This is a genomic window from Paenibacillus sp. 01T424 (assembly GCF_056398745.1).
This window is the reverse complement of the sequence record NZ_JBFTPZ010000028.1, coordinates 57,672-173,014: the sequence shown is the minus strand read 5'-3', so window position 1 is coordinate 173,014 and position 115,343 is coordinate 57,672. Positions and strand designations below refer to the sequence as shown.

Here is a 115,343-nt window from a genome sequence, read left to right as displayed (position 1 = left end):
TAGATCACACGGTTTCGGGTCTACGACCACGTACTTATTCGCCCTATTCAGACTCGCTTTCGCTACGGCTCCGTCTTCCCGACTTAACCTTGCACGTGATCGTAACTCGCCGGTTCATTCTACAAAAGGCACGCCATCACCCATTTAACGGGCTCTGACTTTTTGTAAGCGCACGGTTTCAGGTTCTTTTTCACTCCGCTTCCGCGGTGCTTTTCACCTTTCCCTCACGGTACTGCTTCACTATCGGTCACCAGGGAGTATTTAGCCTTGGCAGATGGTCCTGCCGGATTCCGACGGGGTTTCTCGTGTCCCGCCGTACTCAGGATCCGTCTCGGAGRGTGCTTGCTTTCGGTTACAGGGCTTTTACCTGCTCTGGCGGGCCTTTCCAGACCTCTTCGCCTACCAAACACTTTTGTAACTCCRTGTGAGACGTCCTACAACCCCAAGRAGCAAGCTCCTTGGTTTGGGCTAATCCGCGTTCGCTCGCCGCTACTGACGGAATCACTATTGTTTTCTCTTCCTCAGGGTACTTAGATGTTTCAGTTCCCCTGGTATGCCTCTWMCYAACCTATGTATTCAGTTAGTAGTACGTCCTTCTTCGGCTCCTGGTGCCTAGGCATCCTCCGTGCGCTCTTACTAGCTTAACCAAATGCTCAGGTGATCGCTCACCTTCGCTTACGTAAAAACAGCTTTAAAGGATGTTTCAGCAATTCTTTTCTTTCGTTATCCAGTTTTCAAGGTGCAATTTAAAAAGTTTTTTTGGTGGAGCCAAGCGGGATCGAACCGCTGACCTCCTGCTTGCAAGGCAGGCGCTCTCCCAGCTGAGCTATGGCCCCATGTTAGGTTTTGAATTATGGAATTATAGTGGTGGGCCTTAGTGGACTCGAACCACCGACCTCACCCTTATCAGGGGTGCGCTCTAACCAGCTGAGCTAAAGGCCCTTAATTCTCATAGTTCGTATATTAAGGTGTAAATATAACACCTGCTTGGCGACGTCCCGGGTATTTCCTTAGAAAGGAGGTGATCCAGCCGCACCTTCCGATACGGCTACCTTGTTACGACTTCACCCCAATCATCTACCCCACCTTCGACGGCTAGCTCCCTTGCGGGTTACCCCACCGGCTTCGGGTGTTGTAAACTCTCGTGGTGTGACGGGCGGTGTGTACAAGACCCGGGAACGTATTCACCGCGGCATGCTGATCCGCGATTACTAGCAATTCCGACTTCATGCAGGCGAGTTGCAGCCTGCAATCCGAACTGAGACCGACTTTGATAGGATTGGCTCCACCTCGCGGTTTCGCTTCCCGTTGTATCGGCCATTGTAGTACGTGTGTAGCCCAGGTCATAAGGGGCATGATGATTTGACGTCATCCCCACCTTCCTCCGGTTTGTCACCGGCAGTCATCCTAGAGTGCCCACCATMAYGTGCTGGCAACTAAGATCAAGGGTTGCGCTCGTTGCGGGACTTAACCCAACATCTCACGACACGAGCTGACGACAACCATGCACCACCTGTCTCCAATGCTCCGAAGAGGGGCACTATCTCTAATGCTTTCATTGGGATGTCAAGACCTGGTAAGGTTCTTCGCGTTGCTTCGAATTAAACCACATACTCCACTGCTTGTGCGGGTCCCCGTCAATTCCTTTGAGTTTCAGTCTTGCGACCGTACTCCCCAGGCGGAATGCTTAATGTGTTAACTTCGGCACCAAGGGTATTGAAACCCCTAACACCTAGCATTCATCGTTTACGGCGTGGACTACCAGGGTATCTAATCCTGTTTGCTCCCCACGCTTTCGCGCCTCAGCGTCAGTTACAGCCCAGAAAGTCGCCTTCGCCACTGGTGTTCCTCCACATCTCTACGCATTTCACCGCTACACGTGGAATTCCACTTTCCTCTTCTGTACTCAAGCTTTGCAGTTTCCCTTGCGACTTGGGGTTGAGCCCCAAGTTTAAACAACAGACTTACAAGGCCGCCTGCGCGCGCTTTACGCCCAATAATTCCGGACAACGCTTGCCCCCTACGTATTACCGCGGCTGCTGGCACGTAGTTAGCCGGGGCTTTCTTCTCAGGTACCGTCACCTTGRGAGCAGTTACTCTCCCAAGCATTCTTCCCTGGCAACAGAGCTTTACGAGTTACCCACGTGTTACTCACCCGTCCGCCGCTAAGCATCAGAGGTGCAAGCACCTCATCAACTCCGCTCGACTTGCATGTATTAGGCACGCCGCCAGCGTTCGTCCTGAGCCAGGATCAAACTCTCCAAATTGGTGTTTGACTTGCTCAATACTTAACTAGCTATTTTAAAACATTATCGGATCGACGTGATCCATTTGTTCAGTTTTCAAAGAACTTGTTTGTCACATTTTGTTGTGACAAGAAATGATATTATCATCTTCGTCCAACGTTGTCAACCGTTTGTTTCACAAATGTTTGTGAGCCATTCAATTGTTTGTCCGTGTCTCAGAAGCGACAAGAAATAATATATCACTTACGCAAACAGAATACAAGTTGAAAAAAATGACAATTACAATTTATTTTAACGCACTCATTATTCTGATTTATGGATAGTAATCCATCATCATTTAACTAAAAACAAAAGGAGCTATTCCTCAAGGTCTATAACCTTAAGGGACAGCTCCTTCTTATTAAAGCATTCAAAACAATACTTTGAATGACGTCTTATTACTATATAACGGTTTCACCCAAAAGGCGCAGTAACTCAGCTTCCTCTTCTATAACAGTAATACCAAGTTCACGAGCTTTCGTCAGCTTGCTTCCTGCGCTTTCGCCAGCTACAACAAAATCTGTTTTCTTAGATACGCTACCCGAGATTTTGGCTCCGCAAGCTTCGAGCAGCTTCGCAGCTTCATCCCTAGACATCGTCGGTAGCGTACCTGTAAGTACGACTGTCTTCCCGCTGAATACACTATCATTTCTCGCAACCAGCTGCTGTTCCGCTTCAGCTTTCACACCTAGCTCGCGCATTCTGGCAATACTCGCAATAATAATGGGATCTTGAAAAAATCCAACGATGCTCTCAGCAACAATACCGCCAACATCCGGAAGCGTAATAAGTTCTGCAGCTTCCGCCTGCATAATAGCATCTAGATTTCCATAATGATCAGCCAGCATTTTCGTTGTTGCTTTGCCCGTGTTCGGAATGCCAAGAGCAAATAAGAATGACGCAAGCTCTCTATCCTTGGATTTTTCAAATGCGGCAAGCAGCTTGAGCGCCTTCTTCTCACCGAATCGTTCGAGTCCAATCAGATCATCGTAAGTAAGTGCGTACAAATCAGCAGGATCACGTACTCCGCAATCTTTGTATAGCTGTTCTGCTGTCATGACGCTGAACGTATCGATATCCATTGCATCCCGAGACGCGAAATGAGTGATCCGGCCGATAATTTGCGGCTGGCAGCCCAGCTTATTATTGCAGAATAGGTGAGCTCCCCGCTGCTCGAGCTCCGTTCCGCATGATGGACATACCGTTGGAAACACAATTTCTTCACCAGGCACATCATCGGCCTTGCCCAATATTTCTGGAATAACATCATTTGAGCGGCGAATCGTAACGAGTGTCCCTAGTGCGAACTTGAGGTTTTTGCGTTCAATATCGCCAATATTATTGAGCGTACAGTTTTGTACAGTAACACCAGCGAGCTCAACAGCCTCGACGCGCGCGACTGGGGTTATTTTGCCGGTACGGCCAACCTCCCAGGACACGGCTTCGAGTACTGTTGCTGCTTCCTCCGCTTCGAACTTAAAGGCAACCGCCCAGCGAGGGAATTTATCCGTATAACCGAGTGCTTCCCGCGTCCGCATATCTACAACTTTGATTACAGCACCATCAATGAGGAAATCCAGCTGCTCCCGTTTTTCTGTTACACGCAGCAGCTCTTCTTGAACCTCTTCGATCGTATTTTGATACGTTACATATGGATTCACCTTAAAGCGGTTATCGTTCAGAAACTTCTGCATTTCATGATGATCTGCAAAAGAAACTCCGTCAGCGTAGCCGACATTATAGAAAAATGCGTTCAGCTTCCGCTCGGCTGTAACCCGCGGATTAAGATTGCGCAGTGCGCCTGCTGCGGCATTCCGTGCATTTTTGAGCGGTTCAGCTGCCGTTTCATTATATTTGGCGAGCACCGAAAGCTGCATAATGCCTTCTCCCTGCACTTCAACAATACCATCAGCCCATGGAATTGTGAGCGGAACAGAACGTATCGTTCGAACCTGCTGCAATATCCCTTCGCCAATCGCACCGTTTCCACGCGTAGCTGCTTGAACCAGCTGTCCATCCTCGTAGGTCAGATTCAGGGTCAAGCCGTCAAACTTCAGCTCTACGACATAAGTAGGCTGCGGCAAAGGCTCTTCTTCCGGATGTTTTGCATTATAATCGGCGACTGCTTTAAGCAATCTTGTATTCCACGAAAGCAAGTCTTCCGTATTTTGGGCTTTATCCAAACTCCATAAACGAGCACGGTGTTTGTACGGCTCAAAACCTTTGAGCAAATCGCCGCCTACTCGCTGTGTCGGCGACTCAGGCAAAAGCACGCCCGTTTCCTTCTCCAAAGCGACAAGCTCATCATAGAGCTTGTCATAATCCGTATCATTTATTGTAGGCTGATCAAGCGTGTAGTAGCGATAATTATGCTCTGCAATGATCGCAACAAGCTGCTGCATTCTCTCTAATTGAGCGTTCACGGAAGGCTCCTCCTTCTAATCGTCAAAAATGATCAACCTTATACTTTTGTTATCGGGGCAAAGCCGGCAAGCAATCGCTTGATACCAACCGGAGCCGGGAATGCGATGTTAAGCTCCATATCCTTGCCCGTCCCTTTGACGGAGACGATAACGCCAATTCCCCATTTGCCATGCGACACGCGGTCGCCTGACGCAAATGTTCCTGGCGCGGCATCGCCCGCCGCGCTGCTGCCCTGAGCCGCCCGAGCGGCTTCTTGCAGCGGCGTGCTAACACGCACGCCGCCTCCTCTGCCGCCCATCGCGGCCGGGCCCGTTCCCCCCATACCTGGGGAACGGCTGCCTGCACCGGGCGCACCGCCAGCTGGCGCGCGACCGGCAAACCCGCGGCTCGCGCCTTGCGCAGCCGCACCAGTACCGCCCGTGACGCTAACGCCGCTGCGAGTGCCCACGCTTCCACGTGAATAACCGCCGCTGCCGCTAGAAGCGCCTTCTCTTACGCTCTCTGGTATTTCCTGCAGGAAACGCGAAGGCATGTTGCTGCTCGTACGGCCAAACAAAGTCCGCATCCGCGCACATGTCAGATAAAGCCGTTTCTCCGCGCGGGTAATCCCTACATATGCAAGGCGCCGCTCCTCTTCAAGCTCTWCATTATCAGCAAGAGCACGGCTATGCGGAAATACGCTCTCCTCCATGCCGATAATGAAAACGACAGKGAACTCAAGTCCCTTAGCACTATGCATTGTCATCAGTGTGATCGCATCTTTATTCTTCTCTGCTTCTTCTTCATCCTTGTTCAAGGAATCGATGTCGGCTATGAGTGCCAAATCAGTTAGGAACGCCACGAGCGTCCGATCCTCATTGCGCTTCTCAAAATCCATCGTCACCGACAGAAACTCATCGATATTCTCAAGACGCGCCTTCGACTCCAGCGTGTTCTCTTGATGCAGCTCCATCCGGTACTGCGACAGCTCCAGCACCTTCTCTGTAAGCTCCGTTACCGATAGATATTCAACCATCCGTGTAAGATTGTCGATAATCTCATAAAACTCGCGCAATAGCGTCCGTGTCCGAGCATTCACCTCAACCTCGCCGAGGTTGTTCAATACACGGTAAATGGAAGTGCCTCTTCTCGCAGCTTCATCCGCAAGCTTGCCAACCGTTGTATCCCCAATCCCCCGCTTCGGCACATTAATGATACGAACCAAGCTTATATCATCATCCGGGTTGGAAACGAGCTTCAAATATCCGAGCAAGTCCTTAATCTCTTTGCGATCATAGAACTTAATGCCGCCAACGATTTGATAAGGAATATCCGATTTAATCAAAATTTCCTCTATAACCCGCGACTGAGCATTGGTACGGTATAATATCGCATGATTGGCAAATTTATAGCCGTTATTCACATTTTTGCGAATTTCCCCCGTTACAAAATATCCTTCATCATGTTCAGTATCTGCTTGATAGAGTGCAATGAGATCACCCGCGCCTTGATCCGTCCACAGCTTCTTCGGCTTGCGCCCTGTATTCAGCTTAATAACCGCGTTTGCTGCATCGAGAATATTTGCTGTTGAACGATAGTTTTGCTCCAGCATGATCGTCCGCGCCTCTGGATAATCGCCCTCAAAATTCAAGATGTTCGTAATGTCAGCTCCACGCCAGCGGTAGATGGACTGATCGCTGTCACCTACTACGCATATATTATTATGTTTATCCGCAAGCATGCGGGTCAGCATATATTGTGCTCTGTTCGTATCCTGATACTCATCCACATGAATGTATCTGAACTTGTTCTGATAAAATTCAAGCACCTCTGGTACATCTTTAAACAGCTGAATCGTCATCATAATAAGATCATCAAAATCAAGTGAGTTATTGCTTCTCAGCTTTTTCTGGTATTTCGTAAACACTTGGGCAACGATGCCTTCAAAATAGTCGCCGACCTTTTGCTCGAATTGCTCCGGCGTGATCAGCTCATTTTTCGCTCCGCTTATTGCAGCTTGAACCGCCTTCGGCTCAACCTTCTTCGTATCGATGTTCATGTCCTTCATACAGCCGCGGATAACCGACAACTGGTCTGAAGAATCCAAAATAGAGAAGCTGGATGTAAAACCGATCCGATCGATATCTCTTCTGAGGATACGCACGCACATCGAGTGGAAGGTAGACACCCAAATGTCCCCCCCTGATGGTCCAACAAGCGCACTGACCCGGTCCTGCATCTCTCGTGATGCTTTATTCGTAAAGGTGATGGCCAAAATACTCCATGGCGCCACACGCTTCTTTTCTATTAAGTAAGCAATTCGATGTGTCAGAACGCGAGTCTTGCCGCTGCCCGCTCCCGCCATAATCAAAAGCGGCCCGTCAGTCGCTTGAACAGCATCACGCTGCGGCGGGTTCAGCTTCTGTACCGCCTGCTCGATACTCATATAATTCAACATGCTCAGACTCCTTTGTTCGCATATGTTCGCCTCTCACCAGTGTAGACAACGGCTACCGCTGTGTCAATTTGAGAATATAGGAATTAGCTTGAATTATGACAGAAAGTATGTCAACGCTATAAACAAATAAAAGCATCTGCCGTTCTGTCCCATTGTCAATTAAGTGCAACAGGATCAGATACAGCGAATGCTTTTTTTCATTGAGACCATGGCTATAGGCAAAACAGGAACAAATCAGACATTCTTAACAGCCGCCACTGTCGATAACGCTGCTTCAAGATCACTGTAAATAATGTTTCCTACAACGACGGTATGAGCAGCTTCCGCCGCTTGACGAGCTTTGTCTGCATTGTCAATTCCGCCGCCATAAAATACCCTTGCTTGCGTGGCTGTCATTCTTGCCCGCTTCACCAGCTGCATATCGCCGAATCGTCCGCTATATTCCAAATAAACAACCGGCAGGCGCATCAGCCGATCAGCCATTCGCACATGTGCGGTGAGCTCTGCTTCTGTCAGCTCCGTTTGCGCACCCGTAACTTTTGCAGCAGTAGCCTCTTCATTCAAAATAATATAGCCTTGCGCCGCCGTTTCTTCCCAAGGAACGAAGGAGCCATATTCTATTAGCCCCTCGGTTTGCCGTCCGGTAATCCACTCTGCTCTGCTCGTATTAAGGACAAGCGGTACAAAATAGCCGTCGAAGCCGGGAACCGCTCCCTCTAAAGTAGAAACCTCCAATGCACAGTCCACCGCATACCTGCGAATTCGTGCCATAAGATCCACTGTATTCTCAAAAGTAACGCCGCTGGAGCCTCCGACAATAATCGCATCGGTACCCGAGGTACAAATCGAGTCAAGCTGCTCATCGGAAATTTCTCGATCGGGATCGAGCTTAAACACATGCCTCCAGCTTGAAAACCAAACCTCATTCATGAATGATCACGCCTCGCTTTGTCATAAATCAATTGTCGCATAATTGCTTTCCTTCTATGCTATGTCAGCGAGAAATCCGTGTCAAACAGTTACTTACCTTCAAGCTTCTCTTTCATTTGCTTCATCAGGTCCTTGTCGCTAGCATTGGGAATTCTTACCCGCTCTAAATAAGTCAAAGCTTCCGCTGGATCGCCGTCTGCCTTCGTAATGCCGTAATAAATCAGTCTAGCTAGCGGACGCAGTGCGTCATCGTTATCCCCTTCTAACTTGTAAGACGCGATGGCCTCCTCATATTCCCCTTGAATGACCAGCCTGTCTCCAACAAGCATCCCTTCCTCTGGCATCGTGAAAAACGGGGGTTTCTGGATTAGAGCTGTGTAATAGCCGCTAGAGCTCGATATTTTTCGCCCGCCCGCATCATAAGCATCAACTGACCATATGAAATCTCCCCCGGGATAAACCGCGCCAAGCACTCCGATATTAGACAAAGCAACATTTCCTCCCGAGTCCGTGCTTTTGCCAAATCCCAGCGTATTTCCTCTCAATTCCTTCAAGCTGTACTCCGCTGTTGTTCCTTTAAAGCGCTCATCCGAAAGCTGTACCGTATTAGCGCCAACAGTATTCCCATCTTTCATGCGGAAAATGGACGTAATCGAAAGCGTATAGTAATCCGCACCCGGATAGGCATTCCATTCGAATTGCAATTTATCCCCGGTTAGCTGCTCTTTATTAACTGGTGATATTACACTTACTTGCGGTACAAATTGAAAATCGTATGTTTCTGTTTTGCCTTCCAGAGCGCTCACATACTCTCGGTCAGACTGCGTTAAATAATAGCCATTTACCTCAGCAGGGGTGACACCGACTCCAACCTCATACTCATTAGCATCCACGTCATAAAAACGATAAACACCCTGCTCATCTGTAATGGCTACCGGGTAATGAAGATAAGGCGGCGTGCTCCATCCGCTTGCATCCTTGCGGTGCAATATAACAAATACATTCGCAGCCGGTTTTTCGCCAATCTTAACTTTCCCTCTTATAGCAGCCTGCTTATCAGGTATCGCCGTTCTTGTACTCAAAATCGCTTGATAGGTTCGCAGCTCCTCATCCGCATGGAATGTACCGGTATTCACATTTGCTTCAAGCTCTGCAAAAAGCCGTTCTGCTTTATCCCACTCCTTGTTCCACATATAAAGCTTGCCCAAATTAAATTTAACCCCATAAATATATGACGACGTTGAATATTGCTCCACCAAATGTTCGAGTCGGTTTATCTCGCGCATACGTTCCTCTCCCGTTCGTTCTCCTCCGCTGGAGGAGCTGCTGCTCGGGAAAATAAATATACGATCGTCGCCGCTCGAATCCGTAACCAGTTCAGACGCCTCAGACGCTAATAAAAGTGCAGATTCCGCGCTCTCGGTTCTAGGAAACCACTTCCACAAAACATCGTATTTCTCCGTATGAAAAAGGAAAAAAGGAATTAGAAAATAGCAAGCTCCCGCTGCAATCATAAGAAAAGCGAGCAGCATGGCCATCGTTTTCACTTTCATTCGTATCATTTTTCCTTCGCCCACCCTTCAAGCAGCTCTGACTCATAATAAACGCCGCCTGCAATCATAATTAACCGATCGCTGCTTTCAGGCTGGGGCTTGGCATCCATCGTTTGCGGAGAATATACGGATGACGATAAACGCTGCCAGCCGATTACGGGTACAGCGATACACATGCATAGAACTAAAACGACAGCAATCCCAGGTATACGCAGCTCCCGATTCCAAAATGAAGGAGGGCATGCTCGGTCTAAAACAGTCTTTTGAAGCTGTTCAGTGAACTGAACACCCGCCAGCTCTATATCCAAATTATCACGAATGCTTTTTGTATCATGCTCTTGTTTCATCCTGCCAGTCTCCTTCCTCTAATTGCTGCCTGAGCTGTCGCCGTCCTCGCAGCAGCTTACTCTTAATGGTACTTTCCGGCTCACCGAGCACCTGCGCAATTTCTTTAATGGTCAGCTCTTGATAATAATAAAGAACGATGACCTCACGATATTTGAAAGGCATAACTTCAATGGATTCACGAAGCGATGAGGCCAGCAGCCATTGTTCAACTCCCGCATCGCTCGGCGCTTTAAACATCATGTTATGTATGCTCATTTCTTCCCCTGTTTCCGCTCGAAACAGCAGCCTTTTCCATGAAACGAGCCGCATCTTGCTGCGGCAGCGATTAATCGTCATTTGCAGCAGCCAGCCGCGCAGGCTTCCATCGCCGCGGTATTGTTTTATTTTTTGAAAAGCGGTTATAAATACCTCCTGGCTCACATCCTCTGCCAAGTGATGATCCTTTAGCAGCAAGGCGGCTGTCCGCAAAATATCGTTGCCGTACTGCTCCATCAGCCACTTCAGGGCGGAGCCGTCACCGCCTTTCAGTCGTTCAATCGCTTGTTGCTCCGCACTCATCCATTCACCTGCTCTCTCTATAAGTAAAGATGCCGTTTGAAGCGCAAAAGGTTGCAAATCCGCCTTTTTAAAATTTCACAGCAAAAAAATACCGCCCTCCCATTCGCAGAGAAGACGGTATCGCTTGTAATTTCGTTAGATTTATTTGACCAGTTGACCACGCGTAACGCCAAGCTGGTTAATGGCTTTCAGGCTGCGCCATACTTGCGTGCCGCTAATACGGCCATCAAGCGCATCACGGTAAAGAGACAACACTTCAAGCACTTTCTCCGGCGTTTCTTCTAGAAACTCGACACGGAAATTGGATACGCCCATTCCTACAAAATTGCGAATGTACTCAGCACCCGATTGCTCGATTGCATTGTACACGGTGTTGCGGCAGCCTTCGTCTACGCGAACAGGATGCGCCATGCCAATACGATCCTGCAGGGAAGCACGCTTCTCCTCACAAGGACGTCCGCAGTTTGTGAAGTCAGTCCCTTCACTCATAAAGGTGCAATATACGCAATGCTCCGTGTGGAACATCGGCAAATGCTGATGGATAACCATTTCCAGCATCGACGTATCTGAGTTTTCCAGCAAATCAACCATCTGCTGAATGTTCAAATCATACGACGGTGTTATCAGATCAAGACCAACCTCGGTAAACAGCTTCACTGCCTTATGATTGGCTACGTTCAGCGAGAAATCGCCAATCAGCTTCGGAAATGGCTTGTCCGGATTAGCTGCACGGGCGCGCAAGTAGTAATAAAGCGCTCCAGTGTTCCGAACAAGTACGGCATCGGGCTGCAGCTTCAATATATTCGCATGGTAGCCATTTTCGCCAGGCATGTGAATGCGCGGCGTAGCCAGAGCAATTGGTTTGCCTGCTTCACGGGCAGCGGCTACCGCTGCTGGAAATTGTTTAATAAATTCAAAATCAGCGTATACATAAGCGACGTCGGTTTTGACTGCTGCCTGCACCTGCTCCAAGGTGCGGCATAGTGCGATCAAGTTTGCATCTTTTCCGCTCTGAGGAGCCAAAATATCTTTTTTCGCTACATCAGCCAAAACAGCGTCCTCGCTTGCGTAAATTGCATTCTTCACATATACAGGCGGCTTCGGACGCTCGCCTGCAAGCAGCTCGACCGCTTCACGGCGCATTCTGTTCAGTTCACGGATAGGTACGATCAAATCGCCTTGCAGCTCTACCTCGAGCTTCTCAAGCTGATAAACCGTGCCGCCCAGACGGCCCAGTTGATCCTCAAGCAGCGCTGCGTCCATCGGACGCTTCTGTGCCTGCTCCAAATCAATCTCTGACGCGACTTCAACCGTCGTCCCCTTCTGCACATCTGTCCACCAGGTACGCATCGGCTGGCCAAGCGCGCCCGTCACTCGAACATGAAGCGGGAATACGCGATATGGCTTTTCTGTTTCAAAAGAAGCTCTGAGGCGTCTGTCCAGCGCCGGATCGTTCGTTTTCCACACACGGTCGCCTACATGAACCTTGCGCAAATCAACATCATTGCGTCCAGCTACCAGCTCGATCAAAATGCCTTCCTGCGCTTCGCCCTCGATTTTCACGCCTTGACGGCGAATATCGTAAACGCGGCCGCCCTCTTCCTTTTTCGTCGGGTCGCCTGCGTCAAACACAATGCCATCTCCGCGCTTAAGCGGCGCTTCGATCTTCAGCGTAACCGCATCGCGCATAATGCGCTCTACTCGGCCGAGGTAGACACCGCGGCTTTTCGGGAACGTACCCTCAACAAGCATCTTGTTGTTTGTTCCCGACAGGAAACCATGCGTGAAGCCGCGCGAGAAGCTTTGCTGCAGCTCACGCACATCCTCCACAGACGGCTTCGACAAGTCGCCGTCAAAATATTTATCGATCGCGCGCCGATACTTGCTCACGACATTCGCGACATACTCCGGACTTTTGAGACGTCCTTCAATTTTGAACGAGGTTACGCCCGCTTGGATGAGCTCCGGCACAATATCAATCGCCGCCAAATCCTTCGGCGACAGCAAATACGCGATGTCTCCCATCGGCTGTACCTCGCCATCGACCATCAAATCATACGGCAGCCGGCAAGCCTGCGCGCATTCACCGCGATTGGCCGAGCGTCCGCCCCACATCTCGGACGTGAGACACTGACCCGAATACGATACGCATAGCGCACCGTGCACGAATACCTCCATTGGCAGCTTCGCTTGCTCGCCAATGGTACGAATTTGCTTCAAATTATTTTCGCGGCCTAGCACGACCCGCTCAAGACCAAACGGCTTCGTAAACTCGACAGCCTCTGGCGATGTGATCGTCATTTGTGTAGAGCCGTGAATTGGAAAGTCTGGCGACAGCTCACGAATCAGCTTCACTAGTCCTAAATCCTGTACGATTACCGCGTCCACGCCTGCATCGATACACATTTCGATTAACTTCTGCGCGTCTCTCAGCTCATCCTCAAATACGAGAATATTAAATGTGAGGAAACCTTTTACCCCGTACGTATGCAAAAATGCCATAATTTCCGGCAGTTCCTCACTGCGGAAATTGTTTGCGCGTGCGCGGGCATTAAATTTCTCCACACCAAAAAATATCGCATCCGCGCCATTTGCTACGGCCGCTCTCATGCAATCCCAATCGCCAGCCGGAGCCAGCAGCTCTATGTCCGATCTCATTATTGTATCTGTCATTTTAACTATCAATCCCTCTCATTCTTGAAACCTGCTTCCACTATCTTAACAAACCACGGACATCTATACCACTACACAATACTGGCATCGCGCAAGCATTCACGGTTGACGCCTCATTTAAATGAAAAAAAGACCGATTCCCCAATAAGGGAACCGGCCTTCTACTAATTAAAACGAATCGATTGCACTGCGTCGTTAATGATTTTAAGGTTGCTGTCTGAAGCACGCACATCGTAATAGTTTAAGCTAAATACCATAGTTCCTTGTGCAGAGTCAAAAATATAAAACTCTTCTGTATACGGAATATCATCTTGTGGCTTGGATGTATGGATAACGACATGCTGTGCCGTTTTTCCATTAATCGTAACCGTATTAGATTGCTTCGTCGTACTTCCCTGCGCGCTGCCTTCAGCTGAATTCACATATTGCAAAAGCGAATTCACAACGGTCGCCGCTGCTGTATCCGACTCAAAAATATTTAAGCTGCCTGCACTAAACGTATACAAAACATCATCTTCGTTAAAGTTTTTCTGAATACCATACCAGTAGGTTGGGAGTTCAATAGAATAACCATACGTAGAGCTGCGTTTTGTTGTTTTTGTGCTGCGATCAGCCAAATCATAACTTTCCTCAACATTGCCAAATGTTTTCTCAATTAAAGCAGTATCAATATCGACCGAAGCCAAAACTTGGTTGTACGTAAGCTTGCTCTTCGCGCTATTAGCGGTAGGATACATATAAACTAATGAATAACGGTAATTTCCTGAAAATAAAGCAATCTCATTATAGGTAAACCATGCGTCCTCACCTAACGAAAGCTCATAGCTTAGCGCTACCGCCTTGCCATCAATCAAAGTTACCGGTGTTGTAACGAAATTGCGAACACTGGAGTTAACAAAATCCTCACGAATTCTCGCTTCCCTCTTTTGTGCCCAATTGTCCATCGTAACGCCTGCTGTTAATGAAGTGAGAGAAAAGAAGAAAAGTTCCTTATCGTTTTGGAACGATGGTGTCGTGCTCTCATAATCTTTGTTCCAATCCGTTGGAAGCTTAACCGTTAGCCCATAATCCTCGTCTTTGAAGGTGATTACGCCATCTTTTACCTTCGTAACATCCTTAAGCGATTTATCTGCTGTATTAAAAGAAGGAGTAAAGCTATTTAAGAATGTATCATAGCTAGTCAAAACTGACTTATTCGCACCCTTAGCACCTACAATAACAATGTAATACTTATCGCCTTTTTGAATACCGCGATACTCGTAGTTCATTTTTGTTTGTTTAGCGTAGCTTATCACCTTCTCGAAGGTTAAACCGCCTACAGTGATCGGGCGTTTGTCTACTGTAATCTCATCTTGATCATAATAGGAAATCATAAGCTCTCTCTGCTCTTCGACAGACAGCTTGTCATCGCCTACACGTTCTGTAATCACATTCACTTGCGCAGCAACCTTGGAATCATCGGCAGTATCTGCCCAAGTAATAAATTCGCCGTTATCGCTTTGATCCACTTGAATCAAGCCTGCTGGATAATTTAATGACCAGCCATGGTAGCTGTCACCAATTTTTGTTTTACCAAATTCGGAATCAATAGAAGTGCCGCCCGTACCGGACGATTGTGCACGTACACCAATAATAATGGTTTCTTTAGTCGCATTGTCAGCTGTAATTTTTGCGCCAAAAGCTTCTACAATAACGCGCAGCGGCACCATTGTTGAGCCTTTAACTGCAACTGGAGCAACTGCTACTGCTTTGGCTGCACCGTTCACTTTTACTGTTTTGCTGCCAAAAGTTAAAACAATCTTGCGGTCATTGTAAGTAAGTGTGATCACATTGCCGTTTTCCAATTTAAGTCCTGCACCAAAAGCATTTGTAATGACTTTTAGCGGAACCATCGTTGTTCCGTTGCTTACAAAAGGAGCCTCTACCGTAGTAGCTTTCCCATTAATTTTGACCGTTTTGCTGCCCGCCTTCAAGCGTACTTCAACCTTATTGTCTGCCTCTGCTGCGAATGCAGCTACCGGCAACATCGCTAAAACAAGCAAAACCGGCAAAAGCATGGTTAACATTCTTTTAAACATATTTAATCTCATCATCTATATCCCCTTATAATTAAATAATAACTTTGATCTTAATTTAACTCTGCCGCCTAACCTTCTACTAATGTCAGCTTGCGGGTAACCAGGTCACCGTCGATCTGCAGCATTACCTCCACTTGTTGACCCGGCAAATAACTTTTTAGCAGCTCATTAAGCTCCACCTTTGCGGATACTTGCTTGCCTGCAACTTTATAAAGCAAATCGCCAGCTTGGATACCTGCTTTTTTGGCGGCTGCCGATGTCACCGATTTGACTGTTAACGGGTCGGAGGTCGGGATTCCGATAAGCGCAGACCAGCTTTCCTCAAGTCCAAGGCCAAGCGAGGCGCGTTTCACATGTCCGTATTTGAAAAAATGACTCGTTACGTACTGCACGGTATCCGCAGGAATAGAGAATCCGAGATTATCGACTCCTACCTCTACAAACTTTAAAGAATTAATGCCGATGACCTCGCCTTTCATGTTAACAAGCGGCCCACCGCTGTTGCCTGGATTTATCGATGCATCCGTTTGGAGCAGGTTGTATGCCGAAGAAACACTCCGATTCATGCCGCTCAGGATACCACTTGTTGCCGTATTGCGAAGGGAGAACGATACAGGTGTGCCGATGGCTACTACCGTCTCGCCTACTTGAACCTTAAGCGGTGACGGGGCAAGCTTCGCGATTGGGAGCTTCGATGCCTTAATCTTAACTAATGCCAGATCACTTGCCTCATCGTGATGCGTGCGTTCTGCATCGTATTTCTTTCCGTCTGCTGTAACGACAACCAGATTGGTCATATCCTCAACAACATGCGCATTCGTCACGATCCAGCCATCTGTACGAATAATAACGCCGGTTCCATGCGCCAATGCATACCTTGGATCGGCTGAGCCGATATCCTTCGGCTTACCGATAATCGCGACGACGGAAGGCGATACCTTCTTTACAACCGATGGGATATCGACTGGCGTATACGCATACGTGTTTGTCTTGGAATCAAACGTACCCGTTCCGCCTAGCGAGCTTGTTAATGAGCTTGCTTTGACATAAACCTCGCCATTAATTTTCGCAGCATTTAGCGTATGTGTAGCTGTGTTGCTTGCACCAGCACCCCATACCGTTCCTGCTGCAACAATCGCTCCTAATACAATGAAGCTGCAGACACGTAGCAAGCTGCTTTTCATGAAGCCACTCTCCTAATTTTTGTTCATGCATACCAATCCCTTAATGAAGAAACTATGATGCATGAAATAGTAGTAATCCGTTGTAATATAGCATAATTTCCCATATACAACAATGAAAATCGATAGATTTGTTCTCCCAAAAAAATACTAATTATTAATCTCGATTCCTCGTACTGCGCTTGTTTTGTTTAGTTATTATGCGATTTTGCCAAATATGATTTCGGTTATGTGTTCTGAGAATAGAAGTGTTATACTAGACGGGACTACTAAATCAATCCATATCGATGGATTCGGGAGGTAAATGAACAAATGAAATTAGGAGTATTTAGCGTACTTTTTGCACAAAAGCCGTTCGAGGAAGCACTTGACTACATCGCATCCAAAGGACTTGATGCCATTGAAATCGGAACTGGCGGATACCCTGGGAACGCACACTGCGACCTTGATGGTTTGCTTGCGGATGAAGGAAAACTGAAAGCGTTTAAACATGCGGTAGAATCACGCGGTTTGATGATCAGCGCACTTAGCTGCCACGGTAACCCATTGCACCCTCAGAAAGCTATTTCGTCTGAGCATGATGAAGTTATTCGTAAAACGATTGAGCTTGCTAACCGTCTTGAAGTTTCCGTTGTAAATACTTTCTCTGGCTGCCCTGGCGATCACGAGGATGCAAAATATCCGAACTGGCCGGTTGCTCCTTGGCCAAACGATTTCCAAGAAATTTTGAACTGGCAATGGGAAGCAAAAGTTATTCCATATTGGTCTGAGATCGGCAAGCTTGCTACAGCTAGCGGTGTGAAGATGGGCCTTGAGCTGCATGGCGGTTTCTCCGTTCACAGCCCGGCTACTATGCTTCGCCTTCGCGAAGCGGCTGGCAATGCAATCGGCGCCAACCTAGATCCAAGCCACATGTGGTGGCAAGGAATTGACCCTGTTCAAGCGGTACATATCCTTGGACGCGCTGGAGCTATCCATCACTTCCATGCTAAGGATACGACAATCGATCCGATTAACGTAAATCACCACGGCGTAACGGACATGCAATCGTATGCCCTTATGCTTGACCGTGCTTGGCAGTTCCGTACGGTTGGTTACGGCCATGACCTCAAAACATGGGCAGACATCCTTAGCGCGCTTCGTCTAGTGGGCTACGACTATGTTGTGAGCATCGAGCATGAAGACGGCTTAATGTCCGTTGATGAAGGCTTCACAAAAGCAGTTCAAAATCTTCAACAAATTCTTATCCGCGAGCCGCTTGGCGAGATGTGGTGGGTTTAACTTCTAGCAATAAAGAAAAAGGTCTGCCGGACTTGTCCGGCAGACCTTTTTTCTATGTATGCTGTTACGCCATCCAAACCTTTGTGATCATAATGAAATCAATCAACAAAAACAATGCGAGTGAAACGGTTGTAAAACCGATTGCAAAAATGTTTTTCTTCGGACGAGCGGTCAGTAGTCGAACCAGTCCGATTGCGATCAATACGGTAAAGGCCAACATAAACCAATCGAAAGTTCCAATTTTACTTGCTGTTTGAGCTGCTGCTTCTGCCAAAAACATGAAGGGACCTCCTTTTTTTCGCACGTAACCTATTTTACTATATGTTAGCTTTTTGTGGCTCAAGGCGCAAGTCCGAATCTTCATTCGTAACAAGTTTGTCACGATTTCCTAAAAAAAATGAATCTTTAGCTTAGAGCCAGCATTCACTAATAAGCCCTCATCTATAAATTGTCCATCTCTACCAAGATCTATAACAGCATTTTGACGGTACTGAATGAGCCTACACCCTTGATGAAATAATAAATAACTAAAAAAGGAATCGGGAAGTATTTCACTCTTCCCGATCCTTAACGAGCTACTTGCTATTCAGCAATGCTAAAATTAAAGTCACCGCTTCTGCCCTTGTTGCCTGATCCGCAGGAGCGAATATGCCGCCGTCTCTTCCTTGAAGTAGACCCGCTTTATATGCTGCTGCCACAAAAGGTTTTGCCCAATTTGGGATTTGATCAGCATCTTTAAACGATAGCTCGGCATTGTTCTCTAGAGGCAGCTTCTTCGCACGGACGATCATAGCTGCCACCTCTGCGCGCGTAATCGCTTGAGCCGGACGATACGTATTATCCTCGAACCCGCTTGCGATACCTGCGTTCACTACACTCGCAATATAAGGTCTTGCCCATGCAGGAATCATGTCGATATCTGCAAAATCAGCGTCGCCTTTTTCTTCTAGATGCAGAGCTCTTGCCAGCATTGCAGCAAATTCTCCGCGCGTTACACTTGCATTTGGACGGAAGGAATTGTCCGTATAGCCATTAATAAATTTAAGCTTAATCGCTTGCTGTATGGCATCCGATGCCCAGTGTCCTTCGATGTCCGTTAGTACAATGTCCGTTGTCGGTTTCTCAGGATCTTTTCCATCTGGATTCACCGGATCAGGATTGGTTGTTCCGCCTCCAGGTGTACCACCGGGTGATGATGTATCCACGTTCGTTTTCACGATAACACTTGGACCATCCTCACTCCACTTGCCGCCTGCGTTGCCCGCTTCAATCTTGAACGTGTAAGACGTATCCGCAGATAGTCCGCTTACTTGGTAGCTATACACACTGCCTGCAACGCTCGCCAGTTTGACGCCATCCTTGTAAATGGCATATTCTGTGATGCTTGGCGCATCGACAGCCGGTGTCCAGTTTAAGGTTACTCCCGTCTGCGTCACATTCGAAGCGGTCACTACTGCGTTTTCCCATGCTGGCGCCTTTGGCTCTGGTTGTTTTACGTGAAGAGTCAGCGCTTTTGTCGGCAATGAAACTAATTCACCCGTAGAAGAATATTTAATATTGTCGAAAGCAAATGTACGTCCATTTGCACTATCCCATAAATAACCGAGTACGATTCTGTCGAAGCTTGCAATCGCTGTCGTTGTTTTCACCAATTGCCCATCGATATACATCTTTAAGTCTGTACCTGATGTGTAATCCCACTTCAGTTCATGCCATCCGACGCTTCGTTTCACCGGAGTGGCTTCCCATGCGGTTGAAGATCCGCTTGCCCTTACTGAATAATACTCCAGCGACCCATAGGTGCCGCCGTCATACAATAAGCCCATGCCTGCAAGCAGGCTGCTTCTTGCATTTCCGACATGCGCGACAACCCGCGTCTTCGAGCTTTCGGAGCCGTCATCATAAAGCATCATCGATACGACGCCCTGCTGCTTGCCGCCAGACACCTTTTGAATGGCATTGCTGCCGTTTCCAACAACAAATAGCGCACTTTGATCGCCATGATAAGCGATCTTATCCGAAATGCTGCCCGTCGTAATACTCGTACCGGTCTCTGGCAGGAAGTCATTCCAGCCGTTCTCGAAGCTTTCCGAGTAGACCAAGTCCTTGTATTCCTGCACCTTAGCAGAAACCTCAACCTCAGTGACACCTGCTAGATCGCCGATCACCTCAAGCTTGCCTGTCAACGAGTCTACAACGACATTCTCATTATTCGTCGCATACTCTACTTGATGATAATCCGCATATTCAATCGCATTTTGATCCTCCGTCACGCCGTCAATTCTTAGCTGCAGCGTAGTCTTCTCCTCTGATAACTCCGTTCCGTCTGAAGCAACAAGGTAGGATACAACCTTTGAAGGCGCATGAACTATGACTCGCGCTTCAGCTTTCACATTCGGATTAATAGTGCTTTCAGCTGTAATGATCGTTTCACCCTCAAGCAGCGGGGATACAAATCCTTGCGCATTAATGGCGGCCACTGCAGGATTGCTGCTCGACCATTTGATTCCTTTAAACCATGCGTTGTCTGGACCAACCGAAGCCGTCATCTTCTCGCCTCTATGCTTTGCATGAAGCTCCAGCACAGGTTTGTCAATGACAATCGTTTGCGGCATTACCTCTGGTGCCTGCTCGCTTGGCGCATCATCCGAATATTCATGCGCTCCAATATCCACTTTAGCAGCAGATGTGATCGCATTATTAAAGAAGTCTTTTGTTGCAGGAGCCCATACCGATGGCGTCAATGCTGTCATATCCATCCCTGCATCGATTGCCGGTGAGCCTGGCAGCAATTTGTATCCGTTCAATTTCTCTACATCAAATGTGCTTTGGCTCGCATTAATGATATCTTTTGGCTCTTCACCCGCTCTTGCGAATTGCGGACTTGCAAACATGTTTTGATCCAATGATAATCCAGTCAGCTTCAAATCCTTGTACTCGCTGCCCGGATAAAAAATATTATTTTTCACTTCGCCGCCAGCAAAGCGGTCTTGTCCAATCGTTGTATTCGCCTTGGAGTAAAAGATATTATTGTACATTCTTAAGTATTTTCCAGGATCGCTGATCAGCTTCGTCTGCACCTGCGCATCCGTAAAGAAAGTATTGTTATGAATTAATGGAGCATCTCCAAGTGTAGTAGGAAGATAATGGAATATATATCGACCATCTCCATCATTTACACTAATATTATAGCGAACGAGAGAGTTTGTTGAGCCGCTCATAAATAATATGAATCCACCACGGTTGCTGTGGCTGTAGTTATATTGATAGAGAGTTCCTTCGCAAAACATATCTACGTCAAAGGCCTGCCCATCATTGTAGCCATAAATACCGCCATACACTTCATTGTATTGAATGACCATATCCTTCACGCCAATGACCCATAGACCGGCATAATTGACGTTGCCTACATTTTTCGCCGAATGCCTGACGACCGTATTATATTCCATTCTGCCGTTGCTGCCCACGTTGCTCATAACGAAGCCGTCACCCTGCACATCGGCAACATAGTTATTATTGAACACTACATTTCGCAGAACTCTCGGGAAATTGGCTTTCGTATCGCCTTCTCGGTAAAGACCCGCATTTCGAATGCCTTCAATATCGACCCGCTCCACCGTATTTCCTTCAACGAGCACATCCTCAATATTGCCAAGGATCAGAATGCCGCCGCTGCCTACCTTCCAGCCTGTAGGGTTGCCATCGACATCGTGGATATAGTTGTTCTTCACTACGATTCCTCGGTGCGGGTTAGCTTCCCATTCCGTTACATTGGTTGAAGCTGTTCTAATGTTAATGCCTGCCCGCTGCGAGACAACGTCAGGGTTTTTATTCGTTAATTCAAAGTTGTGAAACTGCAGGTAGCTGCCGTCCACAACGTCGATCGTAGCGGATAATGTTTTATCCTTCACGCCAGTATAATTTTGAATAATAGCTGATTTCTCAGTCGTTGTTGTTCCATTGCCGTTAATGATCGGTCTTACTGAAGGATCATCACTGCCATATTTATCGAAGATGATCGGTGCTTCCTTGGTACCTGATATTCCTCTTAGCTTCAATGAGCCATTCCATACATCGCCAGCCTTGAATAAAATGCGATCGCCAGGCTTCCAGCCTACGCTATTAACCTTCTCTAGCGATGCCCAAGCTTGATCCTCCGATTTGCCATCATTATCGTCATTGCCCTCATTGCTGACATAATATGTCGAGCCTGTTACCGACTGCTCTGCTATAGCAAGCGGCTGCGAGTCCTCCAGCGGTACGCCCGTTTCCTGTGCTGAAACAGCGGGAATCGCTATTGTCGTTAAGAGTGCGACTAATAGAACCATGGATACAAGCTTTTGCTGCATATAATGCTTCAAAAAAATCATCCTCCTATTATTTTTGATAGACTTACGACATGAACGTTATTTTAGGAAACACCTCCTTATTAAATTCAATCTTCGTCTGTTTCAAACGCATGCTCACTTCTTCTTCTAGCCGCTCCTGCACATGCAGTTGAATGACGGCGTTCTTAACATCCTCATACTTTTCCATGCCTTTATCTCGCTTTGCTAGAAGCCTATACCTATACATTCCCTCGCCTGATTGATCGATATCGCTATACTCACCTTCCGAGAGGCCAAGAAATAGGGTGTAAAGATTTTGCGATAGTGTATCCTCTTTGGAGGTTTCCGCCAGATTAAGTGTCAGCTCCTCCTTCATACCCGCTTTGCTATCCAAGGAAATTTTCTCGTAATCAAATTCATACCCTTTGTGAAAATACTGCTGCTTCACCTTGTCATAATAAAGTTTAAGCTCTTGGTCGGGCAGCGTACTTTGCGCTTCCTTCGTCCATTTATCGATGAGCTTCTGAACGTTCATGCTTTGATAATAGGAGTAGTACTCTGCTTTCCCATACTTCTTGGGGCCGTAAATAGGCTGATTGTTAGCTGCTTTTTTTGCTCTATCCTTATTTTCTTGATCATAGCTCTTCAAGAACGCTTCGTAAGAAATGTCACTGAGGATACCATTCTCCTTCAAAATGATTTGCTCCATTTTCACCTTCACAAGCTCATCCATAGCTTTTTGCTTCGCATACTCCAGCGGGTTTTCACCGTTGAACGATGCTGCCCAAAAATCCTTTTCATAATCTACATTGTAGGTTCGCTTGAAATAACTTGTCGTTAAAGCCTTGTTGCTTTGTAAAAAAGCTTGAAATTCACTTTCCGATATATCGTAATTATCGATCGTAAACGCAGTCTTATCCGCAGGGTTTAGAGCAGGCATGTTACCCAGCGATAATGCTCCTGCAATAAGTACAATAAGCATGCTGCATACGACGAATAACAGCTTTTTCCCTTTCACGTTGTCCTTGCCTCCTCCCTCTATGTAAGCACTTACAATTAAACTTTGTACTATTATAGACAGAAACCAAACTTCGCTATAATGAACAGATTTGACTGATATCGTATAATTTTTACCTATTGCTAAAAATGCAGCTAAACCTCTTTGCCAAACTAGCGATGCAGATGAATCTTGACACCCTACACAGAAAAGAGGCTGCCGCTAAAGGTTATAAACCTAAAGTGACAGCCTCTTCTTATAGGGGTGGACAAGATCATTCAGCTAAGCTTGTTTCAAAGTATCTACATAGGCTACCAATACCCTTTAATGCCTTTGTTCATGCGGATTAACGCTTCTAAATAATAATAATCGCCCCAAATCATATAATCATCCGGCGCGCGATCGCCCCGCACATGATAAGAGCCATGCTTCAGCAGCCCCTCCGCATTCGGAAGATCTGTTGTTGCATAATGCTGAACTAATGAATTCATGCTGCTATGAATGGCCTTCTCGAATATTGCAAGGTCGGCATCCTCTTCAGCAAGCAGCTCCATCAGCTCTAACATGCCGCATACTGCAATAGCCGATGCTGAGCTGTCACGAGGCGTGTCCCATTCCATCGGTACATCAAAATCCCAATAAGCGACATGATCCTCGGGCAAATGCTCAATGAAGTAATGAGCCAGCCGTTTGGACGTTTCCAAAAAAGCGGCAACCTTTGTATAGCGGTATGCGAGTGCAAAACCATAAATGCCCCAGGCTTGCCCTCTTGTCCAAGTCGAGCCATCCTCATAACCTTGATGAGTCCCGCCTCGAAGCGCATGACCCGTCTTAGGATCGAAGTAAAACGTATGATACGATGATCGGTCGCCACGAACTAGAAATTTTTGACTGGCACAAGCATGTTTGTAGGCAATATCATAATATTTTTGTTCGCCTGTCTGTTCATAGGCCCAGAACAACAGTGGAAGATTCATTAAACAATCAATGATCATTCGTCCCCCGTTTTCCGGGTCATCCTCTTTGCCCCAAGCTTGAATAATCCCTATCCTCGGCCGCCAGCGTGAATAGAGCCTTTCAGCAGCTTCAAGCGCCACCATCCGGGCCTCTTCGCTTCCTGTCACTCGCCACTCTGCAACGGCTGACAACGAATATAGGAAACCAATATCATGATGATCGAGTGCCACATGGCGATCAAGCCGGTCTTTAAAGTTCGGCAAAAAGGACTGTGCTGCTTCCTTATAGAAAACATCTTCACTAGATTCATAGGCAAGCCACATCATGCCAATATAAAAGCCTTCGATCCAGTCATCATTCTCTCCCCACTCATAACGCTGCCCCTCCGAAATATGCGGCAGCTTGCCTGGATGTTTACCTATATTTTGTTTCACTTTAACTATCGCATCGTCAATTGCTGTTTGCCACATCACTATTTATCACCTCAGAAGAATGTCATTATGAATTATATTCCCGATTATCATTTTCCTCGAGCTGTCCCGCTCAACACTAGGAGGGTTTAACCACTCCAGCTCGTTCTCTTTGCTATTCGTCGCACCAAAGACAGCGGATATGAGTATATGCTCACCTTGTGTCAAACGAGCAGTTAGCGTTGGTATCATCGTTCGAGGCTTAAGCACATTCGTATTCGCCTCTGGATAAACCATCATCGCTTGTTCGAAGCCGGAAATGTTAATCATTCCGCTCATCCCGTCTGGCATTTTTGCCAGCACGGCTCCCGTTATCGTTAGGACATCAGCTTGTTCCTTTGCGTCTCCTGCCAACGTCTGAATCGCAAATCCGCCCTCGGCGACATCAAGCTCGCGCTCCGCCTTGATTCGATGAACACGAACATGCCACAAGCCCGCCGGGATAATCCATGTCTGTACCTCGACATTTGGCCATGGCAGCCAGCGGGAGTAGACCGATTTCTCCTGAATTCGAAACTCCTCACAAAATCGCCGGACACGGTAATGCTCATCGCATTCACTTAGCGCAAGCGTCGAATCATATGCCCCCTGCGTAAGCCCGTAGTAACCTTTTGGCACGCTGAAGCCGAATAAAGTCGAGTAGGCAAATTTCGAATATTTTGCCGCGCTATGCGACATATCGAAGTTAGCCATTTGACCTGAGCCATAGGCAATGACATGCTTATGACCTTCCGGGCGGCTTATAGTCATACGTGCATGCGGCTGAGCGACAAGCGGCTTGAGCTCAGGCAATGCCTCTTCCTCCGCCTGCCAGAAGGGATGCTCATCCGGCAAAGCTAAAATAAGAAATGCTTTATACGACCAATAAGGAGATCCTGGCGCATTGTAGCCTTCGCCCATCAGTAAATTCGGATAAGCATATCCAATACTTAGCAAGCCATCAGGCGTAAAGATCGGCTGTGAGAACCACCAGCGCAAATGGCGCATAATAATGCCTTTCATCACTCCTATGGAGAAAGGCAGCACATCCGCAAATACTAACGCACTCCAGAAAGAAACTTGTGCAAAACGATACGTGAGGCTGCGCCCGAATGGGATGCTGCTTCCATCCTCCGCGAACCAATGTATGAAATCCTGAGCGAATAGACTTGCGCGCTCACGGTAACGCGCAGCACGTTCCGCATCCTCTTTCTCCATCAGCTTGGCATAGAGGAGTCCATAATAATGCATGGCGAACGGAATATAATAGTCCCGCTGATCCGTCTTCCCATCCGAATACCAGCCGTCGCTTAAGTAATAGGAATCAATAGTGTCCAGGTAGTTGTCCATTATGTCTTGATCGTGCGGCAAACCCACTTTTTGGAAGCCCACATTCACTAGCACCGTAAACATCAGCCAGTTATTCGGATTGGATCGATCAACGAGATTTATTTGATTAAGCCAGCGGTATACATTGTCTTTTTGCTTGTCAGTTAGCGGTTCCCATATTTTATGGGGAGCAAGCGCGAGTCCTAAGCCCAGAATAGATTGCTCTACCATTCTCTGATCTTTCGTTCCGAAATGACCCCAATACTCCTCATGATCCGGATCGGTTCCGTGAATGATGCCCTGTACATACATCGGCCACAGATCTGATTCTCCCCCGCCGCAGGCATGCGGAACTAGTCCCCATAATGGACGCGCAAAAGCTTCCATCAAGGCAATAGCCTCACTATGAATCGCTCCTGTCGCACCGAGATCCAAACCAGCGTATCCGGGAGTGAATCGCTCCTTCAACGGTTCAAAGGCCTCGCTAACCGCTTGCTGCAAATCTGCTTTCGATTGTAATCTCACTTGATCTAATTCTCTCGTTGCTGCCATAAAAGCTCTCTCCGTTTCACTCAAAATGACCTTTGCTCCAAACCGAATATTCGCTAGGTCTCATCCCCATCTCACGTTTGAACAACTTAATGAAATAACTTTTGTTGGCATAACCCAAATAATCGGAAATCTCTTCAACGCTTTTGCTGGATTGCTGGAGAAGCTCCTTCGCTTTCTGAAGCTTGACCATATTGACATATTCGATGAAATTTTGATTTGTCTCTTTTTTAAACAAGCGGCTAAAATAACTGGAATTCAAGTTCAAATGGTTAGCCATATCCTCCAGCGTCATTTTCTCCGTTACATGCGACACAACAAATTGCTGTGCCTTGATCACTTCCGTACGTTTAGAGCTGATCGCATATATACTTAACCTTCTGGATAACTCATTCAAATGCTGGATCATCCATTCTTCCAAATGATCTAATGTCTCAATCGCATTCACCGCATCATACAGCTTCTCTTCCGATAAGAATGGGTGATACTGCAGTGTAACTTTTGTTTTCATTTGCAGGTCCATAAGCAGCTGCAGCACTAATTCCTTTACGTTGCTTGGATGAAACCTTCTTGCTCGAACCTCATGCGTCCACGCCAAGATCGTATTCCGCAGCTCGTCTGGTTCATTTAAAGCGATGCTTTGATTGATGCTCGCAAACAATTGAGAATACTCTGTATACATATCATCTTTGGAGAATGACACCACTCCGAAATTGTGTACTGCCGATTCTTTGAGATAAAAGCAATGCTCCGGCTCTTTCAGCATCGGAAGCAGGACCCCTTGCATTTCTTTTGGCCCTCTCGTTTCTCTTCCTTGTATACAGGAGACGGATATTTTCAAATATTTGTAGATCACAGCAATAGCTTCCTGCATCGCATAATAAATCTCTTGCTGCTCTTTGGCTGGATCATTGCTGCCGTACAAAATAACTAACTGCTTATTGCTATAACGAAAGGTCACCCAACGTGAAGCATCCAATAAGTCGTGCAAGACGTTTTCGACGGAGAACGCTATCGTATAATCGTTCAACTTCCTGTTGCTTGCAACGGTCGACATGCGATCAATAATAACGACTAGTGGAATATAGCTTTTGGCATCGAGTGAAATACCGTTCGTCCGCGCTTGCTCCAACCATGCTTCCTTTGTCCAATAGGATTGAAATAAGGTGTCTTTCAAAAACTTTTCTTTAAACGCGGATTGATTCTTTTGCTTGTACAACACCATATCCGTCGCTTTTTTGTTCTCTAATTGCAAATCGGTTACGATATTTTTCAATATGGCTTGTAGTTGCTCGACATCCAAGCTTTCTTTCAAAATATAATCTTTCACATTCAATTTCAGCGCTTGCTGTGCATATTTAAATTCATTGTGGCAGGACAGGACAACGGCTCTGCCTTTTGGATTAATTTCACAAAACTTCTCAAGCATCTCAAGCCCGCTCATTTTTGGCATGCCAATATCGGTTAGTATAATATCGGGCGGACTCTGGCATGCTGCCTCCCAGGCCTCAAGACCGTTTGAGTAACAGCCGATCAAATGGATATCAAGTTCATGCCACAAAACAGTTTGAGAGAGATAACGTACTACCGGATAATCATCATCCACTAGAATTGCCGTCAACATGCTGCGCACCTGCTCTCTTACACTCGAATGGGAATATTAATGTTATCTTCGTTCCGACACCTGACTCGCTTTCAATTGTGGTTTTGACATACTCTCCATAAACGAGCCGCAGCCTTTGAAACACATTTTTTACGCCGATGCCCGAAAAGCTTTTATTTTCGCTTTCCTGCGGGTCGCGTATATCCTCACTTTTCGCTTGAAGCTCTTTCAGCTTATCTTTAGTCATTCCAATTCCGTTATCTCGCACCACAATTCGAAGCAGCTCACGTCCATTGTCATGCTCTTTGTTCGCATCGATAAATATTTCACCGTCAAATTGTTCGAATCCATGAATGATCGCATTCTCTATTAACGGTTGAATCATGAATCGCGGAACCAATGCTTGCTCGCAGCCAGCCTCAAAGTTATAAGCGACTCTTACTTGATTGGCATGTCGGAAATTCATAAGCTTCACATAATGGAGCACGGTGTCTCCCTCTTCCTCCAGAGGAATAAACTCATTATCCCGATTAATCGTCATTCGCAATAAAGAGGAAAGCGATTTGATTAATTCCGCATTCTCCTGATCCCCTTGAATCAATATATTGAGCCTTATCGAATTGAGCAGGTTAAACATAAAATGCGGATTAATTTGAGCCTGAAGCATTTCAAGCTCCGCTTTTCGTTTTTTCGCCTGCTCTAATGTAATTTGCTCGAACATCTCTTGAATGCGATCCAGCATAAAATCTATCGTTTTCGCTAAATGTCCGACTTCATTATGCCCGCGTATATTATTGCGCTCGTCGAGCTGACCACGTCCAATTTTCGTAACAAACACACTTAAATCACGAATAGGCTTCGTTAATGCAGATATTCGGATCGTCAACAGCACAAAAAATAACGAGAAGAACAACGCTTGAACGATGAAGCTAACGAACAACACCTGTTTGTTTTTATCAATGGCCGCAGACATTGGAATAAGGCTAACAACTCGCCAATCGTTGCTCTCTAATTTTTGCTCGACATACACATATTTTTTTCTTTCGATTTCGATCGTACGACCCATCCCCTCCGGCTTCCACCAAAGCAGCTTTTCTCCTATTTTTGATGGGTTCGCTTGCGAGATCACGACGCCGTTTGAGTCTAACAAAAACATTTCCTGATTTTCGTTTGTTGTAAGATAGGGGCGTATTAAGCGCTCATTTATATTAACGATCATATAGCCAATTGGAATACTTGCCGTCTTCTTGATCGGTCTTCCCATCGTTACGTAATTTGTCGTCATCTTTTCCGTTTGAATTTGTTCGCCAAGCCAATAGGTAGAAAATATCGGCAGCTCATTTAATTGATGAAACCATTTTCTCTCATACCACAATCTCGGGTTCAAATCACTGTGTGAATAGTTTGTATAAAAGGGTTCCTTCACCCCTAAAATCGTAACTTGAAAATCATTTTTTTGAATAAAAAGATCATCCAAAATTCGTGACAGCTTACTGAAATTAACCGCATATTCCTGCTTTTGCTCCTGCAGCGTTAATTCAGCTTTGTTGACCATCAGCATTTGACGTATTTCAGCGTTCATTAACACAAAATTCGATAAATTCAATGTCTGCTCAAACACGCTGTTAATTTCTGATTTAGCAACCTTGAGCGAGTCTTCCGCATTCATGACCACTTTGTCCAAAATAATATCTTTCGTTAAATAGTTGGTTACGAGGTAAATAACAGCTAGCGGTATGACAAAACAAATCAATGCTGACCAAACTAATTTCATCCGTAATGAATCTTGTCGAATTAACACAAGTGCAGGCCTCATATCTGAATAGAATAGGGACAGAAATTGATGCTCTTTCTGTCCCAAAACATTGTAAGCCCTTTAATACGAAAGATCAATTTCAATAAAACTCGTCATTAATTTCCGTTATTCTTAACAACCTCTGCGATATTTTTATCAATGTTCGCAATTGTTGTATCCACGTCTTGTTTGCCTAAGATATACAATTCCGCTTCTGGAATAACTGTATTTTTCGCTTCATCTGCATATTTGGCAGGTACTGGCGCATTTCCTGGAACCGTAGTGCTCATCGTATATTTCAATGACTCTACATCGATTTTTGAAGGATCTTTTGCAGCCGCCACAATGGTATCGATAAGCTTGCTGGAATCAGACTTCGCCCAGCCGGAGAATACACGGCCGCTGACAGCAAGACCTTCAGAGGTATACCATCTTACAAAGGTATAAGCTGCTTCTTTGTTTTTCGATTTCGCTGCTACTCCCATATAAGTCGGTTGTACTGGAGAATAGTGTTTGCTTTCGCCATCCAATTTCGGAAGCGGTGCGAATGCAGTTACGAAATTAGCTGGAATGGCATCCGTACCTCCGGATTCAGCTACCATCCAGTCACCCATCGGCAGCATTGCAGCTAGACCGTTGAAATATTGGTTGCGGTAAGCAAGCTTTTGCGAAATAATATCCTCGTACATATTAGCGCTCTTGTCTTCGTACATCATTTTTTTCATCATTTCCAAGTTTGCTTTAAGCACAGGATCCGTCGCATTGGAAGTGCCATCCGCTTTCAGGAATGTATTTTCCGAAGGCTTGCTCATCATTTGCAATTGGAAGTAATCCGGCCAGTTATGCAAATAAGCTCCATAACGTTTCGTTGTTCCTTCGCCCTTCGTTAGTTTTTGCGCATATTCCATAAACTCTTTCCAAGTCCAGTCCGTTGGAACGGGCAATCCAGCCTCGTCGAGCATTTCTTTATTTAAAAGCACGAACCAACGCTGCATGGAGGATGGCAGAGCGTAAATTTTATCGTTTACCTTCGTGTCTACCAGGTACTCGTCTTCGTATTTATAGCCATCCTTTTCGATATAGCTATCCAAAGGCTCCAGCAATCCAATATCGGCGCGCTGTGAATAGTTCGTGTAAGGCAATTCGATAATATCAAGCTGATCATTGGATGCAGCCATTAGATCCAGCTTTTGCATGGAAGCAATGGAATCACCTTTTTCATTTAAGAGGTCAAGTTCTACCTTAATATTCGGATGTTTTTCTTCAAAAGCCGAAATAACTTCCGTCCACTTCGCCTTGCCGTCCGTTTGCCACGTGCTTAGCTTCAGTGTTACTTGCTCTGCTGCTGGCTCTTTTGGAGCATTAGTCGCGTTTGTCGCGCCGCCAGCATTTGAATTTCCACCATTATTGCCTCCGGAACAAGCCGATGCGAATACTGCTAACCCCAATAACATCATCGATAATCTCTTTTTCATCGTAACCCTCCTAATATTTATAACACGACTAGTTATGAAAACGTCTACAAACAAATCCTACCACGTTCATTTCTGATTCGAAGTTCCCATATTTTACTGAAGAGAAACTATTTTGACTTTGTTACCCTTTTACACCGCCAAGAGAAATGCCTTCGATAACCTGTTTTTGACCAATCGCAAAAATAATAAGCAAAGGAACGATCGCTGATACAGCGCCAGCCATCATAAGGGAATAAATATCACCATATTGGTCTCCAAAAAGCCTAATGCCCAGCTGAATCGTAAATAAATCCTTAGACTTCAAAAAGATAAGCGGATACTGGTAATCATTCCATGTCCATATAAATCGCAGAATCGCGTAGGTCGCTAGACCCGGACGAATGAGCGGCAGCGCAATTTGAAAAAAGGAACGGAAATGGCCTGCACCATCCATGCGCGCTGATTCCATATATTCATTATTTACGCCCATAAAAAATTGTCTGAGCATAAACGCTCCAATAATACTAAAGCTGTTAATAAGAATAAGACCAATATGCGTATCGATGAGGTTCAACCAGTTAAACAATAAAAATTGCGGTACCAACGAAGCTTGTGGAGGCACCATATATAAGGCAAGAACAAGAAGGAACATCGTATCTCTGCCTCGGAAACGCAGTTTTGAGAAGCCGAACGCTGCCAGTGCACATACGAATACATTGATCACGGTTGTCGTTAAAGTAATGTATATGGAGTTCGTGTAATACCGGAGAAACCCTCCTGTCCACACTTGTTTGTAATTTTCGATCAGATGCCACTTCGTTGGAATCCATTCAATTGGAAAGTTGAATACATCAGCTTCCGGTTTGAATGAGGTGGTCAGCATCCACAAGAATGGGAGCAGCGACATCATGCCGAAGGCTGCCATAATAATTGTCCATACAATTTTGGACACATTCACATTTTTCATTGCCAATTCCTCCTTCCTGAATTAATAGTTCACCCATTTTTTTTGTGCGAGCATTTGCAAGCCCGTAATAGCTAGGCAAATGACAAAAAGTACGAGAGCCATACTCGATGCGTAGCCTGTTTTCAATTGATTAAATGCCGTGTCATATAATTCATATACGATAACGGTCGTTGAGTTAGCGGGACCGCCCTGTGTTAACACTTGAATCAAATCGAAAATTTTGAAAGTGCCAATAATACCAGTTACGAGCAGGAAGAACGTAGTTGGCGATATGCAAGGCACCGTAATTTTACGGAATTTAGTCCATGTATTCGCGCCGTCAATGTCAGCTGCTTCATAAAGATCTTTCGGTATGCCCTGCAAGCCAGCTATGAAAATAATAATGTTATAACCGAGCAGAATCCAAATTTGAATCATCATCAACGATGGCATCGCATAGTCGATATCGGCCAGCCACTTCGGTGGATTCTCGAATCCGATCGATATTAAGAAATTGTTTACCGGTCCATACGAAGGATGGAAGAGCACCTGCCATACCATAGCTACAGCCACAACACTTGAAATGTACGGTAAAAAGTAAACGACTTTAAACATATCCTTCAAGTACACATGCTTATCAATAATGATCGACAGCACCAATGCCAGTACGATCGTAATGGGCACCGTAATAATGAAGATGAGATTGTTTACTAAACTTTTCATAAAAACAGAGTCATTAAACAGCCGTTCAAAATTATCAAAACCTACAAATTTTATTGCATCAATTCCCGCAACAAAATTCCAACTCGTAAAGCTAAGCAGCAGTGACCCTAATACAGGAATCAATGTAAGTACAACGAGTCCGATCATTAAAGGAGCAACGAATAAATAGCCTGCAATTTGCTCCCTTGCTCCCATACTGAGCTGGACTAACGTTTTTTTCTGTCTCATGAAGCTCCTCCTTCAAACTTTGTTTATATGCTTCATTTTAGAAAAAAAACGGGAGGCTCATAAGAATTAGATCTTTGTATTTTGGAACATATTTTACTTTTTATCTGTTCACACGTTTTTTGAGCAGAATTACTTTTGTTTATTCTTAATCGTTGTTTCATTTTATTTAGGTTGAAAATATGCAAAAAAAAGAGGGAGCAAACTGAGTGAATACTCAGCTTGCTCCCTCTTTTCACTTCATTATTCGGCTGCCGCAGCAACCTTTAGATTCTCTTTATGACGCGCTGTTGTACGTTCGCGATCACGCTCAAGAATTGGTTTTAAATATTTACCCGTATACGATTGCTCAACTTTAATAACCTGTTCCGGCGTGCCTGTTGCCACAATCATACCGCCGCCATTGCCGCCTTCTGGACCTAGATCTATCAAATAATCCGCCGTCTTAATGACGTCCAAGTTATGCTCAATTACGAGCACGGATTCACCTGAATCAACCAAGCGGTGAAGCACGGTCAACAATCTGTCGATGTCATGCACGTGCAAGCCCGTTGTTGGTTCATCCAAAATGTAAAGCGTCTTGCCCGTGGAACGACGATAAAGCTCAGCAGCCAGCTTAACGCGCTGCGCTTCACCACCTGATAATGTGGTAGCTGGTTGACCCAGCTTCATATAACCAAGACCTACATCAAGCAGCGTCTGGACTTTCCGATGAATACGAGGAATGTTCTCAAAGAATGAGCAGCCATCCTCAATGGTCATTTCCAGCACTTCCGCAATATTTTTACCTTTGTATTTCACTTCCAGCGTCTCCCGATTATATCGTTTACCTTTGCAAATCTCACAAGGCACATAGACATCAGGAAGGAAGTGCATCTCAATCTTAATGATTCCATCTCCGCGACAGGCTTCGCAGCGTCCGCCCTTCACATTGAAGCTGAATCTTCCCTTCTTGTAGCCGCGTACTTTCGATTCCGTCGTACTCGCATACAAATCACGGATATCATCAAATACTCCGGTATACGTAGCTGGATTAGATCTTGGCGTTCGGCCGATTGGCGATTGGTCAATATCGATGACCTTCTCCAAATGCTCGATGCCTCGCATTTCCTTGTACTGTCCAGGACGCGTCTTCGCTTTGTTCAAATCACGCGCTAACGTTTTGTACAAAATTTCATTAACGAAGGTCGACTTCCCAGAACCCGAAACACCGGTTACCGCTGAGAATACACCAAGTGGAATCTTCACATTTACATTTCTTAAATTGTTCTCCTTCGCGCCACGAACCTCTAACCATTTGTCGCTCGTCTTGCGGCGCTCGGAAGGCACTTCAATAAACTTGCGTCCACTCAAATATTGGCCCGTCAATGAGTTTTCATTCGCCATCACTTCCTCAGGCGTTCCTTCTGCAATGACCATGCCTCCGTGTATACCCGCTCCAGGCCCGATGTYGATAATATAATCGGCTGCCAGCATCGTATCCTCGTCATGCTCAACGACGATGAGCGTATTTCCAAGGTTGCGCATATGCTCAAGCGTCTCAATCAAGCGATCATTATCTCTTTGGTGCAGCCCAATGCTTGGCTCGTCCAATATATAAAGGACGCCCATAAGGCTTGATCCAATTTGCGTTGCCAATCGAATACGCTGTGCTTCTCCGCCCGACAGTGTACCCGCTGCGCGGCTTAATGACAAATACTCTAATCCTACATTTACAAGGAAACCTAGTCGGCTGTTGATCTCTTTCAAGATCAAGTTTGCGATTGCTATTTCCTTCTGAGACAGTTTTAACGAATCAAAATACCGCTGTGCATCTCCAATAGATAAGGAGGTGACTTGGGAAATGTGCTGCGCGTTGATCGTAACCGCTAATGTTTCCTTGCGAAGACGTTGTCCCTTACAGCCTGCACATGGCTTAGCACTCATATAGTTCTCAATATGCTCGCGCATCATATCCGATGCGGTGTCTCTATAACGCCGCTCAAGGTTATGAACGATGCCTTCGAATGGAACATAGGCCTCTTTGCGATGACCAAAATCGTTCTCATATAGGAAACGAACACGCTCTCCGCCTGTTCCATATAATATCTTCTTCATCTGCTCCGGCTCAAGCTCGGATACCGGAACATCCTGCGGTATGCCATAATGCACGCAAACCGCACTTAGAAACTGCGGATAATAATTTGACGTACTGCCCGCCCAAGCAAGGAAAGCAGCATCCGCAATCGACTTGCTCATATCAGGTACGAGCAAATCTGGATCAACGATCATTTTCATGCCTAAACCATCACAATCCGGGCATGCCCCGTAAGGACTATTGAACGAGAACATGCGCGGCTCCAGCTCTTCGATACTAAAACCGCATTCTGGACAAGCCAGATTTGAGCTGAATAGAAGCTCCTCCTGATCGATGATATCAACGAGCACCCGGCCCTCAGATATTTTCAGCGCAGTTTCGATTGAATCGGCAAGCCTCGTTTGAATATCTGATTTCACGACGATACGATCGACAACCACTTCGATGCTGTGCTTTTTATTTTTTTCTAGCTCAATCTTCTCGCTGAGCTCTCGCAATTCGCCATTCACGCGTACACGTACAAAACCTTGCTTCTGAATGTCTGCGAGCAGCTTGGTATGCTCCCCTTTGCGGCCTGAAATAAGCGGAGCCAAAATTTGCAGCTTCGTCTTCTCTGGGTATTCCATAATCCGATCGACCATTTGCTCAACGGTCTGCGACGTTATTTCGATCCCATGCTCTGGACAATGCGGCTTGCCGATACGGGCAAATAAGAGCCGCAAATAATCATAAATTTCAGTAACCGTTCCGACCGTAGAACGCGGATTGCGGCTTGTCGTCTTCTGATCAATAGATATAGCTGGTGATAGCCCATCAATAGAATCAACATCCGGCTTTTCCATTTGCCCAAGAAATTGGCGTGCATAAGCGGATAATGATTCAACGTAACGACGCTGTCCCTCTGCATAGATGGTATCGAATGCAAGGGAAGATTTACCGGAGCCGCTTAACCCCGTCAGTACCACAAATTTGTCGCGCGGTATCGTGACGTCAATGTTTTTTAAATTATGGGCGCGAGCGCCCTTCACAACTATTTTATCGCTAGCCAATCGTTTCTCCTCCTACTTCTTAGCCCATCTCGGCACGCAGTTCAAGCAGCGCATCCCGCAGTTCTGCTGCACGTTCGAACTGCAAGTTTTTTGCTGCGTCTTTCATTTCCGCTTCCAGCCTTTGAACAAGCGCCAGACGGTCTTTCTTGGTCATTTTGTCCACGCCGGCACCGGTTAAGTAGTCGGCTTTCTGCTCGGCTACCTTCGTCGCTTCTATTACATCGTGAACCTTTTTCTTGATCGTTTGCGGCGTAACGCCGTGTTTCTCGTTGTATGCCAGCTGAATGGTACGACGGCGCTCTGTTTCTTTGATCGCGCGATCCATAGAATCGGTAATCTTATCGCCGTACATGATAACGCGCCCTTCACTGTTTCTCGCCGCACGTCCAATCGTTTGAATGAGCGCGCGATCCGAGCGAAGAAACCCTTCTTTGTCCGCATCGAGAATCGTAACGAGCGATACCTCAGGCAAATCGAGGCCCTCTCGAAGCAGGTTGATTCCAATGAGCACGTGGAAAACGCCGAGCCTTAGGTCACGCAGTATGGCCAATCGCTCCAACGTCTTAATATCGGAATGGAGATACCTTACCTTAATGCCTATCTCCTTCATATAATCAGTTAAATCCTCTGACATCTTCTTCGTCAGCGTTGTAACAAGAACCCGTTCATCCTTCGCAATGCGATCCCGAATCTCGTTCAACAAGTCATCGATTTGTCCCTTCGTTGGGCGGACATCAATGATCGGATCAATCAGACCAGTAGGACGAATAATTTGTTCGATCATTTTGTCGGTGTGCTCTATCTCGTATGGACCTGGCGTTGCGGATACATAAACGAGCTGCTTGGCCTTCGCCTCGAACTCCTCGAAGCGCAGCGGCCTGTTATCCATTGCTGACGGAAGGCGGAAGCCGTGATTAACGAGCATCTCTTTACGCGCCCGGTCACCATTATACATCGCTCGAATCTGTGGCAGCGATACATGGGACTCATCAATAACAATAACCATATCATCAGGGAAATAATCAAGCAGCGTATAAGGCGTTGCTCCTCGCTCTCTAAAAGTGAGCGGCCCCGAATAGTTCTCAATGCCTGAGCAAAAGCCCATCTCCGCCATCATTTCCAAGTCATAGCGCGTCCGCTGCTCCAGTCGCTGTGCTTCGAGCAGCTTGCCTGCTTCGCGGAGCTCGACGAGTCGTTCCTCCAGCTCCCTCTCAATATTGACGAGCGCTACCTTCATCGTCTCTTCTTGAGTAACGAAGTGAGAAGCAGGGAAAATGGCAATATGATCGCGTTCGCCAATGATTTCGCCGGTGAGCACATCAATTTCTGAAATGCGCTCAATCTCATCACCAAAGAGCTCTACACGAATAGCCCGCTCATTATTGGCGACTGGGAAGATCTCAACAATGTCGCCGCGAACACGGAACGTTCCGCGCGTAAAGCTGATATCGTTGCGCTGATATTGAATATCGACCAGCTTATGCAGAATTGCATCCCGCGACTTCTCCATCCCTACACGGAGCGAAAGCACGAGGCCGCCGTATTCCGTCGGAGATCCGAGACCGTAAATACAGGAAACGCTCGCTACGATGATCACATCACGGCGTTCAAACAAAGAGCTCGTCGCTGAATGTCGAAGCTTATCGATCTCATCGTTTATGCTGGAGTCCTTCTCAATAAACGTATCGGTTGAAGGGATGTATGCTTCCGGCTGATAATAATCATAGTAGCTCACAAAATACTCTACTGCATTGTCAGGGAAAAAAGTTTTGAACTCACTGCACAGCTGTGCGGCCAGCGTCTTATTATGGGCAATTACAAGCGTTGGTCGGTTTAGCTCCTCGATCATGTTCGCGATTGTGTACGTCTTGCCTGTACCCGTTGCTCCCAGAAGCGTCTGATGTCTCTTACCTGCATGAATACCTTCTATAAGCTGTTCGATTGCCTTTGGTTGATCGCCTTGCGGCGTATAATCCGATTTTAACTCAAACAGCCTTGTTTCTTTTGCGAGCTCACTCACGCCTATCATCCACCCCCATCATTCCGAAATATATGCTCTTATCATTATAGTCAAATATAGTCATTTCATTTCATCTGATATTTCAAAATAAGAATGTTTGTTCCCATCTATTATAACGTTATCCTTAAAGTCGCGCAACGTCGGAAAACAAAAAAAGAATACGTACAGCATAGTCAGTTGCTCGCCTGCGCTGATGTATTCTCATTTATGCCGTTGTTCCTCTTTCATAAAAGCATTTCCTTGCCGTTTTTCTTCTCCTGCCATTGCTTGTACCACTCCGTCACCTGCAAAGGAACGGTAAGTCCCAGATCATTTTCTATCGTTTGAAGAAGACGCTCATAGTGGAAAGTCACCTTATCGTAACAGCCCAGCTCATCATAAAGCCTCATCACGATCAGCCCCTCCTCCTCCTCGTAAGGGTCCATCGTTTGTATTCTTTCATACAATTGCAATGCATCGCTTGTTCGATCGCCGCGCTCTAAATAATAAGCAGCTAACATCCTCGCCAAACTCAGCCATAACTGACGTAAACGCTCTCGCTCATACTCCGCCCATAGATATCCGTAATCCTGTAAATAGTCGCCCTCATATTCACCTAGCAGCCGCAAAGCCTGATCCTGATCCTCAGAAATCGAACCGCTAAGCTTAACCATTCCTTGCTCCCACCGCTCCATATCAAGAACGACTTGTCCCATATCGAGAATATAACCTTCTTGAATACTGGAATTATGAATCGCTATGTTCATGTTCATTTTCTGAAGGCATTGCCTAATTTGATAGATAGCCGTGTACAGCTGTGTCATCGCACGCTTCATATCCATCTCTGGAAAAAATAAATCGAGCAGTATCGACTTGTGTACAATTTGCCCGCGGTGATGCAGCAGATAACAAAAAAGCTCCTGGGCTTTAGCCGTTCGCCATTTCGGCAGCTCCGGAGGCTGTCCATAGGAGGATTGAAAACGCAGCGTTTTAAAACAAAAAACGGTCTGCTCCTGCTTCTCGATTTCTTTCGACAACGGTTTTGTGCTCCTGCGCTTCAATAAACGTTCGATTGTTATCTCAACGCGCGATTTCTGAAGCGGTTTTAACAGATAATCAACTGCATTCAGCTCAAATGCCTTTATCGCGTATTCATCATGCGCCGTGACAAAAACAATATCGGCTTGCGGACATATTTCTTGAATAAGCTCAGCTGCTTGAATGCCAGATAATTCAGGCATATGGATATCTAGAAAAACAACATCAGGCTGCAGCTCACTCGCCTGCTCCACTGCTTGTTTTGGATTTTGAAACACATCAATGCTCGTTATTTCCATCGATTGGCGGAGCACCCGCTCCAGTTGAACGAGAGCCAGTCTTTCATCATCGATTACAAGAACCCTCATTTTTCTACACTCCTATCACATTCACAATCATCCTAATTTGTTTACAATTAGAAATTTTCATTTATCTATTTTCATATCGGCTTTTTTCCCAAAATCATTCATGCTTTTGTAACTATATATGAGTAAAAAGACCTAACTTGTTCAGAAATTGTATAGTACTGTTCTATAGAATAAGAATTATGTTGGAATAGATCGTAATATGCCGAAATCGTGTGCGGTTACCATGCATTTTTAACCAAAAATGCCATCACRTACTCCTACCTCTCTGTCAGGTCGGCGCTTTTCTCGCAAAGCACCCTTATATACATAACTCTCCCAACTAACAGCAGGCCGATCACTACATGAAGCTCATTTTAATAAAGAAAGGGATGATGTTTTGCTGCTAGCTCCAAATAACTAGAAATAAATGAATACTCGAGCATTTTAAGATGGAGGATACCAAGAAATGAGAAAAAAGACAACTGCACTCATGATCGCTTTTTTGCTAATTTTTCAATACGTAAACTTTGCCGGTATTTTAAAGCCGGTAGAGGCAGCTGCTATTAATGATAATATTATTACTAAAATGACTTTGACTAACACGGCTACACCTAATTCAGTTATCGCTTCAGTTTATAATTCTGTTTATTATGTCAATCCAGAAATCCGTGTCAACCTCGACAAAGATATTCTCTCATTAAACTACGAGTGGGAGCTTCCCGAAAACCATAAGTACATAGAAGGTGATCAGTTCATATTTGATCTGCCTGCGGAACTAGTCATGTATAGCGGGAATATTACAGAGAAAGCCCTGAGTGCTCCAAATGGTGAACCTAGCGTCGGAACCTATAAGTTAGAAGGGCGAACGGTTACCGTCACGTTTAATGAGTATATCAAAGGGGGGGCACCTGCTTCTGGAACGCTCAGTTTCTGGAGTTTTTTCACAAAAGTAAGCGTCGGCAACCAAACGGAAGTACCTATTAAATTTAATATCGGCGATACCATCACCATTCCGATTGCACCTAAAGGTGTAACATCTCCAATTAGCAAAAAGGGAACACCGGATAAGAGTTTTAATGCTGAGAACATTACTTGGACAGTTGATGTGAACAAGGATCTCAAAAAAGTTAATGGAGCCGTTGTCACAGATACGATTCCTGCTGGTCTGACTTTCACGCCGGGCTCGCTCAAGGTTTACAAAATGACTTCAGACACCGATGGTGTCCTGTCTAATCCAATACTACAAAATGAGCCTGCTGACTATCAAGTGACTGCACCCGTTTCACCTGATAATAAATTGCAGCTAGACTTAGGAAATATAAATTCGGTTTATCGCATTGTATTTGATACAGCTGTTACCGACATCACAAAAGCAAATTTCAAAAATACAGCCACATTAAAGGGCAGCAATATCACCGATGTTTCTGCTTCAGACACGATAACGAACAGCCGCGGCAAGCTGCTTGAGAAATCAGGTACATATAATGAAGCTGCTCAAGTCATCGATTGGACCATTAAATACAATTTTGGCGAAGATACGATAGCAAGCGCTGTTTTGACTGATTTGTTCGATAAAGACCATGAGCTTGTACCAGGTTCCATTAAAGTATTCCCTGTGGCCGATCCGGTTGCTGGCACGCCAGGAACTGAAATACCGTCGACCGACTATACTCTGGACTATGATGTAAGCAGTCATCCAAAAAATCAAAACACCAAGAACGGTTTTAAGCTGTCCTTTAATAACCCAATCACTGGCGCTTATAAAATAACCTACCAAACCAAGCCAGTTGGCAATTTGTATGACGATAAAGCAATTAAAAATACGGTTTATTCGGATAGTAAAGAATCCAATACGGTCACCGTAGATGTTAAGCAGCATTTTTTGCATAAAACAAATAGTAATGCTAACTACAAAGATAGAACGATAGACTGGAATGTTGAAATCAATAGAGACAAATATAATTTGTTTGGTCTGAAATTTGAAGATACTTTCATCAGCGGCGGCTTAAAGCTTGTACCTGGCACCTTGGTCGTCAAGCAAAATGGTATTGTCGTGAATAGTCCGCTTTATACCATCACGTATGATCCAGCCGGTGCAACTAATACAACAAAAGGCTTCAAAATCGATTTTCCAGATGGCAATTCTACTTACACTATCTCATATACAACGGAATACGACTATACGGACGGATCCTATTTTTCTAATACAAATTTCTCTTTCAAAAATACGGGCAAACTGATCTGGAAAGAGACTGCTGTAGGATCAGAGAAAAATCAATCCGAAACGTCAACTTTTACGCCTAATAAGAACACACAGGACAACGGCTATAAGAATGGCAGCTATAATGCCACAGACAAAAAAATTACATGGAACATCGGCATTAACTACAATAGCAAAACAATTGCCAATGCCGTCGTAACAGATACGCTGGAATCGGTACAACAGCTCGTGGCTGGATCGATTGAAGTACGCAAGCTGACTGTGAACAGCAATGGTTCTACGACCCCTGGTGCACTCGTTGCTCCAACAGGAAATTACAGCGTTGTACTTCCAACGACTGCCAACAATAACCAATGGCAGATTGCATTTACTAATCCAATTACTGAGCCTTACCTCATCACATTCAAAACGGATGTGGATGGAAAAGTGCTTGGCGCAACGGAAAAAACAATTAACAATCATGCTTATTTAAGCGGCACTGGTTATACAACGAAGGATCTTACTGCTTCCGTGACGATACCAAAAGCCGGTGAATATGTATTCAAAGAAGGTCAGCAAAATGATGATTCCGTCAATTGGACGATTTATATTAACCGTGGTCAGTCCACTGTTGACGAAGCAAAAATTTATGATGTGCCTAGCAAAAAACAAACGCTTGTCAAAGAATCATTTAAGCTCTATCTTACAAGCGTAAACAGCAACGGCAATGTAACCAAAACTGGTTCGGCTATTAGCCCTACAGATCCGGTTCATGGCTATAAACTAACTTTCAAGGAAAATACGGATCCAGCTATTTCAAGTGATGAGACATTTGAGCTCAGCTTCAACAATGAAATATCCAAACCTTATATTCTTGAATACCAATCCATTATTGATGCTAAAGACAAAGAAACCATTTCAAATACGGTTACTTTCACTGGTGCTGGAGGTATTTCCAAGCCCGTTGACAATGCGACAGAGGTGAAAATAGCATTATCCGGCGGAGAAGGCACTGGCAGTAGCTATAAAGGCGATTTAAAGGTAGTTAAAGTTGACAAAGATGATCCAACGCTCAAGCTGTCCGGCGCTGTTTTTGAACTAACTCGCAATTCGACCGGCGGTGTAATCGCACCATCTAAAAACGCTAATGGCGAGCTTGAATATAACGGCTTGCGTTACGGTAAATACACTTTGAAAGAGAAAAGTGCACCAGCTGGCTACGCAATTGATGGTACAGGCATCTACGAAGTAACGATCAATTCAACGACCGTTCCTGTTGTGAAGGAAATCAAAAACGCGAAGCTTTTAGGCAGCTTGGAAGTAACGAAAGTTGACTCCGCTAATGCAGCAACTGTTCTGGCCGGAGCGACGTTCGAGCTTTTCAATAGCGCTAATGTAAGCCAAGGCACACAAACAACAGCCGCAAACGGCAAAGCAACTTTCACTGGCCTTCCTTATGGCAGCTATGTACTGAAAGAGGTTTCAGCACCTACCGGCTATAGCATCATCGGAAACGGTGAAGTGAATGTTACGATTAATGCTTCTGTTGTTACGAAACAAGTGGGTAATACAAAGCTATTTGGTACTTTGGAAGTCACTAAAGTAGACAGCGTTAATCCTGCAATCGTTCTTTCAGGAGCAACATTCGAGCTGTTCAACAGCGCCAATGTAAGCTTGGGTCAAAAGACGACAGACACTAGCGGCAAAGTATCTTTTACTGGCCTTTCTTACGGCACTTATGTACTAAAAGAAGTTTCAGCACCTGCAGACTACAAAATAATGGGCAGCGGCGAAGTGAATGTGACCATTAATGCAGCTGTAGTATCTGAAAAAGTGAAAAATGAAAAGCTAGAAGGCAGCCTTGAAGTAACCAAGGTAGACAATGATCATACGTCAATCGTTCTTGCCGGAGCTACGTTCGAGCTTTTCAATAGCGCGAATGTAAGCATGGGCAAACAAACGACGGCTGCAAACGGAAAAGCAGTATTCACGGCTCTTCCTTACGGCAGCTACGTGCTGAAGGAAATCTCGGCACCTTATGGCTACAGCATCATCGGCAACGGTGAAGTAAATGTTACGATTAATGCGTCTACTGTATCAAAAGAGGTTAAAAATATTCAGCTGCTCGGAACCTTGGAATTAACGAAAGTAGACAACGATAATACTGCCATTGTTCTTGCTGGAGCTACATTTGAGCTATTCAACAGCGCCAATGTCAGCCTAGGCAAAAAGACAACGGATTCAACCGGCAAACTAACTTTCACTGGTCTTCCTTATGGCAGCTACGTGCTGAAAGAAATCTCAGCACCTGTCAACTACGGCATCATTGGCAGCGGTGAGTTAAGCGTTGTGATTAATGCCTCTACTGTAAGCAAAGAAGTGAAGAATGCTAAGCTGCTCGGCACCTTGGAAGTCACTAAAGTAGATTACGATAATACTACGGTCGTTCTCGCTGGGGCTACGTTTGAGCTATTCAACAGCGCAAATGTAAGCTTAGGCAAACAAACAACATCTTCTAGCGGTAAAATATCGTTCACAGATCTTCCTTACGGCAGCTATGTGCTGAAGGAAATCTCAGCTCCATCCGGCTACAGCATGATTGGCAACGGTGAAGTAAACGTAACGATTAATGCGCCATCTGTATCTAAAGAGATCAAAAATACAAGAGATCCTCTTGGCAGACTGGAAGTAACCAAAGTAGACAGTGCGAATACAACAATCGTTCTTGCTGGCGCTACATTTGAATTGTACAGCACCTCTAATGTGAGCTATGGCAAACAAACGACGGCTGCAAATGGCAAAGTATCCTTCACTGGACTTCCACTTGGCAGCTATGTATTGAAGGAAATCTCAGCGCCTGCTGGTTACAGCATAATCGGCAGCGGCGAAGTAAGTGTCACTATCAACTCTACAGCGGGAAATTCGGTCACAGTTAAAAATAACAAAGTAATTGTGCCAACACCGACGCCAACGATAGTTCCGACACCTACACCAAAACCAACGACAACGCCGAAGCCAACGACAACACCAGTTGCGACGCCTGCGCCGACTACTTCTACAGAAAAGGAAGTTACGGAAGTAGACAAACCAGTTGAAGGTGAAGTGGAAGTCCCTGATGGCAGCGTGCCTGTTGGAGGCGTAAAGCCTGATCATGGTAAAGTTGTCATTACACCAGATGGCAAATGGGTTTACACTCCTGACCCTGGATTTAAAGGAAAAGATACATTCTCTATTATCGTTAAAGATAAAGATGGCAATGAAGAAGAAATCTTCTTCGAAATCGATGTAGAGGATCCGCCTCGCGGCGGAATCACAACACCAGACGTTCCTGTATTGCCTAAAACAGGCGAGAACAGCTACCTGCTTATGCAGCTGCTAGGTCTAGCTATGATCGTTGTTGGTGTTTCGACAATTGTGGTCAAAAGAAGAACAAGACGCTAAGTGACTAAAACGATGCAAAAAAGGTGAATCAGGAATATCCTGATTCACCTTTTTGTTATTTCGAGCCTTTTTATTTCGAGCTATAACTAGCTGTCCATTCTCTCCGCCTGCGCATCACGCCGATTAGAAGCATGATAGCTGCGCAGCAGCTGCAGCAACGACGCTGGCCCAGCCGATGCATAATAGTTGGCCTGTTCATCGGGAGCTAGAATGACCCCGAGCTGATGGTGCTCACCAGCAAATCGCGCCCGTTGCGCAAATTTTAATTCACCTTCAAGATTTAATACTTCCAGCTTGCAAAATGCGGAGTTTTGAACAAGTGCTTCATAAAGGTCTTCTTTTGTCCGCACACGCACACCATTAACCTTGTGCAAAATCTCGCCTGTCAAAAGCCCCATTAATGCCGCTGGAGTGCCAGGCACGATTCCTAATATTCGCAGCCCGCGTGAGTCATGCACATATAATGGCGATAAAGCCGCTTCTCTCACACGGCTTCTCCATATAATAGCTTCATGCAGCAGCAGTGAAACCAGTGCAGCAAGCGGCAGCAGCATAGGCTGCCACCAAGCCAGAATTGCTGCGACAGCTAAGCATATGCTGTACAGCAGCAGCCCTTTCGAGGCATGCTTCGCTTTTTCACGCGGCAATAAAGAACGTGTCATTTCCGTAAATCCGATAATCATAGGCAACGCTACGAACGACCAGCCTTGCGACCAATCTGCTCCAAATAATGGTGTCCACGGCAATGCCGTCATAGATGATCCGCTCGCCCCAGTCGGTACCAGCATAAGCAGCGGGACTGGCCAAAAGCCCTGCAGCATATAGCCACCAACGAGCTTTCCACGTTTACCCTCAAGAAATAATGGCGTCGATAATCGATCACCTTGCCAGCGAACAAGAACGGCTTCTGCAAGATGAAGCAGCGCAACGAGCACAAGCAAACCAGCAGCATCAATTCCTGCAAGGGAGACAGCCAATGACCCGAGCCAATCCGTCCGCTCCGTAAGCGTTGTCCACCCGAGCAGCCACTGAAGAAGAGTAATGACTCCTGCACTGTACGCAAAACATAAGTATCTAATTCGAATCAGCATTAAGATAGCCGCAACTGCCCAAAGCCAAAGTACAGCTTCTCCTGTTAACGATACGCCAACGAATGCTCCTGCAATGGAAACCGCTACACCAATCAAAAGACCCGTTAACATCGCCTTAAAAACCAAGCTTGGCCAATGATGTAGCTTTACTGCAAACATCTGCCTCTCCACTCGTATTTGCCTTGTATACTGTAAAATGATGAATAACACCGCAATATAATAAAATGGCTGTGCAACTAATTGGACAGCCGCTTGCCCGAGCATTTCCAATAACTCGATCGCCGTTTCCAAAGCTAACACTCCTTCGCTCGTTCCCCATATCCTTATAAACATAAAAAAATAAAAGGCCGACCCTGTTAAACAGAGTCAACCTCTTATTCATTCGACATGCGCGTATTATTTCCTGCCTACAGCCTTAATTGCTTCAAGCAGCTGCTTATCATTCTTTTTATCCTGAATCCATTTAATGACTTCCTTCTCAAGCGTTTCACCCGTTTGCTTATCGACCTGTCCCGTGGCCGGCAAGCTATGCTCGGATTGGAATTTCTTAACGGCTTCTGCCGTCTCCGCTCCGAAGTAACCATCTTCACGCTTAGGTTGGTATCCAAGACCATGCAGCATAATTTGAACGCTCCGTACTTGTTCGCCCAGCATATCCTGCTTTAACGTCTCGGATAGGGTAAGTCTTGCAACGGTATACAAATCCGGCGGCTGTACCGTAAGATCGGGTTTTATGCCATTTTCATGAATCCAATTGCCCTTAGGCGTTAACCATTTGGCTATGGTCATCTTGAGCAGGCTTCCGTCGCCAAGCGCTTTGTTGTAGCTTACTTGAACAGTGCCTTTGCCAAAGGAGGTTTCGCCAACGAGCTTCGCTCCCGCGCTTTCCTGCAAAGCTCCTGCCAATATTTCCGATGCGCTTGCGCTCCCTTTATTCATAAGAACCGCTATGGGGTACGTTTTTTCTTGTCCCTTCGACAGCGTTTTTTCCCGGTTTCCTTCACGATCCTCTACCTGTACGACTGTCGTACCTTTAGCTAGGAAGGTTTGAGCGATCTCTACAACAACGGGAAGCACGCCTCCAGGATTGTTGCGCACATCAAGAACAAGCCCCTTCATCCCTTGCTCCTCCAGCTTCGCGAGCTCCTGCTTAAACCGCTCTGCCGTATGCAGTGAGAATTGTCTGATTTCAATGACGCCTGTACCATCCGGCTGCAGGCTGCCATATACCGTTTCCACATCGATATCGTCGCGAATGAGCACGAGCTGGATCGGATCAGAAAAACCGACACGCTGTACTTGAATTTTCGCTTTGGTTCCTTTTGGACCACGAATCTTCGCTACCGCATCCTGCAAATTCAGTCCATCGAGCTTCGCACCGTTAACCGAAAGCAAAATATCCTTCGCTAATAGGCCGGAACGTTCTGCCGGCGAGCCTTTAATCGGAGAAACGACGACAACCCGTCCATTTTCAAGCGTAACCTCTGCTCCGATACCTGTAAACGAGCCTTCGATCGATTCCGAAAAGTGCTTAGCTACGTCCTTCTCCATGTAAACGGAATAGGGATCATCCAGCGACGACATCATTCCGCTTACAGCACCATCAAGCAGCTCCATGCGATCGACCTTCTGATAATATTTTGTTTCAATTAATTCCAGCACCGCATTAAGCTTCGTCAGCTCTTCTTTTTTAAGCCTGAAGCGATCACCGTCATCAGCTGCCGCTGCTGAAAGAGCAGGCGCTGCTGGCTTGTCCGGTTTAATCATTTGGTCCGCGATCGTTAGCGTAACGAGTACGGATGCAATCATCGTTAGCATAACGAACGCGAATACTGTCCGTCCTTTGAAATGCACCTGTCTACACCACCTTCTCATCTTACACGGTCTTAGATTTAAGACCACACTAGTATATGACAAGCCGCTTACAATTATTTGCATTATTCGGTAAAAATGATCACTTTATCATTTATTTTATGTTTGATTTTAAACAAGGCAGCCACAGGGGCTGCCTCTTGATGTATTTTATGAAAGATTGCCTATTTTAAATATCCGCCTGGATTAACAGGAGTTTGGTTTTTACGCACTTCAAAATGTAAATGTGGCCCCGTCGAATTGCCTGTACTGCCAACCTCAGCAATTTTCTGGCCTTTCTTGACGGTTTCGCCTTTTTCAACTTTGATTCCACCATTACGAATATGTCCATAAAGAGTCCACAAGCCATTACCATGGTCAATAATGACACAATTTCCGTATGTGCTCCACTTTTGGGCAACGAGTACAACACCGTCTTCCGCTGCGAAAATATCTGTTCCCTGCGGTGCTGCAAAATCCGTTCCTGTATGAGTGTGTGTTTTGCCTGTAATCGGATGAACCCGTGTGCCAAAGCTTGAGCTTACGCGATAGTTATCCCTTATCGGCATACCCAGCTTACCGCCCGTATACGGATTCGATATTTTGTTTTTCTCTGCATTCAACTTCGATACTTTCGCAGCAAGCGCCATAAGCAGCTCCTCTTGCTCTTTGCTGATGCCCTCGAGCTCCTCTAACGTGGAGTCGATTTGTACAAGCTTATTATCCAGTTGTTTGATATTTGTATTATAGCTGGCAATCATAACTTCTTTCTCTTGCTCTTTCTTCACTAGATGAGCTTCATACTGCTCCAGCTTCTCATAAATCTTTTTCACTTCAGCAAATTGCTTCTCTACTTCTATTTTCTTCTGAGCAACAAGCTCCTTCTCTTCTCTTTGCTCCGCCAAAATATCCCGATCCTGCGACAGAATCGATTGAAGAGCATCGAATCGATCAATAAAATCTGTAAAGCTAGTCGCACTCAAGAGTACGTCCATATAAGATACAAAACCGTTCGTATACATAAGACGCATGCGAGATTGCAGCAGCTCATCGCGTGTCACTACACGCTCTTCAGCCTGCTCCAGCTCAAGGCCGGTTTGCAGCAGTTCTTCTTCCTTCGCATCGCTTTGTGCTTGCATCTTTGTTTTGTTGATGACGACATTATCAATCTCTGCCATCAAATTAGCGATAGAAGCTTCCGCTTCTGTTTTTTTCCCAAGGATAGTTACCTTCTCATTCTCTGCTGTCTTAGCCTGATTATGAGCATTAGCGGCTTGGCGCTCAGCTTTAGCTGCGCGTTGCTCCGCTTCCTTCATTTCCGCCTTAGCGGCAGCTATTTGTTTCTTTATTTCGCTAAGAGAAGCAGCTTCTCCTCCTGTTGGTTGCATAACAAATACCGCAAGCATCATCGTAACTGTGAATAACAGCCATTTCCTCTTCTTCACTTTCGCATCCTCCTACACTTTCAAATACTTGCGTATCGAGATCGTGCTGCCCCAAATGCCGATTAATGTTCCGAGTACGATGAGCAGCGTGGCAGTCAGCATTCCTGACTCCTCTACCGTGACGAGCTTAATCATCATTAGCGATAATTCCATTTGCGTAAACTTCACAAGCTGTGAGTAACCTGCAAGCACAGCTACCGTTGTAATAACCGAGCTAATAATTCCAATCAGTGCACCTTCAATGAAAAACGGCCAGCGAATAAATGAATTCGTCGCGCCAACCAGCTTCATAATGCCAATTTCTCTGCGTCTTGCGATAATGGTCATTTTGATCGTGTTCGAGATCAAGAACATTGCTGTTACGGATAGACCTACAACAACGACGATACCTATGTAACGCAAAGCATTCGTAATTTTGAAAAGAGTCTCGACCGTGCCTTGTCCATATTTGATTTTGGCAATCGGTATAAGCTCATCTGCTTTATTGATCGCATCGATCTGTTTTGCTGCATCCTCGATCGATTGCGGCTCATAAACCTCTACCGTAAATGAATCCGGCAGCGGATTTTTTTCCTTCTCATAACCATCCAGCAAATCCTTGTTCTCATCACCAAGGTTTTTACGAAGCAGCTCTAGTCCCTCTGCTTTAGACACAAATGTTACTTGCTTTACCTCTGTTAAATTGCCGATTTTGTTCTGAAGCTCTGTTATCTTCGCTTTGTCTACATTTAGCTGTAAGAACACACGAATTTGCACTTGACTCTCGATCTGTGCCGCCATGGAATTGACGTTGAGTGCGAGCAATAAAAACACGCCAAGAATGAACAAGGATATAAATATCGAGCTTACTGAAGCAAACGACATCCAGCCATTTCTAATGATGTTTTTGGCGCCTTCTCGCAGATGACGGAGTATAGTTCTAAGCTTCATAGCCGTACTCCCCTCTAGCCTCGTCACGTACGATATTGCCGTTCTCGATTGCAATGACGCGCTTGCGTATGGAGTTAACGATATCTTTATTGTGGGTAGCCATTACGATGGTTGCACCGCGGAAGTTGATTTCCTCAAGCAAGTTCATGATGCCCAGCGACGTTTCCGGGTCCAAGTTGCCTGTGGGCTCGTCCGCTACGATAACAGATGGGTTATTTACAATCGCTCGTGCAATCGATACACGCTGCTGCTCACCGCCCGACAACTGTGCCGGCAGGCTTGCATGCTTATGCTTCAGTCCTACGAGTTCAAGCACCTCCATCGTTCGCCTCTTAATGACGCGGGTTGGGGCTTCTATAACCTCCATGGCAAATGCAACGTTTTCAAATACGGTTAATTTGGGTAATAGTCTAAAGTCCTGAAAAATAACGCCAATATTTCGTCGAACAAATGGGATTTTTCGCGGCTTCAACTTTCCTATATTAAATCCATTAACAGAAATCTGTCCTTTTGTCGGTACTTCCTCACGATAGATCAACTTCATAAATGTTGACTTACCTGCACCTGATGGTCCTACTAGATAAACAAACTCGTTGCGATCTATACGAACAGAGACGCCTTTTAACGCATGCGTTCCGTCGGTGTACGTTTTCCATATGTCTTGCATCTCAATCACATTATCACATCCTGTTTATAGTCAGTACTACTATTTCGACAGTTTGTGCTGAATTCCTTCATAAGGAGCTCGCTTTCCTCATTTTTCACAAATCTCATAATCGAAGCAATTGTCGAATCAACCTCCTAAAACGTATTAGACAAAATTGCAGAGTAAGCAGCATATACATATAAGACTGCTTTTTTAACATATAAGCATTTATAAGTTTGTTAGCTTATAAAGGGCTTATATTTCTCCGTCAAAACCGCTTCAGCGCCCTTAGGTCGCCGAAGGCGTTTTTGCTTGACACGCAGAAAGGAGTGTTTCGTATCATAAAACGTATCCATATTGGCATTATCATCGCAGCATCGCTGCTTCTTATTGCAGCAGTAGGTTGGGGCTTTATTTGGAATTATGCACAGCAAAAAACAGTTCCTGATGGGGTTGATGCCGGCGGCATCGCTGTTGGCGGCATGCAAGTAACAGATGCCCTTAAGCTGCTTGAGGAATATGAGAGCTCGCTGCAGCAGCGCACCATTACTATTCATGCCGCTGCTAATGCTGGCGACAGTAAGCAGTGGACCGTAAACGAGCTTGGGTATAAAGCGGAATTCAAAACCATTCGCGAGGCATTATTGAAGCTGGACGAAGGTGAAATATGGGATCGTGCCGTTTACCGCTATCAGTTCCCCAAGCAATATGAGCTCTCACAAGCTTGGAATTCAGACGCCTTTGATGCCGCACTTCGCAAGCAGTGGAGCTGGATTGAAAAGAGTGCAACCAAAAATGCTGTCCGAAGGATCACAGATACCGACCAAGTCATCTACGAACCGCATGTCGATGCTTTTCGCTTGGATACTGGAAAGCTTACCGATCAGGTAAATGATTGGGTTATCATAAAAAGGGAGAATATCGGAGCACCTGTTGAGAAGGCTTTTGAAGCTGAGCTGCCAATTACCGTCATTCATCCGGAGGTGACGCTTGAGAAATTGAAGGATGAAGGCATTGAACGAAAAATTATATCATTTTCCACTGATTTCAGGACGAGCGCAGAAGGACGTGCCCATAACGTGACTGTAACGGCAGAAACGCTCAATGATTGGGTGCTTGCGCCAGATGAAATATTTGATTATGACAAGCTCATTACGAGAGCAGAGGAATTATATGAGTATCGCGAGGCGCCCGTTATTTTGAACGGCAAGCTTGTTCCAGGTATCGGCGGCGGTATTTGCCAAGTCTCAAGTACACTTTATAATGCTATTCTTCGAGCAGGGCTAGAAATTGTTGAACGGCGCAATCACTCTTTGCCGGTTGCTTATTTGCCTATTGGCCAAGATGCTACTTATGCAGGTGGTGCGATTAACTTTCGTTTCAAAAACACAACGGGCAAATATCTCATCATTCGCACCTCAGTAGATGATCGCAAACTGACGATCAAGCTGTTCGGTACGATGAAAGAAAACGAAAAATACGATATCGAATCGGTAACGCTCAAAACGATTGCCCCTGCTATTCAGGAGAAAACAAATTCTCGCCTATCGCCAGGCCAGAAGGTTACTGTGGAATCAGGAAAACAAGGTTATGTTGTAGAAACATACCGTACGTTTACGCGTGACGGCAAGGTTATCTCCCGTGACCGCTTGTCACGCGATACGTACAAGGCTCAGCCAACCATCATCGAGATTGGTCCAATGAAAGGCGGCAAGGGGCCGTCGGCAACGCCGACTCCGCCACAGCAAACGACAGAGCCCCTGCTTGAGGACGGCGTTTTTTAGGAGAACGATGCAAGCAAAGTGCGGGCTGTTAATGAATATAGCAAAAAAAGCAGTTCAGATCGCTGCCTCCAAGGCAACGCTGAACTGCTTTTTATTTTATAAACCTTATTTCGCTAAAGAGCGAACTCTATTATCTGCTGCGTCCAAGATACTCAGTCACCCAAGCTGCAGTTTGCTCAAGAGCCACCTCTGCGCGTCCAATCGCATCTTGCACTTGTGTTTTTGCTGTGCCGCCGTAAACGTTACGAGCATTAACAACCTGTTCTGGTTGAAGCACGGCATAAATGCGATCATCGAACAACGATGAGAACTTTTTGAACTCTTCCAGCGTCAGGTCTAGCAAGTATTTGTTTTGCTCGATGCAATACAATACCGTTTTCCCGATAACCTCATGCGCTTGGCGGAAAGGCAAGCCTTTGCCAACAAGGAAGTCTGCAATATCTGTTGCGTTCGAGAAGTCCTGGTTAACGGCTTGACGCATCCGTTCCTTGTTCACCTTCATCGTTGCGATCATTGGAGCGAACAATTGAAGCGCGCCTTGCAGCGTCTTCACCGTATCGAACATGCCTTCTTTGTCTTCTTGCATGTCTTTGTTGTAAGCAAGAGGCAGTGACTTAAGAACCGTCAACAAGCCAACAAGGTCTCCGTAAACGCGTCCCGTTTTACCGCGAACAAGCTCGGGTACGTCTGGGTTTTTCTTTTGCGGCATAATGCTGCTGCCGGTGCAGAATGCATCGTCCAGCTCAACAAAGTGGAATTCCGTGCTCGACCAAAGGATGAGCTCCTCGCTAAGGCGCGAAAGATGCATCATGATGATCGATGCGTCCGCAAGAAACTCAACAATGAAGTCACGGTCGCTTACCGCATCCAAGCTGTTCTCATAAACGCGGTCAAACTTAAGCTGGCTCGCCACATAATGGCGATCGATTGGGAAGGTTGTCCCTGCCAAAGCGCCTGCTCCAAGTGGAAGTACATTGATGCGCTTGTAGCTATCCTGCAAACGCTCAATATCGCGTCCAAACATCGATACGTAAGCCATCAAATGATGTGCAAACAAGATCGGCTGCGCACGCTGCAAATGCGTGTAACCAGGTACAATGGTATCAATGTTAGCTTTTGCTTGCTTGATAAGTGCAGATTGAAGTTTATAAAGCATATCTACGAACTCGACAACGCGCTTGCGAAGCCATAAATGCATATCCGTCGCCACTTGATCGTTCCGGCTGCGTCCTGTATGCAGCTTGCCGCCTACAGAGCCAACATCATCGATTAGCGTCTTTTCGATATTCATATGGATATCTTCGTCTCCGATTGAGAACTCGATATCATCACGTTTGATGCGTTGAAGGACGCGGTGCAGCCCGTCCTTAATCTTCTCAACGTCATCCAGCGGAAGAATACCTTGCTTGCCCAGCATCGTTACATGCGCCAGACTGCCTTGAATATCCTCTTCAGCGAGTTCCTTGTCGAACATGATTGATGCTGTGTATTCCTCTACCAATTGGTCCGTTTTTTTTGTAAAACGACCGCCCCATAATTTACTCACTGGTTCGTAACACTCCCTTGTAAACCTTATTTATTGCTAACTGCCGACGATACTTTTAGACGCAATGCGTTCAGACGGATGAAGCCAGTCGCATCCCCTTGATCGTATGCTTGCGTTGGATCAGCTTCCATCGTTGCAATATCAGGGTTGTACAAGCTCACTGGGCTTTGTACGCCTGCTCCGATAACATTTCCTTTGTACAGCTTCAAGCGAACAACGCCGCTCACATTTTTTTGCGATTCTGTCACAAGTGCTTGCAAAGCAAGACGCTCAGGAGCGAACCAGAAGCCGTTGTATACGAGCTGGCTATATTTTGCAATCAATGAATCACGAAGATGCATAACCTCGCGGTCCATTGTTAAAGATTCCATTTTGCGGTGAGCTGTGAACAAGATTGTACCGCCCGGTGTTTCGTACACGCCGCGGCTCTTCATGCCGACGAAACGGTTCTCAACCATATCAACGCGTCCGATGCCGTGCTTGCCGCCAAGCTCATTCAGCGTGTCCATAACTTCTAGCGGGCTAAGCTCTTTGCCGTTAATAGCTGTGCAATTGCCCTCTGCAAAAGTAAGCTCAACATATTCTGCTTTATCCGGCGCGTTCTCAGGAGATACGCTTAGCACATACATGCTTTCGTTTTCTTCAGAGCTAGGATCGAACCAAGGATCTTCCAGCATGCCGCTCTCGAAGCTGATATGCAGCAGGTTGCGGTCTGTCGAATAAGGCTTCGCAGCAGACGCTGTAACTGGAATATTGTGTTTCTCTGCATAAGCGATCATTTCCGCACGACCCGGGAATTCTTCACGGAATGCTTCAAGGCGCCATGGCGCGATAACGCCGATCTCAGGAGCTAGTGCAGCAGCAGTCAGCTCAAAACGAACCTGATCGTTGCCTTTGCCTGTAGCACCGTGTGCGATATAAGCTGCGCCTTCTTCGCGAGCGATATCAACCATACGCTTAGCGATAAGCGGACGGGCAATGGAAGTACCGAGCAAATATTGACCTTCATAAAGCGTTCCTGCTTGGAACATCGGGTAGATGAAGTCTTTGGCAAATTCATCGCGAAGATCGTCGATGTACACTTTAGAAGCGCCCGTTGCCAGTGCTTTTGCTTCCAAGCCGTCCAGCTCATCCTTTTGACCGATATCTGCTGTAAATGCGATGATTTCTGCGTCATAAGTTTCTTTCAACCATTTGAGGATAACCGAAGTATCCAAGCCTCCGGAGTAGGCGAGTACGATTTTTTCTTTTGCCATAGTATTGTTTTACTTCCCTTCGAATAAATTCATATATTTATAGCGTTTAAGCTAGGACATAATTGCTGCCATAATCGCTTTTTGTGCATGAAGACGGTTCTCTGCCTGGTCGAAAATAATCGAACGATCGCCGTCGATTACGCCTTCGCTCACTTCTTCGCCGCGGTGTGCAGGCAAGCAGTGCATGAAGAGATAGTCCTTCTTCGCATATTTTGTAATCGCCTCATTAACCTGATATGCCGCAAAAGCAATCTCGCGTTCCTTCTGCTCTGCTTCTTGCCCCATGCTCGCCCACACATCCGTGTACACGATATCAGCGTCAGCAATAGCTTCCTTCGGATCGCGGCAAATGTGAATTTGCGAGCCTGTTTCAGCAGCATGATCCTTCGTTTGCTGAATAATATCTGCATCCGGCTCGTAACCCTCAGGAGTCGCAACAGACATATGAAGGCCAAGCTTCGCAGCGCCCATCAACAGGGAATGAGTCATATTGTTGCCATCGCCGATATAGGCAATTTTTAAGCCTTCTAAACGACCCTTTTGCTCAAGAATGGTTTGGTAATCTGCAAGCGCTTGGCATGGATGTGAAAGATCCGTCAAACCGTTAATAACCGGAATCGTCGCTCCACGAGCAAGCTCAACCACTTTGCGATGCGCAAATGTACGAATCATAATTCCATCTAGATAGCGGGACAACGTCTGGGCTGTATCCCAGATCGTTTCGCCGCGACCGATTTGCAGGTCATTTCCACTTAGGAATAGACCTTGACCGCCAAGCTGATACATCCCAACTTCGAACGATACGCGCGTACGTGTAGACGATTTTTCAAAGATCATGCCAAGCGTCTTACCTTTTAGAATATGATGAGTTTCGCCTGCTTTTTGTTTTTGCTTCAAATCAATCGCTAGGTCGATCAAGTAACGAATTTCCTCTGGCTTAAAATCAACCAGCATGAGAAAGTCGCGCCCCTTCAAGCTTTGCGCCAAATCCTCGTTTACTATTCCTTGCATGGTAGAGCCCTCCTTCAGCTTAAAACAATGTTCTAGCATTTATGATTTAACGACTGGTCGCTTCGCTTCCAATAGTTCGACTAATAACGCAACAGCAATATCTATTTCTTCATCCGTAACGAGTAAATTAGGCAATAGGCGGATGACATTTGGCCCTGCCGAAATGGCGATTAGACCACGTGTCTGAGCCTCGTTCAAAATATCGGCAATCGGCTCCGCGCATGCAATTCCTACTAGCAGGCCAAGTCCGCGAACCTCATGAACAAATTCATTTCCCGCAAGCTTCTCGCGAAGCTGCGAAATGAGATATTCGCCCTTTTGCGCTGCGCGCTCCGATAAATTCTCGCCAACAATTGTCTCAAGAGTTGCCTTTACAACTGCTGTTGCAATCGGCGTTCCGCCGAATGTTGAGCCATGGCTGCCTGCCGTAAAGCCATCACGAAGCTTTTCCTTTGCTGCCATAGCGCCAACAGGAAACCCGCTTCCAAGACCTTTCGCCATCGTGAAAATATCAGGCTCAATGCCGTAATGCTCATATGCGAACAGCTTGCCTGTACGTCCCATTCCTGTTTGAATCTCATCCACAATAAGAAGGATGCCTTGCTTCTCGCATAACGCAACAAGCGCCTTCATATAGTCTGGATCAACCGGATAAATACCGCCCTCCGCTTGCACCATTTCCAGCATGACTGCTGCAGTCTGATCAGATACAGCCGCTTCAAGCGCAGCGAAATCGTTCAGCGGGATGGTTTTGAAGCCAGCCGGCAGCGGCGCAAAACCTTCCTTCACCTTATCCTGGCCAGTTGCCGTAAGCGTAGCTAGCGTACGGCCATGAAACGATTGCTCAAAAGTAATGATTTCGAACCGACCATTGTTCAGTACCTTCTGATTGTAACGGCGTGCAAGCTTGATAGCCGCTTCGTTCGCTTCAGCACCCGAGTTGCAGAAAAAAACAGCATCCGCGCAGCTATTGTCGGTAATGAGCTTGCCTGCATCCGCTTGGTTCGGAATATGGAACAGATTTGATACATGCCACAATTCATCGAGCTGCTTAACAAGCGCCGCTTTGATTTGTTTAGGAGCATGCCCTAGATTTGTAACGGCAATACCGCTCATAAAATCAAGATATTTATTTCCTTTATCATCCCATAACCAGCTGCCTTCACCTTTTACCAATGCCATTGGATATCTTGCATAGGTTGGAAAAAGAGATTGGTCAGCTGCAGCTGTTGCATTCGTTTCACTCATCGACCTTACACCCGCCCTTCATGGATTTGAACAATTCGTGTACCGACGCCGCCTTCGCGTACCGCTCTCGTCAGCACACCTGGCTCCTCGCCGCTTACGATCACAACTTCACGCACACGTCCTTGAATGCACTGAATGGCTGCGCGAACTTTTGGAATCATGCCGCCGTAAATCTCACCGCTCGTTATCATCTCTTCGATCTCAGCAACGGAGACAACAGGAAGCACCTGCTTCTGTCCATCTACTGTTTTGAGAATGCCTGGCACATCCGTTACAACGATCATTCGCTCTACTCCGAGATGGGACGCAACAGCGCCTGCAGCCGTATCCGCATTAATGTTGTAACGCTGTCCTTGATCATCAATACCGATAGGTGCAATAACCGGAATGTAACCCATGCCCATAACACCTTCAATAATCTCAGCATTTACATCGGTTACGTCGCCAACAAAACCAATCTCGGCAGCATTCGCAACTGGCTGCGCTTGAATGAGCTTGCCGTCCACCCCGGATAGTCCGAGTGCCTTCGCGCCGTTGATTTGAATTTTACGCACAATTTCTTTATTGATACGCCCTGCAAGTACCATCTCAACGATGTCAAGCACAGCATCGTTCGTTACACGCAGACCATTAACAAATCCCGTCTCGATTCCCAGCTTGCCAAGCGTTTCCGATATCGCTGGACCACCGCCATGTACGATGACCGGAAGAACGCCAGAGAGCTGAAGCTCCCGCAACTCGTCAAAAAAGCTGTTAGGAAGCGCCGCTAGCGTACTGCCTCCGCATTTCATTACAAATCGTTGCTCCGTCACTGTTCCATACCCTCCAAGCATCTACTTTGCTTATGTCCGATATGCCGCATTAATGCGAACATAGTCATAGGTCAAATCGCAGCCCCATGCTGTTGCCGTTCCTTCGCCATTATGTAAGTCAACGCGAATAACAACGGTATCGCCTTTCAAATATTCCAAGGCAACCTCTTCATCAAACACAACAGGACGGGATTGCTCAAGCGTCAAAATATCGCCAAGTCGAATGTCCACTGTTTCTGGATTAACCGGCTGGCCTGCACGGCCTACTGCCGCAATAATACGTCCCCAGTTCGCATCCGCTCCAAACACGGCCGATTTCACAAGTGACGATCCAATAACCGTCTTTGCAATCGCTTGTGCTGAGTCGTCACTTACTGCACCGTTCACCTGCACCTCAACGAGCTTAGTTGCGCCTTCGCCATCACGGGCGATCGCTTTGGCAAGCACCTCACATACATGACGGATAGCCGCTACAAAAGCTGCCCAGCCTTCGTGGGCTTCTGTCAGCTCCGAGTTGCCAGCAAGTCCACTCGCCATAGCCACCAGCATATCGTTCGTGCTTGTATCTCCATCAACGGTAATCATATTGAAAGTCAGATCTGTCGCAAGGCGCAGCACCTTCTGAAGCGCTTCGCTTCCGATGGCTGCATCTGTCGTTACGAATCCAAGCATCGTCGCCATATTCGGATGAATCATGCCCGAGCCTTTGGCTGCACCTGAGACATATACACGTTTGCCGTCTAGTTCAAGCTCGACACATACCATCTTTTGAACCAAATCTGTGGTTAAAATCGCTTGGCAAAAATCATCCGCGCCTGTACGATTTCCATCCAGCTTAGCAGGCAGTCCATCGATGCCAGCGCGTACTTTGTCCATTTTCAAAAGCTCGCCAATAACGCCTGTAGATGCTACGGCTACCTGTTCAGAAGATACGCCGATTGATTCCGCAAATCTAGAGCGCATTTCGTATGCGTCCGCTTCGCCTTGCTTACCTGTGCACGCATTCGCATTGCCGCTATTTACAAGCACAGCACGCAGGACGCCGCCAGCGCCGATACTCTCACGAGTTACTTGAAGCGGAGCGGCTTGAAATACATTCGTTGTATATACGCCCGCTGCTGCTGCTGGAACCTCGCATACGATTGCGCCAAGATCGTGACGCGTCGTTTTTTTGAGACCACAGTGCAATCCACCTGCTTTGAAGCCTTGAGGCGTTGTTATCGAGCCGTCAGCGACGACCGAGAACAAGGCTGTTTTATCCTGTCCCATCGTAAAATCGTATCTCCTTCACCTGTATGAGTATGGTTATAAGATCAGTAGGAATGTCTTCGTTATTAATTAAGGATAAACGGGAACGAATTGCAAACCGAGCGTCTCGTCCCAGCCCATCATCAGGTTCAAGTTTTGGATCGCTTGACCCGCAGCGCCTTTAACCAGGTTGTCGATAACAGAAACGATAGTTACACGATTCGTACGCTCATCGACGGCAAAGCCGATATCGCAATAGTTGGAGCCCCAAACTTCTTTAGTAGATGGCCATTGTCCTTCTGGACGAATACGTACAAACTTACGTCCTTCATAGTAGGAACGGTAGAGATCAATAAAATCGCTAGTGCTCCGCTCGCCTTGAACGACAGCATACATCGTAGACATAATGCCGCGCGTCATTGGCACGAGATGAGTTGTAAAGGTAGTCACGACTGGCTTATTAGCCGTATGAGATAACACCATTTCAATTTCTGGAATATGTTGATGCTGATTTAGCTTATATGCTCTTAAATTTTCATTAAGTTCTGAATAATGAGTGCCTAGTGACGCACCGCGACCAGCACCGGAAACGCCTGACTTGGCGTCAATGATGATGGTAGACGGGTCAATCCAGCCTTCTTTGACAGCTGGGAGAAGCCCTAGCAGTGTCGCAGTTGGGTAACAACCTGGATTGGAAATAAATGGAGCATCCTTCACTTGGTCGCCGTATATTTCAGCAAGGCCAAACACGGCTTGCTTCAAGTAAGCCTCATCCGCTGCAGGCTTCTTATACCACTGCTCATATAATGCTGGCGATTTTAAGCGGAAATCTCCTGATAGATCAATAATTTTCAAACCAACTTCAAGCAAAGCTGGAACCAGTTTAGCTGCTACGCCAGCAGGTGTAGCTAGAAATACTACATCTGCCTTTGCTTTAATCGCAGCAGGATCGACATCATCAAGCAGCTCTTCGCTAATGCCAATGAGGTGTGGATATCCTTCTGTTATAGACGTACCTGCGCTGGATGACGAAATGACCGATGTCACCTCAGCCAGCGGATGGGATGCGAGCAATCGAATGAGTTCTACACCGCCATAGCCAGTTGAACCGATAATCGCTATTTTCACCTTTATGCTCATGTTAATCTCTCCCCGAAACTAGATGCTGCAAGCTGTCTTTTCCCCTGCTATGCAGCTTCATCTATTGCTCTTTCCGCACGCGGAAAGGATGTTTTCTTCCACAACTTATAATTGTACAACATTCGGAAGTTGATGGAAATACGCACATTGTTTCGTATTATTATACATTCGAATTCATATTAATACAACGAACAAATGATGATAATTTTGCTCAATTTATGAATTGTTTGAGAGATGCTTTCAACATAACAAGAACAAATGTTCTCGTTTCATTTTAGCACAAAAAGCTCGTTGTTGGTATCGATTGGATATTATTTTGTTAGCTGTCCAGCTTGAAGCCCTGCCCAATTACTTCTGCTGTATTGCTAATTATCACAAAGCTGCCAGGATCAATAGACTTCACAATTTGCTTTAGCTTCGGCACCTCATTTTGACCGACTACTACCATCAATACCGTACGCCCTTCGCCAGTATATCCGCCGTGACCATCAAGCCGCGTCAAACCACGATCCAAATCATTAAGAATAGCTTCGGCAACCTCATCCGAATGGTCGCTGATTATAAAAGCTACCTTAGATAGCTGCAATCCGCTTTGTACAAAATCAATCGTCTTGCTTGTCACGAATAAACCAATCAAAGCGTATAGCGCAACCTCAGGAGAAATGATTATTCCAGCCGCAATAATGACGCAGCCGTCGAAACAAACGATCGCTAAGCTAAGCGGAAGGCCTGTGTAGCGATGTAATATTTGCGCAGCTAAATCCAAGCCGCCTGTCGAAGCCCCTCCTCGAAAAACAAGGCCAAGCCCCAGACCAACCCCGATACCGCCATAAATAGCCGCAAGCAGCGGATTGTCCGTAGGTGATGGCCAGCCATTTGACAGCAGCACAAATAGCGGCAAAATAATCGATCCTAGCGCTGTTTTTGCGCCAAATCGTTTGCCAAGCAGCCACAAACCCGCAATAAACAGCGGAATATTAATCGCCCATTGCGTGATAGCAGGAGTAATGCCTGCTGCTCTTTGGACGAGAATAGATATACCCGATACGCCTCCAGAAGCGATTCCATTAGGTACCATGAACATATTGAAGCTAATCGCTACGATAGCTGAACCAATCAGAAGCTGAACAATATTCCATACGGATTGGGTTCGTGGACTATAACTGCGTCCACCTTTTCTCCGCTTCGCCGTGCTTTCTTTCATCCCTTTTTATCTCCTCGCAAGCCGATTATCGCAAAAAGAAGAGTTCCACACGTTTACCGTGTTGGAACTCTTCACTGAAGCTATCCATTTGTATATGGTCGCAAATTACTCGTGACGAATCTGATGACGCAAATATCCATCGATAAAAGGGTCGATGTCGCCATCCATAACCGCGCCGACATTACCTGTCTCTACAGAAGTACGGTGATCCTTCACCATGCTGTATGGATGGAAAACATAAGAACGGATTTGGCTTCCCCACGCGATTTCCGATTGATCACCGCGTATATCCGCCAAATGCTTCCTCTGCTCCTCGATCTTCCGATCATAGAGCTTAGAGCGAAGCATCTTCATCGCACGTTCCCGGTTCTGAATTTGTGAACGCTCCTGCTGGCAAGCAACCACAATGCCTGAAGGGATGTGGGTAATACGTATAGCCGACTCCGTCTTATTGACGTGCTGTCCGCCTGCTCCACTCGCGCGGTACGTATCCACCTTCAGATCTTCAGTTCGGATTTCGATCTCAATGCTGTCATCGATTTCTGGGACTACATCACAGGAAGCAAACGACGTGTGACGACGACCAGCAGAATCAAACGGAGAAATGCGAACCAAACGGTGTACGCCTTTCTCTGCCTTCAAATACCCATAGGCATTAAAGCCCTTCACCAAAATGGTGACACTTTTAATACCGGCCTCATCACCGGGCAAGTAATCAAGAAGCTCAACCTTGAAGCCGCTCTTCTCCGCCCAGCGCGTGTACATCCTGTAAAGCATTAAACCCCAGTCCTGAGACTCCGTACCGCCAGCGCCAGGATGAAGCTCAAGAATCGCATTAAGCTTATCGTAAGGCTGATTAAGCAGCAGTTGAAGCTCAAACTCGCTAATCTTGCGCATGAGCTTCTCCACGCCGCTCACAACGTCTGATGCAAGCGACTCATCGCCTTCATCTTCCGCTAGCTCCAGCATCATCTGAAGATCTTCCTGCTCGCTGTTCATCCCGTCGTAATGATCCACAACTGACTTCACCGCATTAAGCTCAGAAATAACGCTTTGCGCTTTGTCATTATCATCCCAAAAATCAGGGAATGTCATCTTCTCCTCGAAATTAGCAATCATTTCTTGCTTAAGATCTAAGTCAAAGGGACCCCCTAAGCTCTTGGAGCCGCTTGGCCATTTCACGCAGGTCTTGTTTAACCGTTATGTCTATCATAGCTTCCGCTTCACCTCAAAATAATGGTTCATTCTTTATTTTATGCCATGCTATTTGATGCCGTTCCTTACTTGCCGTGGCACTGCTTGTATTTCTTGCCGCTGCCGCAAGGACATGCGTCATTACGACCTACACGGTCCTCACGCTTAGCTGGGCGCTTCTCCATAGCTTCTCCGCCGCCGCTTGTTGTAGTCGTTTGGCCTTGAGCTACTTCTTGACGCTCCAGGTTGCTCTCTACGCGTGCCTTCATAATGTATCTTGCAACTTCCTCGTGGATGCTCTCGATCATTTCCTTGAACATCTCGAAGCCTTCAAATTGATATTCACGAAGCGGATCCGTACCGCCGTATGCACGCAGGTGGATACCTTGACGGAGCTGATCCATCGCATCGATGTGATCCATCCATTTGCTATCTACCGCACGAAGCACAACGACCTTCTCGAATTCGCGCATCGTTTCTTCCCCAAGCTCTGCTTCACGCTCATCATAGGAAGCAACGACTTCAGCATAAATGTAGTCGATGATTTCTTCCTTCTCTTTGCCCCAAATCTCTTCCTTGGTCAAAGATCCTTCTTGCAGGAAGTTCGCTTGCGCATAATCAACGATTGCTYGAAGATCCCACTCCTCCGGAATATCCTCCGAACAGTGAGCTTCAACTATACGTTCGATGACAGGCTTAAGCATTTCCATAACTTCTTGGCGGATGTTCTCCGAACCAAGAATATCACGGCGCTGCTTATAGATAACCTCACGCTGCTGGTTCATGACATCATCGTATTGTAGAACAACTTTCCGAATGTCAAAGTTATTGCCCTCAACGCGTTTCTGCGCAGATTCAATCGCTCTAGAAATCATCCGGCTCTCAATCGGTTGATCCTCATCCAGTCCCAGCTTATCCATCATGCCCATAATATTCTCAGAACCGAAGCGGCGCATCAGCTCATCCTCAAGCGATAGATAAAACTGTGATGAACCTGGATCGCCTTGACGACCAGCACGACCACGCAGCTGATTATCGATCCGACGGCTTTCATGGCGCTCTGTACCAATGATATGCAAGCCGCCTAGTTCAGCAACCTCATCACCTAGCAAAATATCGGTACCACGACCAGCCATGTTCGTTGCGATCGTTACGGAGCCCGCTTGACCAGCGCGCGAAATAATTTCTGCCTCTTCCGCATGGAACTTCGCGTTGAGCACTTTGTGCGTAACGCCTCTGCGCTTCAGCATATCTGATAATTTCTCCGAGTTCTCGATAGAAATTGTACCTACGAGCACTGGTTGATTTTTACTGTGGCGTTCTACGATCTCTTCTACGACCGCTTTGAATTTACCGAGTTCGGATTTGTAGACAACATCTGCAATATCCTTACGGATCATGGAACGGTTAGTAGGCACTTGAATAACGTCGAGTCCATAAATACGCTTGAACTCTTCTTCCTCTGTCTTCGCAGTACCCGTCATACCAGCAAGTTTGCGATACATACGGAAGTAGTTTTGGAAAGTAATTGTCGCAAGTGTCATGCTCTCGTTCTGAACCTTCAGATCTTCCTTCGCTTCAATCGCTTGGTGAAGACCATCGCTATAACGACGTCCAGACATTAGACGACCAGTAAATTCATCAACGATGACAACTTCTTCTTCTTCCACAACATAATCCACATCGCGCTTCATAATGAAGTTCGCTTTCAGCGCTTGCTGTATGTGGTGGTTGAGCGTTACATTCGCATGATCGAATAGGTTCTCGATTTGGAATGCCTTCTCCGTCTTCTCAACGCCTGCCTCAGTCAGCATAACGCTGCGAAGCTTAATATCGATCGTGAAATCCTCTTCAGGCTTCAAACGGCTAATAAAGCGGTCTGCGGCGAAGTAGAGCTCTGTTGATTTAGCAGCCTGTCCAGAAATAATAAGCGGAGTCCGCGCTTCATCGACAAGAATGGAATCCACTTCATCGATAATGGAGAAATAAAGAGGACGCTGAACCATTTGTTCTTTGTATAGCACCATGTTGTCACGCAGATAATCAAAACCAAATTCATTATTTGTACCATACGTAATATCGCATGCATATGCTTCTTGCTTCTCGTCATGCGACAAGCCGTGAAGATTACATCCGACAGTCATGCCTAGGAAGCCATACAGCTGTCCCATAAGCTCGCTATCACGTTGCGCTAGATAATTATTGACCGTGATAACATGTACACCTTTGCCAAGCAACGCGTTCAAATAAACCGGAAGTGTCGCAACGAGCGTTTTACCTTCACCCGTTCTCATCTCCGCAATTTTACCTTCATGAAGAACGATACCGCCGAGCAGCTGCACATCAAAGTGACGCATGCCAAGCGTACGCTTGGATGCTTCTCTAACTGTTGCAAAAGCTTCAGGCAATATTTTATCTAATGTCTCGCCTTTTTCAATTCTTGCTTTGAATTCCTCAGTTTTCGCGCGAAGCGCATCGTCAGATAAAGCAGTGAATTTTGACTCAATCGCATTTATTTCATCTACCGTCCGTTGGATCCGCTTTACCTCGCGCTCGTTATGGTCACCAAATATCTTTTTCACTAATCCGAGCATGGAATTCCCCTTTCGTAGTAACGCCTCTTTGCATTAAATTGTATCAGTTTGTCGACACCGCCGCAACGAGGATGATTGTAAAAGAAAAAGCCTCTCTCCATAAAGGAGAAAAGGCTCTTCAATGTTGTGTATAATGATGGCTAGCCTTGCTCAATTAAACCGTATTTCCCGTCACTTCGTTTGTACACAACACTGACCTCTTTGTTGTCCACATTCGAGAAGACGAAGAAATTATGTCCGACCATATTCATTTGCAAAATCGCTTCTTCCACATCCATAGGCTTGAGTGCAAAACGCTTAGTACGAACGAGCTCTAGATCATCCTCTTCTTCCAGAACGCCCACCGCGGAGCCTTCTTCTTTAAATAGAGCGCGTACACCGCTGCTTTGACGGAACTTACGATTTACTTTAGTTTTATGTTTACGTATTTGTCGTTCGAGTTTGTCCGCAACCAGATCAATCGATGCGTACATATCCTCGCTTTTCTCCTCGGCTCTTAGCATGACACCGGTGAGCGGTATGGTCACCTCAACTGCATGTTTCCCTTTGGTGACGGATAGTGTTACGTTAATTTCGGAGGTGATTGGTGCTTCAAAATATTTATCCAATCGGCTGAGTTTCTTTTCGACGTAGTCTCTCAATGCGTCTGTCACTTGAAAGTGTTGACCTCGAATGTTGTAGTTCATGGGGAACTCCTCCTTTACATAGTCTTATTATAGCATATGTAAGCGTTCAAATCAAAATAGTTTTTTATCAATTTAGAATATTCAGATAAATAAAACTATAGAACTACTAGACTTGTCACAACTTAGTCACGGACACCCTATTTTACTTCAGACAACAAAAAAAAGCCCCGGTTTCCCGGAGCTTGGTGTAAGTTACTTGTTTAATGATCCAAATTATAGTGTGGCTGGATCAGCCGGATAATTACAGTTTAACTACGTTAGCTGCTTGTGGACCACGAGCGCCTTCAACAATATCGAATTCGACGGATTGGCCTTCTTCAAGAGTTTTGAAACCTTCAGTTTGGATAGCGGAGAAATGAACAAATACGTCGCCGCCTTGCTCAGTCTCGATAAATCCATAACCTTTTTCTGCGTTAAACCATTTAACTTTACCTTGCATGTGCAAACATTCCCTTCATCTTCAAATACTGTGAGGCATCGCTTTGTATAACCCACAATTTGACTATAACACCCACTTTATTGAATTGTCAAACAATTTATTGTAAGCGAATACATTTTGGTTTTGAGCTGTTTATGCCGTTTATCGGATCGTGTCGAAAGTTGAATTTTATTGCCTAGTCACGGGATATGCAAAAAAAATAAAGCCACCCATTGGGCGGCTACTCCATCATTTAATTCGATTAGACAACGGTTGATTGTGTTTGTTTGAAAGTACTTCCATTGGCTTGAGCAGCTAATTGATTGTACTGCTTGGCTGCTTGAATCCACGTTTCTTTTAAATCAATAAGATGGGCTAACACTTCTTCTGCCGGCTCTACATCTTTTTTCATATTTGCTTCGATTAGACGAGCATTGAAATATTCGTATAGTTTGAGCAAATTTTCTGAAATAGGGTTAGAACGATCAATGGTAATGATGAACTCACTTACAATATCCTGCACCTTTAAAAGACTTGTATTTGCATCTGAATAACGTTGTTCCTTGATCGCTTCAATTCCTTGACGGCAAAAACGGATAGCGCCATCGTAGAGCATAATAAGTAGTTGTCCTGGGGTAGCTGTTTGAATCGTACTTTGAAGATACTTATTACGTTGTTGAAGTTGCATTGTTTATCCTCCTATGAGCTGATACTTTTTTGTAAAAGGAAGGCTGCTCATCATAATTGGAATTTAAATATACCTCTAAACCTTTATCCTCTTTTATCTATGAGTATTCCAGCCATTTCCCAAAGTTTAGCAACAAAATCTAAATTTTTCTCTGGTGGAATTTCTCTAATAACCTCTCCCGATGCACTGTCTAATACTTTCACTGAAATAATATTAGTCTGCTTGTGTACAGAAAACTCTAAACTAGTACTCTTACCCTCCACAGCTTTAATAGCTCTGTCAATAGCTTTAATTAGCTGTTCTTCACTAATTGCGACATGCTCACCGCGAAGCTCCGCCTTCTTCAAATCGCCTGAATTCGCTATCTTTGCAAGGGATTGTGTATCATTACTGCCACTTGTAATTGATTTTTCCGTTACAGAGCCACCATATTCGATAGCACTTGCGCTCCGATTCATAGAACTAGCTGCCCCTGTAGGTGACACATTCGTGTTCATATCAATCATTCCTCCGCGTCAATTGTTCTACAGTATATATCGGCAATCGATCTTAGTTGTATTAGACGTTATTCTAATTATTGTAATAATTCTTTCTAAATCTATATTCACTTCTTCAATAGATAAAAAATAGGCCTCTCTCAAGAGAAACCTAGCTCATTCTTTATTTCTTTTTATCAAAAAACGCACCATAGGGTGAGTACGAATGACCAAAATCACCGTATTGCTGATTTACTGCTTTACTTTTATTCATATTTATCATTTCGAATTCCAACACTTTTTTCTTGCGATGAATCATAGGAACAATCGTTAGATCTACTTCATGAATAGGCTGAAGGAAACTCTTTTTCTGAGCATCCGTTAGAGAAACACCCTGTGAAAACAGAATGGACAAACTATCCATGATTTCTTGTCTTTGATTTAAAAGCTCTATCCATTCTTCAGGTTCACTTTCATTATCTAGCAGACTCTTTTCTAACAAATAGGTACTTTTCAACAAATCCTTAAGCAGAAAATCTAGAGAGGTACCCTGAGTCATAACTTCCTCTCCTTCTATACCTTCAAGCGAAGATTTAATTTTAACTACTAAATTGTTGTGTTAACCAGCTGCTTTGGGAGTTCGCTTTGCTCATTGCTGTTTCCATAGCTGTAAACTTACTCCAGTATCGTTGTTCAATTCTTTCTAATTTGGTCTTCCAATTACTAATATCCGTATCGATCTGACTTAATACTTTGCCTAATGCACTCTTATCAATAATTGTAGCGTTGCTTCCCGCTTTTTCAGAGAGCTTAGTCATAGCTACATTAATTTGATCGTAAAGGCGTTCGGTCAATCCACTTTCATTCAGTTTTGTTGTCGAATCTGTTGAGGTACTCACTTTTGTGAATAACTCCATTACACTTCCCTCGTTCTGAGAAATCGCTTCACGCAGCTTCGACTCGTTAATATACAGCTTACCTTTCTCTGAATATTCACCAGTTGTGATTCCAATTTTACTAAAACTATCATATTTTGGATCTATCCCTGCACCCTTTACATTAGCTGATAAAGATAATCGCAACTGCGATAGAACGTTATTAAGCATTGGGTCCTGACGTAATAAGCCACTCTTCGCTTTCGTTTCCCATTGCTCAATTTGTTTTTCTGATAACGATTCTTTCTCCTCAGATAATAGAGGCTTAAAATCCCTATAGGTCTTTTCATTTGTTTTGGTATTGATCTTATCAATAACCTCATTATATTTATCTATATAATCTTTAATGGACTTGAAGATGGCATCTTCATCAGTCTTCAAATTAATTTGAGTTGTACCTTTATCTTTAATAGTGAACTCAATACCATCGAATGTGAAAGTTGAGCTATTTATCTTATAGGAAATTCCGTTAACACTGAGCTCCCCCTGCTTAACCTTTTCAGAGAGTTGATAATCCTTTTTCGTAGAAAAGCCTGTTAAATCAGTGCTATTAACCTTGCCTGAAGATAGTCCAAGTTTATTAGTAAGTGCAAGTCCTGTCCCAATACCACTGATCTCAATAGCCGCATCGGTACCATTAGCCTTAGTAGTAAAGGTTATAGATTTATCATCATTTAAATAACTCGCAGTAACCCCCGTTGAAGATGAGACACTATTCACTTTAGCTATAAGGCTGTTAATGGTATCCGTTTCGGATACACTAATGGTAGTTGATCCGATCTTAAAATCAAAAGATTCACCTATTGCTGTAGTCCCGTCCTTCAAATTCTTAGTTTCGAATTTCACTGACGCTGCCTTTGCCGCCTCCGGGAGACTTTGTACATTAATATTATATGAGGATGCGCTTGGTGTGCCTTTTTGTTTTGCAGCTACAATTGAATCGTTATCGGATGTCAAGACCTTTTTTTGAAAATTACTTTGTAGCTTCATATCAAAGGTTTTATTCTTAAAATCCAATAAGAGAGTATTTACTTCTCTGTATTGATCGCGTCTCCACTCCTCGGTTTGCTTTTTCTGGAGAAGTGTATTGAGCTTGGAGCTTTCCGCCTTCATAAGATTTTTAACTATCGTTTCTGTATCAAGACCGGAAACTAAACCGCCCATGCGAATTGAGTTAACCATATTAGTCCTCCTACTTATTTTACATATATTTAGATTTATGTTCGTTGAGTTGCCATTCATCAGCAATTCCGATTACTTCTACTACTATTACTATCGGATTGAAAGTGAGTATAGTTTAGGGGTGTTTGATAAAAATAATAATCAAAGGAGGATATCATACTAGGTTCTGAGGAGTTGCACAATGACATATTCGAGTAACTATGATCGATTTCATTATCCTGACATAATCTATTCTTTTCACTATTTACTTTTTTAAAATGCAAAAAAGGCCGCTCCGAAGAGAGACCTTAACAAAAGGGATCCTAGACAGTCTAGGATCCCTTTATATTGCTTAAGATTAACGAAGCAATTGAAGAACGCCTTGAGGTTGTTGGTTAGCTTGTGCAAGCATAGCTTGTGCAGCTTGTGCAAGGATAGAGTTCTTCGTTTGGTTCATCATTTCTTTCGCCATATCTACGTCACGTACACGAGATTCAGCAGCAGTCAGGTTCTCGGAAGAAGTGTTCAAGTTGTTGATTGTGTGATCAAGACGGTTTTGAACAGCTCCTAGTTTCGAACGTTCTGCAGATACAGACTCAAGTGCATTATTAATTACAGTAATCGCTGCGTTAGCAGATGATTGTGTGGAAATGTTGATACCTTTTTGAGCGTTCGCTTCACTTGTAACATTACCATTGGCATCAGTAGTCGCTTTTGTAGAAGCTGTTGTTGTTTGAGTAATTGCGACAGGAGTACCTCCTGTAGCTGCTAGTGTTGCAAAATCAAAGTTGATATTTGCAGTTAAACCACTAGTTTTATCACCAACTAATACACCCGACTGGTTAGATTTCACTGTTACAGCTGTTCCAATATTACCAGCAGTATTTTGAAGTTGAATTGTAGCGCTTGCTGCAGTTACATTTAATGTTCCAGCATCGCCCACCGCGTTACCAGCAGCAGTAGCAATTTGAATTTGAACTCCATTGCCAAGAGCAAAGTTTCCTGATCCATCTCTTGTTGAAGTATTCCAAGATGTTCCACCATCAGTTGAATACCGGATTTCATTTACTTGAGTTGTTGTTGTTGTATCCATTACAGTTGATTCAAACTGGTAAGATAAGTTGTCAGAGCCTGTGTATGCAGAGCCAGTTGCTGTTACTGCACCACCAAAGCTACCCCCAACTGGCGCATATGCAGCAGCTGTTACAGTAACTGCCACCGCAGCTCCTGCTCCAAGATTAGAGTAAGCTTGTGAAATGCCTGTTACACCACTTCCAGCTGTCAAATTACTAGTAATCAGATCACCAGAAACTCCCAATGTTTTTGAATCCATAGCATTTACACTAACTGAGATGTTTTGGTTAGCGTTAGCACCGATATGGAATGTGCTGTTCAAGCCGCCTGCCAAAAGGTTTTTTGTATTAAATTCTGTTGTATTAGAGATACGAGTAATTTCTTTTGCAAGTTGATCTGTTTCTGCTTGAAGCTTCTCACGGTCAGCAGCTGTGTTCGTATCATTGGAAGATTGAACTGCCAATTCACGCATACGTTGCAAGATGGAGTGAGTTTCGTTCAAAGCACCTTCAGCTGTTTGAATCAAAGAAATACCATCTTGTGAGTTTTTAGCAGCCATATCTAGACCACGGATTTGACCGCGCATTTTTTCGGAAATTGCTAGACCAGCTGCATCGTCACCTGCACGGTTGATGCGAAGACCAGAAGACAATTTCTCGATGGATTTGCTAGTTGCTGCAGTGTTAGTAGACAACTGACGGTGTGTGTTAAGAGCTGCGATATTGTGGTTAATAATCATTAGTATTTCCTCCTTGAAATTTTCGTATTTCCGCATCCTTGCGGAAGCTTACGATAATAGTTCGGCCGTCCTATTATCGCGCTATTATATTTATCGGATTTCTCCATCAATTGTTTATAGCTTATATTTAAAAAAACAATTATTTTTTAAAATATTTTGATACATCCTCTATGGATACCGCACTAGTTGCTGCCGCACGATTTTCTGCTTGTATCGCCATATATATTTCTTTGCGGTAGATGTCTACTTCCTTCGGTGCCCGTATGCCTAGTTTAACATTATCGCCTTCTACGCCGAGTACGATGATTTCAACATTCGCACCGATCATGATAGACTCATTACTTTTGCGTGATAAAACGAGCATGGCTTTTCATCCTCCTTAGGTTCGGTTGAGTGGAGCGCGCGAGCTGTATGTATTATCGTGAAGAATTAGCTGTTTGCCTGTTAATGTTCTTTTATTCAAAACGATCGGAGCAAGCAAATTAATTGTTGCATTAGCAAAATCTGTGGATATGGTTATAACAGACCAAACCTCTACATCCTCTTCACCGTTAATATTTAGTTCTCGTTTCACGGTTTCCGGCAGTTCCCATTCATATTCTGGATAAAATAAAAATGGACTCGCAACCAGCAACGATATCGTTTCGTCCTCAGAAGCCTTCATAAGCTTCATTGGAAGTTCGTTTCCTAATTCTTGAAATACAAAGCCATTCAAATGTTCGAAACCTGGAATACCTTGTTCAAATTGATAAATTAGCTGTTCTATATTCACTTAATGACCCCCTAGTAGGATTCCTCATTTATTAAAAATAAAAACTATAGATCTCATGCGTCGTGCGCAAATGATCTATAGTCTAAAAAACAGTAACGTCTAAATAAGCTGTTCGAGCTGTGGTGGAATAATCTCCACTTTAGGATATTGGCTCATATAAATATCCAGCTTGCCGCGTTCATATTCATGAATAGGCTTGTTCACTTGAACATTAAGGTCGACTCGACCTGGAGTGGTATCAATCGTAAGTTCACCTGGAATATACTCGATATCAATATTATCATAGGAAGCTTCCCCACGGAAATCATATTCAGGAAAAGTTCGTTTCCAATCCCTTGCCATCTCTGCTATAGGGTTTCCTCCTAAATGAATCGAGGCCATTTGATCGCCCTTCTCCACAATCCGTGCAATGCCTTGCAATGCAATATCAGCAGCCATTGAATATATTTTGCTCATCGTTTGCAAATTGTTTCCAAGCGCTAACGCATCCCATACTCGATCTTGATTAATTTCAAGTCGTCCTTTGGTGGTTTGAAAATGTTGCTCTGGCCTGATTTGCTCCATATCTACAGTAGCAGCGGGCTGCTCAAGACGCTGTTTGCCCATATCGGCATCAATAAAGAGTACTGCATCCTGCGTACGAATTTGAATCTGCGGAATTTGCATGTTAATCTCCACCTATCTCAAGAAATCAACCAAGCTTGGACGTATAAGCTGTGCTCCAACAGATAGGGACGCCTGATATACATTTTCCTCTGTTTTCATATTCGTAATCACTTCTGCCATATCTGCGTCTTCTGTTTTCGCCTGTACCGTCTTCAAATTGATTTCAATATCGGCTAGTCGATTTTGAACAATATCGACCCGATTTACTTTCGCTCCTACTTCCGCTCTTTTTGTGAGCATTGTATTCATTCGACTATCTACCTGACTAATTAAGTTTGATATCCCCTTCTGATCACCAGATGCGAGCATATCATGTGCACGTTGAAGGAGTACAAATACATTGTCACTGCTCTCTATTTCCGCTTTTGTTGCCGTAGGAGAGATACCCTCCCCAAAAACTTCGTTGCCTGTAATGTTTATTCCCAGCTTCATTCCTGCGGATAGTTCATATTTAATTGAACCGTTATCCGAGCTGACTTGATATGCTTTTAACAAAGGCGGATCAACTGTCAAATCAGTTGTACCTTCTACCCCCATCGTTGGATAAGGCTTCTCACCGGTCATTTCACCATTAAATACTTGTTTTCCGTTAAATTGACTATTTCCGATTTCAACCATTTGGTTATACATTTGTGACATTTCAACTTTAACTGCATCAAGACTTGTTTGTTCGAGAGTTCCACTGGCACCCTTGACTAAAAGCTCCCTAACGCGCTGCATAATATCTCCTGCTTGACCAATAGAAGTATCCGTATATTCCAGCATAGATAATGCAGAACTTACATTTTTGGAATATTGGTCATTAGAATCAAGTTCACTGCGATAGCGCAGTGCAAAAGTGATACCAACTGGATCATCTGACGGTTTATTAATCTTCATACCCGTAGACAGCTGGTTTTGCAAATTATTCATACGTCCCATATTGCTTGTAATGTTACGAAGCAACTGTGTATTCATCATCGATTGTGTTACACGAAACGACATAATGTCTCACCTCCGCTTTAAAAATTATAGTCCTACTCGGCCCATCCCATTAATAACTTTATCTAAAATTTCATCAATCATCGTCATATTTCGAGCAGCTGCATTGTATGCATGCTGGAACTTAATCATGTTGGACATTTCTTCATCTAGCGAAACTCCGCTAACCGATTGTCTGCGGGATTCAACTTGGTCGACGATAATTTGTTGATTCGCCTGCATACGAGTCGCTTCCGCAGCTTGTACACCTAACTGGCCCACAACAGAACGGAAATAAGCATCAACCGTGTTTTTATTTTCACCTGTACCCGCGTCGAAGTCGAAACGAGTATCTCTCATTTGTGAGAAAAGGACGGCCAAGGAGTTGTTGCCGCTAATGACTGACTCTGAACCATCTGCATTCGTAGCTACCCGCATAGATGTCGCAATCAAATTAGAATTTGCAACAATTGCAGGATTAAGCGTGATGTTGCCGGCATTCAATCCAGCAGTACTGCCGTTTGCATCAGTAAAGAAAGGCAAACCCGCTTCTTGTCCAGCCAACGAATAACCAAGCTGATGCAAACCATTGAGCCCTTTTACCGTAACCTTTGTATCTTCGTTCAGTGTACGATTTGTGCCTGTATAGGTTACGTTATTCAATACTGTTCCTTCTGGCAAAACAGATCCTTTAGGCAGCGTAACCTCAAATTCGCCATTCGCCATCGTTTGAACGAGATTATTGAGCTCTCCGATGTACCCCTCGACATAATGATCTCTTGCATATATCGTTCCATAAATAGCACCGCTATTTAAATCACCATTAGCAACCGCTGTAGTAATTGCCGCTGAATCCAGAGAAGCAGTAGATGTTCCTTGCACCAGCTCCGTACCGCCCATCGTAATGCGGTAGCCGCTCTCTTGGTCTTCTACGCGAATATTGATTAATCCCGAAAGCTGATCTGTAATCAGGTCACGCTGATCCCGCAAATCATTTGCGTTATCGCCTAAGCTTTCAACTCGTCTAATCTCGCCATTTAACTGAGCAATGCTTGTTGTAATCGAATTAACCGTATTTAAGTTAATCTCTACATTTTCCGTCAAATCTGCTTTTAAATCTCCGAGCTGTTTAGCTGTGTAATTAAAAGAATCCACAAGTGCCATCGTTTGTTCCATAACGACTTTGCGGCCATCCGCATTCTCAGGGTTTTTGCTGAGGTCTGACCACGAATTCCAAAAATTCGAGATCACCGTTCTAAGGCCCGTGTCGCTTGGTTCATTAACGATACCCTCGAGTTTAGAGAGCGTGTCGAGCTGAACTGAGAAATTACCCAGTGATTTATATTCATTGCGATACTGATTATCCAGAAACTTCTCTCTAATCCGAGTGATGGAAGACGCCTCAACCCCTGTACCAAGCTGACCAGCTGCTGTTGATTTGGAGAAACCAACCGCGTCTATCGGTCTTGATGCAGTCATGTTCACCACTTGGCGTGAGTAGCCTGCCGTATTCGCATTTGAAATGTTGTGTCCAGTTGTATTCAGAGCAGACTGAGTGGTAAATAAGCTGCGCCTTGCCGTTTCTAAGCCATGAAAAGTGGATGCCATCGTATATTGTCCTCTCTTGTTACGTTTTCATATTAAAGCGGCCATTACGATTTAAGGCCATGCCTTGAACAGCACGATGATAGGTCGCTTCTTCCTCAGTCGGACCAAGCAGCAAATCTTGCGTAAAATGCAAATGCTCCAGAGTCATCCTTACGAGCTGTTGATTGAATTCGTTAATATCTTGAAGTTTCTTAAGTGCTGCCGACAGCTCATTCCATATCGCCTGAAGCTGCTGCTTCTCATTCGCTTGGTATACAGCTTGTATGAGCTTCTCCATTTTGAACGAACGATGGGCAGTCAGCTTCTGATCAAGCATATATTTCCCTATCAAAAAGATACGCTGCTGCTCCAGATCCATAATCCGCTGAAGACTCTTCTTCTCTTTGCTGGAAATATACGAGAGCGTCTCTACTTGGTTCACAGTAATAGCCGACGTCTTCGCGTTGCCGTATTCAATAAGCTGCAGATGCTCGTCTAAAAGCTCTTGCAAAATCACGATGATTTGCTGGATGTACTCATTCATTTAGAGGATTACTCCTTCAGGAAGGGAAGCAGCTTCTCGGCAATCTTGCCAGCTTCCACATGATAGTTGCCTGTTGCTACCAAACGCTTCAGCTGCTCAATATGTTCTGTTCTGTCCGCTCCGCTTGCTTTGCTTGTCGATAGCAATTCCTTAGCTGCATCAGAGATTTGGACTTCGTCCTTCTGCTTAGCCTTGTCTGTCCCGCCTACTCTGGACTCCGAATGCTTCTGGTATGGATTAAGTGCTCCGATACGATTCGTCTCATTTATTTTCATTGTTTACCCACCTCATTATTTACAGGAACTAAAAAAGCCGATTACCTTTACAAGTATTATCGGCTTCAGTCAAGTGAAATTTTATAGTCATCAAAATATTAACTTAAATCATTTATCATTGTATCTTTCTAAGCCTTTATAAACACCCGTTTGCTTGTAAGCACTTTTTAAATCTTCTTTTCGCGATATGTCTTGGAACATCTGCTTCTTGTCCTTCTCAATTCGATTGCGACAATTGTCGCAAAGATGATTATCACGAATCAGAGTTCCGCATGATTCACAAGGGTATGACATATTAGGTGCATTCATAATGGAGATGCGTCCCTCGCGTATGAACTTCGTAATTTGTTTAATCGAAACGCCAGTAGCATCTGATACCTCAGTAATAATTGAGCCTCTAAATTCACGCAAATAGTTTGCGCAAAGCTCATACTCTTTATCAATTTCACGCATGCATGCCGGGCACACGTCTCTAAAGTTTTTTGCAAAAAGCTTACCGCAGCGAGGACAATTATCTAGGTTCATCGCTCTGAGCCCTCCTTTTTTTGTAAAACCATACTAGCTATTAGTTACATTCTAATCGATAGCATTAACTTTTTCACTATCAATCTAATTATTAGATCTATCAGCCTAGCTGAATTATGAACGAGCCCAGGTCAAAATATAGATATCGAGTGGAAGCTCCGTATAACAATGCAAAGCCTTTGAGCAGGCTTCTGCCGTACTTCCAGTTGTGTAGATATCATCGATTAAAAGTATACGAATAGCTCTATCGTTTAGATGCTTTTTGCTATGGGATTCAGAGGCTAATAAGCTCAAATTCGTATTCACTTCAAAAAGAGATTGCGTATCGCGCATTCTTTCGGTGCGTGTTTTGAAGCTTTGCTTCTCTGAATGTCGCGAACGAATGAGCAATTCCAAAAGCGGAAGCTGAAAACGCCTCGCGATATGGCTGGCGAGCTGCTCCGCTTGGTTGAACCCCCGATCAGCTGCTCGTTCTTCACTTACAGGAACGTAGGTAACAGCATCCCAGCAGTCTGCAATCGATATTTTTGGTTTACGACTGCTGCTGCTTGCCACGATAAACTGTTGAATGATTTCCATGGTCATCGCCTCGAATGGAGGCAGAAGCATATCCCCGAGCAAAGGAGCAAGCTGCTCATTGCCCCTATATTTGTACAAGGCGAGCATGGCTCGCATGGCTTGATTATAATGAACCGCGCTGCGGTTGCATATGAATGCGCCATGCGGACGACGTATGCAGTCTTCGCATGGGATGCCGCGCCCGCATCTACGGCAGGCGATGCGGGTCAGCCATGGTATTGCGGAGAGGCACGCTCCGCAAAGGGAATTGCGAAGCTGGGTCGTCAGCTTCGCGTGGTTGTAGCTGCTCGCGCTGCGAGCCTCGCTTTGCGGTTTACCGCATAGGAGACATGCGGCAGACGTTGGAGCGAGCAGCTGCGCGGATGTGGTGAAAGCGGATTGTAGACGCTGCAGCCATGCTCTTGGCGAGACGTTCATTTTGGCGAGCCTCCTTTTGATGCGGGGAGCAAGTAGCCTTGCTTGCGAGCCATGCGGTTCATCGTTTGAATGTGGCGTACCGCCTGCAGCTGTGGGCGATTGCGATCATGGCTGCAAAAGTACACACGACCGAATGGATCATCCGCAGAGCGGCCTGCTCTTCCAGCCATTTGAACCAGTGAAGCCTCGTCAAAAAGCCTTCCGTCTGCGTCAAGAATATAGACATCGCTTTTTGGGATAGTAACGCCCCGCTCTAAAATCGTAGTTGTGACTAGTACTCGTATATCCCGCGAGCGAAAACGCTGCACCTTCTCTGTTCGTTCTTCATCCTGTGAAGAGGTTGCCGCAACAGCAGCATTTGAAAGAGCAGCACGCAATAAAGCCGCCATAGGCTCGGTTTGAGCAATTTGCTGCACGAATACAAACAGCTGAGCGCCTCGATCAAGGGATGACCGCATGGCTGCTAAGAGCTTTGACGGCAGCTTGCGGTGCTGGAGCATCTGCTTTACTGTAGGCGTTTGTAGAAGCTTGGGCACTGGAAGAGGATGACGATGATAACGAACAGGTACTCTTGCATGAGGCAGCTTCCCGCGTTTTGCTGCTCTTTGCAGCTCACTAGGCGGCGTAGCAGACAGCAGCAAGCGAGCAGCACCTGGCGCACAGCTTTTGTCTGCTGCAAAATGCAGCAGTGGATCGCCCGCAAAAGGAAACGCATCCAGTTCATCAACTACAACGAGATCAAAGCCTTGATAAAACCGCATCAGCTGATGCGTTGTCGCAAGTGTAATATCTCCGCTTTCCCAGCGCTGCTCACTACCACCGTATAATGTTACGACTGAAGCCTTAGGAAAAGCTCTCCGAATACGCGGGTCAAGCTCGATCACCACATCACGGCGCGGTGTGGCAATAAGCGCCTTCCCGCCGCGCAGCAGGACAGACTCCACAAGCGGAAAAATCATCTCCGTTTTGCCCGCTCCTGTTACAGCCCAAAGAAGAAACTCTCTCATCTGGCGCTGCTTGTCCAGCTTTGACAATGCCGCGTCTATCGGCGGCTCTTCCACAAACTGCAGCGCCTTGGCTGCTGCAGCTGTCTGCGCAGGGCTAAGCCCCCATTTATCAAGCCGCTGTTCATACGTCAGCGGCCTCAACCCCTTACCAGAGCCGCGAACCGTCGTCTCTGCCCAATTCAACCCCGCGCGCTGCCCCGTAATAAGCAGCTCACATTCCCGGCTTCGCCCCATCCCAATGCACGCCATGCAATAGGCGCAGTGCCGCCCGCACGCTGCACATGCCGTGCGGTGCATTTGCGCCTCGCCGCTCCCACAGCGCAAACAGCTGCGCTCCCGCCTGCGGCGCCCCAAAGCGTCCAATCGCCCGCCACCCACGGCGGCTATTGATCCGCTCAGGCGCACCTGCCCGAGCAGCGAAGCAAGCTGGAGCAATTCTCTCCAGCTTGACGCGGCACCGGGACAGCTTGCGCTAGACAACAGGGCGTGCGCCTCGCTTCGCAAAAGCGCACGTCCCTGCAGCATACCCGCGGCAAGCTTCGCTCCTGCCGCAAACTCTCCCAGCTCTTCAGCGCTATAAACTCCCGCCTCCTCGCCACCCAAACCCTTAGCGCTGCTACGCTTTTCACCATTATTCGCAATCGCTTCTCCTCCGATTTCCCCAACCACAGCGCCCCTTACCTTCTCCCACCTCTCCACTAAACCAAAAAGCCTCTCTATCGCCAACGCTCCTTTCCGCTTCCCTCGACTACCCAAAAAGCGCCAACGACTCCCCAAACTAATCTTGCCATTATGAACTGCTTGCTCTACTCCACCACTGTATTTCCGATAATTTCTCTCCAGCTCGCTAGATTTCTGATTACTACTATTCAACCCGCCAGCTGCTGCATCTCCACTCGCCCCATCAGCTTTTGCTTCCTCCGCACATGCGGCCAATAACTCAATCGCCTCATAATCAGTATTTCGTCCTCCTTCATTTAAGCTTTTACTCGCACCGTTTCTGCCGACACTGCCACGTTTTATAGCCGCATCCCAAAGCTCCACTGCAACGCACGCATCCCCGAGCGGCAGTTCTTCTTTTAGCAGCCATCCCTCCTCTGCGATCTCGTTGTTCAAGAATCCCGCTTCACCAAACGCTCCATGCATCCAGAAGTATTTATCCACCATTGCCTTGATGGTAAGTCGAGCCTGCCAGCATCCATTCACTTTCACAACATACAATTGTGCCTTCATCTCTATTCGCTCCCTCGACACTTTATAGAACTGATTTCATTATTCATCTGTTAAGTTAACTATAGCCTCTCCCTTCCCAGACAAAAGGAGAATGATGTTGGCAAGCACGGTAAACAAAAAAAAGCACACCCAACAACGCATTTGCGTTATTGAGTGTGCTTCACTCCGACTATTTCATTACCGTAGAGTATATACTAAAATGGCATTTTCGACAAATCTGTCGGATTTTGCAAATCAATTAGCACCGCATGATCAGAAAGCGACACAACTCCTTCTGCTTGAAGCAGCCACAGCAGCTGAGTTCCATCCACACCCTCTGTTTGAGAGCGCTTACCGTCTTCGCTTCCAGACAACGGATTAGATCCATTAGAGTGAATCCTGACCTCATCGCCCCTTCTAGCTAATCGTTCAACAATAGCCAGTGTCTCCTCTGTAACCCCTTGATCTACGATCGTCAAACGAACATTTTTCCCCATTCGCCGAGAGAAAGAAAACAGCGAACGTACATACCATTCCATATTGTTTTGCTGAACGTCAGCTACGAGCACATAATGCTTGCTGGATTGCTGGCGCCCTCGCCAAATTCGATACGCCAGATGCACCGACAATGCAGCCAAAGCATAACAGCCAATAACAAGAAGTAGAAGTTCAAACATGGCGGCCACCTCCTCTTTGTGACACTATATGCCATGAAGAGCCCACTGGTTCCGCAATCAAGGGACAAGGTGACAAAATGTGTGTTATGCCAAAAATATATTCTGCTTTATGATGATTATTAGTCATTTTCTGACAAAGAAACACCCTTGAGCAATTTCCAATACATGTTATCATTTTAATATGAAAGCATGCATATCTAACCGGTGCACGCATATAGAAAGGGAGAGTGGATTTTCACAATCAAAATAACTAGGGAAGCGATGAAGTATAATCTACAATTGGACACTTGGATTATATGGAGCTAGTAGTGTAACCGGCCCTCTTGGAACCCCACTACGTATCTAAGAGGAGAGTGAAAGATGCGTTATTTTAGGAAAAAAATCAGTTTAGCCCTGGCTCTGTTATTAATTTTTTCGTTGTCGCTTAGTTCCATTGCCATGGCCGAAGGTGATAGCAATCAAGGTACGAATGCTGCAGCACTCGTAGATGAGAATAGCTGTCCACAGTACTCATCGGATCGCAAGGATGTCATTGCCACGCATTCCAATATCGTAGTCAATAATAACGGAACAGCTACCGCTACGTTCCAGACGTTAAAAGATTGTGTTAGAGTCAGCTTCTCCGGCTATGAAGGCCCTGCTGACTGGGCACCTGGACCCGGCGATACAACCATTCCATACAACAAGCAAACATTTTTTGAGGGACAGTCTATTATATATCCAAAAGCAGGTACTTACTCCGTTACGATTAACATTCCAAGATGCTTGCCTTATCAATTAGATATCTATAGCGGAGATTTAATTAAGACATTAGGTCCCGGCGCTCATGGTGACAAAATTTTAGCATGGAATCTAAAGCTTTCGAACAGCTGTACGGGTAGTATCATCATCAATAAACATTTAAATGATGTCGAGGGCGCTCCACATGCAGGCATTACCTTCGAGCTTTGGAAAGACGGTAAATTAGTCAAAAGCGGTGTTACCAATAGTGACGGTATTTTGCAATTCAACGAATTGCCTATCGGTACCTATACACTAAAAGAATTAACCTTAGATGGCTTTACCACCGATTTAGTGGCTACCCAGCAGATCGTAGTAACCACAGATAACTCTGTGCAAAAAGCAGTTATCAATACGGCTAAGCTCAAACTTGAAACAGCCTGCTCCGCCGATCCAAATAAAACAAGAACATGGAAAGTAAGCAACGAGAGTGACATCGAGGTTTCTTATTCATGGGAAATTCCGAATTCCACTCAAACAGGAAACGGCGTAATACCTGGAAAAGGTTCCGTAAGCTTTTCAACGAATACGGAGCTCGTCAACCCAACTGATCCACAAGCTGTACCTAATACGCTGAAGATCCATTGGGGCAAGGAGAAAGAGCTTTCGCTTGTGAATGAAGGCGAAACCTGCTCTACGCCTACTCCAACACCGTCATCGACACCTACTGCTACTCCAACTTCTACACCTGAGAGCACGCCTACAGCTACACCAACTCCTACACCTGAGAGCACGCCTACAGCTACACCAACTCCTACACCTGAGAGCACACCTACAGCTACACCAACTCCTACACCTGAGAGCACGCCTACAGCTACACCAACTCCTACACCTGAGAGTACACCTAACAATACACCACCTTCCACACCTGTGATCACGCCTAACAACACGCCTACTGCAACAACTACAGTAACGACAACACCTACATCATCACCTGAAGCAACACCTATTGTTGAAATTGATGATGAAGATCCACCTGTTGGAGGAGTTACTGAAGGTGGAGAAGGCGAGCCGCCAATCGATCCTGTTGTTGCTGTAGATGAAGATCAAGTCCCGCTTGCTACTCTGCCAAAAACAGGCGAAAGCAGTCCGGTTCCTTATTATCTCATCGGGGCATTTGCCCTTTCAGCGGGATTCATTTCTCTTCGCAGACAAAAACAAAGAAAATAGTTAAGATTATATGTTTCACCACGCACTCTTAGGCTGGTTTTATACAGCTTAGGAGTGTTTTTCTTTTACACAACCATCGCAAGGCAACCTTTTATGCAAACAAAAACCCCCGTATCAACCGATACGGGGGTTTGCTCGATATGTAAGTAATGATCAAAAAGGCTACTACAGGGTAACCCATCCATATTTGATCGATTGGATAACAGCTTGCGTACGGTCATCAACTTCCATCTTTTGCAAAATGCTGCTCACATGGTTTTTAACCGTCTTTTCGCTAATGAATAAAAACTCTCCAATAAGCTTATTGCTCTTGCCCTCTGCCATAAGCCTTAACACCTCTGCCTCACGGCGTGTTAATGGGCTTTCATCGCCAGCAACGAACTTAACTCCCGGTTCCTGAGCAGCTGCAGCACCTGAGACAATTCCCATCTCATCCAAATACGTCATACGGCGAAGCTGGTTAATAAGCTTACCTGTCACTTTAGGATGGATATAGGCATGACCTTGGACAACGGAACGAATGGCGTTAATTAGCGATTCTGCCTCCATATCCTTCAGAAGGTAACCCGTAGCCCCTTTACGAAGGGTTTCGAATACATAGCTCTCATCGTCGTGGATAGATAAAATGATAACCTTAACATCAGGAAACATACTTTTTAATCGTTCAGTCGTCACGACACCGTTCTCTATAGGCATATTAATATCCATCAGGACAATCTCAGGAATGGTATGATTGCAAAACTCCAAAACTTGAATGCCGTCACCACATTCGCCGATAACTTCAAGATCGTCTTCCATATTTAGAATCCGCTTAAGTCCTTCACGAAACAGCTGGTGGTCATCCGCAAGTAAAATTTTGATTGTATTCACATTGCTTGCAGCTCTTTGGATCATCATCATCTTACTCCTTTCTAGATTCGGCAGTAGTAGGTATATCTATTATAATTTTCGTCCCTCTACCGGGATTTGAGTCTATATCCATCCTTCCCTCTATTAGCTCAATGCGTTCTCTCATCCCTACCAATCCAAAATGTGCGTTTCGAGTAGCATCCTGCTCGATTAAATCGCTGTTAAATCCAACGCCGTTGTCTTGAATTACGAGTGAAATATGCTGTGGCTGATAGTTAATCTCGAGCATTACATGTGAAGCGCTCGCATGTTTTAATGCATTGGTAAAAGCTTCCTGAACTAAGCGGTATATCGCCGCTTCCATTGCAGAGGGCATCCGAGTTTCTTTACCTATAAGCTCGAATATGGTATGTATTTTTGTTTTCTCTTCAAAATCCTGTGTGAATTTACGAAGAGTCGGCACAAGTCCCAAATCATCCAACGCCATCGGGCGCAAATTAAATATAATTTTGCGAATTTCCTCAAGGCCGGAGCGCACTTGTCCTTTTAAATCTACTAATTCTTCCTGCACCATCACAAATTCCTGCTTGATTAGCATACGTTCTGCAATTTCTGTTCGAAGAACGATATTTGCGAGTGATTGCGCGGGACCATCATGGATTTCTCGAGCGATCCGTTTACGCTCTTCCTCTTGCGCCAAAATAATTTTCAATCCCAGCAGCTGCCTGGTTTTGGCAGACTCAAGAATACGAGTAACCTGATTAAGATCACCCGATAAATATTCAAGTACGACATTTATTTGCGAAGCAATCGTTTCAGCACGCTCGATTGAATTTTCTACATTTCGAACACGTTTTTGCAAATCATCTCGACGTGCTTTCAAGTAGGATTCCTTCTCGCGGTACACCATCAAATCCAGCTGGATTTGTGTAGCCTTCTCATAGGCAGACTTAATGTCATCTTCCTTGTAGCGTACGAAATCTCGGCTCACTTCTGTCAGCCTTATACGCGCACGGCGATAGTCTTGCTCCAGCTGGTCAACCTTGTCAATTGTCTTCACCGTTTCTTGAAGGACAATTTCAAGCTCCTGCTCGAGTGATTCTAGCTCCGTGCGCGCGGATTCACATATTTCATAAATCTGGTATTTGCTGTCTTCCATCACTTCGATTGCGTTTTTAATAACTCGATTTATATCGACTGTAAGGTGGTCCACTGTAGATCGGCAACCTTTCTATATTAAAGGTTAATCTACTCTATCATACCACAGATTGGATATATTTCGTCCATCGTTAATCGATGGTAATCTTTTTCGCTTTCCCGTCATACCCGACCTTTAGGCCTAGTTTCTCTGAAAATAAACGGACCGGAATGAGCGTCCGATTATTACGAACGATAGGCGTAATATCTGACGATTGCAGAGCGCCATTTAAAATAAGATCCTTTTTGCCGAGTGTCATTTCCATCAGCTTATTGCCGCGAAGAACGGTGACTTGTCCCGTTTTTCCGTCAAATAACAGCTTCGCTCCCATGGCATCGGATACAAACCGGACAGGTACAAATGTTGTTCCATTCAAAACGATGGGTGCTGAATCAAGCGTAATCGCTTTTCCATTAACCGTTGCAGCAGATTTGCCTACAGTCATTACGACCTTAGTTTGTGAATCAACCGTTACGGAAGGCGGATATTGCAGCTTCATATTATCTAGTCCAATAGAACCTGTTGCAGAACGCTCATCCTGCCCTTCGGCGATCGTCACAACGTAAATTCTTTTTAGTTTAACAGGGAATTTCATCCCTGCAGAGGATAAATTCATCTTCACATTCTTCCAGCCGCTCCAATCAAGCTGTTTTGCAAGATCGATAAGATGTGCTTTGCCATCCGCATCAATGAACTCTGCGCGCACCCAGTTCAGGCTGTTATCGCCATAAAGATCAACCGTCATGGAAGTAGGTGAACCCTCAATCGCGCGACCGTTTGTATTAAATACTACATACGATGCTTTAGTTCCAGTGCCGTTTGTGAAATCATAATCCAGCTTTAATGCTTTCGAAGAAGCTTGTCCTTGGAAATCGGATACCAAGCTTACGCTTCCTGTCGTTGTCGCAGGCGTGACCTGTGATGTAATGGGATAGGTTGATTTTTCAAAATCCTCAAAGGTGCTCACTGCTTCCCCTTGTGTGAATGGAATCATTGTCGGAAAACCATCATAACGAGCAATGGCATACCCGGTGCTTGTACCTGCGTTAACCGACTGCACAGTTAGATTATCGCCGTTTCTAGATGCGGTAAACCCAACAAACTCCCACTTCACGGAGTCCGCGCTAAGCTTATATGAACTTCCGTTTTTCAGCTTTACAGTAAGCGGAACAGAAATCGTTGCTCCTTTTGCGAGCACACCTGCATTCGTATCAATGGAGAGCGATGCAATTTGATCCTGTCCAATCACTTCAATTTCTTGTTTGGTAGAGATCGCTCCTGATTTCACAGTGAGATTCGTTTTACCCGCCTTTGTGGCAGTGAATTCATTGCCTTTGAACGTGCCAATGGCTTTCTCGGTACTCCATACGGCAGCTGAATTGTCTACTTCAAACGGGTTATAGTACGTGTCATAGCCTTTTAATGAATACGACGATTTTTGACCGATAAACATAACATTAGCGCCGCTCACAGAAATGCCTTTCAACGAACCTGCTGGAGCAGTTGTGAATACGCCTATGCCGTTTGCAACACTTCTTTGGGTGGTGCCGTATTGCGTAGGATGCGACAGCTTCAAATCATTCGTTCCCAGTGGACGCTCGATCATCGTTGTAGAACCGCCGCCATCCAGATTGACGCCTTTATATACGCCTAGCTGCAGCATAATTTGCTGAAGCTCCTTCAAGTTTACACCCGTATTCCCGCCGCTGCGCTCACTCGTGATGAGATATACTTTAGTGCCATCCTGTGAATAACCGACCGCTGAACGAGAAGTATAGGAAGAGCCGCTTACTCCTGTAATATCGCGTGAGAATGGAGCTACTGCGCCCGCATTGACTAACAATGTATGACCGCCTGCCATCATTTCAAATGTGTTCGGATCAACCTTCGCTCCCGTCGTTTGCGAAACGAGCGCATAATCTGCATTGATCGTTTGCCCAACCTGTAAATGCTCCTTCACATAATTAGCTGCAAGGCCATGTGACCGGAGTATGTATCCATCAGCAGGTGCTTGACCTGCGATTGCTTTATCGATTGAAATCTCCTCAATTACGCCATTGCGAACTAATACTTCGGTAGGCGTGGAGCCTGAGTTTTTCGGGCGTTCTGTACCGCCCCAAGCACTTGTATAGATATACATCATATTAACATGGCTATAATTAGAGCCCGTTGTCTCCGGAATATATGCAGATTGGTTAAGCCCTTCCAGCGGGAAGGTAGAGCCGTCTGCTGCCGTTACTAGGCCATTGAAGCTATAGTTATCAATCATAGGTTTGCGGTCTTTAGAAACCGAGAATGCGTACATCCCCTTCAGCTTTGCAGGACTCGACATAAACATGCCGCTTGCGATTTGCCCGCCAAGCGGGGCACCCTCATTACCCATTACGAATACGTCTGCATTAATGCCAGCTACGGCTCCGTTTTCTTTTGTCATATTAAGTATCGTATTTAATTGACCTATGCTATTATTTTTTCCACTCATCGCATTTATGGATACGTAGGGATTTGTAAGATCGATTTCAATGACATGCACATCGGTTTGCACCTTGGAGCTGCCTCGTGTCGTTTGGAATACATAGTCAAGGCGCTTGGCACCTGCTGTTATAAATGATTGCTGTGACAGCTTAAGCGTAGGGTCGGCAGCAGCCTCTGCTGATTGAATGACTGCCGTCTGCCAGCTGCTAGGCAAGATTGAAGCTAAAGGCTGTACTAGCAATGCTCCACCTAATACGACGATTATAACCCGTTTTCCTATGCCTTCTGACTGCCGATCTATGATTTTTTGAAACTTACTCATTAGATTTACAACTCTCCCATCCATTAATCTATTAGTTATAGACTACAAGAGTAGTAGAAAAGTTACGCATGATAGAAGACTGCTATCGCTTTCTAAAGGGTGATAGATATCAGCTATGTACATCGTGGAAATGAATGACATAAAAAGAGCAGCTCGCCGTTTGGGCGAGCTGCTCTTCTTTGGTTCATTTATTATGACGAAAGAAATTTCACCTTCTGCAGCAAACGAAGAAGCATAACCGTTCCTTCTGCGCGAGTTGCATTGGTTTGCGGACTCAATGTTGTTGCTGTTTTACCGCTAATCACACCAATATACACTGATTTCGCCATATCTGTCTGCGCCCAAGCGCCAACCTTGCCTCGATCCGTATACTTCTTGAGATAAGTTGCGGCCGATTCTGGCAGCTGCACCGTTAGACCAGCCACCTTCGCTGCTCTAATCATCATAACGGCCATTTCCTGACGTGTAATCGGGTTGTTTGGCTTGAAGGTGCCGTCCGTATTGCCAGCGACGATACCAGCTGCTGAGGCGGCTCCAATATACGCCCCCATCGCTGTGTTCGCATTTACATCCTTGAACTTAGCTGCTGCACTCCTGTCGCTGCTGAGGCCAAGCCCTTTGGCGATATAGGTCGCAAATTCACCTCGTGTAATAGCCTTCTCTGGTTCAAACTTCGTTGCCGAGCGCCCTTCCACGATAAATTTGCGCGACATGATATGGATAGCAGAAGCTGCCCAATGCTTCGATAGATCGGAGAAGCTGGATGAATTGCTAACAAGCGCATAAGCGCTGTTTCCTTTTCTTTTAAAAGTTGCAGTCGTCTTCCCACCGCTTGTCGTAAGCTCGGTCGGAACATAGGAGAGCCCTCCGGTTGTTGGATCGAACCATACTACGGCAGTATTTTTAAAATCTGCATTTTGATACGTCTGGATTGTTCTTGAAACATAACCGCTAAAATCATTGAATGGCTTTTGAATCGACCCACTCACAGCATTAATATCAAAATGATAAGGACCTGCAAGCAAGCTCGTATTTGAGCTATTAATTTTTGTGCTGATACTTCCAGTTAGCGTTGATAACCCTTGGTCAATGCGAATGATTAATTGACCAGTCGCGCTATTACCGTTAAGTAACGTATTGATTTTCATATAATCTGCTGCATTTAATTGCAGCTCATAAGTGACATCTCCATATTGAACAGCAAATATCGAGTTCGAATTCAAGCGATACGCTGCGTCAAGCGCATTGATTGGAACAGCTACAATAGCAGCTCTCTCTGATGCTGGCACTTTAAAGGCTACACGCGGACTTGTTAAGCCAGCAGAGCGTGCCGTCTGGAAAGCTGTAAGGAGCTTCTCATTCGATAAGGTATATCGGTTGGCTTGAACACCAGCAGGCGATACGTCGAACATTGTCGTCGCTGCCGTTGTTTTCAAGCCGATGCCGCCGCCATCAGACGTTTCAAAGTCACCTGATAACCCATCAAGTATCGTCGTTTGGTTCGCAGCGTTTATGTTCGTAAAGCTATTGATCGTTGAACCGCTGTTTGTTCGAAGCCCTGACGCAGTTGAATAGTATGTTACTGAAACCGTCTCTCCTATGGCAAAAGGAGAGGTTAACGTTAGTATAACGGACGATCCGCTAACATCTACCCTCGATATCGATTTAACAGAATTACTTGCGTTAACAGCAAACTGAACAGTAGAAGGCACGTAGCTTGTATTTAATGATTCTGCAAAATTAATCGTAAGCGTAGAGCCTTTTGCAATGACGCCATAAATGTTGCCATTTTGCCCTCCGCTGCCTCCTCCACCAGTGGTTACATTGTTAAACGAAGGTGCAGCATTGCCGGCAAGATCTGTTATTAACGTTACGGATGCCAAATAAGAAACTGCCGTAATCTGGCTTCCTGTTACTGCTGATGAAAGGGTTAATAAAACTGTGCTTCCAGAAATTCGAACCTGAATAACAGAGCGTGCAATATTATCTACCAGTACATAAAATTGCCCCACTGTTGGAACGCTTTGTGGATTTAAACTTTTATTATAGTTGAGTGTAACGATATTACTGCTCACGCTAATGGACTGAAGATTAGGTGTACCTGTGTCTGGCGTACTATAGAGGCTGTAGTTATTAAATGCTGCCAAATAGTTGCCTGCCGTATCACGAATGGGATACGTGCCCGGAGCATAGGTCACATAGACGTTCTGGTAATTTTGTATCGAGCCATTAATCGTTAACAAAATATTGCCGCCTGTGCTTGAAATCGAAGTTGTACTGTAATTCACTCCGCCCGCATTAACCGTAAATTGCAAATAGGCGTAGCTGTTCACAGTCGCTAGATCCTTGTTAAAAGATAAAGTAATCGCTGTACCCGAAGCATTCCCGCTTACAATGGTTGGGGCAGAGACATCCTTAGCACCTGATACGTCCTGATTTGCAATACTAATCGCTTCATTTCCTGAAGTATCTTGAATTGGGCTAACTGCTGCTTTGGAATAAGAGAGCTTCACCACTTGTCCGGCCACAATAGGGCTCGATAACGTTATAATGACTGTTTCTCCGCGAACTTGAACACCGACAACAGAACGAGGCGCCCCGTTAACTGTCGCATAAAAACTTCCTGTCGAAGGTACCGCGTGCACATTCAGATCTTCATTATAGGTCATCGTAATCGTTGATCCGCTCCACTCGAGCTTGCTTAATGTAGGAGCTGTCGTATCAGAACCAAATGATTGAAAAGTCCATTGATATTCATTTAGTATTCCAGCAAAACTATTGCCGGCCAAATCGGTTACTGCACTCGCATCAATCGTTACATAATATGAAGTTTTTGCAGTAAATGGCTGTGTTGGCGCTATGACTAACACATTATTATTGTTGCCATCAACATAATAGTTTGCCGGGATCGGCTGCAGTGATTTGTCTCCAATAGGGTTAAATAGGATTGAACCCGTTGCACCCTTTTTTATCGGTTCGCTAAACGTTGCTGTAAAAGCTTGATTTAGCCCTACTGAAACCGCATTGTTAAGCGGGTTCAATAAAGAAAGCGTTGGTCTTACCGTATCTTGAGAAACCGTAAAAGACCAATACGTCGATGAGGATATTCCGGCAAAATGATTTCCTGCTGCATCACGAATAGCGCGATTGCCGATCATTACATAGTATTTCGTATTGTTTACGAAAGCTTTCTCAGACTCTCCGTTTATCGCTTTATTGGGGTCTATCGTTATCTGATAGGTACCGCCGCCAGTCACGCGTTCCGAAGTAATTGGAATAGTACGGAACAAAGATCCTGTTGCAGTTTCTCTTATTTCAATGACTCCGCTGCTTGGGAAGACCGGTTCATTAAAATTAATTTTGAGTAAAGAATTTAAGCTGGTGATAGATCCATTCGCTACCGGCAATAATTCTGTTGCAAGAGGCGGAGTGGTTTCATAGCCCGGGTCTGTACTAAAATTCCAAACGGATGCTCCAGCAATACCGTGATACCATTGAGATCCATTCGGATCTGTCTGGGTGAAGGCTCCAGCATCAATTAATACATAATAAGCTGTATTCGGTTCAAAGTTAGAGCTTGGAGTTATTTTCACTTGATTTTTGGTTACTGTAATTCTCGAAGAAAGGGCACTAAAACGCTCAAAAGTAGTATTATTGCTAATTCTGCGTATTTCAATATATTTGTCCGCACGTGCTTGTATAGCTTTATCAAAAGTGATGAACAGCTCTGAGTTGACCGGAACAGAGGTAGCATTATCTGCCGGAACAAATGGTGCAGCTACGTTAACCGGTGCTGCGTCCGTTGTAAAAACCCATGATGTGCCGTAATAAAGGTTCCCCGCCGCATCTTGAAATGCAGTATCTGGAATTGTAACGGTGTATGCTGTATTAGGCTGCAGCGCAGCAGGAGGTTGAATAACGATTAGGTTCGTTCCGCTTCCTCTTACCGCGTTAGATGTAACAGCAATGGTACGGCTGTCCTCGACCGAGCTAATTTGTATGTTGCCACTTGCAACATAAACAGGCTCATTAAATGAAATGGTAATCGGTGTAGTCACCGCAATTGGAGCGACCGATGGCGACAAGCCTGTATGAGAAGGCCTGGTTACATCTACTTCAGCAACGGTTCGGAAATTCCAGCTGCTTGCACTTTTTATACCGGTATAACCAACACCATTGGATTGGTTAACAAAAGCACCGGCATCTACCAATATGTAATAATTCGTGTTTAAAGCAAAATTATTAGACGGATCTATTGTCACGACACGCTGCGATGAATCAATAGTAATTCGATTAGACGATAGAGGTATACTCTCTACCAAATTGCTTGTTGCATAGTCATAAATATTAATAGACGTTGAACTAGAGCCTTTGCTTACATTTTCATCAAAGGTCATCTTTAAATCAGCGGAGATCGATACGTTAATTAGATCGTCGGCTGGGCTTAAACTAAGTACGACGGGACCAGAAGCCGCCGCTGCCGCTTGCTGCGGGGCCGATGACCAGCCTGCTAAGCTTAATTGGAGCAACAGCATAACAGCGATAAACGAAGATAGCTTGCTCGTTCGATTCATTTCAATTCACTCCTCAAAAAATTACACTCGTACCTTATTTGTCGGTTTCTAAGCATGAAAAATTTAGGTTAAACTACTTTTTTGTACCGAATGTATAACAAAAAAGCCGTCCATGAAGTAGTCATACTACTTTGTGGACAGCTTTTTTAGCCTATAAAGGCTTTTATATTGTATATCGAATCTTAAACTCCGCTTTGAACGCCAGCGTCTGCTTTAAGCTTCTCCGCTTTATCAACGCGTTCCCAAGGAAGATCAACATCTGTACGGCCGAAGTGACCATAAGCAGCTGTTTGTCTGTAAATTGGGCGACGTAGATCAAGCATTTTGATAATGCCTGCAGGACGAAGGTCAAAGTTGCTAGTGATGATATCAACAAGTTTATCTTCACCAATTTTGCCTGTTCCATACGTATCTACGTTAATTGATACCGGTTGAGCAACACCAATTGCGTAAGCCAGTTGGATTTCGCATTTGTCTGCAAGTCCTGCAGCCACGATGTTCTTAGCTACATAACGGGCAGCATAAGCTGCTGAACGGTCAACTTTTGTAGGATCCTTGCCGGAGAATGCGCCGCCGCCATGACGAGCGTAGCCGCCATACGTGTCAACGATAATTTTACGACCAGTTAGACCAGCATCACCTTGAGGTCCGCCAATTACGAAGCGGCCAGTTGGGTTAATGAAGTATTTTGTATCAGCATCAAGCCATTCCACTGGAACCACCGGCTTAATAACATGCTCAAGAATATCTTTTTGGATTTGCTCAAGCGTGATTTCTTCCGCATGTTGTGTAGAAACGACAATGGTATCTACGCGAACAGGTTTACCGTCTGCGTATTCAATTGTAACTTGCGTTTTACCGTCTGGACGAAGGTAAGCAAGCGTCTCGTTTTTACGTACTTCAGACAAGCGGCGAGCGATACGGTGAGATAGCGCAATGGGAAGCGGCATAAGCTCAGGTGTTTCGTTTGTAGCAAAACCAAACATTAGACCTTGATCGCCTGCACCGATATCTTCGTTTTCTTGCTTCATATCTTTGCCATCACGAGTTTCAAGCGCAGCGTTAACGCCTTGCGCAATGTCAGCGGACTGCTCATTGAGCGAAGTCAATACTGCGCATGTACTGGAGTCAAAGCCGTATTTAGCACGTGTATAACCGATTTCTTTAATCGTACGGCGCGCAATTGAAGAAATATCAATAAAATCAGCACGGCTGCTAATTTCACCAATAACAAGTACAAGACCTGTTGCTACAGAAACCTCACAAGCTACACGCGCGTATGGATCTGCTTCTAGAAATGCATCTAAGACAGCATCGGATATTTGATCACAAATCTTATCCGGATGGCCTTCAGTAACTGATTCTGATGTAAACAAATGGCGTCCTTTAACCGACATCCGTATCAACCTCCTACAACCTTAATATTAATAAGTGCGGACATTCTACACAAAAAATGAACCTTTTCCCGTAGGAAAAGGTTGTTTTACAACTCTTCTAAAACAGTATGATACCGAAAATGTCGCTTTGTGTCAATGGACGCCGGAATTTCCAATAATTATTGATAACCGCCAAGCACTGATTCTGCTTGAGCTATCAGCCTTTTGGTGATCTCTCCGCCCACTGAACCAGCTTGCCTCGTCGATAATGCTGACCAGTGTACGCTGTGGCCTCCGGCTCCAGAGGATGCCCCTAGTTCGCCAGCAAACTCAGTGTCCGCTCCTTCGCTTGTATAGCCGCCTGAGGTTAAACCAAATTCTGCAGCAATTTCATATTTCAGTTGATTTAATGCTGCTTTACTTGTTGGTACTACTACTTTATTCGAACGACTCATAAATGACACCTCCAAAGAATGTAGGAACACAATTGTATTGTGCATCCTTTCATCTTCTTTAAAGCGTATAATCTATTGTCATTTCGGGTAAAATGTTGAACATCCATCCATATTATTGCAAGCTGTATTTCCCTTTAACCAATACCGTCAAGCCATTCTTTTGATTAGGATCTGGCAATATGCCGCGGCCCTCACGTGGGAAAAGCAATAAATGGTTGGTTGGAACAGCTTTCCCTTTAGTTAAATCCGTGCCGCCAGTTAGATCAGCTATACCGCTTGCGTCAGAGCTATAGGCAATTGCCTTGCCTACACGTACAATGACCTCTGTGCCTTGGCCAGCCATTAGCGTCTTGCCAGCTGGCACTGTGACAACTTCTAGCGCGGTGTCCGCGACAGGCGTCGTCGTACCGCCTCCAGGAGTGCCACCGCCTAACTTGGCGAGTTGTTCATCCACATAGCTTTTGGTGACAACAGGATCTTCTACAGAGCCCGGAGTCAGCGCATTTGATTCCGCTTCAAGCGGTGATGCAAAGTTTACGCCGACCCACACGCCTGCTCCTACTAAAACAACTGCAACTAAACCGCGTATTACCTTTTTCTTCACTTTTGGAAGTCTCCTCTCTATCTCTCATCTCCTATAAAGATACTAGATTTAAGTAGGAGAAACCAGTTTTTATTTGTTAGTGGTTGCCGTCTAGCCAGTTAGTTGTAGTTGAAAAAGTAATCGGCAAAGTTGCTAATTTCTTCCTGTTATCATTAATTGTCTCATAAACATTTAATTGATATTCATTCCAGAAAAGAGTGTCACCCATTTCTTTGTTAATAGCATTGTAATTGGAACCTAATTTCCATCTCAAACTATTTTCCGCTTTACCTTCTAAATCAATTAATTGTGAAAAAAGAATTTGTTTGGTTGCTTCATGTACAATTTCGAAAGTGAATTTTGATTGCGTATATCCATCATAACTCAAATCCTTTGTTACATTAGCACCAACTTTAATATCCATTCGAGAACCATTTAACCATACATTAAAATAGTTCATGTCAATTGTATATGGTCCTACTTTTATATCTTTGAAGTTATTGCTAGCAACCTTCTCTTCAGGCAAAGCAAACTGTGCAGCTCGTAAATATCCAATTGCTGTACCTGTTCCTTGAAGTAATCCTTTTTCATCAAATGCTTCACCCATAATTAGCTGCATTCCTACACGATCAACATTATCCGGTAATTCAGTCCAAACTATTAATTGGTCTTTCTTTTCCGATTTTATACTATTTGTTGATTTTATGATTTTTGCTTCATATAAATTCCCATCAGTTGTTTTGAAGTAACCAGCTAATGTTGGTAATGAACCATTACGCATTTGCTTATTTGTCAAATCCATATATACAGTATAAACATCTGTTTTTTCCCCAGTATAAGTTTTTACTTCTTTTATAAGAGCACTAAAAGGTGCACCGTTATCCTGTTGTGTAAATATAGAATCAACATCAACTTGCTTAATTGGAACTAAAGTTGATTTTGTTAATTCCCCAATTTCTGAAACAACTTCTCCAGTCTTTTGAGATAGCTTTATTTTAAACTTGCTCCAATTGTAATTATAAGGAATAGTCCCAACATAACTGATAGTAGTAGAAGCACCTGGTGCTAAACCTATATCACCGATTTTTTTAAGTCCTTTTCCTTCAATTTTTATATTATCATCAACAATGAGCATCCCACTCAAATCTGGTAATGGCAGATAAACTGAACCATTATTTTTCACAACCAAATTAGCAATAATATTATCATTATTGTTCCAAGGGAATCGCTGAACTGAATTCAATTCTACTTCATAAGTTCCATCGTTGTTTGTGAATGTTGTTTTAGTTGAAGTCGAAGTAGTAGTAGTTATTTTGAATGGTGTATCAAAAATCAGAACTGGTAACTCAATTTTATTTGTTTCTACTCCAACATTATTTGTAATAATTAATTTCCAGCCATTTGTTGCTACTGATAGGGGAATAGTACCTGTTAATTGAACGGCATTGAGAACACTCGGTTCCAAAACCAAAGTCTCATCTGTTTTATTTCTTAATGACAACTTATACAAACCCTTTGCAGTTTGAGCATAATAATTGTATTGCGGTAAAGCTACGCCATACTTCCCTGTATTACGTGCAACATATGTAAGATTAAAGTTATAATTCTTAGCGGATTTTGTTACATTAATTTGATCAATTCGAAAATTCACTAATGTATTATTTACTAAAGCTCCCTTGTAACCGCCCGCTTTCACATAATTATTAAAACCTTTAGGAAAGGTATACTGTGCAATTGTTCTCTCATATCCAGCAACACTAAAATCAAATTTCGTTACATTGACTACTAGTTGATCAAGTGTAATTTTAGCTCCAACCTCACTATAATATGTCAATGTCGTAGTCGACTTAGGGAGTGCTCTTTTTTTCTTATCGGATTCAAGCAAAGAAAGCGTATATTTCGTCCCACCTGTTGTTTTCAACCTTGCCCAATAGTCAACTAAGTTAATTGCAGCACTATCTCCGTTATAAATAGTAAATGTAAAGCTAGCTGTCGCACCATTAGAACTTGGAATTAAATTTGCATCCGTTAATTGAATATATGATGCTTTACTTATACTTACTTTCTTAAATACATTGGGTGCTGCAGGTGCTGCGTTAACTGAAGGTACCGTATTGGCCAATAAAACGATTGCGAGAAAAAGAGATATGAATGTGGTTATTCTTCTCAAGCGCATTTGCATTTTCATTTCACTCCGTATCTTATGGTATGTATATCTAGACGCAAACAACTTCCAATAAGTTTCGTTTTTATTATAATTTACTTTTATGAACTCTAAATGAACAAAAAAAAGGTTGAGAGTTTGACTCTCAACCTTTTTACTAAAGCTTGCTACTTAAATTACTTAAGTTTTACGATAACTACAGCAGCTTCTTTGAAACCGTTGAATGAAGTACCGGATTCAAGTACTGTGATGCTCGCTACTTTAGTATTTGGAACACTACCTTTTTGCTCGGAAACATCAGTGAATCCACCAACATTTACGCTTTTGTTATCAGCAGAGATAACATATACTGTAGTGTTTCCAGTGACAATAAAGCTACCGTTGTTGCTAGCGAAAGTATTAGCTGCTTGGTTATCAGCAATTGTAATTGTTGAAAGATCAACAGTTACTGAAGTAGCAACGTCGTACTCAACGCTAGTGTCAGCAGTATCTTCCAATTTAATTGCACTGTTAACAGCTTTGCCTTTAATTAAATTGTATACATCGCCTGTAATTTTAACATCTTTATCAACGCCAGCTACTTTAACAACAGCTGAGTAAGTTGAAGAAGTAGTAGTAGATTGGTTGATCGATGCACTTACGAACAAACCGTTCAAAGTAGGTTGAACTGTTGCAGATGCATCAGTATCCTTTTTGATTACGATGTATGATGCAGTAGCACCTTTTGCATGAACATAAACCAAATCACCTTTAGTTACTTGTGCAAGTGTACCTACAGCAAGTTTACGATCATCAAGGTTAGTAGCACCCAATTTAGTTGCATCAACAACTACAGTGTTAGCATCGATTACGAAAGATACATTGCCATCAAGGTTTACTTGAGCTGCAGTAACACTCGCAACTTTAATTCCTGCGCCTTTAACGTCAGTTTTAACTTCGTCTTTTGCAAGACCAATCAATTTCGCACCGTCGAATGCAAGCACAGATACTTGTTCTTTCACAGCTGTGAAAGTTGCAAGTGGCGCTGTAGTGTATTTAATTTCGTTTTTGTTAGCTTTGATATCGAAGTAAGTTACTTTTACTCTGTCAACGATTTGCTCGTTTTCAAGAATTTTTGCATCAATTGCATCAAGAACGATTTTGTAGTGCTACGTACAGCAACTACTTTAGTAGCTTGATCGTTAGTTTTTTCAACTACGCTGATTACATCGTCTTTCTTAAGATCCGTTACTTTTGCGACTTTACCATCAAGTGTTACAGAAGCATTTGCAGAAACAAGTGACGTACCGTTGCTGTAAGTTACTTTTGCATCGCGGTAGCTGTTTTTCTCTTCAACTAGTGTTACAAGAGAATCTTTAGCAGCCCATTTCTCAGATGTTGCAACGCGAACGTCGTTACCATCCAAGAATAGAGTAACATCATCGCCTACGCTTGCAGAGAAAGCAGTTTTAACTTCGCCATTCACAAAGTAAACGCTTTTGCCAACAGTAGATTTAGTTTCTTCTTTAGATCCAACTTTAATTGTAATTTTGCCAGCATCTTCTTTAACGAATGTACCTTTCAGTACAGTATCAGAAGATTGAGCATCAGTAATTGCAAGTACTTTACCGTCTTTGCCTTTAACAACTGTTACGTTGTTACCAAGCAAATCAACCAAAGATTTGTTACCCGTTACGATAAAGTTCGATGCTACTGCAACGCCTTCATATTTAACGATGTCTTTATCATCTTTGTCTTTACCAGTAACCCAACGAAGTGTTACTTTACCGTCAACAACTGCATCACTAAGCAATTCAGCGGATGAAGTGTTGCCCAATTTTGAAATCAATGTGTTCGAAGAAAGAACTTCGTTACCATCAACATTGTATGATACCAATTTTGCATTAAGTGTGTTAGAAGTCAATTGAGCTACAACACCACGAAGTGCTTTTGCACCAACGTTAAGATCAACGTTGTTGAACAAGCCAAGGTCTTGTGCTTTCAATAGGTAGTTATAAGGCCATACGCCTGACAACTTCTTCTCTTGGTAACCAAGGGAACGAACCAATACCGCAACAACTTCTTCAAACTTAACTGCATCACTTGGACGGAAGTTTTTAGTACCTGCGTCACCCAAGATGAAACCTTTAGTTGCAGCTGCGTTGATGTAGCCTGTGTACCAAACGTTTGCTTTAACATCTTTGAACGTTGGTTTAACATTTTGCATCAATTTAGCTGCGCCTTCGTTACCAGAACCGATAACGATTACTTTTGCCAATTCAGCGCGAGTAATTGTGTTGTCTGGTTTAAATGTACCATCTTCATAACCTGCAATGATTCCTAGTGCAGTTAGTTCTTCAACTGCTGATTGTACCGGTTTGCCAACAACATCAGATGGTGTTGCTGCAAAAGCTGGAACTGATAATGGTAGTACTAGCGCAGTAGCTAGCACAAATGCTGCTATTTTTTTCTTCATAACCTTTATTTCTCCTCCTCTAAATACGTGCGGTTGTTGAGAGTTTTGTTTAAATAGTGAATTGCTCTTTTCCCTCATAGCCGATTCACCCCCTTTCCAGAGTTGAGCACAGATTTGATATAAATGATGTCTACAATCATGATAAACCCATTTGTAAAATCATGTCGTAGAAACTTGTAAAAAATGCGAGAACATTGCTAGAGTCACGGCACCACTTTAACATTATACAATGGGCAGGTCGTACCGTAAAGAGGAAGTTGAGAATTCATTCCAATTTGTTTCCAGCATGAGTAGGTCTCGCGCATCAAATCATGTGTTTGTTACAACGTCATGTATTTAAACGCACGTGACAATGAAAAGTTGCGATGTTCTTAAAAAAACTTTAAAAGTTTTTTCTTTTTCCGTTTTTTCTTAATTATGTACATCTAACTGTAATCTACTCCCTGCTTTGTTAGTATAGCTTGTTTTCATAGAGCTCGTCGATGCTAAACATTTTCCATGGATAAAGTTTCTCATGGGATGCAAATGCTTTGATGCCGTAAAAAAAATGGCCGCAGAAAAAATCCTGCGACCAGATTTTTCTAACTTTTATTTTTAACCGATTTTAGGAAGCTTACCTAAATCCGCCAAAATTCGAGCTACGATAATCGCAGCATCAGAGCGCAACAAATTCGAACGCGGTTCAAACACTGAACCACCTTTTGGATTGCTTGGATCTACAGGAGATCCGAGAATATATTTTTTCTTTGCAATAGCAAGTACAGAACTTTTCGCATAGAAATTGACGTTGCCAGCATCTTTAAATGTTTTCTCAAGATCTTTATCGATCTTCGAGGAATCAGTAGCTAGTTTCATGTCCAGTGCTCTTGCAATAATAACAGATGCCTCTTCCCTAGTCAGAGCAGCGCTTGGCTGGAACGTACGTGGACCCGTGCCTCGTATGATACCTTCCCTCGCTGCTGTCTCTACATATCTATAATCCCATAATGCATCTGGATTAACGATGGCTGGTACATCATCAAAATGCGGCTTGCTAAGCTCATAGTTTAGCGGAATATCGAGTGCCTTAACCATCATTCTTGCAAATTCACCGCGAGAAATATAAATGTTGGAGCCAAAATCATCAAAACCTGCTGCATTCATAATTCCTTTGGCATAAATCGCTTCAAGGAAGTTTCTAGCATACGGATGTGACGTCATATCGGTATAGGAATAAACCATTTTACCAACTACATAATAACCAAATTTATTGAACGGAACCGTAATTGTGTTTTTCTTCACATCTACTTTACCGCCAATATTTTCCCAATACTTTGCTTTAACATCGTAACGATAAACGGTGATAATCGTTCCAATGCTGTCCTTCATGTTCGGATCAAATCCAAGCGTCAAGGTTCCCGTCTTAGAAGTTACCAACTCGCGATTGTCAGGGCGATCATCATAAGTAGGAATCTTTGTTCCGCCCGTGCCCTTAGCATTCGGGAATTGATAAGGGTCTACACCCATTTTCAAAGGATCGTATGCACCCGTAGCAGGATCATCTGCCAAACCTGCATCAATCCAGTAAACTGGGCTTGCCTTTGTAAACCTTGTCGGGTAAGACAATCTGAATCTTGTCCCGAAGCTTTCCATAATAATATTAAAATTCGGCGGCCACGCTTCTAATTCACGGCGATCAACAACCCCATCCTCTGGATTGGCAATTGCAAACAATAAATTATGACCACTAAATACTTGGTTCTTTAGATTTGCAGGCACGTTAAAATCTGTACGGATCAACGTTGTACCCTTTTCGAATTTTAACGAAAGCGCTCCGTCAAAAATTTTGTGACTGCTATCCATTGGCTCCATGAATTGAGCGCCCGGAATATTCGTTGGAGCATACGTTATCTCAATGCTGCTTTGCACCTTATCATTTGCACTTGAAATAATAAAGTCAATTTTGTTTTTACCGACTTTTAGCTTATTTACATAAACACGATAGGTGTTTTTATAAAGCTCTTCAATAGTTGCTGGATTATTATCCGAATCATAATCAATTTTCTCAGCAATTTGCTTGTTGATGGTAACCGAGCTTGCACCTGGAGCATCAATAATAACCTCAATGAAATTTTGGTTTACGATCGCTTTATTTGGCAAAATCGGACGCAAAATCGTATATGGAAGCGAGGTTGGATCCACTTCAAGACGATAAGAAGCTTTAGGACCAGTCTCTCCATTGTTGTATGCTGTGAAAGTATACACACTCGAACTGCCGTCAGGATTTAGAGCTTGTGAATTTAATACAAAAGAGAACGTCTTGGTGTCTATATCATAACGTACAGCTAGGTTAGCAATATTGTTGGTCGTACTTTCATTAACTTTACCTAGAACTGTTGCGCCCTTCATAATGACTAACTCATTGCTCAAATTCCAGCGAATTGGCGTTTTAAGTGAGCTGCTCTCAATCTTCAAAATGTATTTATCTGGATCTGTAAGTTCTGTACTATCTTTCATCAATTTAATATTAGCTTGAATATTAGCCAAAATATCCGTGTTCGTGCTGCCAGTGGCTATCAGATCGATAAAATCGAATGTACCAAAAATATTCATGTTCGCTTCGTTAGTCGTGAAAATTGCGCCGCGCTTCACGAAGTTTGGATCATTCGGAACTGGTTCCGTATATTTGCTGCTGTAAGGATAAATACTTGTTCCTTCTACTGGTATAACCGGTAGGTTTGTTGGAATCAAATACAATTTGATCTTTTTCTCATAAGAGTTCTTACTTCCTTGGAAAACGAATTTGATCTCATTCTCGCCGCTAAACAACGCATTGAATGCATTTGTCCTTTGGCCTGGAACAATTTCAAAATTAGTTACAGGTTTGCCCGCTTGCTGCTGTAGCTGAATCGGCGTGTTATTCACATAGAAAAATACTGTTTGAGCTTCATTTGATTGAAAAGTGTAACGAACCTCAGAAGTATTATTAATATTGTTCATAATACCTTTAAAGTCACTCAAAGCGCCTGAAATAGCCGCTGTGATCCGTTCAGATTGCAGCTTGTTCGTGTCATCATATACTGTCATATTATCAAATACACTTGTATAGCTTACATAAGGTCCGAAGAGCATTGTAAACTTAACATCTTTCGTCACACCACCAACACCGTTAACGCCGCCAACATTAAGCGTTACCGTTTGAGTACCTTCAAATGGGAGTTTGTGAAACACAAGAATTTCACGCTTATATACTTTTCCATTAATATTTACAAATTTATTGATCAAATCACTCGATACATTTTTGATATTGCTTACATCATCGAATTTATAGCTACTTGGTGCAGCCGCATTGGAAACATTTTTGATTCCTGTAACTGAAACTAGATCAGCAGTCTTCGTTACGTCTGCATTACCAACCAACACTTCCATCGCTAAAGGGACACTATAAATATTGGCTCCTTCAAGCGGAGTACCTGTGAGTGATTCACCTGAGCCTGTTTTGTAACCATTTAAATAATTAATATTGTCGATGAACTGAGCCGCTCCGTTACGAAGCGAGAAACTCATTAGCCCCGTACCTTCACTGCCATTTTGGCCGAGCGACTCTGTTTTTGCATTTTTTGCCGTTAATTGAATGTTATAGACCTTATTATAATCCAGCTTTCCTGTATGATCCGTTCCAATTGGACGAGTAAATTGATAAATAAAGAATGCTTCCTGTCCCGAATAGGTTCCTACTGGACTAGCAGTAGCAGTTGCTGGTTGAATTAACTTAAAGGTGCTGTCTCCATTTTGCGTAATCGTATATTCAATAGGTATGTCATTGCTTGGATTAGGATGTGGATCAAGCTTGCCGTTGCCGTCATCATCCTTTAAGAAGTTAGGCACGATAATTCTTCCTGTGACACTTGCTGAATTCAAATCCGTAACTAGTAGGTTTGGATTGTACTCTAAAGGCTCCGCCGTATCAACCGCACCATTTTTACCATTAAGATTCACATCTAAAAAGGTCACTTGTCCGTTATAAAAAGCGATCTCGCGTGTTGTCTCAACTGTCTGATTCGCGTTTTTCACTTTAATAGTAACCAAGTTTTTTCCTTTGTTCACCGTAATCGGAGAAGCGGCAAACTGATAATTGTTGGAGCTGTTAACCGAATAGGTTTTGCTGCTCCCGTTCACATCCACCGTTACCTGCTGCGCATTTGGAGCGAAACCAGTAATACTGATATCAGCGGATTGTCTGCCAGCGGAAGTCGTTGAATGCACAACCGTTGTTCCAACTTCTTCAATTGCAAATTTGTTACCGTCTAATTGGGCAACTAAATCGTAAAATACAGGCCCGTTGTGATACTCAATATAGATCGAGCTTGTTACTTCGCCGCCGCCTTGAATACCTCTGAACGTAATGCGGTTCAAGCCAGGAAATAATTCTACGTTATATACCTGAATATTAAATCCGCTAATATAAATATTGCTCGTTATGTTCTCACGTTTGGAGCCAAGATCGTCATCTGTAGGGTCAGCAGTGCCTTTGTTATTAATAACTTGAACAATACTGTAAGAAACCGAAGTAGGATCTACACCAGTGATTGATCCATTCAATGTAAAACGCGGATCGGTTGTGACTCTTGCTTCCGTAGATAGTTCCTTTTCCGTCGGAAAGCTGAAGCTTCCTGTTGCAGCTGTTACCGTTTGTGAAGCTCCGAACGGCGGCAACAATGTAATCAACAGTGCCAGCGTTAGCGCTAATGATAGTAATCTTTTCAAAACAATGTTCCTCCTTTATGTATATGACGAGCATGGGTATTTGAATGATAAATGGCCTGACGACTATGCGGCTTACCTTTGAATAAATCTTCCTCCCTTTTCCTCTTTAGTCAGCTTTGAAGCAATTGCAGTTAGGCGCTCTGACCGCAGAAAAGTTCTGTACAGTTGTTATCGGCTTTTGGCTCCCAATTTTTTAGCTATTTGGTCGATTTTCAACAAAAAAAGAGCCCTGATTCCGTTAAAGGATTCAGAGCTCTTATTTATTTGGAACGGGATTCAGCATCCAGCTTGAGTCGAAGTCTCATTCGAGCTAGGAAATTAATAAGCGGCCTGCGTGTTTTGTCCACGATACCGGTTACTTCTGCCCCGATCTGCAAGAAAAACATTAGCATACATATGACGGCAAAAGTGATCCAATTCGCCGCGCTCGACTGTACGACAGCCGATTGCACGATTGCGAGTCCGCCGAATATAGCAGCTACTCCCCAAATGATAAGTACGGTACGACGGTGGCTGAAGCCAAGGTCGCGCAGACGATGGTGCAAATGCCCTTTGTCTGGAGCAAATATCGGTTTCTTGTTTACCCAGCGGCGAACGATTGCAAAGAAGGTATCCGAAAGCGGAACGCCGATAATGAGCAGCGGTGTTACAAACGATACCATCGTTACCTGCTTGAAGCCAAGCATCGAAAGCGTTGCTAGACTGAAGCCGAGAAACAGCGAGCCCGAGTCGCCCATAAATATTTTTGCGGGATGAAAGTTGAAAACGAGAAAGCCGACAATTCCGCCCAGCAGCAATGTGCTCAACAGGATAACTGGTTGGAAGCCCATCAGCGATGCCATCACAACAATCGTTGCAATCGCGATGCCTGACACGCCGGCAGCAAGCCCGTCCAAGCCGTCGATCAGATTAATTGCATTCGTTACACCGACGATCCAGAGAATCGTAAGTGGAATGCTGATCCATCCGGCAATTGGCTGCATCGTTTCACCGAACGGAATGTTCAGCAAGTCGATCTTTACGTCGAAGACGAATACGACTACGCATGCCGCCGCGATTTGACCGAGCAGCTTCACTTTAGCTGAAAGCTCGAAGCGGTCATCGAAAGCACCTAAAATAATAATCATTGTACCGCCGACTAGCAGCGCGTTGATCATATTGGAATCTTGCGGACGGAGCAAGCCGTCTGGTATAAATGGCGATAAAATAAAGAATGCGCCAACGAATGCAATATAAATAGCTAGACCGCCAAGACGCGGCATAATGCGCGTGTGTACCTTGCGGTGATTTGGTTTGTCTATTGCGCCTACTTTGAAAGCAAATTTCTTAACAAGCGGCGTCATCGCAATGGCTAGAACAAGAGCGATTATGAACCCAATTGAATACAGCAAGCCTACCGGCATGTGTGCAACTCCCCTTTTCTTTCTACCGAAGTGAATTATACTCCGATTGGAAAGGAAACTCCAACCCCGTTTTCATCCAATTTTGATGGTTTTAACGAGAATTTCACGGTGTAGGTCGAGGTTTTGTAACGTTTTCTTTGTCGCGAACCACTTTCACTACGAATTTCGGCAAAACAAGCATTCTTTTGTAGCGTTTAGGCTCTTGCAGCAAGCGATAAAACCATTCAAGCCGAAGTTTTTGGAAAATATTCGGAGCTCGCTTTAGTTTACCCGAAACAACGTCGAAGCTTCCGCCAACGCCCATAATCAATGGTACGCCCAGCTTTTGCTTGTATTTCACAATCCACGGCTCCTGCGTATCCGCACCTCGTGCCACAAACAATAAATCAGGACCAGCCGCACGGATTTCTTCGATGACTTCCTCATCCTGATCAGGGCCAAAAAAACCATTCCGATAGCCTACAATTTTCACTTGAGGATATTGCAGCTGCAGCTTCTCCGCCGCCGCTTCAATAATCTCCTGTGAGGTGCCAAGCAGGTAAGCCTTCCATCTACGCTTTTCACCCTCATGCAGCAAGCGGTGAAGGAGATCAAACCCCGTCACTCGTTCTGCAACAGGCTGTCCTACGTATTTGGCCGCCCATACAACTCCTGCACCATCAGGCACAATAAGATCTGCGCGCCGCATCATCGCACTATACTTGGGGTCCTCGACGGCAGACATAATCATGATCGGATTAGCGGTAATCACATGGGTTACGCGTCTTTCTTCGATCGCTTCTATTAAGTAATTGACTGTGTCATCCATGCCCACTTTGGAGAATGGTATGCCGTATAACGGCACAGTTGGTAGTTGTTTCGACAAGAGGAACTCACCTCGATAATGTATGACGCAGCAAATGTACAATTTGTTGCGCCGGTCTTTGCGATTGTTGTTTTAAAAGATCGATTGTTGACTTGTGCTTTGCCTGCCAGCCCTCTTTGTCAGACAGCAGCAAACCCGCTGCATCTGCGAATTTTTCGGCATCGAGCTGCTCCGTCGTGCCGATGGCTTTGATGCCAAGTCGACCCAGAAATTGGTCGATCTTCGGGTCGTATGAGAGGCCAAGCATAGGAACCCTTTGGCCGGCGGCATAAATAAGCGCATGGAGGCGCATGCCGAACAAAGCGTCGCACCGGCTGACCTCAAGCAGCATTTGCTGGGGGTCGTCGCTGGGCGCGGCCAGCTCGGCGGTGGAACCGTCGCCGAGCCTGCCGCGAAGCCGTTCCAGCACCTGCTCCGACGCTACAGTGTCGGAGGGTGTGTGGAACGGCAGGAAGCGCAGCCGGACAGGCATGCGCTTCGACAGCGCGACTAGCGCCTCGGCGGCGCGTTCGAGATCGGCGCCGTCACTGCGCCAAGGGCGCAGCGATACACCGACCAGCGGCGCAGCAGCAGGGTCGGAAGCTTGTCCAGCCGCTGATGAACCCGCAGGGAGCGGCAAGCCCATGACCGGATCAGGAACAACATCGATCCGATCACTAGGCACGCCGATTCGTCCAAGCAAAGCAGCGGATTCCTCATCCCTAACGGATACATAAGCGCTTTGCTTCATCACTCCGCGTATCATAGGGTCCATCCAGCGCCGAATCACAGGGCCAATCCCTTGCGAATAAGCGAATGTTGGCTTACCCAGCAATTGGGCCAGCTTCATGACGCCAGTATAATAAGGAATCGTTTTGGCGCCTGTAACGTCCTGCAGGAGGCTTCCGCCTCCGCTTATTAGACCGTCGCTGCCTTTCAATGCTTTCCATAGATCTCCTGGATGCATGCGGCGGACAGCTTCAACCCCGTACATACGGCTTGTCCAATCTGGATCACCTGATAAAACGATCGGCTGAATTTGTACGCCCTGCGCTTTGCCTTCTTCTTCTAGTGCTAGCAATATCGATTTGAGTACCGCTTCATCACCGCTGTTGTAGAAGCCATAATAGCCTGAAATTACTATTCGACGAACTTGCGGATGATGGCTGGTGCCCATTTACGAATTGCTCCTTCCACGATCTGCCATGCCAAAATCAAGATACATCCGATTATGATACCTGTACCCAAGCCGAGCGCTACACGAATCATCGAAATGTGAAGTGGTGTATGAAGATGTGCAAACGTATCAACCATCGTCAATTGACCAATCGAACCAATGATAACAAGCAGCCATGCCGCACGATAACGAAGTGCAAGGAACAAGCCAAGCAGCAGCGGCGGATGACCAAGCATGAACTCTTTAAAACGCGGTCGTACGCCGAATGTATTTTCCAGCCAGCCGCGAATAAGCAGCTCAATAGCAGGTGCTTGTCCACCATTCCCTGTACGAGACAAGTAATAGAAGCCGATAACGCCAATAACTCCAGCTACTATAATCCATGTTAATGTAATAGGTTGAGAAAGCAGCTTGCGCAGCTTTCCGATTGATGTTTGACCGTTATAGAAAAACACATAAATGGCCACAAGGATAATCGGAGCCAAATGCAGCACACTTACGCCGCGGAATTGTTCCAATACAAGATTGTACGTAATATTGTTCAACAATCCGAATATCATCGGCGCTCCCATAAGAGAAATGAGCGTCGCCACAATAAACCAATTCAGAGCAAGGCCAAAACGTCTTCCCGTAGATATGGCAGGGAATATCCATTTCATACGATTGCCGTTCTCATATACAGCACCTGGCTGCTGAGGAGTCTGCCCTTGCTGGCTTCTTCCTACTGACCATTTCGTTCCGCCAATAACACGACGCTCGCCAACGGTACGGGAATAAATCCGATTCATTACCCATATAAGAGCCAGCGTAGGAGCTGCAATTGAAGCACCTAATGCAAGTCCTTGCTCCATAAGCGAGCTGTTTAGCTTGTACAAGCCTGCGCTTCCAACTAAGCCAATCGCATAAACTGGAATATAGACGCCTGGAATAAATGCGCCGATTAACAAAGTAATCAGTGCTACTGCAGCAGCAGCAACGATTGCACGCAGTGGTTTATTCCATGAAGGCTGTTCATGATCAAACGGTTTTGGCTTGCCTGGCGTAAAGCCCGCGTCTGAGAGCTTGTCTACGATTCCGCCCTCGTCACTCATTGCTTCAGCAATACGGTCCAAGGAGTGAACCACCTTTGCTTTATCCGTATTGGACTGAGCTGTCCCGTTCAAGAAAAACATCCGGATATTACGATCCTTCGCCGCTAAAAGAAAACGATCAGCAATAGCTTCCGGCGTCATCGTCATACCGTCGTTCTCCGACAATGAATATAATCTGACTACATTATAATTTGTAATATAAGCTAATTTATTTATGCCTTGTTGCGGTTTTTTCAAATTTTCTATGGTCGCTACGCCCATATCGTATTTTTTGAGCAGTTCTCCGAACTGATAAAGGCTGTTATCCATCGCTTGATCGGATGCACCCTTTACTTTGTCACCGTCGAACAATACGCGGTCTACATCGTATTCCTTCAATTTCGCAAGCATAACATCTGTTGCCTGCTGATCATAAGGCTTAATACGGTCAGATAAGCGAGGCAATATTTGAAGTCCGGCATTATGAATCGTTTCAAGTGAAATCGGATCAAAATCCATCGTCTTCATAACAGCCTCTGCAATTGGCATCTCAACGACTAAGCCATTTCGGCCACCGTACGACCAATTGCTATACACAGCCTCGGAGCGATCAAGCGCTTCGCGAACAATCGGTCCAATCATTTCTTCTTCTTTGGGCCCATTGAACAAAATATAAGTAAAGTTTTGGCCTACCGGCTCAAATTTACTTTGAAGCAATGCAGCATCTCTGGAGCTGTAAAAAGTAAGTCTGCCGGAAATTTGCAGATCCTTCAGAGAGCTCTCATAAACAGCCATTGTTGTGACGCCAGCTTCCTTGAGCATCTCCAGCTTTTCCGTTAAAAATTGCTGCGGACGAGCCTGACGCTCCGCCACCTCAATAATATCCCGATAATCAAATACATACTCTACTTGCTTCGACGATTTTTCCATTTCCATCCGAACGGCACCGAGCGGCAATGCTGCCGCCACCCCGATAATTGCAATGATCCATAATGCGAATCTTGCGCGCCGATTCCATTGCTGCCAACGTAAAAACACACAATTCCTCCGTTCTAAACAGGTTAATTATTGTACTATTCGGTAGAGTCTACCCGTTCCATAACGGAGGCTTGCAATGTTTGCAGTGCCTCAACAGCAGCATCCTTCGACTCACTTTTAACCGCAAAATAAACTTTGATTTTTGGCTCCGTGCCAGATGGACGAAGGCAGAACCATGAGCCATCTGCGCGTAAATATTTCAATACATTTTCCGGACGCAAGCCATCTTGGCCTTTGCCGTAATCAAGCACACGCTCCACTTTGACGCCGCCGATTTCTGCAGGCGGGTTTTGACGCCAGTCATCCATAATAGCGCCTATTTTTTGCACGCCATCAAGTCCCTTAAGTGTACGCGACTCCAAGCCTTCCAAATAGAAGCCATGCTCAGCGTATAACTCTAAAAGAACATCATATAGCGTTTTTCCTTGACTGCTATAATAAGCTGCAGCTTCAGCAATTAATAGCGCAGCAACGATCGCGTCTTTATCACGCGCATAAGTTCCTGTTAAATAACCGTAGCTTTCCTCGTAGCCAAATAGGAAGGTATGCTCTCCTGTTTGCTCATAACGAGTCATTTTTTCACCAATATATTTGAAGCCGGTCAACGTGTTCTCAACCGCTACACCATAGGAACGGGCAATATCTGCGCCTAGTTCACTTGTTACGATCGTTTTGATCACTACGCCATTGTCTGGCAGCTGTCCACGTTCCTTCAACTGGCTTAGCACATAATGAACCATTAGCGCACCCGATTGGTTGCCAGTGAGTACCACGTACTCGCCCTCATTGTTTTTCACAACCGCACCCATACGGTCTGCGTCAGGATCAGTACCGATAATGATATCAGCATTCACCTGCTGCGCCAGCTTAATCGCAAGAGTGAACGCTTCGCGCTCTTCCGGGTTAGGAGACTTTACCGTGCTAAAATATCCATCCGGCTGCTCTTGCTCCGGTACGATGTGCACATTTTTAAAACCAACCTTTTTCAACACTTCGCGAACAGGCATGTTGCCAGTGCCATGTAGAGGTGTGAAGACAACACTAATTTTTTCTCCAACTTCACCTTTAATAAGGTCAGCATTCAAGCTCTGAGCAACAACCGTATCAATAAATTGTTGATCGGCGTCATCTCCAAGCCAGCGCAGCAATCCTTTTCCTTCCGCTTCTTCGCGGCAAACCCGTTTCACTTCATCGAAACCCGCGATTTGACTGATAGCAGAAATAACTTGTTCAGCTTCCTCAGGAATAAGCTGGCAGCCGTCAGCGCCATATGCTTTGTAACCATTATATTCAGGTGGATTATGGCTTGCCGTAATGACAATTCCACTTGCTGCATTTAGCGCACGTACCGCAAAAGAAAGCTGTGGTGTTGGACGAAGCGCTGTGAACAAATAAGTAGTGATTCCGTTGCCCGCAAGCACAAGCGCTGCATCTAGTGCAAACTCAGGTGAGTTATTGCGGGAATCGTGAGCGATAACAACAGAAGGAGCCGCTCCATCCGCCGACTTGCCAGCAAGCAGCCAATTTGCGAGTCCCTGTGTTGCTTTACCAACCGTATAAGTATTCAAACGATTCGTTCCTGCACCCATTACGCCGCGCAAGCCGCCCGTACCAAATTCAAGGTCGCGATAAAAGCGATCCGTAATTTCTTTTTCTTGTCCTTCAATACTGCGAAGCTCGTCCTTTGTTCCTGAATCAATCAACGGATCATTAAGCCACGCCTCATATTTAGCAATAACTTTAGCATTCGTTTCGTTCGTCATATTTAGCAGCCTCTTTCATTCATGAATTTTAATTTATGAAGGATTAGATAAAGCAAACATAAGCTCGCCTTCGGCAACGATTTGATCGCCAACCCGTGCTGTTCCTTGTCCTTTTCCAATAGAGCCCTTCAGCCTTGTAATTTGGACCTCAAGCGTCAACGTATCGCCAGGCTTAACTTGACCGCGAAAACGGAAGCCGTCGATGCCTGCAAAAAAACCAAGCTTTCCACGATTGGCTTCAATCATCAGCATCGCTACAGTACCTACTTGCGCAAGCGCTTCTACTATAAGTACGCCTGGCATAACCGGATAACCCGGAAAATGACCTACAAAGTAAGGTTCATTCATCGTAACATTTTTAAGACCGACTGCGCGTACGCCTGGCTCAACCTCCAAAATACGGTCGATTAGCAGAAACGGCGGGCGGTGCGGAATGATTTCTTGAATTTGGTTAATATCCAACATGAAAAAAAGCCCCTCTCAATTGTTAAGTTAGGTAGTATAAAAAGTGTCATTCTGTACGACACTATACATATCCCTCATAAACTGCAGTTTATGAAGGTTAAGATAAGAGGCTTGGCTGCTTGGACCCGAAGTGTCCTCCGCCAAGCCTCTTTGTTCATATGTAGTGACTTGATGATCACGAATGTCCAGTAGGTGTTTCTGTTATGTGTTTATTCAGCGCTTTAAACATGACGATATACATCATTGAAGTAATGAATGAAAAGCCAATAACGCCCCACAAATAAACATGAGCATTCGGCACTTCAAAGAAAATGAGCATTATCGCTGCATAAAAGAGCACAGTTGTCAGCTTTCCCATCCAGTTGGCAGGCACCGTCTTTTTCCCTCGGAAGTGAAAATAGAATCCCCCCGCTATCATGCCCAAATCGCGCAAAAACATCGCTGCAGCCGCAGCCCAGGAAATATGGCCGGATACGAGCAGCGATACAATAACAGTGATCAGCATCATCTTGTCCGCAAGCGGATCAAGCATCATTCCAGCCGTTGTAATCTGACCAGTTCTGCGCGCGATATAACCATCAAGAACATCGGTAATACCGGCAGCAACCATAATCAAAAAGGCAGGAATCATATGTCCTTCCGCAAAAATCACGATGTAGACAGGGATTAATAAAAAACGCAATGATGTTAATAGATTCGGCAGATTCAACTATTCACGCTCCTCTACCTATAACTGACGGTCCACCATGGTTCCCAACTATTATACAACTACCTCCCGTAAAAATAAAACTATCCGCTGTTCCTAATAAGCGGAACAAATTGCAGAAGTTAGTTCTAACTGACTATTTGCAATTTTTTTATGTATACATTTTGTGATCGTTATTCATTTTCACCATCTTCTTACCGTTATAAATAGAATACCAATTACTTTAAACAAGAAAGGACAGGGATGTAGTGAATTTTAGTTTACGCTTGAATAAGTCGTTGAAAGTAACTCGCAGGTGGCTCGCAGCTACGCTTGCAATCGTAATGGTTATGACTTCCATGACCGGCATTGTCAACGCCGCGGAAGATACGATCACCGGCATTGATTTCACCTATGACCCATCGGATTACAACAGCAGCACATCATCACTGGAAACATTTGTTGAAGATGATAAGGTTAATCTAGCCGTTTATGCAACAGGTACAGGCATTAGAAAAGAAGTTACTGCCGATGCGACATGGAAATCATCGAATACCGCTCTTGTCAAAGTGGAAAAAGGCGTCTTAACGGGTGTAGGCAAGGGAACCGCAACGATAAGCGCTACTTATAAAGGCTTCACCATTTCTATTAAGGCCTCATCAGACTATATCTATGATTCCGTAAGCCTCATGCAGAACGGAGTAACCGCTCCAACAACGCTGGATATCGAGATTGGTCAAAATCTGGCCTTCACGCTTAACGGCTTGAAAGGAAACAAAGATCCGCTACCTGTGACAGGTGAAGCTGTTTGGACAACATCGAATGCTGCGATAGCAACCGTAGATGAAGGTGTTATTAAGCTGCTAGGTGTTGGAGCCGTTACAATTACGGCAAAGTATAAGGGCAAATCCGATGCGATTACATTAAATGTAACCTCACCTTACAAGTCGATTACGATCGATTCAGGTACTTCTGGCAAGCTTATCGAAATCGATATCGGCGATGAAGACAAAGTATTAACGGCATCCGTCGATCTGAAGACAGGTGGAACACTTCCCGTAACAGACGATGCTAAGTGGGTAAGTTCTAATGAAAAAGTAGCAACGGTTAAAAAAGGCGTTGTCGCAGCGGTAAGTGCTGGAAAAACGACGATTACGGTATCCCACAAAGGGGTTAGTACAACGATCGATGTGGTCATACGTACACCTTACCAGTCGATCAAGCTCTCACCAGAGAAGGAATACCATCTGCAGCTTCAGGACAAACCACTACAGGTACGAGCAGATGTTTTAGATAATTTTAATAGTGATCCTGAAAATGTGACTGATAAAGCCGACTGGACGTCTTCGAACGTCGTGGTCGCTACTGTATCAAACGGATTAGTAAGCCCTAAATCCGTTGGTACTGCTAAAATTACAGCCAGCTACAAAGGTATAAGCCGCAGCATCGAGATTACAGTGTATCCGAGCATAACTGAACTTAGTATTGAAACGGAAACTATCGATGGTTATACCGATATTAGCGAGGATCTTCCTAGAGTCATGGCAACAACATTTGATGGCTCGAAGGTAGATGTATCCAAAATCGTAAAATGGTCATCCGCAGATGAGAAGATTGCAACGATTAAAGATGGTCAATGGACAGCCAAAGCTCTTGGAGAGTCCGTTCTTACTGCATCCCTTCAAAACTATAAAGCGGATGTAAAATTAGTCGTTCACATGAAGCCGTTAAAGCTGATTGCCGACGTTAAGGATCTTAGCATTATTTTAGGAAAAGAAACGCCTCTCCCTTCCGTAACCGTTATTAATGAAGATGGAGAAGAAGAGAATATTTCGAGCAGAGTGAAATGGAAGGCTTCATCAGATGATATCGTATTGAAGGAAACGACGATGAAGGGCTTAGATGTGACAAGCATCACGCTCACTGCTACTTACCTGACTAAAAGTGTAACGGTACGTGTAAGAATAGAGGAAGAAATCGTCAAGCTTGTTGTTGATCCTATCTCTCTAGATCTTTACCCTGGAAAATCCAAATCCGTTAAGGTTACAGGTTACTACAAGAGCGGCAAGCAGGTTTCACTAGGTTCAAAAATGAACTGG

78 protein-coding genes, 2 tRNA genes, 2 rRNA genes and 1 riboswitch (2 of these 83 cut by a window edge) are annotated in these 115,343 nt (G+C 44.8%); of the genes, 5 read left to right on the top strand and 77 right to left on the bottom strand.

Going from position 1 to position 115,343, the window contains the following annotated elements; genetic code table 11:
• The 13 genes from AC1DPK_RS21235 to AC1DPK_RS21175 form a co-directional block, all read right to left on the bottom strand.
• A 23S ribosomal RNA gene (locus AC1DPK_RS21235) occupies positions 1-647 on the bottom strand (it extends 2,194 nt beyond the left edge of the window).
• Positions 648-760: 113 nt separating this feature from the next.
• A tRNA-Ala gene (locus AC1DPK_RS21230) sits at positions 761-836 on the bottom strand.
• Between the two features lie 29 nt (positions 837-865).
• Positions 866-942, bottom strand: a tRNA-Ile gene (locus AC1DPK_RS21225).
• Positions 943-1,014: 72 nt separating this feature from the next.
• Positions 1,015-2,267: ribosomal RNA gene (locus AC1DPK_RS21220) — 16S ribosomal RNA — on the bottom strand.
• The 16S and 23S rRNA genes sit together here with 2 tRNA genes alongside, the layout of an rRNA operon.
• Before the next feature lie 419 nt (positions 2,268-2,686).
• A complete protein-coding gene (gene ligA / locus AC1DPK_RS21215; RefSeq protein WP_441874854.1) occupies positions 2,687-4,687 on the bottom strand; it encodes an NAD-dependent DNA ligase LigA in 2,001 nt (666 codons plus the stop codon).
• 59 nt (positions 4,688-4,746) lie between these two features.
• Complete coding sequence (gene pcrA, locus AC1DPK_RS21210; protein ID WP_477511544.1) at positions 4,747-7,146, bottom strand: DNA helicase PcrA; 2,400 nt, start codon at positions 7,144-7,146, stop codon at positions 4,747-4,749.
• Between the two features lie 234 nt (positions 7,147-7,380).
• Entirely contained in the window at positions 7,381-8,076 is a 696-nt protein-coding gene (gene pcrB, locus AC1DPK_RS21205; RefSeq protein ID WP_477511543.1) for a heptaprenylglyceryl phosphate synthase, read from the bottom strand.
• Between the two features lie 89 nt (positions 8,077-8,165).
• Positions 8,166-9,638 (bottom strand): tetratricopeptide repeat protein, encoded by a 1,473-nt coding sequence (locus AC1DPK_RS21200; protein WP_477511542.1) that lies wholly within the window; start codon positions 9,636-9,638, stop codon positions 8,166-8,168.
• Positions 9,635-9,976: a hypothetical protein gene (locus AC1DPK_RS21195; RefSeq protein ID WP_477511541.1), complete on the bottom strand. Its 342-nt coding sequence runs from the start codon at positions 9,974-9,976 to the stop codon at positions 9,635-9,637. Before AC1DPK_RS21195 ends, AC1DPK_RS21200 begins: the two co-directional genes overlap by 4 nt.
• On the bottom strand, positions 9,960-10,535 hold the full coding sequence (locus AC1DPK_RS21190) for an RNA polymerase sigma factor (protein WP_477511540.1): 576 nt from the start codon (positions 10,533-10,535) through the stop codon (positions 9,960-9,962). The genes AC1DPK_RS21195 and AC1DPK_RS21190 overlap by 17 nt, the downstream gene beginning before the upstream one ends.
• A gap of 141 nt (positions 10,536-10,676) precedes the next feature.
• Positions 10,677-13,208, bottom strand: coding sequence for a U32 family peptidase (locus tag AC1DPK_RS21185; RefSeq protein WP_477511539.1), 2,532 nt, complete (start codon positions 13,206-13,208; stop codon positions 10,677-10,679).
• Between the two features lie 164 nt (positions 13,209-13,372).
• Positions 13,373-15,301 (bottom strand): stalk domain-containing protein, encoded by a 1,929-nt coding sequence (locus AC1DPK_RS21180; RefSeq protein WP_477511538.1) that lies wholly within the window; start codon positions 15,299-15,301, stop codon positions 13,373-13,375.
• A gap of 53 nt (positions 15,302-15,354) precedes the next feature.
• On the bottom strand, positions 15,355-16,470 hold the full coding sequence (locus AC1DPK_RS21175; RefSeq protein ID WP_477511537.1) for a S1C family serine protease: 1,116 nt from the start codon (positions 16,468-16,470) through the stop codon (positions 15,355-15,357).
• A 309-nt stretch (positions 16,471-16,779) separates the two neighbouring features.
• Here AC1DPK_RS21175 and AC1DPK_RS21170 point away from each other — a divergent pair, with 309 nt between their 5' ends.
• Positions 16,780-17,748, top strand: a complete 969-nt coding sequence (locus AC1DPK_RS21170) for a sugar phosphate isomerase/epimerase family protein (protein WP_076266150.1) — start codon at positions 16,780-16,782, stop codon at positions 17,746-17,748.
• A 64-nt stretch (positions 17,749-17,812) separates the two neighbouring features.
• Here the strand turns inward: AC1DPK_RS21170 and AC1DPK_RS21165 are convergent, their stop codons facing one another.
• The 13 genes from AC1DPK_RS21165 to AC1DPK_RS21105 form a co-directional block, all read right to left on the bottom strand.
• Complete coding sequence (locus tag AC1DPK_RS21165; RefSeq protein WP_076266151.1) at positions 17,813-18,028, bottom strand: hypothetical protein; 216 nt, start codon at positions 18,026-18,028, stop codon at positions 17,813-17,815.
• 295 nt (positions 18,029-18,323) lie between these two features.
• Positions 18,324-22,109 (bottom strand): S-layer homology domain-containing protein, encoded by a 3,786-nt coding sequence (locus AC1DPK_RS21160; protein ID WP_477511536.1) that lies wholly within the window; start codon positions 22,107-22,109, stop codon positions 18,324-18,326.
• A gap of 31 nt (positions 22,110-22,140) precedes the next feature.
• Complete coding sequence (locus tag AC1DPK_RS21155) at positions 22,141-23,094, bottom strand: hypothetical protein (RefSeq protein ID WP_477511535.1); 954 nt, start codon at positions 23,092-23,094, stop codon at positions 22,141-22,143.
• A 290-nt stretch (positions 23,095-23,384) separates the two neighbouring features.
• Entirely contained in the window at positions 23,385-24,500 is a 1,116-nt protein-coding gene (locus AC1DPK_RS21150; protein WP_477511549.1) for a glycoside hydrolase family 88 protein, read from the bottom strand.
• Positions 24,501-24,509: 9 nt separating this feature from the next.
• Positions 24,510-26,360, bottom strand: a complete 1,851-nt coding sequence (locus AC1DPK_RS21145; protein WP_477511534.1) for a DUF2264 domain-containing protein — start codon at positions 26,358-26,360, stop codon at positions 24,510-24,512.
• A 16-nt stretch (positions 26,361-26,376) separates the two neighbouring features.
• A complete protein-coding gene (locus AC1DPK_RS21140; protein ID WP_477511533.1) occupies positions 26,377-27,981 on the bottom strand; it encodes a response regulator transcription factor in 1,605 nt (534 codons plus the stop codon).
• On the bottom strand, positions 27,956-29,761 hold the full coding sequence (locus AC1DPK_RS21135) for a cache domain-containing sensor histidine kinase (RefSeq protein ID WP_477511532.1): 1,806 nt from the start codon (positions 29,759-29,761) through the stop codon (positions 27,956-27,958). Before AC1DPK_RS21135 ends, AC1DPK_RS21140 begins: the two co-directional genes overlap by 26 nt.
• A 110-nt stretch (positions 29,762-29,871) precedes the next feature.
• Positions 29,872-31,230, bottom strand: a complete 1,359-nt coding sequence (locus AC1DPK_RS21130) for an ABC transporter substrate-binding protein (protein WP_076266158.1) — start codon at positions 31,228-31,230, stop codon at positions 29,872-29,874.
• A 121-nt stretch (positions 31,231-31,351) separates the two neighbouring features.
• Entirely contained in the window at positions 31,352-32,176 is an 825-nt protein-coding gene (locus tag AC1DPK_RS21125; protein ID WP_339205323.1) for a carbohydrate ABC transporter permease, read from the bottom strand.
• 21 nt (positions 32,177-32,197) lie between these two features.
• The gene (locus AC1DPK_RS21120) at positions 32,198-33,106 is read right to left on the bottom strand and encodes a carbohydrate ABC transporter permease (protein ID WP_076266160.1); all 909 of its coding nucleotides are present in this window, start codon (positions 33,104-33,106) and stop codon (positions 32,198-32,200) included.
• A 240-nt stretch (positions 33,107-33,346) separates the two neighbouring features.
• Positions 33,347-36,229: an excinuclease ABC subunit UvrA gene (uvrA, locus tag AC1DPK_RS21115; RefSeq protein WP_477511531.1), complete on the bottom strand. Its 2,883-nt coding sequence runs from the start codon at positions 36,227-36,229 to the stop codon at positions 33,347-33,349.
• A gap of 19 nt (positions 36,230-36,248) precedes the next feature.
• Entirely contained in the window at positions 36,249-38,249 is a 2,001-nt protein-coding gene (gene uvrB / locus AC1DPK_RS21110; protein WP_477511530.1) for an excinuclease ABC subunit UvrB, read from the bottom strand.
• 224 nt (positions 38,250-38,473) lie between these two features.
• Positions 38,474-39,634: a response regulator gene (locus AC1DPK_RS21105; protein WP_477511529.1), complete on the bottom strand. Its 1,161-nt coding sequence runs from the start codon at positions 39,632-39,634 to the stop codon at positions 38,474-38,476.
• A gap of 445 nt (positions 39,635-40,079) precedes the next feature.
• On the opposite strand from AC1DPK_RS21105, the gene AC1DPK_RS21100 reads away from it, so the two are divergent.
• Complete coding sequence (locus AC1DPK_RS21100; protein ID WP_477511528.1) at positions 40,080-45,254, top strand: SpaA isopeptide-forming pilin-related protein; 5,175 nt, start codon at positions 40,080-40,082, stop codon at positions 45,252-45,254.
• Positions 45,255-45,340: 86 nt separating this feature from the next.
• Here the strand turns inward: AC1DPK_RS21100 and AC1DPK_RS21095 are convergent, their stop codons facing one another.
• The 5 genes from AC1DPK_RS21095 to ftsE all read right to left on the bottom strand — a co-directional run bounded on the left by AC1DPK_RS21095 (position 45,341) and on the right by ftsE (position 51,247).
• Positions 45,341-46,636, bottom strand: coding sequence for a PDZ domain-containing protein (locus AC1DPK_RS21095; protein ID WP_477511527.1), 1,296 nt, complete (start codon positions 46,634-46,636; stop codon positions 45,341-45,343).
• Between the two features lie 105 nt (positions 46,637-46,741).
• Entirely contained in the window at positions 46,742-48,199 is a 1,458-nt protein-coding gene (locus AC1DPK_RS21090; RefSeq protein WP_256710787.1) for a S41 family peptidase, read from the bottom strand.
• A 182-nt stretch (positions 48,200-48,381) separates the two neighbouring features.
• Positions 48,382-49,641: a murein hydrolase activator EnvC family protein gene (locus AC1DPK_RS21085; RefSeq protein ID WP_256710788.1), complete on the bottom strand. Its 1,260-nt coding sequence runs from the start codon at positions 49,639-49,641 to the stop codon at positions 48,382-48,384.
• A gap of 12 nt (positions 49,642-49,653) precedes the next feature.
• Positions 49,654-50,571, bottom strand: a complete 918-nt coding sequence (gene ftsX, locus AC1DPK_RS21080) for a permease-like cell division protein FtsX (RefSeq protein WP_076266166.1) — start codon at positions 50,569-50,571, stop codon at positions 49,654-49,656.
• On the bottom strand, positions 50,561-51,247 hold the full coding sequence (ftsE, locus tag AC1DPK_RS21075) for a cell division ATP-binding protein FtsE (protein ID WP_076266167.1): 687 nt from the start codon (positions 51,245-51,247) through the stop codon (positions 50,561-50,563). The genes ftsX and ftsE overlap by 11 nt, the downstream gene beginning before the upstream one ends.
• Before the next feature lie 278 nt (positions 51,248-51,525).
• Here ftsE and AC1DPK_RS21070 point away from each other — a divergent pair, with 278 nt between their 5' ends.
• Positions 51,526-53,001, top strand: a complete 1,476-nt coding sequence (locus AC1DPK_RS21070; RefSeq protein WP_477511526.1) for a VanW family protein — start codon at positions 51,526-51,528, stop codon at positions 52,999-53,001.
• Positions 53,002-53,131: 130 nt separating this feature from the next.
• Here AC1DPK_RS21070 and argH read toward each other — a convergent pair whose 3' ends face one another.
• The 28 genes from argH to AC1DPK_RS20930 all read right to left on the bottom strand — a co-directional run bounded on the left by argH (position 53,132) and on the right by AC1DPK_RS20930 (position 81,652).
• A complete protein-coding gene (gene argH / locus AC1DPK_RS21065) occupies positions 53,132-54,547 on the bottom strand; it encodes an argininosuccinate lyase (protein WP_477511525.1) in 1,416 nt (471 codons plus the stop codon).
• Positions 54,548-54,573: 26 nt separating this feature from the next.
• A complete protein-coding gene (locus tag AC1DPK_RS21060) occupies positions 54,574-55,803 on the bottom strand; it encodes an argininosuccinate synthase (protein ID WP_477511524.1) in 1,230 nt (409 codons plus the stop codon).
• Between the two features lie 51 nt (positions 55,804-55,854).
• Positions 55,855-56,814 (bottom strand): ornithine carbamoyltransferase, encoded by a 960-nt coding sequence (gene argF, locus AC1DPK_RS21055; protein WP_339205333.1) that lies wholly within the window; start codon positions 56,812-56,814, stop codon positions 55,855-55,857.
• Positions 56,815-56,853: 39 nt separating this feature from the next.
• Positions 56,854-58,062 (bottom strand): acetylornithine transaminase, encoded by a 1,209-nt coding sequence (locus AC1DPK_RS21050; protein WP_477511523.1) that lies wholly within the window; start codon positions 58,060-58,062, stop codon positions 56,854-56,856.
• A gap of 5 nt (positions 58,063-58,067) precedes the next feature.
• Positions 58,068-58,895 carry an acetylglutamate kinase gene (gene argB / locus AC1DPK_RS21045; RefSeq protein WP_477511522.1) on the bottom strand — a complete coding sequence of 276 codons (828 nt, stop codon included), beginning with the start codon at positions 58,893-58,895 and terminating at the stop codon, positions 58,068-58,070.
• A gap of 9 nt (positions 58,896-58,904) precedes the next feature.
• A complete protein-coding gene (argJ, locus tag AC1DPK_RS21040) occupies positions 58,905-60,143 on the bottom strand; it encodes a bifunctional ornithine acetyltransferase/N-acetylglutamate synthase (RefSeq protein ID WP_477511521.1) in 1,239 nt (412 codons plus the stop codon).
• Positions 60,144-60,212: 69 nt separating this feature from the next.
• Positions 60,213-61,262 (bottom strand): N-acetyl-gamma-glutamyl-phosphate reductase, encoded by a 1,050-nt coding sequence (gene argC / locus AC1DPK_RS21035; protein ID WP_076266174.1) that lies wholly within the window; start codon positions 61,260-61,262, stop codon positions 60,213-60,215.
• Between the two features lie 319 nt (positions 61,263-61,581).
• On the bottom strand, positions 61,582-62,466 hold the full coding sequence (locus AC1DPK_RS21030; protein ID WP_477511520.1) for a YitT family protein: 885 nt from the start codon (positions 62,464-62,466) through the stop codon (positions 61,582-61,584).
• A 105-nt stretch (positions 62,467-62,571) separates the two neighbouring features.
• Positions 62,572-63,679, bottom strand: a protein-coding gene (gene prfB, locus AC1DPK_RS21025) for a peptide chain release factor 2 (protein ID WP_441874784.1) whose coding sequence is annotated in 2 segments (ribosomal slippage) — positions 62,572-63,606 and positions 63,608-63,679 — 1,107 coding nt in all. Because the reading frame shifts where the segments join, the coding sequence is not laid out codon by codon here.
• Positions 63,680-63,746: 67 nt separating this feature from the next.
• Entirely contained in the window at positions 63,747-66,254 is a 2,508-nt protein-coding gene (secA, locus tag AC1DPK_RS21020) for a preprotein translocase subunit SecA (protein WP_477511519.1), read from the bottom strand.
• 140 nt (positions 66,255-66,394) lie between these two features.
• Entirely contained in the window at positions 66,395-66,940 is a 546-nt protein-coding gene (gene hpf, locus AC1DPK_RS21015) for a ribosome hibernation-promoting factor, HPF/YfiA family (RefSeq protein WP_441874782.1), read from the bottom strand.
• 241 nt (positions 66,941-67,181) lie between these two features.
• Positions 67,182-67,379, bottom strand: a complete 198-nt coding sequence (locus tag AC1DPK_RS21010) for a cold-shock protein (protein ID WP_028608231.1) — start codon at positions 67,377-67,379, stop codon at positions 67,182-67,184.
• A gap of 241 nt (positions 67,380-67,620) precedes the next feature.
• Positions 67,621-68,046, bottom strand: coding sequence for a flagellar export chaperone FliS (fliS, locus tag AC1DPK_RS21005; RefSeq protein ID WP_477511518.1), 426 nt, complete (start codon positions 68,044-68,046; stop codon positions 67,621-67,623).
• An 83-nt stretch (positions 68,047-68,129) separates the two neighbouring features.
• Positions 68,130-68,543, bottom strand: coding sequence for a flagellar protein FlaG (locus tag AC1DPK_RS21000; protein ID WP_477511517.1), 414 nt, complete (start codon positions 68,541-68,543; stop codon positions 68,130-68,132).
• Between the two features lie 163 nt (positions 68,544-68,706).
• On the bottom strand, positions 68,707-69,081 hold the full coding sequence (locus AC1DPK_RS20995; RefSeq protein ID WP_477511516.1) for a hypothetical protein: 375 nt from the start codon (positions 69,079-69,081) through the stop codon (positions 68,707-68,709).
• A gap of 40 nt (positions 69,082-69,121) precedes the next feature.
• Positions 69,122-70,639, bottom strand: coding sequence for a flagellar filament capping protein FliD (fliD, locus tag AC1DPK_RS20990; protein WP_477511515.1), 1,518 nt, complete (start codon positions 70,637-70,639; stop codon positions 69,122-69,124).
• Positions 70,640-70,976: 337 nt separating this feature from the next.
• The gene (locus AC1DPK_RS20985; protein WP_477511514.1) at positions 70,977-72,431 is read right to left on the bottom strand and encodes a flagellin N-terminal helical domain-containing protein; all 1,455 of its coding nucleotides are present in this window, start codon (positions 72,429-72,431) and stop codon (positions 70,977-70,979) included.
• A gap of 139 nt (positions 72,432-72,570) precedes the next feature.
• The gene (gene csrA, locus AC1DPK_RS20980) at positions 72,571-72,795 is read right to left on the bottom strand and encodes a carbon storage regulator CsrA (RefSeq protein WP_477511513.1); all 225 of its coding nucleotides are present in this window, start codon (positions 72,793-72,795) and stop codon (positions 72,571-72,573) included.
• A 15-nt stretch (positions 72,796-72,810) separates the two neighbouring features.
• Positions 72,811-73,203, bottom strand: a complete 393-nt coding sequence (locus tag AC1DPK_RS20975; protein ID WP_477511512.1) for a flagellar assembly protein FliW — start codon at positions 73,201-73,203, stop codon at positions 72,811-72,813.
• Between the two features lie 99 nt (positions 73,204-73,302).
• Positions 73,303-73,869 carry a DUF6470 family protein gene (locus AC1DPK_RS20970; RefSeq protein WP_477511511.1) on the bottom strand — a complete coding sequence of 189 codons (567 nt, stop codon included), beginning with the start codon at positions 73,867-73,869 and terminating at the stop codon, positions 73,303-73,305.
• A 12-nt stretch (positions 73,870-73,881) separates the two neighbouring features.
• Positions 73,882-74,853, bottom strand: a complete 972-nt coding sequence (gene flgL, locus AC1DPK_RS20965; RefSeq protein ID WP_477511510.1) for a flagellar hook-associated protein FlgL — start codon at positions 74,851-74,853, stop codon at positions 73,882-73,884.
• Between the two features lie 24 nt (positions 74,854-74,877).
• The gene (gene flgK, locus AC1DPK_RS20960; protein WP_477511509.1) at positions 74,878-76,437 is read right to left on the bottom strand and encodes a flagellar hook-associated protein FlgK; all 1,560 of its coding nucleotides are present in this window, start codon (positions 76,435-76,437) and stop codon (positions 74,878-74,880) included.
• Positions 76,438-76,456: 19 nt separating this feature from the next.
• On the bottom strand, positions 76,457-76,960 hold the full coding sequence (locus AC1DPK_RS20955; RefSeq protein ID WP_076266198.1) for a flagellar protein FlgN: 504 nt from the start codon (positions 76,958-76,960) through the stop codon (positions 76,457-76,459).
• An 8-nt stretch (positions 76,961-76,968) separates the two neighbouring features.
• A complete protein-coding gene (gene flgM / locus AC1DPK_RS20950; protein WP_477511508.1) occupies positions 76,969-77,235 on the bottom strand; it encodes a flagellar biosynthesis anti-sigma factor FlgM in 267 nt (88 codons plus the stop codon).
• A gap of 108 nt (positions 77,236-77,343) precedes the next feature.
• Complete coding sequence (locus tag AC1DPK_RS20945; RefSeq protein ID WP_076266200.1) at positions 77,344-77,760, bottom strand: TIGR03826 family flagellar region protein; 417 nt, start codon at positions 77,758-77,760, stop codon at positions 77,344-77,346.
• Between the two features lie 114 nt (positions 77,761-77,874).
• Complete coding sequence (locus AC1DPK_RS20940) at positions 77,875-78,756, bottom strand: ComF family protein (protein ID WP_477511507.1); 882 nt, start codon at positions 78,754-78,756, stop codon at positions 77,875-77,877.
• Positions 78,753-80,996: an ATP-dependent helicase ComFA gene (locus AC1DPK_RS20935; RefSeq protein WP_477511506.1), complete on the bottom strand. Its 2,244-nt coding sequence runs from the start codon at positions 80,994-80,996 to the stop codon at positions 78,753-78,755. Before AC1DPK_RS20935 ends, AC1DPK_RS20940 begins: the two co-directional genes overlap by 4 nt.
• A gap of 194 nt (positions 80,997-81,190) precedes the next feature.
• Entirely contained in the window at positions 81,191-81,652 is a 462-nt protein-coding gene (locus AC1DPK_RS20930) for a hypothetical protein (protein ID WP_339205367.1), read from the bottom strand.
• 245 nt (positions 81,653-81,897) lie between these two features.
• Positions 81,898-81,981, top strand: a riboswitch (cyclic di-GMP riboswitch).
• Positions 81,982-82,012: 31 nt separating this feature from the next.
• Here AC1DPK_RS20930 and AC1DPK_RS20925 point away from each other — a divergent pair.
• Entirely contained in the window at positions 82,013-83,602 is a 1,590-nt protein-coding gene (locus AC1DPK_RS20925) for a SpaA isopeptide-forming pilin-related protein (RefSeq protein ID WP_477511505.1), read from the top strand.
• 165 nt (positions 83,603-83,767) lie between these two features.
• Here the strand turns inward: AC1DPK_RS20925 and AC1DPK_RS20920 are convergent, their stop codons facing one another.
• The 18 genes from AC1DPK_RS20920 to AC1DPK_RS20835 all read right to left on the bottom strand — a co-directional run bounded on the left by AC1DPK_RS20920 (position 83,768) and on the right by AC1DPK_RS20835 (position 113,268).
• On the bottom strand, positions 83,768-84,496 hold the full coding sequence (locus AC1DPK_RS20920; RefSeq protein ID WP_076266609.1) for a response regulator: 729 nt from the start codon (positions 84,494-84,496) through the stop codon (positions 83,768-83,770).
• A gap of 7 nt (positions 84,497-84,503) precedes the next feature.
• Positions 84,504-85,664, bottom strand: coding sequence for a sensor histidine kinase (locus AC1DPK_RS20915; RefSeq protein ID WP_076266205.1), 1,161 nt, complete (start codon positions 85,662-85,664; stop codon positions 84,504-84,506).
• Positions 85,665-85,740: 76 nt separating this feature from the next.
• Entirely contained in the window at positions 85,741-88,446 is a 2,706-nt protein-coding gene (locus AC1DPK_RS20910) for a stalk domain-containing protein (RefSeq protein ID WP_477511504.1), read from the bottom strand.
• Between the two features lie 191 nt (positions 88,447-88,637).
• Positions 88,638-93,020 carry an Ig-like domain-containing protein gene (locus AC1DPK_RS20905; protein ID WP_477511503.1) on the bottom strand — a complete coding sequence of 1,461 codons (4,383 nt, stop codon included), beginning with the start codon at positions 93,018-93,020 and terminating at the stop codon, positions 88,638-88,640.
• 182 nt (positions 93,021-93,202) lie between these two features.
• Positions 93,203-94,417 carry a methionine adenosyltransferase gene (metK, locus tag AC1DPK_RS20900; protein ID WP_430056938.1) on the bottom strand — a complete coding sequence of 405 codons (1,215 nt, stop codon included), beginning with the start codon at positions 94,415-94,417 and terminating at the stop codon, positions 93,203-93,205.
• Positions 94,418-94,575: 158 nt separating this feature from the next.
• Positions 94,576-94,851 (bottom strand): small, acid-soluble spore protein, alpha/beta type, encoded by a 276-nt coding sequence (locus AC1DPK_RS20895; protein WP_477511502.1) that lies wholly within the window; start codon positions 94,849-94,851, stop codon positions 94,576-94,578.
• A gap of 112 nt (positions 94,852-94,963) precedes the next feature.
• A complete protein-coding gene (locus tag AC1DPK_RS20890) occupies positions 94,964-95,455 on the bottom strand; it encodes a hypothetical protein (RefSeq protein WP_076266210.1) in 492 nt (163 codons plus the stop codon).
• Positions 95,456-95,531: 76 nt separating this feature from the next.
• Positions 95,532-97,616: a hypothetical protein gene (locus AC1DPK_RS20885; RefSeq protein ID WP_477511501.1), complete on the bottom strand. Its 2,085-nt coding sequence runs from the start codon at positions 97,614-97,616 to the stop codon at positions 95,532-95,534.
• A 158-nt stretch (positions 97,617-97,774) separates the two neighbouring features.
• A complete protein-coding gene (locus AC1DPK_RS20880) occupies positions 97,775-98,599 on the bottom strand; it encodes a hypothetical protein (protein ID WP_477511500.1) in 825 nt (274 codons plus the stop codon).
• 77 nt (positions 98,600-98,676) lie between these two features.
• Positions 98,677-100,131, bottom strand: coding sequence for an S-layer homology domain-containing protein (locus tag AC1DPK_RS20875; protein WP_477511499.1), 1,455 nt, complete (start codon positions 100,129-100,131; stop codon positions 98,677-98,679).
• A gap of 516 nt (positions 100,132-100,647) precedes the next feature.
• On the bottom strand, positions 100,648-104,799 hold the full coding sequence (locus AC1DPK_RS20870; protein WP_477511498.1) for an S-layer homology domain-containing protein: 4,152 nt from the start codon (positions 104,797-104,799) through the stop codon (positions 100,648-100,650).
• 260 nt (positions 104,800-105,059) lie between these two features.
• Positions 105,060-106,202 carry a glycosyltransferase family 4 protein gene (locus AC1DPK_RS20865; protein ID WP_339205378.1) on the bottom strand — a complete coding sequence of 381 codons (1,143 nt, stop codon included), beginning with the start codon at positions 106,200-106,202 and terminating at the stop codon, positions 105,060-105,062.
• A 103-nt stretch (positions 106,203-106,305) separates the two neighbouring features.
• Positions 106,306-107,010: a WecB/TagA/CpsF family glycosyltransferase gene (locus AC1DPK_RS20860; protein WP_477511548.1), complete on the bottom strand. Its 705-nt coding sequence runs from the start codon at positions 107,008-107,010 to the stop codon at positions 106,306-106,308.
• Positions 107,011-107,074: 64 nt separating this feature from the next.
• Complete coding sequence (gene csaB / locus AC1DPK_RS20855; protein WP_477511497.1) at positions 107,075-108,223, bottom strand: polysaccharide pyruvyl transferase CsaB; 1,149 nt, start codon at positions 108,221-108,223, stop codon at positions 107,075-107,077.
• Complete coding sequence (locus AC1DPK_RS20850) at positions 108,187-110,331, bottom strand: DUF5693 family protein (RefSeq protein ID WP_477511496.1); 2,145 nt, start codon at positions 110,329-110,331, stop codon at positions 108,187-108,189. The genes csaB and AC1DPK_RS20850 overlap by 37 nt, the downstream gene beginning before the upstream one ends.
• 35 nt (positions 110,332-110,366) lie before the next feature.
• Positions 110,367-112,094, bottom strand: a complete 1,728-nt coding sequence (locus AC1DPK_RS20845; protein ID WP_477511495.1) for a phospho-sugar mutase — start codon at positions 112,092-112,094, stop codon at positions 110,367-110,369.
• Positions 112,095-112,127: 33 nt separating this feature from the next.
• On the bottom strand, positions 112,128-112,559 hold the full coding sequence (fabZ, locus tag AC1DPK_RS20840) for a 3-hydroxyacyl-ACP dehydratase FabZ (RefSeq protein WP_056631018.1): 432 nt from the start codon (positions 112,557-112,559) through the stop codon (positions 112,128-112,130).
• A gap of 175 nt (positions 112,560-112,734) precedes the next feature.
• The gene (locus AC1DPK_RS20835; RefSeq protein ID WP_477511494.1) at positions 112,735-113,268 is read right to left on the bottom strand and encodes a CDP-alcohol phosphatidyltransferase family protein; all 534 of its coding nucleotides are present in this window, start codon (positions 113,266-113,268) and stop codon (positions 112,735-112,737) included.
• A gap of 245 nt (positions 113,269-113,513) precedes the next feature.
• On the opposite strand from AC1DPK_RS20835, the gene AC1DPK_RS20830 reads away from it, so the two are divergent.
• Positions 113,514-115,343 carry the 5' portion of an Ig-like domain-containing protein gene (locus tag AC1DPK_RS20830; RefSeq protein ID WP_477511493.1) on the top strand. The gene runs 378 nt beyond the window's last position, so the window shows 1,830 of its 2,208 coding nt (coding positions 1-1,830); its start codon is at positions 113,514-113,516; its stop codon lies beyond the right edge, outside the window.

Excerpts from the sequence above, each read along its gene's own strand:
- ligA (WP_441874854.1), bottom strand. The coding sequence starts at position 4,687 with ATGCAGCAGCTTGTTGCGATCATTGCAGAGCATAATTATCGCTACTAC.
- pcrB (WP_477511543.1), bottom strand. The coding sequence starts at position 8,076 with ATGAATGAGGTTTGGTTTTCAAGCTGGAGGCATGTGTTTAAGCTCGAT.
- AC1DPK_RS21200 (WP_477511542.1), bottom strand. The coding sequence starts at position 9,638 with ATGATACGAATGAAAGTGAAAACGATGGCCATGCTGCTCGCTTTTCTT.
- AC1DPK_RS21195 (WP_477511541.1), bottom strand. The coding sequence starts at position 9,976 with ATGAAACAAGAGCATGATACAAAAAGCATTCGTGATAATTTGGATATA.
- AC1DPK_RS21190 (WP_477511540.1), bottom strand. The coding sequence starts at position 10,535 with ATGAGTGCGGAGCAACAAGCGATTGAACGACTGAAAGGCGGTGACGGC.
- AC1DPK_RS21185 (WP_477511539.1), bottom strand. The coding sequence starts at position 13,208 with ATGACAGATACAATAATGAGATCGGACATAGAGCTGCTGGCTCCGGCT.
- AC1DPK_RS21180 (WP_477511538.1), bottom strand. The coding sequence starts at position 15,301 with ATGATGAGATTAAATATGTTTAAAAGAATGTTAACCATGCTTTTGCCG.
- AC1DPK_RS21175 (WP_477511537.1), bottom strand. The coding sequence starts at position 16,470 with ATGAAAAGCAGCTTGCTACGTGTCTGCAGCTTCATTGTATTAGGAGCG.
- AC1DPK_RS21170 (WP_076266150.1), top strand. The coding sequence starts at position 16,780 with ATGAAATTAGGAGTATTTAGCGTACTTTTTGCACAAAAGCCGTTCGAG.
- AC1DPK_RS21165 (WP_076266151.1), bottom strand. The coding sequence starts at position 18,028 with ATGTTTTTGGCAGAAGCAGCAGCTCAAACAGCAAGTAAAATTGGAACT.
- AC1DPK_RS21150 (WP_477511549.1), bottom strand. The coding sequence starts at position 24,500 with ATGTGGCAAACAGCAATTGACGATGCGATAGTTAAAGTGAAACAAAAT.
- AC1DPK_RS21145 (WP_477511534.1), bottom strand. The coding sequence starts at position 26,360 with ATGGCAGCAACGAGAGAATTAGATCAAGTGAGATTACAATCGAAAGCA.
- AC1DPK_RS21140 (WP_477511533.1), bottom strand. The coding sequence starts at position 27,981 with ATGTTGACGGCAATTCTAGTGGATGATGATTATCCGGTAGTACGTTAT.
- AC1DPK_RS21130 (WP_076266158.1), bottom strand. The coding sequence starts at position 31,230 with ATGAAAAAGAGATTATCGATGATGTTATTGGGGTTAGCAGTATTCGCA.
- AC1DPK_RS21125 (WP_339205323.1), bottom strand. The coding sequence starts at position 32,176 with ATGAAAAATGTGAATGTGTCCAAAATTGTATGGACAATTATTATGGCA.
- AC1DPK_RS21120 (WP_076266160.1), bottom strand. The coding sequence starts at position 33,106 with ATGAGACAGAAAAAAACGTTAGTCCAGCTCAGTATGGGAGCAAGGGAG.
- AC1DPK_RS21105 (WP_477511529.1), bottom strand. The coding sequence starts at position 39,634 with ATGAGGGTTCTTGTAATCGATGATGAAAGACTGGCTCTCGTTCAACTG.
- AC1DPK_RS21100 (WP_477511528.1), top strand. The coding sequence starts at position 40,080 with ATGAGAAAAAAGACAACTGCACTCATGATCGCTTTTTTGCTAATTTTT.
- ftsX (WP_076266166.1), bottom strand. The coding sequence starts at position 50,571 with ATGAAGCTTAGAACTATACTCCGTCATCTGCGAGAAGGCGCCAAAAAC.
- AC1DPK_RS21060 (WP_477511524.1), bottom strand. The coding sequence starts at position 55,803 with ATGGCAAAAGAAAAAATCGTACTCGCCTACTCCGGAGGCTTGGATACT.
- argF (WP_339205333.1), bottom strand. The coding sequence starts at position 56,814 with ATGCAAGGAATAGTAAACGAGGATTTGGCGCAAAGCTTGAAGGGGCGC.
- AC1DPK_RS21050 (WP_477511523.1), bottom strand. The coding sequence starts at position 58,062 with ATGAGTGAAACGAATGCAACAGCTGCAGCTGACCAATCTCTTTTTCCA.
- argB (WP_477511522.1), bottom strand. The coding sequence starts at position 58,895 with ATGCTTGGAGGGTATGGAACAGTGACGGAGCAACGATTTGTAATGAAA.
- argJ (WP_477511521.1), bottom strand. The coding sequence starts at position 60,143 with ATGGGACAGGATAAAACAGCCTTGTTCTCGGTCGTCGCTGACGGCTCG.
- argC (WP_076266174.1), bottom strand. The coding sequence starts at position 61,262 with ATGAGCATAAAGGTGAAAATAGCGATTATCGGTTCAACTGGCTATGGC.
- AC1DPK_RS21030 (WP_477511520.1), bottom strand. The coding sequence starts at position 62,466 with ATGAAAGAAAGCACGGCGAAGCGGAGAAAAGGTGGACGCAGTTATAGT.
- hpf (WP_441874782.1), bottom strand. The coding sequence starts at position 66,940 with ATGAACTACAACATTCGAGGTCAACACTTTCAAGTGACAGACGCATTG.
- AC1DPK_RS21010 (WP_028608231.1), bottom strand. The coding sequence starts at position 67,379 with ATGCAAGGTAAAGTTAAATGGTTTAACGCAGAAAAAGGTTATGGATTT.
- fliS (WP_477511518.1), bottom strand. The coding sequence starts at position 68,046 with ATGCAACTTCAACAACGTAATAAGTATCTTCAAAGTACGATTCAAACA.
- AC1DPK_RS21000 (WP_477511517.1), bottom strand. The coding sequence starts at position 68,543 with ATGAACACGAATGTGTCACCTACAGGGGCAGCTAGTTCTATGAATCGG.
- AC1DPK_RS20995 (WP_477511516.1), bottom strand. The coding sequence starts at position 69,081 with ATGACTCAGGGTACCTCTCTAGATTTTCTGCTTAAGGATTTGTTGAAA.
- fliD (WP_477511515.1), bottom strand. The coding sequence starts at position 70,639 with ATGGTTAACTCAATTCGCATGGGCGGTTTAGTTTCCGGTCTTGATACA.
- AC1DPK_RS20985 (WP_477511514.1), bottom strand. The coding sequence starts at position 72,431 with ATGATTATTAACCACAATATCGCAGCTCTTAACACACACCGTCAGTTG.
- csrA (WP_477511513.1), bottom strand. The coding sequence starts at position 72,795 with ATGCTCGTTTTATCACGCAAAAGTAATGAGTCTATCATGATCGGTGCG.
- AC1DPK_RS20970 (WP_477511511.1), bottom strand. The coding sequence starts at position 73,869 with ATGCAAATTCCGCAGATTCAAATTCGTACGCAGGATGCAGTACTCTTT.
- flgL (WP_477511510.1), bottom strand. The coding sequence starts at position 74,853 with ATGTCGTTTCGTGTAACACAATCGATGATGAATACACAGTTGCTTCGT.
- flgK (WP_477511509.1), bottom strand. The coding sequence starts at position 76,437 with ATGGCATCCACTTTTCATGGCTTAGAAACGGCAAGGCGCAGCTTATTT.
- AC1DPK_RS20955 (WP_076266198.1), bottom strand. The coding sequence starts at position 76,960 with ATGAATGAGTACATCCAGCAAATCATCGTGATTTTGCAAGAGCTTTTA.
- flgM (WP_477511508.1), bottom strand. The coding sequence starts at position 77,235 with ATGAAAATAAATGAGACGAATCGTATCGGAGCACTTAATCCATACCAG.
- AC1DPK_RS20945 (WP_076266200.1), bottom strand. The coding sequence starts at position 77,760 with ATGAACCTAGATAATTGTCCTCGCTGCGGTAAGCTTTTTGCAAAAAAC.
- AC1DPK_RS20940 (WP_477511507.1), bottom strand. The coding sequence starts at position 78,756 with ATGAACGTCTCGCCAAGAGCATGGCTGCAGCGTCTACAATCCGCTTTC.
- AC1DPK_RS20935 (WP_477511506.1), bottom strand. The coding sequence starts at position 80,996 with ATGAAGGCACAATTGTATGTTGTGAAAGTGAATGGATGCTGGCAGGCT.
- AC1DPK_RS20930 (WP_339205367.1), bottom strand. The coding sequence starts at position 81,652 with ATGTTTGAACTTCTACTTCTTGTTATTGGCTGTTATGCTTTGGCTGCA.
- AC1DPK_RS20925 (WP_477511505.1), top strand. The coding sequence starts at position 82,013 with ATGCGTTATTTTAGGAAAAAAATCAGTTTAGCCCTGGCTCTGTTATTA.
- AC1DPK_RS20920 (WP_076266609.1), bottom strand. The coding sequence starts at position 84,496 with ATGATCCAAAGAGCTGCAAGCAATGTGAATACAATCAAAATTTTACTT.
- AC1DPK_RS20910 (WP_477511504.1), bottom strand. The coding sequence starts at position 88,446 with ATGAGTAAGTTTCAAAAAATCATAGATCGGCAGTCAGAAGGCATAGGA.
- AC1DPK_RS20905 (WP_477511503.1), bottom strand. The coding sequence starts at position 93,020 with ATGAATCGAACGAGCAAGCTATCTTCGTTTATCGCTGTTATGCTGTTG.
- metK (WP_430056938.1), bottom strand. The coding sequence starts at position 94,417 with ATGTCGGTTAAAGGACGCCATTTGTTTACATCAGAATCAGTTACTGAA.
- AC1DPK_RS20895 (WP_477511502.1), bottom strand. The coding sequence starts at position 94,851 with ATGAGTCGTTCGAATAAAGTAGTAGTACCAACAAGTAAAGCAGCATTA.
- AC1DPK_RS20885 (WP_477511501.1), bottom strand. The coding sequence starts at position 97,616 with ATGCAAATGCGCTTGAGAAGAATAACCACATTCATATCTCTTTTTCTC.
- AC1DPK_RS20875 (WP_477511499.1), bottom strand. The coding sequence starts at position 100,131 with ATGAGGGAAAAGAGCAATTCACTATTTAAACAAAACTCTCAACAACCG.
- AC1DPK_RS20865 (WP_339205378.1), bottom strand. The coding sequence starts at position 106,202 with ATGCCGGTAGGCTTGCTGTATTCAATTGGGTTCATAATCGCTCTTGTT.
- AC1DPK_RS20860 (WP_477511548.1), bottom strand. The coding sequence starts at position 107,010 with ATGGATGACACAGTCAATTACTTAATAGAAGCGATCGAAGAAAGACGC.
- csaB (WP_477511497.1), bottom strand. The coding sequence starts at position 108,223 with ATGGGCACCAGCCATCATCCGCAAGTTCGTCGAATAGTAATTTCAGGC.
- AC1DPK_RS20845 (WP_477511495.1), bottom strand. The coding sequence starts at position 112,094 with ATGACGAACGAAACGAATGCTAAAGTTATTGCTAAATATGAGGCGTGG.
- fabZ (WP_056631018.1), bottom strand. The coding sequence starts at position 112,559 with ATGTTGGATATTAACCAAATTCAAGAAATCATTCCGCACCGCCCGCCG.